The 115,343-nt window shown below is 36.3% G+C and carries 119 protein-coding genes, 2 tRNA genes and 1 riboswitch (1 of these 122 only partly in view); of the genes, 18 read left to right on the top strand and 103 right to left on the bottom strand.

The features are described 5' to 3' along the window. On the bottom strand, positions 1 to 1,016 hold the 5' end (the start) of the coding sequence (ygfK, locus tag HMPREF2810_RS13510) for a putative selenate reductase subunit YgfK (protein WP_002384163.1). Its footprint begins 1,990 nt before the window's first position; the window shows 1,016 of its 3,006 coding nt (coding positions 1–1,016); the start codon lies at positions 1,014 to 1,016; the stop codon falls past the left edge of the window. A 30-nt stretch (positions 1,017 to 1,046) separates the two neighbouring features. Then, entirely contained in the window at positions 1,047 to 2,381 is a 1,335-nt protein-coding gene (gene ssnA / locus HMPREF2810_RS13505; RefSeq protein ID WP_002374249.1) for a putative aminohydrolase SsnA, read from the bottom strand. 402 nt (positions 2,382 to 2,783) lie between these two features. Between ssnA and HMPREF2810_RS13500 the strand changes: the two genes are divergently transcribed. From HMPREF2810_RS13500 to HMPREF2810_RS13475, 5 genes are all read left to right on the top strand, one after another. After that, positions 2,784 to 3,422 (top strand): helix-turn-helix transcriptional regulator, encoded by a 639-nt coding sequence (locus tag HMPREF2810_RS13500; protein ID WP_002381503.1) that lies wholly within the window; start codon positions 2,784 to 2,786, stop codon positions 3,420 to 3,422. 205 nt (positions 3,423 to 3,627) lie between these two features. After that, the gene (locus HMPREF2810_RS13490) at positions 3,628 to 4,980 is read left to right on the top strand and encodes a Mur ligase family protein (RefSeq protein WP_002384160.1); all 1,353 of its coding nucleotides are present in this window, start codon (positions 3,628 to 3,630) and stop codon (positions 4,978 to 4,980) included. Next, positions 4,970 to 5,662 (top strand): type 1 glutamine amidotransferase, encoded by a 693-nt coding sequence (locus tag HMPREF2810_RS13485; protein WP_002356583.1) that lies wholly within the window; start codon positions 4,970 to 4,972, stop codon positions 5,660 to 5,662. Before HMPREF2810_RS13490 ends, HMPREF2810_RS13485 begins: the two co-directional genes overlap by 11 nt. Before the next feature lie 114 nt (positions 5,663 to 5,776). Next, a riboswitch (PreQ1 riboswitch) is annotated at positions 5,777 to 5,821 on the top strand. A 77-nt stretch (positions 5,822 to 5,898) separates the two neighbouring features. Then, entirely contained in the window at positions 5,899 to 6,873 is a 975-nt protein-coding gene (locus HMPREF2810_RS13480; RefSeq protein ID WP_002376589.1) for a nucleoside hydrolase, read from the top strand. 2 nt (positions 6,874 to 6,875) lie between these two features. Then, on the top strand, positions 6,876 to 7,421 hold the full coding sequence (locus tag HMPREF2810_RS13475; RefSeq protein ID WP_002384159.1) for an ECF transporter S component: 546 nt from the start codon (positions 6,876 to 6,878) through the stop codon (positions 7,419 to 7,421). Between the two features lie 53 nt (positions 7,422 to 7,474). Here HMPREF2810_RS13475 and manA read toward each other — a convergent pair whose 3' ends face one another. The 10 genes from manA to licT all read right to left on the bottom strand — a co-directional run bounded on the left by manA (position 7,475) and on the right by licT (position 20,237). Next, a complete protein-coding gene (gene manA, locus HMPREF2810_RS13470; RefSeq protein ID WP_002384158.1) occupies positions 7,475 to 8,446 on the bottom strand; it encodes a mannose-6-phosphate isomerase, class I in 972 nt (323 codons plus the stop codon). A 41-nt stretch (positions 8,447 to 8,487) separates the two neighbouring features. After that, the gene (locus HMPREF2810_RS13465; protein ID WP_002384157.1) at positions 8,488 to 9,531 is read right to left on the bottom strand and encodes a serine hydrolase domain-containing protein; all 1,044 of its coding nucleotides are present in this window, start codon (positions 9,529 to 9,531) and stop codon (positions 8,488 to 8,490) included. A gap of 129 nt (positions 9,532 to 9,660) precedes the next feature. Continuing rightward, the gene (locus tag HMPREF2810_RS13460) at positions 9,661 to 10,530 is read right to left on the bottom strand and encodes a VOC family protein (RefSeq protein ID WP_002384155.1); all 870 of its coding nucleotides are present in this window, start codon (positions 10,528 to 10,530) and stop codon (positions 9,661 to 9,663) included. A gap of 162 nt (positions 10,531 to 10,692) precedes the next feature. After that, positions 10,693 to 12,561, bottom strand: coding sequence for an ABC transporter ATP-binding protein (locus HMPREF2810_RS13455; protein ID WP_002362258.1), 1,869 nt, complete (start codon positions 12,559 to 12,561; stop codon positions 10,693 to 10,695). After that, the gene (locus HMPREF2810_RS13450; protein ID WP_010710641.1) at positions 12,558 to 14,285 is read right to left on the bottom strand and encodes an ABC transporter ATP-binding protein; all 1,728 of its coding nucleotides are present in this window, start codon (positions 14,283 to 14,285) and stop codon (positions 12,558 to 12,560) included. Before HMPREF2810_RS13450 ends, HMPREF2810_RS13455 begins: the two co-directional genes overlap by 4 nt. 20 nt (positions 14,286 to 14,305) lie before the next feature. Continuing rightward, the gene (locus HMPREF2810_RS13445; RefSeq protein WP_002367146.1) at positions 14,306 to 14,983 is read right to left on the bottom strand and encodes a TetR/AcrR family transcriptional regulator; all 678 of its coding nucleotides are present in this window, start codon (positions 14,981 to 14,983) and stop codon (positions 14,306 to 14,308) included. Positions 14,984 to 15,130: 147 nt separating this feature from the next. Further along, positions 15,131 to 15,700: a guanylate kinase gene (locus HMPREF2810_RS13440; protein WP_002384153.1), complete on the bottom strand. Its 570-nt coding sequence runs from the start codon at positions 15,698 to 15,700 to the stop codon at positions 15,131 to 15,133. Between the two features lie 181 nt (positions 15,701 to 15,881). Then, positions 15,882 to 17,327, bottom strand: coding sequence for a glycoside hydrolase family 1 protein (locus HMPREF2810_RS13435; protein WP_002384150.1), 1,446 nt, complete (start codon positions 17,325 to 17,327; stop codon positions 15,882 to 15,884). A 24-nt stretch (positions 17,328 to 17,351) separates the two neighbouring features. Continuing rightward, positions 17,352 to 19,232, bottom strand: a complete 1,881-nt coding sequence (locus HMPREF2810_RS13430; protein ID WP_010815217.1) for a beta-glucoside-specific PTS transporter subunit IIABC — start codon at positions 19,230 to 19,232, stop codon at positions 17,352 to 17,354. 162 nt (positions 19,233 to 19,394) lie between these two features. Next, entirely contained in the window at positions 19,395 to 20,237 is an 843-nt protein-coding gene (gene licT / locus HMPREF2810_RS13425) for a BglG family transcription antiterminator LicT (RefSeq protein WP_002359608.1), read from the bottom strand. Positions 20,238 to 20,538: 301 nt separating this feature from the next. Between licT and HMPREF2810_RS13420 the strand changes: the two genes are divergently transcribed. Further along, positions 20,539 to 21,165: an FMN-dependent NADH-azoreductase gene (locus tag HMPREF2810_RS13420; RefSeq protein WP_002356569.1), complete on the top strand. Its 627-nt coding sequence runs from the start codon at positions 20,539 to 20,541 to the stop codon at positions 21,163 to 21,165. A 61-nt stretch (positions 21,166 to 21,226) separates the two neighbouring features. On the opposite strand, the gene HMPREF2810_RS13415 is transcribed toward HMPREF2810_RS13420, so the two are convergent. From HMPREF2810_RS13415 to groES, 28 genes are all read right to left on the bottom strand, one after another. Continuing rightward, the gene (locus tag HMPREF2810_RS13415; protein WP_002381494.1) at positions 21,227 to 22,396 is read right to left on the bottom strand and encodes an AI-2E family transporter; all 1,170 of its coding nucleotides are present in this window, start codon (positions 22,394 to 22,396) and stop codon (positions 21,227 to 21,229) included. Positions 22,397 to 22,400: 4 nt separating this feature from the next. Next, the gene (locus HMPREF2810_RS13410) at positions 22,401 to 22,769 is read right to left on the bottom strand and encodes a PTS glucitol/sorbitol transporter subunit IIA (RefSeq protein ID WP_002356567.1); all 369 of its coding nucleotides are present in this window, start codon (positions 22,767 to 22,769) and stop codon (positions 22,401 to 22,403) included. A 127-nt stretch (positions 22,770 to 22,896) separates the two neighbouring features. Then, on the bottom strand, positions 22,897 to 23,073 hold the full coding sequence (locus tag HMPREF2810_RS13405) for a DNA-directed RNA polymerase subunit beta (RefSeq protein ID WP_002356564.1): 177 nt from the start codon (positions 23,071 to 23,073) through the stop codon (positions 22,897 to 22,899). Between the two features lie 13 nt (positions 23,074 to 23,086). Further along, positions 23,087 to 24,388 (bottom strand): UDP-N-acetylglucosamine 1-carboxyvinyltransferase, encoded by a 1,302-nt coding sequence (gene murA / locus HMPREF2810_RS13400; RefSeq protein ID WP_002356562.1) that lies wholly within the window; start codon positions 24,386 to 24,388, stop codon positions 23,087 to 23,089. Positions 24,389 to 24,490: 102 nt separating this feature from the next. Continuing rightward, complete coding sequence (locus tag HMPREF2810_RS13395) at positions 24,491 to 24,727, bottom strand: DUF1146 family protein (protein ID WP_002356560.1); 237 nt, start codon at positions 24,725 to 24,727, stop codon at positions 24,491 to 24,493. A gap of 188 nt (positions 24,728 to 24,915) precedes the next feature. Further along, the gene (locus HMPREF2810_RS13390; protein WP_002356559.1) at positions 24,916 to 25,335 is read right to left on the bottom strand and encodes a F0F1 ATP synthase subunit epsilon; all 420 of its coding nucleotides are present in this window, start codon (positions 25,333 to 25,335) and stop codon (positions 24,916 to 24,918) included. A gap of 16 nt (positions 25,336 to 25,351) precedes the next feature. Next, entirely contained in the window at positions 25,352 to 26,758 is a 1,407-nt protein-coding gene (atpD, locus tag HMPREF2810_RS13385) for a F0F1 ATP synthase subunit beta (protein WP_002356558.1), read from the bottom strand. 73 nt (positions 26,759 to 26,831) lie between these two features. Beyond that, on the bottom strand, positions 26,832 to 27,740 hold the full coding sequence (locus HMPREF2810_RS13380) for a F0F1 ATP synthase subunit gamma (protein ID WP_002359606.1): 909 nt from the start codon (positions 27,738 to 27,740) through the stop codon (positions 26,832 to 26,834). 15 nt (positions 27,741 to 27,755) lie between these two features. Beyond that, entirely contained in the window at positions 27,756 to 29,312 is a 1,557-nt protein-coding gene (gene atpA, locus HMPREF2810_RS13375) for a F0F1 ATP synthase subunit alpha (RefSeq protein WP_002356555.1), read from the bottom strand. 28 nt (positions 29,313 to 29,340) lie between these two features. Further along, a complete protein-coding gene (atpH, locus tag HMPREF2810_RS13370) occupies positions 29,341 to 29,883 on the bottom strand; it encodes an ATP synthase F1 subunit delta (RefSeq protein WP_002356554.1) in 543 nt (180 codons plus the stop codon). Further along, entirely contained in the window at positions 29,870 to 30,400 is a 531-nt protein-coding gene (atpF, locus tag HMPREF2810_RS13365; protein WP_002365031.1) for a F0F1 ATP synthase subunit B, read from the bottom strand. The genes atpH and atpF overlap by 14 nt, the downstream gene beginning before the upstream one ends. A 137-nt stretch (positions 30,401 to 30,537) precedes the next feature. Then, complete coding sequence (gene atpE, locus HMPREF2810_RS13360) at positions 30,538 to 30,759, bottom strand: ATP synthase F0 subunit C (protein ID WP_002356552.1); 222 nt, start codon at positions 30,757 to 30,759, stop codon at positions 30,538 to 30,540. 48 nt (positions 30,760 to 30,807) lie between these two features. Then, positions 30,808 to 31,527: a F0F1 ATP synthase subunit A gene (gene atpB, locus HMPREF2810_RS13355; RefSeq protein ID WP_002384148.1), complete on the bottom strand. Its 720-nt coding sequence runs from the start codon at positions 31,525 to 31,527 to the stop codon at positions 30,808 to 30,810. A 302-nt stretch (positions 31,528 to 31,829) separates the two neighbouring features. Further along, on the bottom strand, positions 31,830 to 32,294 hold the full coding sequence (gene smpB, locus HMPREF2810_RS13345; RefSeq protein WP_002356550.1) for an SsrA-binding protein SmpB: 465 nt from the start codon (positions 32,292 to 32,294) through the stop codon (positions 31,830 to 31,832). 12 nt (positions 32,295 to 32,306) lie between these two features. Then, positions 32,307 to 34,676, bottom strand: a complete 2,370-nt coding sequence (rnr, locus tag HMPREF2810_RS13340; RefSeq protein WP_002356549.1) for a ribonuclease R — start codon at positions 34,674 to 34,676, stop codon at positions 32,307 to 32,309. Beyond that, positions 34,676 to 35,449, bottom strand: coding sequence for an alpha/beta hydrolase (locus HMPREF2810_RS13335; RefSeq protein ID WP_002384145.1), 774 nt, complete (start codon positions 35,447 to 35,449; stop codon positions 34,676 to 34,678). Before HMPREF2810_RS13335 ends, rnr begins: the two co-directional genes overlap by 1 nt. A 145-nt stretch (positions 35,450 to 35,594) precedes the next feature. After that, positions 35,595 to 35,831 carry a preprotein translocase subunit SecG gene (gene secG, locus HMPREF2810_RS13325; RefSeq protein ID WP_002356546.1) on the bottom strand — a complete coding sequence of 79 codons (237 nt, stop codon included), beginning with the start codon at positions 35,829 to 35,831 and terminating at the stop codon, positions 35,595 to 35,597. Between the two features lie 167 nt (positions 35,832 to 35,998). After that, on the bottom strand, positions 35,999 to 36,274 hold the full coding sequence (locus tag HMPREF2810_RS13320) for a GNAT family N-acetyltransferase (RefSeq protein ID WP_002356545.1): 276 nt from the start codon (positions 36,272 to 36,274) through the stop codon (positions 35,999 to 36,001). Then, entirely contained in the window at positions 36,264 to 36,548 is a 285-nt protein-coding gene (locus HMPREF2810_RS13315; protein WP_002356543.1) for a (4Fe-4S)-binding protein, read from the bottom strand. Before HMPREF2810_RS13315 ends, HMPREF2810_RS13320 begins: the two co-directional genes overlap by 11 nt. Before the next feature lie 91 nt (positions 36,549 to 36,639). Next, positions 36,640 to 38,469: a heavy metal translocating P-type ATPase gene (locus HMPREF2810_RS13310; RefSeq protein WP_002384144.1), complete on the bottom strand. Its 1,830-nt coding sequence runs from the start codon at positions 38,467 to 38,469 to the stop codon at positions 36,640 to 36,642. Positions 38,470 to 38,637: 168 nt separating this feature from the next. Beyond that, positions 38,638 to 39,465, bottom strand: a complete 828-nt coding sequence (gene nadE / locus HMPREF2810_RS13305; RefSeq protein ID WP_002356540.1) for an ammonia-dependent NAD(+) synthetase — start codon at positions 39,463 to 39,465, stop codon at positions 38,638 to 38,640. Between the two features lie 2 nt (positions 39,466 to 39,467). Further along, the gene (locus HMPREF2810_RS13300) at positions 39,468 to 40,952 is read right to left on the bottom strand and encodes a nicotinate phosphoribosyltransferase (RefSeq protein WP_002356538.1); all 1,485 of its coding nucleotides are present in this window, start codon (positions 40,950 to 40,952) and stop codon (positions 39,468 to 39,470) included. Positions 40,953 to 41,029: 77 nt separating this feature from the next. Beyond that, positions 41,030 to 41,440, bottom strand: a complete 411-nt coding sequence (locus tag HMPREF2810_RS13295) for a GtrA family protein (protein WP_002367164.1) — start codon at positions 41,438 to 41,440, stop codon at positions 41,030 to 41,032. Between the two features lie 218 nt (positions 41,441 to 41,658). Next, positions 41,659 to 43,206: a glucosaminidase domain-containing protein gene (locus tag HMPREF2810_RS13290; protein ID WP_002384143.1), complete on the bottom strand. Its 1,548-nt coding sequence runs from the start codon at positions 43,204 to 43,206 to the stop codon at positions 41,659 to 41,661. Positions 43,207 to 43,222: 16 nt separating this feature from the next. After that, entirely contained in the window at positions 43,223 to 43,933 is a 711-nt protein-coding gene (locus HMPREF2810_RS13285) for a hypothetical protein (RefSeq protein ID WP_002384141.1), read from the bottom strand. 23 nt (positions 43,934 to 43,956) lie between these two features. After that, positions 43,957 to 44,676 (bottom strand): response regulator transcription factor, encoded by a 720-nt coding sequence (locus tag HMPREF2810_RS13280; protein ID WP_002384140.1) that lies wholly within the window; start codon positions 44,674 to 44,676, stop codon positions 43,957 to 43,959. Between the two features lie 302 nt (positions 44,677 to 44,978). Further along, entirely contained in the window at positions 44,979 to 46,604 is a 1,626-nt protein-coding gene (gene groL, locus HMPREF2810_RS13275; protein ID WP_002362559.1) for a chaperonin GroEL, read from the bottom strand. Between the two features lie 57 nt (positions 46,605 to 46,661). Then, positions 46,662 to 46,946, bottom strand: a complete 285-nt coding sequence (groES, locus tag HMPREF2810_RS13270) for a co-chaperone GroES (protein WP_002356531.1) — start codon at positions 46,944 to 46,946, stop codon at positions 46,662 to 46,664. 232 nt (positions 46,947 to 47,178) lie between these two features. Here groES and HMPREF2810_RS13265 point away from each other — a divergent pair, with 232 nt between their 5' ends. Together HMPREF2810_RS13265 and HMPREF2810_RS13260 are read left to right on the top strand one after the other, a co-directional pair. Continuing rightward, positions 47,179 to 47,355, top strand: a complete 177-nt coding sequence (locus tag HMPREF2810_RS13265; RefSeq protein WP_002356530.1) for a hypothetical protein — start codon at positions 47,179 to 47,181, stop codon at positions 47,353 to 47,355. An 18-nt stretch (positions 47,356 to 47,373) separates the two neighbouring features. After that, positions 47,374 to 48,027: a CPBP family intramembrane glutamic endopeptidase gene (locus HMPREF2810_RS13260; protein ID WP_002384139.1), complete on the top strand. Its 654-nt coding sequence runs from the start codon at positions 47,374 to 47,376 to the stop codon at positions 48,025 to 48,027. A 42-nt stretch (positions 48,028 to 48,069) separates the two neighbouring features. Here the strand turns inward: HMPREF2810_RS13260 and HMPREF2810_RS13255 are convergent, their stop codons facing one another. Then, complete coding sequence (locus HMPREF2810_RS13255) at positions 48,070 to 48,720, bottom strand: redox-sensing transcriptional repressor Rex (RefSeq protein WP_002356528.1); 651 nt, start codon at positions 48,718 to 48,720, stop codon at positions 48,070 to 48,072. Positions 48,721 to 48,933: 213 nt separating this feature from the next. Here HMPREF2810_RS13255 and HMPREF2810_RS13250 point away from each other — a divergent pair, with 213 nt between their 5' ends. From HMPREF2810_RS13250 to HMPREF2810_RS13235, 4 genes are all read left to right on the top strand, one after another. Then, positions 48,934 to 50,880, top strand: coding sequence for an ABC-F family ATP-binding cassette domain-containing protein (locus tag HMPREF2810_RS13250; protein WP_002384138.1), 1,947 nt, complete (start codon positions 48,934 to 48,936; stop codon positions 50,878 to 50,880). Positions 50,881 to 50,894: 14 nt separating this feature from the next. Continuing rightward, on the top strand, positions 50,895 to 51,527 hold the full coding sequence (locus HMPREF2810_RS13245) for a GntR family transcriptional regulator (protein ID WP_002356525.1): 633 nt from the start codon (positions 50,895 to 50,897) through the stop codon (positions 51,525 to 51,527). Positions 51,528 to 51,727: 200 nt separating this feature from the next. Then, on the top strand, positions 51,728 to 52,918 hold the full coding sequence (locus tag HMPREF2810_RS13240) for a quaternary amine ABC transporter ATP-binding protein (protein WP_010815220.1): 1,191 nt from the start codon (positions 51,728 to 51,730) through the stop codon (positions 52,916 to 52,918). Continuing rightward, complete coding sequence (locus HMPREF2810_RS13235; protein ID WP_002384135.1) at positions 52,911 to 54,620, top strand: ABC transporter permease/substrate binding protein; 1,710 nt, start codon at positions 52,911 to 52,913, stop codon at positions 54,618 to 54,620. Before HMPREF2810_RS13240 ends, HMPREF2810_RS13235 begins: the two co-directional genes overlap by 8 nt. 284 nt (positions 54,621 to 54,904) lie before the next feature. Here the strand turns inward: HMPREF2810_RS13235 and HMPREF2810_RS13230 are convergent, their stop codons facing one another. From HMPREF2810_RS13230 to HMPREF2810_RS13140, 19 genes are all read right to left on the bottom strand, one after another. Continuing rightward, positions 54,905 to 55,639 carry a YcjF family protein gene (locus tag HMPREF2810_RS13230; protein ID WP_002384134.1) on the bottom strand — a complete coding sequence of 245 codons (735 nt, stop codon included), beginning with the start codon at positions 55,637 to 55,639 and terminating at the stop codon, positions 54,905 to 54,907. A gap of 119 nt (positions 55,640 to 55,758) precedes the next feature. Further along, the gene (locus HMPREF2810_RS13225; RefSeq protein ID WP_010815221.1) at positions 55,759 to 56,661 is read right to left on the bottom strand and encodes a diacylglycerol/lipid kinase family protein; all 903 of its coding nucleotides are present in this window, start codon (positions 56,659 to 56,661) and stop codon (positions 55,759 to 55,761) included. Between the two features lie 122 nt (positions 56,662 to 56,783). Continuing rightward, entirely contained in the window at positions 56,784 to 57,797 is a 1,014-nt protein-coding gene (locus HMPREF2810_RS13220; RefSeq protein WP_002379728.1) for a CdaR family transcriptional regulator, read from the bottom strand. A gap of 141 nt (positions 57,798 to 57,938) precedes the next feature. Beyond that, the gene (locus HMPREF2810_RS13215; protein ID WP_002356517.1) at positions 57,939 to 59,087 is read right to left on the bottom strand and encodes a glycerate kinase; all 1,149 of its coding nucleotides are present in this window, start codon (positions 59,085 to 59,087) and stop codon (positions 57,939 to 57,941) included. Between the two features lie 21 nt (positions 59,088 to 59,108). Beyond that, positions 59,109 to 60,401, bottom strand: a complete 1,293-nt coding sequence (locus HMPREF2810_RS13210; RefSeq protein ID WP_002359581.1) for a GntP family permease — start codon at positions 60,399 to 60,401, stop codon at positions 59,109 to 59,111. A gap of 108 nt (positions 60,402 to 60,509) precedes the next feature. Further along, on the bottom strand, positions 60,510 to 61,193 hold the full coding sequence (locus HMPREF2810_RS13205) for a TVP38/TMEM64 family protein (RefSeq protein WP_002384132.1): 684 nt from the start codon (positions 61,191 to 61,193) through the stop codon (positions 60,510 to 60,512). A gap of 282 nt (positions 61,194 to 61,475) precedes the next feature. Next, positions 61,476 to 61,790, bottom strand: coding sequence for a hypothetical protein (locus HMPREF2810_RS13200; RefSeq protein WP_002368871.1), 315 nt, complete (start codon positions 61,788 to 61,790; stop codon positions 61,476 to 61,478). 624 nt (positions 61,791 to 62,414) lie between these two features. Continuing rightward, positions 62,415 to 62,969: a 6-phospho-3-hexuloisomerase gene (gene hxlB / locus HMPREF2810_RS13195; RefSeq protein ID WP_010815223.1), complete on the bottom strand. Its 555-nt coding sequence runs from the start codon at positions 62,967 to 62,969 to the stop codon at positions 62,415 to 62,417. A gap of 16 nt (positions 62,970 to 62,985) precedes the next feature. Continuing rightward, complete coding sequence (locus HMPREF2810_RS13190) at positions 62,986 to 63,738, bottom strand: SDR family NAD(P)-dependent oxidoreductase (RefSeq protein WP_070635619.1); 753 nt, start codon at positions 63,736 to 63,738, stop codon at positions 62,986 to 62,988. Between the two features lie 79 nt (positions 63,739 to 63,817). Continuing rightward, positions 63,818 to 64,462, bottom strand: a complete 645-nt coding sequence (gene rpe / locus HMPREF2810_RS13185) for a ribulose-phosphate 3-epimerase (protein ID WP_002384128.1) — start codon at positions 64,460 to 64,462, stop codon at positions 63,818 to 63,820. Positions 64,463 to 64,498: 36 nt separating this feature from the next. Next, a complete protein-coding gene (locus HMPREF2810_RS13180; protein WP_002384126.1) occupies positions 64,499 to 65,749 on the bottom strand; it encodes a PTS transporter subunit IIC in 1,251 nt (416 codons plus the stop codon). Between the two features lie 165 nt (positions 65,750 to 65,914). After that, entirely contained in the window at positions 65,915 to 66,211 is a 297-nt protein-coding gene (locus tag HMPREF2810_RS13175) for a PTS sugar transporter subunit IIB (RefSeq protein WP_002368863.1), read from the bottom strand. Positions 66,212 to 66,230: 19 nt separating this feature from the next. Then, a complete protein-coding gene (locus HMPREF2810_RS13170; protein WP_002384125.1) occupies positions 66,231 to 66,698 on the bottom strand; it encodes a PTS sugar transporter subunit IIA in 468 nt (155 codons plus the stop codon). A gap of 203 nt (positions 66,699 to 66,901) precedes the next feature. Further along, the gene (locus tag HMPREF2810_RS13165) at positions 66,902 to 68,959 is read right to left on the bottom strand and encodes a BglG family transcription antiterminator (RefSeq protein WP_048942235.1); all 2,058 of its coding nucleotides are present in this window, start codon (positions 68,957 to 68,959) and stop codon (positions 66,902 to 66,904) included. 350 nt (positions 68,960 to 69,309) lie between these two features. Further along, positions 69,310 to 69,849: a 6-phospho-3-hexuloisomerase gene (gene hxlB, locus HMPREF2810_RS13160; protein ID WP_010815225.1), complete on the bottom strand. Its 540-nt coding sequence runs from the start codon at positions 69,847 to 69,849 to the stop codon at positions 69,310 to 69,312. A 77-nt stretch (positions 69,850 to 69,926) separates the two neighbouring features. Further along, the gene (locus tag HMPREF2810_RS13155) at positions 69,927 to 70,382 is read right to left on the bottom strand and encodes a PTS sugar transporter subunit IIA (protein ID WP_002368859.1); all 456 of its coding nucleotides are present in this window, start codon (positions 70,380 to 70,382) and stop codon (positions 69,927 to 69,929) included. Between the two features lie 9 nt (positions 70,383 to 70,391). Continuing rightward, on the bottom strand, positions 70,392 to 70,682 hold the full coding sequence (locus HMPREF2810_RS13150) for a PTS sugar transporter subunit IIB (RefSeq protein ID WP_002384122.1): 291 nt from the start codon (positions 70,680 to 70,682) through the stop codon (positions 70,392 to 70,394). A 35-nt stretch (positions 70,683 to 70,717) separates the two neighbouring features. Continuing rightward, positions 70,718 to 72,082, bottom strand: coding sequence for a PTS galactitol transporter subunit IIC (locus HMPREF2810_RS13145; protein WP_002368857.1), 1,365 nt, complete (start codon positions 72,080 to 72,082; stop codon positions 70,718 to 70,720). A gap of 32 nt (positions 72,083 to 72,114) precedes the next feature. After that, positions 72,115 to 72,633 (bottom strand): RpiB/LacA/LacB family sugar-phosphate isomerase, encoded by a 519-nt coding sequence (locus tag HMPREF2810_RS13140; RefSeq protein ID WP_002368856.1) that lies wholly within the window; start codon positions 72,631 to 72,633, stop codon positions 72,115 to 72,117. Between the two features lie 217 nt (positions 72,634 to 72,850). On the opposite strand from HMPREF2810_RS13140, the gene HMPREF2810_RS13135 reads away from it, so the two are divergent. Further along, a complete protein-coding gene (locus tag HMPREF2810_RS13135; RefSeq protein ID WP_002368855.1) occupies positions 72,851 to 73,606 on the top strand; it encodes a DeoR/GlpR family DNA-binding transcription regulator in 756 nt (251 codons plus the stop codon). Positions 73,607 to 73,751: 145 nt separating this feature from the next. On the opposite strand, the gene hxlB (HMPREF2810_RS13130) is transcribed toward HMPREF2810_RS13135, so the two are convergent. From hxlB (HMPREF2810_RS13130) to HMPREF2810_RS13070, 13 genes are all read right to left on the bottom strand, one after another. Beyond that, entirely contained in the window at positions 73,752 to 74,306 is a 555-nt protein-coding gene (gene hxlB, locus HMPREF2810_RS13130) for a 6-phospho-3-hexuloisomerase (RefSeq protein WP_002384121.1), read from the bottom strand. Between the two features lie 10 nt (positions 74,307 to 74,316). Continuing rightward, positions 74,317 to 74,985, bottom strand: a complete 669-nt coding sequence (gene rpe / locus HMPREF2810_RS13125) for a ribulose-phosphate 3-epimerase (protein ID WP_002368853.1) — start codon at positions 74,983 to 74,985, stop codon at positions 74,317 to 74,319. A gap of 5 nt (positions 74,986 to 74,990) precedes the next feature. Then, on the bottom strand, positions 74,991 to 75,503 hold the full coding sequence (locus HMPREF2810_RS13120; protein ID WP_002368852.1) for a YjbQ family protein: 513 nt from the start codon (positions 75,501 to 75,503) through the stop codon (positions 74,991 to 74,993). After that, on the bottom strand, positions 75,504 to 75,791 hold the full coding sequence (locus HMPREF2810_RS13115) for a PTS sugar transporter subunit IIB (protein WP_002368851.1): 288 nt from the start codon (positions 75,789 to 75,791) through the stop codon (positions 75,504 to 75,506). 19 nt (positions 75,792 to 75,810) lie between these two features. After that, positions 75,811 to 77,166 carry a PTS galactitol transporter subunit IIC gene (locus HMPREF2810_RS13110; protein ID WP_002384120.1) on the bottom strand — a complete coding sequence of 452 codons (1,356 nt, stop codon included), beginning with the start codon at positions 77,164 to 77,166 and terminating at the stop codon, positions 75,811 to 75,813. A 21-nt stretch (positions 77,167 to 77,187) separates the two neighbouring features. Then, positions 77,188 to 77,643: a PTS sugar transporter subunit IIA gene (locus tag HMPREF2810_RS13105; protein ID WP_002384119.1), complete on the bottom strand. Its 456-nt coding sequence runs from the start codon at positions 77,641 to 77,643 to the stop codon at positions 77,188 to 77,190. Position 77,644: 1 nt separating this feature from the next. Next, the gene (locus tag HMPREF2810_RS13100; RefSeq protein ID WP_002384118.1) at positions 77,645 to 79,588 is read right to left on the bottom strand and encodes a BglG family transcription antiterminator; all 1,944 of its coding nucleotides are present in this window, start codon (positions 79,586 to 79,588) and stop codon (positions 77,645 to 77,647) included. Between the two features lie 595 nt (positions 79,589 to 80,183). After that, entirely contained in the window at positions 80,184 to 81,038 is an 855-nt protein-coding gene (locus tag HMPREF2810_RS13095; RefSeq protein WP_002384115.1) for a lysozyme family protein, read from the bottom strand. Between the two features lie 365 nt (positions 81,039 to 81,403). Next, complete coding sequence (locus HMPREF2810_RS13090) at positions 81,404 to 82,477, bottom strand: ABC transporter substrate-binding protein (protein ID WP_002384113.1); 1,074 nt, start codon at positions 82,475 to 82,477, stop codon at positions 81,404 to 81,406. Then, a complete protein-coding gene (locus tag HMPREF2810_RS13085; RefSeq protein ID WP_002356512.1) occupies positions 82,474 to 83,310 on the bottom strand; it encodes an ABC transporter permease in 837 nt (278 codons plus the stop codon). Before HMPREF2810_RS13085 ends, HMPREF2810_RS13090 begins: the two co-directional genes overlap by 4 nt. Then, positions 83,310 to 84,116: an ABC transporter permease gene (locus HMPREF2810_RS13080; RefSeq protein ID WP_002356510.1), complete on the bottom strand. Its 807-nt coding sequence runs from the start codon at positions 84,114 to 84,116 to the stop codon at positions 83,310 to 83,312. The genes HMPREF2810_RS13085 and HMPREF2810_RS13080 overlap by 1 nt, the downstream gene beginning before the upstream one ends. A gap of 18 nt (positions 84,117 to 84,134) precedes the next feature. After that, positions 84,135 to 85,220, bottom strand: a complete 1,086-nt coding sequence (locus tag HMPREF2810_RS13075; RefSeq protein ID WP_002356508.1) for an ABC transporter ATP-binding protein — start codon at positions 85,218 to 85,220, stop codon at positions 84,135 to 84,137. Positions 85,221 to 85,245: 25 nt separating this feature from the next. Then, entirely contained in the window at positions 85,246 to 85,788 is a 543-nt protein-coding gene (locus HMPREF2810_RS13070) for a helix-turn-helix domain-containing protein (protein ID WP_002384111.1), read from the bottom strand. 263 nt (positions 85,789 to 86,051) lie between these two features. On the opposite strand from HMPREF2810_RS13070, the gene HMPREF2810_RS13065 reads away from it, so the two are divergent. Genes HMPREF2810_RS13065 through HMPREF2810_RS13050 form a run of 4 tightly spaced genes read left to right on the top strand, consistent with a single transcriptional unit; the run spans position 86,052 to position 89,023 of the window. Further along, positions 86,052 to 87,044, top strand: coding sequence for a YhdH/YhfP family quinone oxidoreductase (locus HMPREF2810_RS13065; protein WP_002356506.1), 993 nt, complete (start codon positions 86,052 to 86,054; stop codon positions 87,042 to 87,044). Between the two features lie 15 nt (positions 87,045 to 87,059). After that, a complete protein-coding gene (gene coaB, locus HMPREF2810_RS13060; RefSeq protein WP_002384109.1) occupies positions 87,060 to 87,833 on the top strand; it encodes a phosphopantothenate--cysteine ligase in 774 nt (257 codons plus the stop codon). Continuing rightward, on the top strand, positions 87,830 to 88,384 hold the full coding sequence (coaC, locus tag HMPREF2810_RS13055) for a phosphopantothenoylcysteine decarboxylase (protein ID WP_002384108.1): 555 nt from the start codon (positions 87,830 to 87,832) through the stop codon (positions 88,382 to 88,384). The genes coaB and coaC overlap by 4 nt, the downstream gene beginning before the upstream one ends. Before the next feature lie 3 nt (positions 88,385 to 88,387). Next, positions 88,388 to 89,023 carry an ECF transporter S component gene (locus tag HMPREF2810_RS13050; RefSeq protein WP_002356501.1) on the top strand — a complete coding sequence of 212 codons (636 nt, stop codon included), beginning with the start codon at positions 88,388 to 88,390 and terminating at the stop codon, positions 89,021 to 89,023. A 55-nt stretch (positions 89,024 to 89,078) separates the two neighbouring features. Here the strand turns inward: HMPREF2810_RS13050 and HMPREF2810_RS13045 are convergent, their stop codons facing one another. After that, on the bottom strand, positions 89,079 to 90,284 hold the full coding sequence (locus HMPREF2810_RS13045; protein ID WP_048942225.1) for an aminoacyltransferase: 1,206 nt from the start codon (positions 90,282 to 90,284) through the stop codon (positions 89,079 to 89,081). Positions 90,285 to 90,521: 237 nt separating this feature from the next. After that, complete coding sequence (locus HMPREF2810_RS13040) at positions 90,522 to 91,028, bottom strand: QueT transporter family protein (protein ID WP_002356499.1); 507 nt, start codon at positions 91,026 to 91,028, stop codon at positions 90,522 to 90,524. Between the two features lie 508 nt (positions 91,029 to 91,536). Here HMPREF2810_RS13040 and HMPREF2810_RS13035 point away from each other — a divergent pair. Further along, positions 91,537 to 92,505 carry a hypothetical protein gene (locus HMPREF2810_RS13035; RefSeq protein ID WP_010715402.1) on the top strand — a complete coding sequence of 323 codons (969 nt, stop codon included), beginning with the start codon at positions 91,537 to 91,539 and terminating at the stop codon, positions 92,503 to 92,505. 273 nt (positions 92,506 to 92,778) lie between these two features. Here HMPREF2810_RS13035 and HMPREF2810_RS13025 read toward each other — a convergent pair. The 28 genes from HMPREF2810_RS13025 to HMPREF2810_RS12900 all read right to left on the bottom strand — a co-directional run. Beyond that, positions 92,779 to 92,852 (bottom strand) — tRNA-Ile (locus HMPREF2810_RS13025). A gap of 20 nt (positions 92,853 to 92,872) precedes the next feature. Continuing rightward, positions 92,873 to 93,406 (bottom strand): PBECR4 domain-containing protein, encoded by a 534-nt coding sequence (locus HMPREF2810_RS13020; protein ID WP_002382621.1) that lies wholly within the window; start codon positions 93,404 to 93,406, stop codon positions 92,873 to 92,875. A gap of 1,052 nt (positions 93,407 to 94,458) precedes the next feature. Next, positions 94,459 to 95,202 (bottom strand): CHAP domain-containing protein, encoded by a 744-nt coding sequence (locus HMPREF2810_RS13015; RefSeq protein ID WP_048942224.1) that lies wholly within the window; start codon positions 95,200 to 95,202, stop codon positions 94,459 to 94,461. 13 nt (positions 95,203 to 95,215) lie between these two features. Continuing rightward, the gene (locus HMPREF2810_RS13010) at positions 95,216 to 95,476 is read right to left on the bottom strand and encodes a phage holin (RefSeq protein ID WP_010715403.1); all 261 of its coding nucleotides are present in this window, start codon (positions 95,474 to 95,476) and stop codon (positions 95,216 to 95,218) included. After that, positions 95,469 to 95,699 carry a hypothetical protein gene (locus HMPREF2810_RS13005; RefSeq protein WP_002382617.1) on the bottom strand — a complete coding sequence of 77 codons (231 nt, stop codon included), beginning with the start codon at positions 95,697 to 95,699 and terminating at the stop codon, positions 95,469 to 95,471. The genes HMPREF2810_RS13010 and HMPREF2810_RS13005 overlap by 8 nt, the downstream gene beginning before the upstream one ends. 40 nt (positions 95,700 to 95,739) lie before the next feature. Beyond that, a complete protein-coding gene (locus HMPREF2810_RS13000) occupies positions 95,740 to 96,009 on the bottom strand; it encodes a hypothetical protein (RefSeq protein WP_002382616.1) in 270 nt (89 codons plus the stop codon). Between the two features lie 2 nt (positions 96,010 to 96,011). Then, a complete protein-coding gene (locus HMPREF2810_RS12995; protein ID WP_010715404.1) occupies positions 96,012 to 96,332 on the bottom strand; it encodes a hypothetical protein in 321 nt (106 codons plus the stop codon). Between the two features lie 11 nt (positions 96,333 to 96,343). Further along, positions 96,344 to 99,268 (bottom strand): phage tail protein, encoded by a 2,925-nt coding sequence (locus HMPREF2810_RS12990; protein ID WP_002382613.1) that lies wholly within the window; start codon positions 99,266 to 99,268, stop codon positions 96,344 to 96,346. Between the two features lie 22 nt (positions 99,269 to 99,290). Next, positions 99,291 to 100,130 carry a phage tail domain-containing protein gene (locus tag HMPREF2810_RS12985; RefSeq protein WP_002382612.1) on the bottom strand — a complete coding sequence of 280 codons (840 nt, stop codon included), beginning with the start codon at positions 100,128 to 100,130 and terminating at the stop codon, positions 99,291 to 99,293. A gap of 12 nt (positions 100,131 to 100,142) precedes the next feature. Next, positions 100,143 to 103,904: a tape measure protein gene (locus HMPREF2810_RS12980; protein ID WP_002410279.1), complete on the bottom strand. Its 3,762-nt coding sequence runs from the start codon at positions 103,902 to 103,904 to the stop codon at positions 100,143 to 100,145. Continuing rightward, the gene (locus HMPREF2810_RS12975) at positions 103,901 to 104,170 is read right to left on the bottom strand and encodes a hypothetical protein (RefSeq protein ID WP_002382610.1); all 270 of its coding nucleotides are present in this window, start codon (positions 104,168 to 104,170) and stop codon (positions 103,901 to 103,903) included. The genes HMPREF2810_RS12980 and HMPREF2810_RS12975 overlap by 4 nt, the downstream gene beginning before the upstream one ends. A gap of 41 nt (positions 104,171 to 104,211) precedes the next feature. Further along, the gene (locus tag HMPREF2810_RS12970) at positions 104,212 to 104,685 is read right to left on the bottom strand and encodes a tail assembly chaperone (protein WP_002382608.1); all 474 of its coding nucleotides are present in this window, start codon (positions 104,683 to 104,685) and stop codon (positions 104,212 to 104,214) included. A gap of 71 nt (positions 104,686 to 104,756) precedes the next feature. Then, entirely contained in the window at positions 104,757 to 104,939 is a 183-nt protein-coding gene (locus HMPREF2810_RS12965; RefSeq protein ID WP_002382607.1) for a hypothetical protein, read from the bottom strand. Positions 104,940 to 104,959: 20 nt separating this feature from the next. Next, positions 104,960 to 105,601 carry a phage major tail protein, TP901-1 family gene (locus HMPREF2810_RS12960; protein ID WP_002382606.1) on the bottom strand — a complete coding sequence of 214 codons (642 nt, stop codon included), beginning with the start codon at positions 105,599 to 105,601 and terminating at the stop codon, positions 104,960 to 104,962. A gap of 14 nt (positions 105,602 to 105,615) precedes the next feature. Further along, the gene (locus tag HMPREF2810_RS12955) at positions 105,616 to 105,855 is read right to left on the bottom strand and encodes a hypothetical protein (protein WP_225592044.1); all 240 of its coding nucleotides are present in this window, start codon (positions 105,853 to 105,855) and stop codon (positions 105,616 to 105,618) included. A gap of 115 nt (positions 105,856 to 105,970) precedes the next feature. Beyond that, positions 105,971 to 106,315, bottom strand: a complete 345-nt coding sequence (locus HMPREF2810_RS12950; RefSeq protein WP_002382604.1) for an HK97 gp10 family phage protein — start codon at positions 106,313 to 106,315, stop codon at positions 105,971 to 105,973. Next, entirely contained in the window at positions 106,312 to 106,593 is a 282-nt protein-coding gene (locus HMPREF2810_RS12945) for a hypothetical protein (RefSeq protein WP_002382603.1), read from the bottom strand. The genes HMPREF2810_RS12950 and HMPREF2810_RS12945 overlap by 4 nt, the downstream gene beginning before the upstream one ends. Next, positions 106,590 to 106,961, bottom strand: coding sequence for a phage head-tail connector protein (locus HMPREF2810_RS12940; protein ID WP_002382602.1), 372 nt, complete (start codon positions 106,959 to 106,961; stop codon positions 106,590 to 106,592). The genes HMPREF2810_RS12945 and HMPREF2810_RS12940 overlap by 4 nt, the downstream gene beginning before the upstream one ends. A 70-nt stretch (positions 106,962 to 107,031) precedes the next feature. Next, positions 107,032 to 107,967 (bottom strand): hypothetical protein, encoded by a 936-nt coding sequence (locus HMPREF2810_RS12935; protein ID WP_002382601.1) that lies wholly within the window; start codon positions 107,965 to 107,967, stop codon positions 107,032 to 107,034. A gap of 17 nt (positions 107,968 to 107,984) precedes the next feature. After that, a complete protein-coding gene (locus HMPREF2810_RS12930) occupies positions 107,985 to 108,599 on the bottom strand; it encodes a DUF4355 domain-containing protein (RefSeq protein ID WP_002382600.1) in 615 nt (204 codons plus the stop codon). Between the two features lie 127 nt (positions 108,600 to 108,726). Further along, on the bottom strand, positions 108,727 to 109,665 hold the full coding sequence (locus tag HMPREF2810_RS12925; protein ID WP_002382598.1) for a minor capsid protein: 939 nt from the start codon (positions 109,663 to 109,665) through the stop codon (positions 108,727 to 108,729). Then, on the bottom strand, positions 109,631 to 111,166 hold the full coding sequence (locus HMPREF2810_RS12920; RefSeq protein WP_002382597.1) for a phage portal protein: 1,536 nt from the start codon (positions 111,164 to 111,166) through the stop codon (positions 109,631 to 109,633). Before HMPREF2810_RS12920 ends, HMPREF2810_RS12925 begins: the two co-directional genes overlap by 35 nt. A 12-nt stretch (positions 111,167 to 111,178) precedes the next feature. Next, positions 111,179 to 112,597: a phage terminase large subunit gene (gene terL, locus HMPREF2810_RS12915; protein WP_033624181.1), complete on the bottom strand. Its 1,419-nt coding sequence runs from the start codon at positions 112,595 to 112,597 to the stop codon at positions 111,179 to 111,181. Beyond that, a complete protein-coding gene (locus tag HMPREF2810_RS12910) occupies positions 112,590 to 113,051 on the bottom strand; it encodes a transposase (RefSeq protein ID WP_002410282.1) in 462 nt (153 codons plus the stop codon). Before HMPREF2810_RS12910 ends, terL begins: the two co-directional genes overlap by 8 nt. Positions 113,052 to 113,081: 30 nt before the next feature. Beyond that, a complete protein-coding gene (locus HMPREF2810_RS12905) occupies positions 113,082 to 113,312 on the bottom strand; it encodes a hypothetical protein (RefSeq protein ID WP_010715408.1) in 231 nt (76 codons plus the stop codon). A 566-nt stretch (positions 113,313 to 113,878) separates the two neighbouring features. Next, positions 113,879 to 113,965 (bottom strand): putative holin-like toxin, encoded by an 87-nt coding sequence (locus tag HMPREF2810_RS16275; protein ID WP_219236347.1) that lies wholly within the window; start codon positions 113,963 to 113,965, stop codon positions 113,879 to 113,881. Between the two features lie 217 nt (positions 113,966 to 114,182). After that, positions 114,183 to 114,253, bottom strand: a tRNA-Arg gene (locus HMPREF2810_RS15925). 768 nt (positions 114,254 to 115,021) lie between these two features. Beyond that, a partial coding sequence (locus tag HMPREF2810_RS12900; RefSeq protein ID WP_070635618.1) for an ArpU family phage packaging/lysis transcriptional regulator occupies positions 115,022 to 115,343 on the bottom strand: 322 nt, incomplete at its 5' end.

Here is a 115,343-nt window from a genome sequence, read left to right as displayed (position 1 = left end):
AATTTTTGTGCCAATGAAATACTAAGAGGAAATAGCGAACGTCCTGACATGTACATTTCATCACCAGGTAATTCATTTGCTGCAATCGTTACTGGGAAAGTGTTCGTAATTTTAACTCCGAAGCTTAGATTTTTACTATTAGCTAATAATTGCAGACGTTGTAACATCGGTACTGCTTCTTCAAATTGTAAATCTTCTTTAAAATGGTGATCGTCAAAAACCATATAATCAAACCCTAGCTCATCCATCGTTTGACGCGCATATTCATAACCTAACATGGTTGGATTACATTTAATAAAAGAATGGAGCCCTTTTTCACTTAATAAATAGGCCGCAATTCGTTCAATTTCGTCTGATGGACAACCGTGTAAAGTCGACAGCGTAATAGAATGACAGACTTTAGGACTAATTGCTTCGATATATAAGTCATCTACTTTTTTAAAATAAGATAGATATTTTTTGGCAGCTGCTTGGCATTCCGCCCAAATCGGCGTTCCTTCTGCGTTCTGCATTTCGTTAATATAACGATCAATTTTTGGTGATTGAATCCCTGCCAAATCATAGCCAACACTCATATTAAAAATGAAACCATTCGGGTCACCTAGCTCGAACTCTTTACTAAGTAACTTCAAAACGAACCATGCTTTGACGTATTCATCATAAGCTTGGGGAACGCGCAATTCTGTGGACCACTCAACGTTGTAACATTCATCTGCTGCTGCGATACATGGTTTACTCACAGGTAAATCTTCTCCATCCAGTATCTGGACTGTCTTAACTTCAAAAAAACGAGAACCTGTTAAATAGGCCGCAATAATATTTTGTGCTAATTGTGTATGAGGACCTGCTGCTGGACCACAAGGGGTTTCCATTTTTTCTCCAAATAACGAAATCGTTTTTGTAGGATCCGCATGATAAAATTTACGAATGCCAAAAATTGTGCCATCTTGTTGATACTCACTAAAAATCCAATTTAATAAAGCCTCAATTGAGATGGGATGCATAATATCACTCATTAACGTCACTCCTTTTATTTATAATGAAAGCTATTGATTTACTCGTTTCCAGAAAGATTGTGCTTGCGTTTGCGCATCATGCCAAACTTTCTCTTCATCAATTCCTTGAACTTCACGATTACGCATCCGAATTTCTCCATTAATCACCGTGTCAGTGACCATCCCACCATTCATGCCGAATAAAATGTGCATGTTATAATTCTCTTTTGTCATTGGTGTCGGGCCATGATAATCAACAATAATGACGTCTGCTGCTGCATTAGGTTCTAAAACGCCTAGCTTTGTTTTAAAATAGCGATTAGCCATTTGCGGATTATTATCAAACAGCATTGTGGGAATTTCTGCCCAAGCCGCATTTGGATCAGCTAAATGATGTTTGTGGATAACATTTCCTACCTTATAAGATTCCGTCACATCATTCGTATAACCATCTGTGCCAAGACCCATCAAAATACCATACTCATTAAACATGCGCATCGCAGGTGGGCAACCGACCGCATTCCCCATATTCGACTCTGGATTCGTGACCACCATTGTGTCTGTATCTCTTAGTAATTCCATCTCATGAGGTCCAATATGGATGCAATGGCCTGCCATTGTCTGTTTTCCTAAAATTCCTAAATCAAATAATCGGTTCACAATCGGCTTCCCATATTTTTTCAAAGAATCATGAACATCGGCTAAATCCTCTGCAATATGAATATGATAACCAATCCCATCTGGCGTATTGGCTGCACATAATTCTAAAGAAGCATCTGATAAAGTAAATGCTGCATGCATACCCATCATCGCTTTTTGCATATCATCATTTCTTAAGGAACTGGCTTTAATAAAGGCGGCATTTTCTTGAACTGCTTCCCGCATTTTCTGCTCACCATCGCGATCAGAAACTTCATAACAAAGGCAGGTCCGAATCCCTAACTCGTCCGCTGCATTAGATAATTGGGTTAAACTCCCTGTAATTTCTCCGTAACTAGCATGATGATCAAAGACAGTTGTAACACCGTTGCGAATACTATCTAAATAAGCAACCTTACCACTTTGATAAGTGTCTTCTAATGTCAAAGCACGATCAATTCGCCACCATTGATCTACCAAAATATCCATGAAATTTTTAGGATGATAATTCGTTAAACTTAACCCACGTGCAAAGGTACTATAAATATGATTGTGCATGTTAATAAAGCCTGGCATAATCACTCCACCTTTAGCATCAATAAATGTCGCTTCTGGATAAGCTTGTTTTAAATCTTCTGTCGTTCCGACTTGTTTCACAACTTGACCATCAATCGCCACACACCCATTTTCAAAAAAATGATTCTGCGCATCCCGAGTGATTAAACGCCCATTTCCAATTAATAACATGTATTCTCCTCCTATTTTTCAACCTATTCCCCACAAGTGGCAAACGCTTACAAATCTATCGCTCAATCATTCACGAATATAGCTTGACTAGCTTGGCTAATCTATATCCCTACGAAAAGCATTTGAAGCGCTTGCATTTTTTTACTAACGAACTCATTAACTTGATTAAAGTATATCACCTTGCCTTAAAAAAAACAATGCTACCTAAAAAATATTTTTTAGAATTTTAACAGCCGTTATCTTGTATTATTATTTTTATCATGCTATCATTATTTTTCAGAACAGGTAGTACGCGACATTAAAGGATTTAACACTGCCTATTCCATTTAAAAATATTATGTTAAATTTGACACAATCTTATAAAAACTGTTTGTGCCAGGCACATTAGAAAGGAGCTTATTTATGTTATCCGACGAAAAACTTACTTTTTTAACACAAATTGCTAAAGGTTTAGCTGGTCAATTTGGAGAAAACTGCGAAGTCGTTATCCACCAAATCAATGAAGACAATATTAACAATTCTATTGTTTCCATCGAAAATGGTCATGTCTCTTCTCGTCATCTGGGCGATGGACCTTCTCAAGTAGTTTTAGAAGCCTTAAAAAAAGATCCCAGTGAGTTGAATGATCATATTAACTATCTGACCCGTACCCATGATGGTCGTATTTTAAAATCTAGTACAATGTATTTTAAAGATGAGAATGGTCAACTCGATGGTATTTTTGCTATTAACTACGACATCACTACATTGATTGCTGCAGAGTCGAACTTAAAATCTTTGATTTCCACTGCAGAACCTGAAGAAGATAAAGACCCTGATTACATTCCTCAGGATGTTAATGAGTTGTTAGACGATTTAATTCATGAATCAGTCAAATTAGTTGGCAAGCCGGTCCCATTAATGACGAAGGACGATAAAATCAAGTGTATTCAATTTTTAAACAATAAAGGCGCCTTCTTAGTCACTAAATCTGGAGACAAAGTTTCTAACTTCTTCAATATTTCTAAATATACGCTATACAGTTATATTGATGCGAAATAAAAATGGAAATCGATGGACGATTTGTTGTTAAGACAAGTCGTCTATTCTCTTTTTTCCTTCACTATTCTACTTTTTCTAAAAGACTTTTTAAATAATAGTAAGAAAAAGTAAAAGGAATTAATTTTTTATTTTAGTTATGGTATGATAGATTGAGTTTAATTTAAAATAACGAAAAATTAAAGATATAGAAATTGGGGGACAACAAATGGGGATTCGAAGTCATTTAGCAATTGCTGCAGGAAAAACTTCGCAATGGGTTTTACAAACATTTTTTAAAGGCGGCAGTAGCTACCCAGGGAAATTAGCCCTAAAAATCGATCCTAAAATTTTAGATACATTGGCAAAAGACTATGAAATTGTCGTAGTCACTGGAACGAACGGCAAAACATTGACAACTGCTTTAACTGTTAACATTTTACGCCAAGAATTTGATGAGGTATTAACAAATCCAACGGGTGCTAACATGGAGCAAGGAATTGTCTCTACTTTTTTAAATGCCAAGGCGAAAAAAGGACAAAAGAAATTTGCGGTGTTAGAAATTGATGAAGCAAGTTTAAGCCGTGTCACTAAATATATTCAACCAAAATTATTTGTTTTTACGAATATTTTCCGCGACCAAATGGATCGCTATGGTGAAATTTATACGACGTATCGCTTAATTATGGAAGGCGCCGCTGCTGCTCCTGAAGCAACTATTTTGTGCAATGGTGATTCGCCAATTTTTAATTCAAAAGAAACTGTAAATCCTCGCAAATACTATGGATTTAATCATTTACCACCGAAAGAGCAATTGGCTCATTACAATACAGATGGGGTTTTATGTCCAAAATGTAATCATATTCTTCATTATAAAATGATTACGTATGCTAATTTAGGTGATTACTATTGCCCAAATTGTGGCTTCAAACGCCCTGAATTGGATGTGCAGTTAACGGAAATGGTCCGGATGGATAACACATCTGCTGATTTTGTGATTGATGGCGAAGAATATGGCATTGCTGTTGGTGGGATGTATAATGTTTATAATGCGCTAGCAGCCACAGCGGTAGCAGAATATTATCAGGTGGCACCAGATAAAATCCGAGCGGGCTTAGCTTATGATGAAAAAGTTTTTGGGCGTCAAGAAACTATTAAAGTTGGCGATAAAGAATGTACGTTAGTTTTAGTAAAAAATCCCGTTGGTTTAAATCAGGTCATTGATATGATGGGCTTAGCCCCTTACTCTTTCTCGCTGGTTTCATTATTAAATGCCAATTATGCAGATGGAATTGATGTCAGTTGGATTTGGGATGGTAATCATGAAGCCTTTGCTGATATGGACATTCCAAAAGTAATTGCTGGCGGTGATCGCCATGAAGATATGGCCTTGCGTTTAAAAGTTGCGGGTATTCCTGAAGAAAAATTACTAGAAATTCCTGATTTGGAGCAAGTAATTTCAGAAATTAAAAGGTTGCCGACAGATCATGTCTATATTTTGGCAACCTATACTGCTGTTTTGCAATTAAGAAAATCATTAACAGCCCAAGGGTATATTCAAGGGGGAATGAATGGTGTCTAAAGAATTAGTCGTTTGTCATTTATATGGCAACTTATTAAATACTTACGGAGATAACGGAAATTTATTGATGCTTAAATATTTAACCGAAAAAATGGGCGTTACCTTCCGATCAGAAATTATCAGTATCTACGAACCGTTTGATCCCGAAAAATATGATTTAGTCTTTGTTGGTGGCGGTCAAGACTTCGAGCAACTGATCATCTCAGAAGACATTCAGAATAAAAAAGAAGCTTTGACTTCTTATATTGAAAATGACGGCGTCTTGTTAGCTATCTGTGGTGGTTATCAACTTCTAGGACATTACTATGTCGGCGCACAAGGCGAAAAAATTAAAGGAATCGGTGCGTTAGATCATTACACTTTGAGCCAAGACAACAATCGTTTCATTGGTGATATTGAAATTTATAATGAAGAATTTGATGAAACGTATTATGGTTTTGAGAATCATAACGGCATGACTTTTTTAGGCGAAGGTGAACGACCTTTAGGAACAGTCAAACAAGGCAAAGGCAATAACGGTCAAGATAATGGCGAAGGCGTTGTCTATAAAAATGTGTTTGGCTCCTACTTCCACGGTCCAATCTTAGCACGCAACAAAAATCTAGGGATTCGGTTAATTCGGACCGCTTTAGAGAAAAAATATGGTGAACCGATCGCTATTCCTGAAACGCTTTATAAATAAAAGAAGAATCTAGTTCCTACATATAGGGCTAGATTCTTTTTCATTTCTCCGACAACTATTTACATCTTTACAAAATATAGTAAGATAAAGAGGTGCATTTAAAATCGAGAATTTCTCGGACTGGTTCGGAAACTTCCCAGAATAAAAAACTAAGTATCTCTCAATACTAACTCAAGTCATAGCTTTTTTAACAAGAGTTATCATTTGCAGTTAACGAAAAAGGAGGATTGGAAAAAATGCAAAAAGTAATTATTGATTGTGATCCTGGAATCGATGACACGCTTGCTCTCTTGTATGCACTTGCTTCACCAGAGCTAGATGTCCAAGCGATTACCGTTGTTTGTGGAAATGTCCCTGTGGAGATTGGCGTGGAAAATGTTTTTAAATGTTTGGAAAAAGTTAATCGCTTAGATATTCCTGTCTACCAAGGGGCTGCTAGCCCTTTAAAACGGCCATTTGTTAGTGCACAAGATACACATGGCATGGATGGTTTAGGTGAAACATATTTCCCCAGAACTAGCAAAATCCAAGCACAAGCGCTTTCCGCTGCTGACTATTTAGCACAAACCTTTCAACAAGCTACCGATTGCTCAATCATTGCCCTTGGTCCTTTAACAAATATTGCTTTGGCTTTAAAAAAAGAACCTCTTCTGGGGCGAAATCTTCAACGTTTTGTCTCAATGGGTGGTACCTTTAAAAGCCACGGCAATTGCTCTCCTGTTGCAGAATTTAATTATTGGTGTGATCCTGATGCAGCAGCTTGGGTTTTTGAGGAATTAGGTGCAAAAATCGAGATGGTCGGCTTAGATGTCACACGAGAAATTGTTTTTACACCAACAATTCTCAATTATTGTCAACGACTCAACCCCAAAATGGGGAATTACCTCGCTGAGATTACTCAATTTTATTTTGATTTTCATTGGAAATATGAACGTATTTTAGGGTGTGTTATCAACGATCCCTTAGCGGTTGCTTATTTTATTGATCCTACGCTCTGCCAAGGCTTTTCCAGTTACGGACAAATTGTTCCTGACGGCATTGCTATGGGGCAATCAATGATCGATCAATATCATTTCCAGCAGCAACCAGCTAATTGTCATGTCTTGACTACGGTTGATAGTCAACAGTTTTTCGTGAAGTTTCTATCCATTCTTTTAAATGTACAAATAGATGAGATCGAAAGAGATTTCAAAAATTTAAGGATGGGATAACCATGAAAAAAATAACACCACGAATCATTACAATTATCGCTTTTAGTGTTGCTTTAAATTACCTCGGCAGTACCATTGCGTTACTCCTTCGTTTACCAATTTATCTTGATAGCGTGGGAACTATTTTTACAGGTGCGTTATTAGGCCCACTCTTTGGTGCACTGACAGGTATTTTAACAAGTCTATTAACTGGATTGACAACGGATATCTTTTCTCTGTATTATTCACCTGTCCAACTCTGCACAGGAATTTTAGCAGGTTTGCTCCTTCATCAGCAGTTAAAAGTAACCAAATTACCATTTAAAACGTTGTGGTTAACAATACCAGGAACAGTGATTTCTTCCTTAATCACAGTTTGTTTATTTGGTGGAATTACTTCTGCTGGCTCCAGCATAATTGTCCAATTTTTATATGGTTTAGGCTTCAATCAGTTAGCAAGCGTCCTGTTGGTTCAATTGATAACAGATTACGGGGATCGTCTGCTATCAGTCATCATCGTCACAGCTGTTATCGCTGCCTTACCTAAACGTTCCTTTATAACAAAATAAACTGTTTTAATGCTAAAAAAGAGGAAATCATCTGTTGATGATCTCCTCTTTTTTTAGCGACTGCCAGGTTCTGAAGCTATAATCGTTAGATCACCTTCAAAACGCCAGCTCGGAATATCTGTCGGAAAGATAAAGCTATCGCCTTTTTTCAAATCAAAAGTAGCCACATCTGCTTTTGCAGCATCTTCTGTAATCAATCGACCCACACCTTCAATAACTGTTGCTAATGTATAAGGTGCTTGTTTTTTGACTTTTAGAATCCCACTGACACGCCACTCATAAACATTAAAGAAATCTGTTTTTACATAAGTAACAATGCTTGATTGTCCTTGATTTTCTTGTTGAATAGAGAAGTCAGGATCCTTTGCCGGAACGGTTGTCACATCAATGGATTGTTGAATATGCAATTCCCGGGTCTTTCCTTGATCATCTGTTCGATCATAATCATAAACCCGATACGTAGTATCACTGCTTTGTTGCGTTTCTAAAATTAAAATACCCGAGCCGATGGCATGAATAGTGCCGCTTGGTACATAATAAAAATCGCCTTTTTTCACTGGTACTTTTCTTAAAAGATCGTCCCAACGACCTTCTTCAATCATTTCAGCTAGTTCTTCTTTTGTTTTCGCGTGATGTCCATAAATGATTTCAGCGCCAGGTTCTGCATCAATAATGTACCAACATTCAGTTTTGCCTAGCTCGCCTTCATGTTTTTGGCCATATGCATCATCGGGATGAACTTGCACGGATAAATCATCTTCAGCATCTAAAATTTTCGTTAATAATGGAAAGACAGCGCCACCTGCATGGCCGAATAACTCTTGATGGTCTGCCCACAATTCATCTAATTTTTTTCCTTTAAATTCGCCATTTAAAACAGTACTAACGCCATGTGGATGTGCACTGATTGCCCAATCTTCACCAATTTTATCGCTCGGTAAATCGAAACCAAATAGTGTGTGTAGACGATTGCCGCCCCAAATTTTTTCTTGAAAAACAGGTTGTAAAAATAATGGTTCTTGCATTGACTGTGACCTCCCAAATTGAATTCGCTCTCATTATATCACTAAAAACTAGTCATTTCATCTGAAACTGATGATTTCTCTTTTAAATAGGTTGCCAACAACTGATCTCTTTCTTCGATATAAGTGTTCCGGTGGTCCTCTGGATGGACTCGATTAGATAAAAAGATAAACGCTGATTGTTGTTGCACATCAATTAGCAAAAAAGTGCCTGTATAGCCTGTATGGAATAATAATGGCCGTTGCGTAGCTACATCATATTTAAAATCCCAGCCTAGAGAACGTGGTTTATCTGCAGCTGGCACTTGGTTAACTAGTAACAAATCAATCGTCTCTTTTTTTAAGAATTGGAGATTGTGATAACTGCCTCGATTTAAATACATTCGAACAAATTTTGTTAAATCATAGACATTGCTAAACAAGCCAGCATTCCCTGCATGTTCTCGTAAAACAAATGCCTTAGGATCATGGGTTGTACCTCGAATCAACCCTCTTTGTTCATGTAATTCTGTTGGCACACAGTTTAAAGGATTCTTTGGTAGAAACGTACTTTCGTTCATCCCTAAAGGAAGCAATACTCGCTCAGATAAAATTTCTATCATTGATTGCTGGAACATTTCTTCTAACATAAATCCTAATAAAATAGTTCCTGCATCTGTATAAACAACTTTTTTACCTATCGCTTTGCCTGCGTGAAATGAATGATTGTAGGCGTCTTTTAATTCTTGGGCATTCAGCTGATCACGATTAGGAATATAGCCTTGTAAATCTGCCGTATGTGTCAACAAATGCCGGATTGTAATATTAGAATCTTGAAAAGAGGGATAATAAGTTTGTAATGATTGATCTAGAATAATTTTTCCTTCTTCCACTAATTGCAAAATAACGGTGGTGGTGCCGACTACTTTGGTTAAAGAAGCCACATCAAACAGCATGGCCGAGGTTAATTGTTCTTTGGTGGGTTTTACTTGTGCGAGTCCCCAACAATTGCTCTCCTCTTTTTCACCTTCAATGAAACAAAAACTAGCCCCCGAAAAAACACCTTTTTTCATCATATTTTGAATTTTCCACTTTGTTTTTTCGTACATTTTTTCACCTACTATTTTTAATATTAAAGGAAAAGTCTAGAATAAGTTCCGAACAAAAGTAGCGTTAAACTTTTATTCAGACTTTATTCCAGACTTGCTAAAACAAGCTTATTTTGTCTGTCTAAGCGTTTATTTTAAGACAAACCACCATTCCAAGCCAATTGGATCAAACACAGTGACAATCGCTTTTTTCTGGTCAATAAAGAACTCTTGATTTTTTGCCGTTAATTGTTGCTCCATTGCTAAAATATGGTCTTGATCAGAGAGCTTAATGGTAAAGAAATCTAAACCTAAGTGTGGATCAGGTAATTGATCCACTTCACTTGTTTCAGGTTTTTGGAATCCAATAGTTGCTTTGCCATCTTCTAAAACAAATTGATCTTTTTCATTGCGTTTTAAACCCAGAACTTCCTCATAATATGCTTTTATTTCTTTTTGATTGTTTGTTTTTAATTGCACATGCGCTAAATATGAGCCAGCGGCTAACCCTTGATGTGGCTCTAAGTCCTCACTGATAAGATCTTTAAGCACAATCGGTTGCTTTTCAGAAGTCGAATTTGCTGTTGCTTCATCGTGAAAAATCTCAAATTGATTGCCTTCAAGATCAGTAATGAACATGCTTTGACGTGTGCCAATTTGGAAACTTTCATCAATTGGGTAGTCTTGTTCAAGCACTCGTTGAGCAATTTGTAAAAATTCTTTTTCCGTAGGAACTTTAATTGAAAAATAAGCCATTTGCTTTTCTTCATTATGAAAATCTTCGGCTTTTCTAGTTTCTTCTAAAATTAATAATTGCGTTCCTGCTTCACGTGTACCCCAGATAGACAGGTTATTTTCTTCTGACTTTAAAACAAAACCCATTACTTTTTTATAAAAGTCGACCATTTCGCCAACTTTTTTCGCACGAATGGCAATTGTTTTTAATGTAGCAGCTTTTTCTAATTGAAATTCAGTCATTTTTTCTGTTACCTCCATTTTCTTCTCTCCCATTTTATACATCTCTTGCTATTTCATCAAGTAATATCCTGTTTTTCTCAAAAGAAAATAGAAATTTTTCAATTTCGCTAACTTTTTGTCAAAAAAATAAGGCTTTAGGAACCAGTCTTTACGACTATGGTTCCTGAAGCCTCATCATGAATTACTATTTTTTTGCTTCGCCTTTTAGGCTACTTCTTCAGAAAACTGACTGTTATATAAATCAGCATAAAAACCGTTTTTCGCCATTAATTCATCGTGGGTTCCTGTTTCCACAATTGAACCTTCTGCCATAACGATAATCGTATCGGCATCACGGATAGTCGACAAGCGATGAGCGACTACAAAGCTGGTCCGATTTTCCAGTAAACGATTCATTGCTGCTTGAATCAGTATTTCTGTTCGAGTGTCCACACTTGAGGTGGCTTCATCCAAAATTAAAACGTCTGGATTTGCTAAGAATGCTCGAGCAATTGTAATTAATTGTCGTTGACCTTGAGAAATATTGCTGGCTTCTTCATTTAGAATCGTTTGATAGCCTTCTGGTAATTTTCTGACAAAATCATCCACATGGGCTGCTTTCGCCGCACGGATCACTTCTTCTTCGCTCGCTTGCTCATTACCATAATGAATATTGTCATAGATACTTCCAGTGAACAACCAAGTATCTTGAAGAACCATTGAAAAGTGTGCTCGCAACTCTTCGCGAGACAAATCGCGCGTATCTACGCCATCATATTTGATGCTGCCGCTACTAATATCATAGAAGCGTTCCAATAAGTTAATTAGGGTTGTTTTCCCAGCACCTGTTGGGCCCACGATTGCGACCATTTCCCCAGGTTTAACATTTAAATTGAAATCTTTCATTAATAATTTCTCTGGTGAATAGCCAAAAGCAACATGTTCAAAAGAAACACGATAAGGACTATCTGTTTCCACTGGTACGCCAGAAGGTTCATCCACCATTTCTTCTTCATCTAATACTTCAAAGACACGTTCTGCCGAAGCCACCGTAGCTTGGATTGTATTCATTAAATTAGCGATTTGAGTAATCGGTTGTGAAAATTGATTGGTATATTGAAGAAATGCTTGGACATCCCCTAAATCCATCATACCATTCGCTACTTTTACGCCACCAAGGACTGCAACAAACACGTAGCCTAGATTTTTGATAAAGTTCATTAAAGGCATAATGATCGCTGAAATAAATTGTGCTTTGCGACCAGCATGGTATAATTTTTCATTTTCTTTTTCAAATACTTCTTGATCACTTTCTTCGTGGTTGAAACTTTTTACTACTACGTGACCACCGTAGGTTTCTTCGACTTGGTTATTCAATAATCCTAAGCTTTTTTGTTGAGCCGCAAAATGTTTTTGCGAGCGAGGCGCCACAACCATCACAACAATTAAACTTAATGGCACTGTTGCTAAGGCAATTAGTGTTAACTGCCAGCTAATGGTCAGCATCATCCAAAGTACACCCACAAATGTCACGATACTGGTAATTAATTGGGTTAAGTTTTGTTGTAAAGTACTCGCAATATTATCCATGTCGTTAATTGCCCGTGACATGATGTCCCCATTACTATGAGTATCATAATAGGAAATTGGAACTTTGTTCATTTTCGCTTCTAATTCTTGACGTAATTCATAAACTGTTCGCTGTGAAACACGTGTCATAATTACTTGCTGCAAGAAATTAAAGACAGCAGAAATAAGATACATGGCAATAACAATTAATAAAATTTGACCGATTTTGTCAAAATCAATTGGAAAAGATGTTATTTTTAAGCCTTGTTTCATTTCAGCAGCGCCTTTCATGACGCCTTTAAAAATTTCAGTTGTTGCCTGTCCTAATACTTTTGGTGTTTGAATTTGGAAAACGACGGCTGCGATTGCTAATACTAAGACAGCAATAATTGACAGCATTCGTTTAGACATGTATCGAAATAAACGTTTCACTGTTTTCCAGAAATTTTTTGGTTTTGGCCCTTTTGCGCCAATGTTGCGTCCTGGTCCACCGCCCATTGGTCCGCCTTTTGGTCGACTACTCATGCAAGGTCCTCCTCTCTCAATTGAGAATGTACGATTTCTTGATACGTTTGGTTGTTCGCTAATAACTCTTCATGCGTTCCTTTACCAACTAATTTCCCTTCGTCTAATACTAAAATTGTCGATGCTTCCATAACCGTACTTACACGTTGGGCCACTAAAACAACAATTGCATCCGTCATCTGCTCTTTTAAGGCTTTTCTTAAATTAGCATCTGTTTTGAAGTCCAATGCAGAAAAGGAATCATCAAAAACATAGACATCTGCTGGTTTTACTAAAGCACGAGCAATAGCCAACCGCTGGCGTTGTCCGCCAGAAAAATTACCGCCGCCTTGTTCGACATGACTATCCAAACCTTCTGCCAATTCTGAAACAAACGCCTTTGCCTGCGCAATTTCTAAAGCTTGCCAAATTTCTTCATCGGTCGCATTTGGGGCGCCGTATTGCATATTTTCACGAATCGTTCCTGTAAATAAAACAGCCTTTTGCGGTACAAAGCCAATCATTTCTCGTAAATTATGCTGTGACGTTTCTTTAATGTTTTTACCATTTAGTAAAATCTTGCCAGATTCAACATCATAAAAACGTGGTAAAAGATTAACCAGCGTTGTTTTCCCAGAACCTGTCCCACCAATAATTGCGACCGTCTCCCCAGATTTTGCTGAAAAATCTATATCTTCCAGTGCTAAGTTTTCAGCATGCTGGTAACGATAATTAACATGTTCAAACGCCAATGTTGCTTTGTCGCCTTTTAGAGAGAGTAGTTCTGGATTGGGTACATCTTTGATTTCTGAATCAGTATTTAGCACCTCATTAATCCGATCAGCAGAAGCTTGCGCCCGCGGTACCATGACAAAAATCATGGATAGCATCATGAAACTCATCAGAATTTGCATAGCATAAGTCATAAAGGCAATTAAGTTCCCTACTTCTAGTTGCATTTCCGCAATATAATGACCGCCAAACCAGGTGATTGCAATATTGGTACCACTCATAATGAGTGTCATTAAAGGAATCATCAAAGCGACAATCGTATTCACTTTAATCGCCGTTTGTGTATAATCCTTATTGGCTTCATCAAAACGTTGTTCTTCATAGTTTGCTTTGCCAAAGGCCCGAATCACACGAACCCCTGTCAGTCCTTCACGAAAAACTAAATTTAAACGGTCGGTTTTCTTTTGCATGCTTTTAAATAACGGAACCGCTAAAAACATGATACCTCCCACTAAAACAGCCATAATTGGTAAAACATATAGAAAAATTTTCGTTAATTGTGGGTCCTTGTTATATGCCATAAAACTTGCACCAATTAACGTTAAAGGTGCGTTAATCATTAAACGTAAAAACATTTGCATAACCATTTGAATCTGATTGACATCATTGGTTGTTCGTGTAATTAGCGAAGCTGTCCCAAATTTGTCAAATTCATTATTAGAAAAATTTTCAACTTTTCGATAAATATCAGTCCGTAATTTTTTACCTAAACTTTGTGATTCTTTGGTGGCAAAAAAGGTATTTCCAATAGAAGCGACAATGCTAATCAAAGAAAAGCCTAACATGACAACTCCTGTACTCCAAATATAGTTAATATCTCCTTTAGCGACACCGTCATTAATGATATTAGATGTTAATGTGGGCAGATATAAATCTGCGATAATTTGTACGATCATAAATACAACCGCTGCAAAGACCGACCATAACGACATCCGTTTGACTAGTTTAATCAACTAACTTCTCCTCCTTTTTGCTACTTATAAGCGCCATTTTTCAACCAATTTAATTTCATTTTTAATTGTTTGACTGCTTCAGTTGAATCATAGGCGGTATTTTCTCTTTGTTGACGATACCCGTCAACAATTGTTGAGAAAACGGCATGCATCGCCGTCTGCATGAACCATGTGAATTCTTTTGGCGTTTCAATGGTTAATTTCGAACGATCGATTATTTGATAAAGATGTTCTGCATAGGCAGCATGGCCTTTTCTTCCTCTATGCTTATGACAGTGCTGTTTCCTATTTTTTTCCTCTTCCCCAGTCGCTAAATTATCTGTCACCCGACGTGAAGCACGATAGTCCATGTTGACAAATAAATTCCGATAGAAAGAAGCATTCTCTCCAGTTAGCACTTCGACAATCATCTTGGAGAAATAGACATCCATGGCTTCGATTAAATCACCATTTTCCGCAATAATTTGTTTCTCTAAATCTCGTTCACTATTTTTTCTTAATGTCGCAAAGTAATAAAAATACAAATCTTCTTTGTTCTCAAAATATTGATAAAAGCTACCGCGAGGAATTTCCGCTAATTTAACAATATTTGCAATTGACGCTTCTTGTAAAGAATGTCGTGAAAATTCAATTTGCGCAGCATCTAATAAGCGTTGTTGCTTTTCTTCTGGCAAATGAAAAAACGTATTCGTAGGCATATTTGTGTTCCTCCCTTTTATGACACATTGTCATATGACACCATGTCATTATAGCACTCTCTATTCAGAATGCAAGTTTTTTACAAAAAAAATCAAGCACCCAGCAAGACAAAATTAATGTTAGATTCTGTCTCACCAGTTGCTTGATTAATAATAGTGTTTGATGCATTCTTGTAACAAGCCAGCGACCTCTTTTATAGGTCCATTGGCATCTATTCGTTGATAATTAGGATATTGTTCTAATTGGTTTTTGATAAGAATTTCTTGATCATAAAGGTTTAAACGTTCTTCAATAATTTTAGGATCAGATTCTCGTTGCTTTAAACGTTGATAAATATTTTCTTTTGAAACGTCAAAAAAAACTGGAATGACGGACTCGCCGAAACGCTCAAAGACCGCTTGAAAGCCTGGAAAAGTTAACGCATTATAGGCTGGATGCTCTTTCGTTGTTTCAACGATGGCATCTACACCGACACCGTAATAGTTTCCATGGTAAAAATCATACTCCACTAACTGATTGGTTTCAATCAAGGTTTGAAAACTTGCTTTTGTTTCAAAATAGTAATCCACACCATCCACTTCATCCAATCGTTTTTTCCTCGTAGTATGCGAGATAACTTTATAGTTTTTCGGAAAAACCTTACTTGTAATTGCGGTCTTGCCAGAACCACTCGGACCCATAATAACAAAAAATGGATGTTGTAATTGCTTAATCATTAGAAACGCTCCTCTCAGTTGTTTCTATTATAACGTATTGTGCATTATTTTGAAAAATTGACAAAAAAGAGCTTGGGCCAAAAATCACTTTGGATTTTTGGCCCAAGCTTAAAAATTAATAAACGGCGGGAACAGAAGCAACAACCTATTACGATTATCTTGTTTTGTTTAATTACAATAACTAGTCTAAGTTTTGTCCATTAGTTTCAATAACTTGTTTGTACCAATTAAACGATTTTTTTTCATAACGGTTTTTAGTACCATTTCCTTCATCGTCTAAATCAACGTAAATAAACCCATACCGTTTACTCATTTCACCTGTGGAAGCACTGACTAAATCAATACAGCCCCACGGCGTATAGCCCATTAAATCGACGCCATCTGCAACTGCTTCTGCCATTGCTTCAATATGACGACGTAAATAATCAATCCGATAGTCGTCTGCCACATAGAAATTTTCGTCTACTTTATCAATTGCACCTAAGCCGTTTTCCACAATAAATAAAGGTTTTTGATAACGATTATATAATTCATTCAGGGCAATTCGTAAGCCTTCGGGATCAATTTGCCAACCCCATTCACTTGCTTCTAAGAAGGGATTTTTAACGCCGCCTAAAAGATTCCCATCTGCTGTATCGTTGGTAGTACCAGTAACATCGACAGCAGTCGACATATAATAACTAAAGCCAATGTAATCCACTGGGTATTCTTTTAATAATTCTAAATCGCCTTCTTCAATGACTAAGTCTTTCACAGCATATTTTTGATACATGCGTTCTGCGTATGCTGGATATTCACCACGAACTTGAACATCTGTACAATAATAATTAAACTCTTGGTTTTCAATCATTGTAGCAACTTGATTGACTGGATTCGAATCAATGCCATACGTTGTTGCATAAATAATCATACATCCAATTTTTAATTCTGGATTTAATTCATGGCCAATTTTTACAGCTTTACTACTTGCAACAAATTGATTATGCCAGGCTTGGAAAATGTTTTGATAATCATTGGCTCCATTGCTTTTCACCAATCCTTGACTAAGTGCTGGGAAATGGAAAGCTGAATTAATTTCATTGAATGTCATCCAATAGTTAACTTTTTGGTGGTAACGTGTTAAAACAGTTTCCGCAAAACGTTCATAAAAGTCAACTAATTGACGATTTTTCCACCCGCCGTATTCTTTCGCTAAATGCAGTGGCATTTCATAATGAGAAATCGTAATTACTGGTTCAATGTTATAGCTTAAACATTCATCGATAACCGCATCATAAAATTTCAAGCCGGCTTCATTCGGTTGTGTTTCATCTCCTTGTGGAAAAATACGCGACCACGCAATTGAAAAGCGATAACATTTGAAGCCCATTTTAGCAAACAACGCAATGTCCTCTTTAAAGCGATCATAGTGATCAATTCCTGTATGATTAGGGTAGCGATATTTCGTTTCGTCAATCGTCCAATCAAACGCTTCATCTCCTAAAATAGCGAAACGTTGTTTTCCTCCAGGCATCGCATCTGCCACAGATAACCCTTTACCATCGGCTAAGTAAGCCCCTTCTAATTGATTGGCTGCGGTCGCACCGCCCCATAAAAATCCTTTTGGAAATTTTGTCGTTGTTGTCATACTTGTTCCTCCTCCAATTGTCTTTTATTTAATAATGGCTAAAAAGTCTTCACCATGTAACACGTCTGTTTGGTTCATATCCAAAACATCTAAATAATCATTCGTATTCGTTACCACAATCGGTGTAACTACTGGATAACTAGCTTCTTTAATGGCAGCAATATCAAAAGTAACCAGCAAATCTCCTTTTTTAACAGAATCACCTTGTTTCACTGATAATTCAAAGCCTTTACCATCTAATTCGACCGTATCCATGCCAATATGCATTAATAATTCAACGCCCTCTGTTGTCGTCAAGCCAACAGCATGTCCTGTGGGAAATAATGTGGTGATTTCACCATCTGCGGGTGCATACAGTTTGCCTTCAGTCGGCTCAATTGCAACACCTTTTCCTAAAGCACCTGAAGCAAAAACAGGGTCTTGTACTTTTTCTAGCGGTAAAATTTCACCTTGAAGTGGACTTGCTAAAATAATTTTGTCTTCTTGATTCGTTTTTACAGGTGCCACCATCTTATCAGTTTCTGTTTTTTCAGTTGCTGTTTCTGGATTAGGTTGATCTTCAAAACGTAAGACAAACGTTAAGACAAACGCAATGATAAAAGCAATTCCGGCACCAATTGCACCAGTAATCATCGGTGCAGTATCTTTTGTCTCTGCAGGAATAAACCCAGGTAAGCTCAACATACTAACCAAGCCAAACGTAAAGTTTTTCACGTGATTCATAGCTACAAATGCACCACCGATACCGCCACCAATACAAGCTGCAATAAATGGTTTTTTCAATGGTAAAGTCACGCCATATACAGTTGGTTCAGTAATTCCAAAAATAGTCGTAATACTTGAAGACAAAGCCAAACCTTTTAGTTTCACATTTTTTGTTAGGAAAAAGACAGCTAAAGCAGCCCCGCCTTGTGCAATAACGGCTGGTAATAACATTGGTACCATCGTATCGCCACCTTGTGTTAAGTTTAACATCATAATTGGTACAAAGCCCCAATGCATACCAAACATTACCAAGACTTGCCACAACGAACCCATTAATAACCCTGCGATAATTGGACTAAAAGCGTAAATTGCGTTGTATCCTTGTCCCAACCAATCGCCGATGACCGTCCCGATAGGACCAATAGCTAAGAAGGTAACAGGTGCCATAATAAGGAAAACAGCTAACGGAACGCAGATAATTTGTAGAAAACTCGGAATTACTTTTTTGAAGAAACGTTCCACATAACTTTGTGCAAAAACAGCCAAAATAATTGGTAAAACCGAAGAAGTATAGCCACTTGGCCCAATAATCACTGGAAGACCAGCAAAGCTAATTGTTTTGCCTGCTAAAGCAGTAATGCTGGGATGAACTAAGGCCATCGCCAAAGCAACCGCTAAAAAGGGATTAGTATTGAATTTTTTAGCAGCCGTAAACGCTAACATAATTGGTAAGAAAGTAAATAAACCATCTGCAATCGAAAAGAGAACAAGATATACGCCTGAAGTGTCAGCTAACCAGCCCATAGTTACAGCCAATGTTAAGAAGCCTTTTAGAACCCCAGCGCCGGCCATTGCACCTAAAAACGGTGTAAAAATAGAAGAAATAATATCAATTAAACGGTTAAAGATATTTCCGCCACTTTCTTTTTCTATATTATCAGAATCATTACCTAGTCCACTGTTGGCCATCAAATCCTTATAGACATCACTAACGTGACTGCCAATAACCACTTGATATTGTCCTGCACTTTGAACTACCTGAATAACATCTGGGTCAGCATTCAATGCAGCTGTATCTGCTTTATTTTCATCTTTTAATTTAAAACGTAAGCGTGTAGCACAGTGAACAACACTATTAACGTTGCCTTCGCCCCCAACAGCTTTTAACACACGTGCTGCAATTTCTTGATTTTTACTCATCTCTAGATCCTCATTTCCATTAATTTTTAATATCAAAAAAACCTACATTGAAAAAGAGCCAGATCCTTCTCTTCACAGCTGCGCAGTCTGCGAAAATCGTTATCGGTTTTTTCAATCTAGGTTTTGCCTGCATTATCAGTAACAATCCGCGATTATTGGTTGTTATGCTTTTTTATCATTGACCACTCTTTGGATATGAATGGTTAAATAAATCATTTCCGCTTGATCAATTGGTCGATCATAGCTTTTTAATAAATACTCATTAATACGTTGGACCGCTTGAAACGCCTTAGGATACTTTCCTTGGACCAATGCAAAAAGAAATTCGTCCTCCTCATCATGCGCTTCTTGTTTTAAATAACGTTGCGCAAAATATTGAAGATGTGTAACAATTCGTTGATAGTTCAATGAATCTTCATCAAACACCTGTCCAAAGTAGCGACTAATAATCGTTAAAATATCACGAACCATCTTGGTTGCTTCCATGGTAACTTCCATATTGCCATTTCCTTGTTCAGCATTCACAATATGAAAAGCAATGAAGCCCGCTTCATTTTCTGAAAATTGAACCCCTAGCTTTTCAGCAATAATCGCTAATGCTTGCTTTGCGATTTCAAATTCTTTAGGATAAAATTTGCGTGTTTCGAATACAAGAGGATTCGGAATATCAATTCCTTCTTTGGCTCGAAGTAACGCATAGTGAATATGATCCGTTAAAGTTAAATAAATATTTGATGAAAGCTCAATCGCTAGCGTTGTTTCTGCTAAATCAACGATTTGTTTGACGACTTCTACTTCTTTGGTGGGGACGTCTTCAAACAGCTGCTGGAATTGCCCTGCCATAGCGGAGTCCTTTAACACGAATTCCTTTTCAACATAATCTGGATTGATCGTGTCTCCAATCTTCTTTTGAAAGGCTAAGCCGCGTCCCATATAAACAATTTCTTCGCCTTGCTCATTTCTTGAAAGCACGACATTATTATTTAAAACTTTTTCAATCCTCATGATGAATGCAACCTCACTTTTTTATAAAAAAAGCCCAGAATCCCTCCACTGATTGTGTTAATGGAAGACTCTGGTTTTGCCTGCAAAGCAGTAACAATCCTTATTTACAAAGTAATAATAGCATGCTTTTTTTTAATATGCAAGCCTTTCCAAAAAAATATTTTTATTTATTTTTTACTCTTTTGATCCATTTTAAAAAAAAGTTTACTAAATCTAAAAAAAAGACTTGCTTTCTCTTACTTTTTATTAGTAAAATAGAGATGTTGAATTTTTAAACTATTTATTTTAAGGAGATTACACAATGTCAAAATTATTAGTTGTTAAAGCACATCCATTAACAAAAGAAGAATCACGCTCAGTTCGTGCGTTAGAAACATTTTTAGCTTCATACCGTGAAACAAATCCATCAGACGAAATCGAAATTTTAGATGTTTATGCCCCAGAAACAAACATGCCGGAAATCGATGAAGAATTATTATCTGCTTGGGGTGCACTTCGCGCTGGCGCAGCATTTGAAACATTAAGCGAAAACCAACAACAAAAAGTGGCTCGTTTTAATGAATTAACTGATCAATTTTTATCTGCAGACAAAGTAGTAATTGCTAATCCAATGTGGAACTTAAACGTACCGACACGCTTAAAAGCTTGGGTAGATACAATCAACGTTGCTGGAAAAACATTCCAATATACTGCAGAAGGACCAAAACCTCTAACAAGTGGTAAAAAAGCCTTACACATCCAATCAAACGGCGGCTTCTACGAAGGAAAAGATTTTGCTTCTCAATACATTAAAGCGATTCTAAACTTTATTGGCGTTGAGCAAGTTGACGGATTATTCATCGAAGGAATCGATCATTTCCCTGATCGCGCGGAAGAACTTTTAAATACTGCCATGACCAAAGCAACTGAATACGGTAAAACATTCTAAATTTTCCGAGTGATTTACATCAAAAAGAGACAAGCAGTTCGTTCACTGCTTGTCTCTTTTGTTACGTAGATTCTTGTTGATCTGGCTTATCTTCATCATACAAACCGGAAACGATTTGGTACCACTCAAAAATGTGTGTAATTATCACCTTAGCTGCGGCATAAACAGGAATTCCTAAAATCACCCCGACAATCCCAAATAGTTTACCAGACGTTAATAAAACAACCAAAATGGTGACTGGATGAATGGATAACTGACTGCCTAGAACAAGTGGTGAAATAAACCGACCTTCGACCGTTTGCTCAATGGCAAAAACAATCAAGACTTTAATTAACAAGGCTGGCCCACTGACAATTCCTAAAAAGACTGCTGGAATCATGGCTAAAAATGACCCTAAATAAGGGATTAAATTTAAAAAGCCTGCTGCAATACCTAAAGTGACTGCATAATCTAAGCCAATGACAGAAAAACCAATCATAAACATAATTGCCACTGCGAAAGCGACAGTTAACTGTCCTCTAATATAAGAAGAGACTTGATCATTGACTTCTGCAAGAACTTTTAAGGTTGGTTTACGCATCTTCACTGGTAAAAACTTCATTAAATATGGCGCTAAGTTTTTGCCATCTTTCAGTAAATAAAATAGAATAAAGGGCATCGTAATGATGGCGACAAAGATCGTAGCCACCGCCCCAAAGAAATTACCAATTCCTTGTACTGTGAACGTTGAGACGTTTTTAATGATGGTACCTAACGAACTGACAACTTTATCGCCTGCCGCTTCAAGTTGTTCTCTAAATTGCGCGAAAAGTGGATCACTTAATATTTCCTGCGATTTTTGATCAATTGTATCAATATATTGAGGAAAATGATTCACAAAGCTGACAGATTGCTCACGAATTTTAGGAACGATTACAATACCACCCCAAATGAGTAGTGCCACAATTAAAATAAATAGGCCGATAATACTCCAGACACGTGAGATTTGTTTTTTCTCTAAATAATCGACAATTGGATTTAATAAATAATATAAAATCCCCGCCATAATTACTGGTAAGCCGACAACGCCGAAAAACTGCCAGACGGGCTTAAATAAATAAGAAACTTTCGTAAAAGTTAGAATAATTAACAGCACCAATAAGACAATCAGTAAGGCTGTTACTACTTGATTATTTAAAAACCAACGCCAAAACCAAGACAGGCGTTTATCAGTCGTTTGTTTTTTATCCATTGATTCACGCTCCATTTACTAAGTAATCAATTGTTGTTCCAATAGTTATCTTTGGTAACTGATGGGGCGTTAAATAAACACCATTTCGGATAACATCATCCTCATCGGTTGGTGCATCAGCAAAGATTAAAGTGCTGTGAGCGATACTTTGCAAGTTACTATTGGCAAAAGAACCCACTTTTGTGATTGTATAGTTTGTATCGCCAATTTTCAGATGATCTCCTTCTGCCAAGGTAACTTGGTCTTTTTCTGGGAATGATTGAATAACTGCATGTTGCTTCAAGGTATCGGTAGCAGTTTCTCCAAAAAGAATAATCATTTTTTCTGAATCATCGATTGCATGTTTGCCTATTTCTGTTACGGTTGCTTGCATCTTCCATCCCACTCCTTCATTATCTTACTTCTATTATTATAGCATAGAATAAAATAGATATTCAGGAAAAAGAAAAGGCGGTGAACAATCGTCAATTGACTTTTGTTCACCGCCTTAAAATAAGTTTTTATTTAAAGAAGTTCATAATATGAGTCCAAATTTTTTCATCAAAGACATCCATTGGATTCCCATTTCCAATCAAACCATAACCAATCATTGTTCCCACAACAAATAAGATAATGACTAACGAAATGACCACTAGAATTTTCAATAATGTTACTAAAATATAACGAAATGAACTCATACGTTTGACTCCTTTAGATTACTGTCGTTGCTTGTTTTTCTTCAATTTTTTCATCATTGACACGTTCAACGTTCGCGCCTAATTTTTGAAGTTTTTTATGGAACTCATAATAGCCACGATCTAAATATTTCAAATTAGAGACACGTGTAATGCCATTTGCACGTAACCCTACTAAAATCAATGCGGCAGCTGCCCGTAAATCAGTGGCTTCCACTGCTGCTCCTTGTAACTCGTTGCCACCATTAATAACGGCAATGTTGCCGTCAATTTTTAAGTCAGCGTTCATTCGACGCATTTCCTCTAAGTGTTGGTAACGATTTTCAAAGACTGTTTCTGTCACGATGCTTGTTCCTTCAGCAAACATTTGGATCGCTGTCATTTGCGCTTGCATGTCTGTTGGGAAACCAGGATGCGGCATTGTCTTAACATCTGTTGGTTTTAGATGTTTTGGTCCAATTACACGGATGCCGTTTTCTTCTTCTTCAATGATTGCACCCATTTCAGTTAATTTAGAAATTAGCGGACGATTATGTTCAGAAATTGCTTCTTCAATTAAAACATTGCCCTCAGTCATTGCTGCAGCTACCATGAACGTACCTGCTTCAATTCGATCTTGAACGATTGAATGCTCTACGGCATGTAATTTATCGACGCCTTCGATACGCATCGTTTCTGTTCCAGCACCGATAACATTGGCACCCATTTTGTTTAAAATGTTTGCTAAGTCAACGATTTCAGGTTCACGAGCAACGTTTTCAATGATGGTTGTTCCTTTCGCACGAACAGCAGCCATCATAATGTTTTGCGTAGCGCCGACACTTGGGAAGTCTAAGTAAATAGTGTTACCGATTAGTTCATCCGCAATTGCTTCAATATAACCATTTTTTTGGATGATTTTTGCACCTAATGCTTGGAAGCCTTTTAAGTGTAAATCAATTGGTCGTTTCCCAATGGCACAGCCACCTGGCATTGCCACTTTGGCATGGCCATTACGAGCCAATAAAGGTCCCATTACAACGATAGAAGCACGCATTTTACTAACGTACTCATAGTTTGCTTCGATCCCTAAAGGTTGTGTTGCGTCTATTGTTACTTCATTCGCGTCTTCATCAAAATCAATGGCTACATTCAAATGCTTAATTACTTGATTCATTGTAAATACATCAGATAAAATTGGTACATTTTTTAAAGTAGTAACGCCTTCTTCAGCTAAAAGAGTAGCTGCTAAAATTGGTAAAACAGCGTTTTTGGCGCCTTCAATTTTTACAGTTCCTTCTAATTTTGTATTACCACCATGAACAATAATTTGTTCCATTTTGTTCCCCCCAAAAAAATGAGAATAGGTATTCCTATTCAAAATCTTTACTATTATACCATTATTCAACTAAAAATTGTACCTTTTTTTATTTTTCAATTTTTAAGGAAAATACACAATGAAAAGATTTCGACAAAGCGCAATCAATTCTAAAGCAAACGAGCTAACTGTGTATCCGATAGCGATGGCGAAAAATACCATCAGCATTCTAATTTGCGGTGTAAATTGGGTTTTGAAAAATTGCTCAATACGCAATGATTGCAACGCCCAAAAACTTATGTAAATGAACATAAGATGACTAACGATTCGAACAATAGCATCTACTCCATAGTATTGCATAAGGAGCCTCCTTTTTTCTAACGTAGGAACATTTTATCACAAAATAATAAAAACCGATAATTAATCCACTTGAAATGCCAAAATTTGACACTATTTATTAAAAAATACGAAGAAATAGAGTTTAAGGCAACTGACTCAATAGCAAGCGCCTTAAACTCTACAAAAGTGACTGAATCCTTCAGCCTTTTTTACCCATGTTTCGATACGTTGATCCGGTTGATTGCACGATGCAAAGCAACAGTCGCACGACGTAGTTGATCGCGGTCATCTTTTGCTTTGGCTTCTTCAATTAAACGCTCTGCTCGTTGTTTTGCTCGTTCAGCACGAGGTACATCGATATCTCGTTCACGTTCGGCACTATCGGCAATAATAGAAACGACATTATCACGGACTTCCATGATACCACCATTTACAGCTACCCAGTCAACATGTGTATCTGAATCGGTCCGTTTGATGCGGACTTCATCAATCGCTAGCGGAACGATGATTGGCGCATGTTTTGGTAAAATACCAATTTCACCATCTGTTGTTTTCGCCACAACGATTTTTGCATGGTGGTCATAAACTAGACCATTAGGCGTTACTACATTCACAGTAAGACTATCCATTGTGTTTGCCGCCTTTCTAGTAGTTTAATTGTTTCGCTTTTTCGATGGCATCTTCAATTTTACCGACACTACGGAAGGCTTCTTCTGGCAGATTGTCATGTTTACCTTCAAGAATTTCTTTAAAGCCACGAACTGTTTCCGCAACTGGTACATAAGAACCAGGTTGACCTGTAAATTGTTCAGCAACGTTAAAGTTTTGAGATAAGAAGAATTGAACACGGCGTGCGCGACCAACAAGTACTTTTTCGTCATCTGATAATTCGTCCATCCCTAAAATAGCGATGATATCTTGTAATTCACGGTAACGTTGTAAAATATGTTGCACTTCGGTAGCCACTTCGTAGTGTTCTTCTCCAACAATTTCAGGAGCCAAGGCACTAGAAGATGAAGCTAACGGATCTACCGCTGGATAAATCCCTTGTTCGGTTAATTTACGTTCCAAGTTAGTTGTTGCATCCAAATGGGCAAACGCTGTTGCTGGCGCTGGATCGGTATAGTCATCGGCTGGAACATAGATTGCTTGAATAGAGGTAATTGATCCTTTTTTCGTTGAAGTAATCCGTTCTTGTAATTGTCCCATTTCAGTCGCTAAGGTTGGTTGGTAACCAACGGCTGACGGCATCCGACCTAAAAGGGCAGAAACTTCTGAACCGGCTTGTGTGAAACGGAAAATGTTATCAATAAATAATAGCACGTCTTGTCCTTCCACATCACGGAAATATTCAGCAATCGTTAACCCAGTTAAGGCCACACGCATCCGTGCACCTGGTGGTTCGTTCATTTGGCCAAAAACCATGGCTGTTTTTTCAATAACGCCTGAATCTTTCATTTCATAGTACAGGTCGTTCCCTTCACGTGTCCGTTCACCAACACCAGTAAAGACGGAAATCCCTCCATGTTCTTGGGCAATATTATGAATTAATTCTTGAATTAAGACGGTTTTACCAACACCGGCACCACCGAAAAGTCCGACTTTACCACCTTTTAGATAAGGTGCTAATAAGTCAATAACTTTAATCCCTGTTTCTAAAATTTCATTACTGGTACTTAATTCATCAAATGCTGGCGCTTTTTTATGAATCCCACTACGTTCAGCATCTGCAGGGAATGGCGCTTCTAAGTCAATTGTGTCTCCTAAAACGTTAAACACACGACCCAATGTATCTTTACCAACAGGAACTGAAATTGATTTTCCTGTATCGATAACTTCCATTCCACGTTGTAAACCATCTGTCGATTCCATGGCGATAGAACGAATCACTCCATCACCTAGTTCTAAAGCGACTTCAAGTACTACTTTTTGTTTTGCTTCGCCATTTTTATAAACGACTAAAGCGTTGTTAATATCGGGTAAGGATTGATCTAATGAAAATTCCACGTCAACAACGGGACCGATTACTTGAACAATCTTTCCTGAACTCATAATTTCTTTCCTCCAGTCTTCATAAAGTCACACGCTTTGAACGTTTTTATAAACGTTCAAACGTAAGACTAGATTATTCTAGTGCAGCTGCACCAGCAACAATTTCTGTAATTTCTTGGGTAATCGCCCCTTGACGAGCACGGTTATAAGAAATTGTTAAATCGCTAATAATATTTTGCGCATTGTCAGTGGCTGTTTTCATGGCGGTCATCCCAGCAGCATGTTCTGCTGTTTTCGCATCAATGATCGCCCCATAAATTAAGCTTTCTGCATATTGTGGTAATAATTGATCCAAGATTGCTTCAGGTGAAGGCTCTAAAAGATATTCTTGTTCGTAAGAGGTCGCCTCTGATGGATCTAAATCAGTAATTGGCAACATTTTTTCCACACGAAACTGACTCGTTAGTGAGTTAACGTGGTGATTATAACAAACATACAATTCATCAAACACTTCGTTTTGGTACATAGTCGTTGCCGTTGTCACAATCTTACGGACTTCTTCAAACGTTGGTTGATCCGTTAAGCCTCTGAGCTCATAGGAAACATCGATTCCGCGTGCTTTAAAGAAATCCGCCCCTGTACCACCAATGGCGATTAAGGCATATTCTTTATTAGAATCATGGTCTTCTTGAATCATACTCATGGTTTGTTTTAAGATTGAGCTATTGTAGCCACCAACTAACCCTTTGTCAGAAGTGATAACGATATAGCCTGTTTTTTTGACAGGTCGTTGTGCTAACATCACATGATAGTTTCCTTCACTAAGAGAAGATTGTTCTGTTTCACGTAATTCACTTAACTGAGCAGCTACTAAATGCGTAACGACACTACGAATTTTTGAAGAATATTCTTGAAAGCTTTTAGAGGCGCCTTCTGACTTGGTCAATTTGGCTGCAGAAACCATTTGCATCGCTTTGGTAATTTGGCTTGTCTTTTTTGTTGATGCAATGCGTTGTTTGATTTCGTTTAATGAAGCACCCAATGTCGCTCACCTCTCTTATGCGTTATCGATTTTTTCTAAAGCTTCTTTGGCTGAATCTCCGCTATTGTTTGCCGCTGCAAACATTTCAGAAAACTCTGTAATCGCTGCATCTAATGCATCAGTATCTGGTAAGTCTTTCGTAGTACGAATGGTTTCCAATAAGTCTGCATGTTTGCCATCAAAATAATCGAATAAATCTTGTTCAAAGTGTAAAATTTTATCTACGCTCACGCTATCTAAAAAGCCGTGTGTTAACGCATATAAAATTAAGACTTGTTTTTCTACAGGCAGTGGCGCATGTAGTTTTTGTTTTAAAATTTCTACCGTACGACGACCACGGTTTAATTTAGCTTGTGTTGCCGCATCTAAATCAGAGCCAAATTGTGTAAAGGCTTCTAACTCACGGTAACTAGCTAAGTCTAAACGAAGCGTTCCGGCAACTTTTTTCATTGCTTTGATTTGCGCTGATCCTCCGACCCGAGAAACAGATAACCCAGCATCAACGGCTGGACGAGTGCCTGCATAGAACAAGTCGCTTTCTAAGAAAATTTGTCCATCAGTGATTGAAATAACGTTTGTTGGAATATAAGCAGAAATATCGCCTGCTTGTGTTTCAACGAATGGTAAGGCTGTCATTGAACCGCCACCTAATTCATCACTTAATTTAGCTGCACGTTCTAATAAACGTGAGTGTAAATAGAAGACATCCCCTGGATAAGCTTCACGACCTGGTGGACGGCGTAATAGTAGAGAAAGTTCACGATAAGCCACGGCTTGTTTTGATAAGTCATCAAAAATAATTAAGACATGTTTGCCGTTATACATGAATTCTTCACCCATTGCAGTTCCTGCATATGGTGCAATGTAAAGTAATGGTGCTGGTTGTGAAGCCCCTGCAGTCACAACGATTGTATAATCTAAGGCACCAAATTTACGAAGTGTCTCTACTTGGTTACGAACAGTAGATTCTTTTTGACCAATCGCTACATAAATACAAATTACATCTTGTCCTTTTTGGTTAATAATTGTATCAATTGCAATCGATGTTTTCCCTGTTTTACGGTCTCCAATAACTAATTCCCGTTGTCCACGACCAATTGGTACGAGGGCATCAATGGCTTTTAAGCCAGTTTGCATTGGTTCAGCAACAGATTGACGTTGCATAACACCGGGAGCTGTTGCTTCCACAGGACGTGTTTTGTCTGTTTTAATTTCGCCTAAACCATCTAATGGTTGACCTAATGGATTAACAACACGGCCAATCAAAGCTTCCCCAACGGGTACTTCCATGATTTTGCCTGTGCGTTGTACTTTATCTCCTTCACGAATGGTTTCAAAATCGCCAAGGATAATAATCCCTACATCATTTGTTTCTAAGTTTTGTGCCATTCCGTATGAACCGTTTGAAAACTCAACAAGTTCTCCACTCATGGCATTTTCTAAACCGTGGGCGCGGGCAATTCCGTCACCGACGTAAGTGACTGTTCCAACTTCTTCAACAGCAAGCTGTTGTTGATAGTTTTCGATTTGTTCTTTAATCAAGGCACTGATTTCTTCTGCTTTGATAGCCATTCAATTCACCTCTTTGTAGTCCTAAAGATTATTTTAATAACTTCTGCTGCATATGTTCTAATTGTTTGCGGATGCTGCCATCGATTACTTGATGGTTTGCTTCAATAACCACTCCGCCGACAATTGACGGGTCAATTAAATTGACTAAATGCGCTTGTTCATACCCTAATAATTGGGCAGCTTTTTCTTCCATTGCTTGATGTTGTTCTTTTGATAAAGGAATGGCTGTTGTCACTGAACCCAAAATTAGTCCTTGGTGCTCATCATAACGTCGTTCATATTCATCAATCATCAAGAGCAGATCGTACATGCGACGATATTCGTAAACCACTCGCAAAAAGTTTTGCATCATTTCACTAAAACCTGTTACTAGTTTTTCCATGATGCTGTCTTTTTCATAAGGCTCTAAGCGATCATCACTTAAAATATCGCCAATACCAGGTACTTGGTGATAGACTTCGCGAAGCGTCAATAATTCTTGATAAATTGCTTCAGCTTGGTTCTTTTCAACTGCCAACTCAAACAAAGCCTTGCCGTAGCGTTTACCAACTGTATATTTATCTAGTTTCATTTGCTTTACCTAAACTTTCAATATAAGAATCAATCAATGCTTCATGTGCATCTGGTGTTAATTCTTTATTTAAAATTTTGGCTGCAATTTGAAGAGAAAGATCTGCCACTTCATTTTTTACTGAAGACAATGCTTCTTCACGTTCTTGAGAAATATCTGTCCGAGCTTTTTCGCGTAAGCGAGTAACTTCCGCAGTTGTTTCTTTTAATGTTTTTTGGCGAGTCTGTTCTCCACTTTCTTTCGCGTTTTTAATAATTTCAGCTGCTTCTGATCTGGAAGAAAGTAATTGTTGTTGACGTTCTTTTTCCATTTTCGCTGCTGCTACGCGAGATTGTTCTGCAGAGTCTAAATCGTTGGCAATTTTTTCTTCACGTTGTGTCAAAATATCTACGATTGCTCCCCATGCATATTTCTTTAATAAGAGCATCAAGATTAAAAATGCACCACTGACAACAATCATCGTGCCTAGTGTGGTACTAGGAGCCGTTTCACCGACTACCAATGTAGTAAGTAGCATGAAGTCTCAACTTCCTTTCCTGCAAAAATCGATTTAGCTTCTTCAACTGCTTTATCACCAGCTATTGAAAAGGCTAAAGATAGAAGAAAGCAGTGACGGTCCCGATAATAATCAGCGTCCTGCCTCCATTTTATTGCTTATCTGAATAAAAGTAATAAAGAAACAACGACACCTAAAATTGGCACAGCTTCGATTAAAGCGACCCCGATAAACATTGTTGTTCTTAATTGACCAGACATTTCTGGTTGACGAGTCATTGACTCGATTGTTTTTGAAATAACTTGTCCGTTACCGATAGCGGCTCCGATAGCTGAACCGAAAATTGCAATTGCTGCTGCGATAAAATTTAATCCTTCCATTGTGTAAAATCCTCCTAAAAGATAATTTTTGTCCTTCGTATTTCTTGATTATTCTTCTGTTTCAATTTTGTGTGACATATAAACCATTGAAAGTGTCACAAAGATAAACGCTTGGATACATCCAATAAAGATTGAGAATGCTACCCAAATCATTTCTAGCGGAATTGCTAGTGGGATAACCCATAATCCGATGCTTGCTACGGTTCCAGCAATTAAGCCCAATAGAACTTCGCCGGCAAAAATGTTTCCGTACAAACGCAAGCCTAATGTTAATAGATTCGTAAATTCTTCCATTAATTTTACCGGTAGTAAGAAACCAACGGGTCTTAAATAACTATTAACTAGATAGCCTTTAAAACCAAAGCGTTTCATACCAAAGAAGTGTGTTAAGACAATCATCATCATCGCTAACGTTAAGGTTACGATTGGATCGGCGGTTGGACTTTTCCAAACGCTGAGATCATCGCCCACAACGATTTTTGTAACGAGACCCAAGATGTTTGAAACAAGTACAAACATGAAAAGGGTAAACGCCATTAAATGAAAATTGCTCACTTCTTTACGAGGTAAATTGTCTGTAATGATTCCACGAATAAAATCCACTAACCATTCGATGACCGTTTGTTTGCCCTTAGGTCGTAGCTTCATATTTCTCGTACAAGCATAGACAAAGGCGAAAACAATGATACACGTCAACAGCACCATCAAAACAATGGTTCCATCAAACCAAATTGGTCCGATATTGAAGAGTAATTTCTTCTCTTCCAAATCAATTCACCTCTTTTCCAACAATCTTTCAGAAGTTTCATCCTACTCCTGAGTGATAATCCCTGGCAAAGCTATCGTACCACCACTTGTTGATAATTTACAAATAGTTTACTTTTAAAATTTCATGTGTTGAAAATTGGTTGGAAAACCTTTTCCATAAACCAATCTAATGCAGGGTGGTACTGCTTTCCGAAGCGATTAAAAAATGAATCATTTACATTCATTTACTCAACACTTACCAGATTTTACACCTAATCCGAAGAAAGGCAAGCAAATATGCGAAAAAGAATAAATTTACATTTTTAACGTCGGTTATTTTTTAATGTTCGGCTGATTTGTCGGTCAACTTCCTTACGTTTCAAGTCTTCACGCTTGTCATACTGCTTTTTCCCTTTAGCTAAACCAATCAAAACTTTGGCATAGCCGTCTTTAATATAGACCTTCAAAGGTACTAATGTGATACCTGTATTTTTGGTTTCGCCGATTAACTTATTAATTTGTTTTTTGTGTAATAATAATTTTCTGGTACGTAATGGGTCATGATTAAAAATATTGCCCTGTTCATATGGACTAATATGAACATTATACAAAAAGGCTTCTCCGTTTCGAATTCGTGCAAAACCATCTTTTAAATTGATACGACCATTTCGAATAGATTTGATTTCTGTTCCTTGTAAAACAAGCCCAGCTTCAACCGTATCGATAATTGAATAATCATGTCTAGCTTTGCGGTTTTGTGCGATTAATTTTCCTTCCCCTTTTGGCATAAGCGACCTCCTCTACTTCTTCTTTTTCCCTTTTTTATTTTTTTGTTTCATTGCTTCTTTATAAAAAGGTTGTTTTTTGCCTTTGCCTTTTTTCTTATTTTTCTTTTTCTTACCATCAAATGATTCATCTTTTTTATTTCTTCGTTGATTATTTGAACGAGTTGAAGAATTGGCTTTACCTTTTTTACGTCCTTTTGGTCCTTCGACTGGTGCGACTTCCTCAGCTGAAATCAATTCAAAATCAACTTCTCTTGTTTCTGGATCAGCTTTTTCAACACGGATTTGAACTTTCTGACCAATTTTCAAAGTCATTCCCGTCCGTTCACCAACTAACGCCATATGATTTTCAATAAAGTGGAAATAATCTTGTTTTAAGTTGTTCACGTGAATTAAGCCTTCTATTGTATTAGGCAGTTCCACAAAGATACCAAATTTTGTGACTGAGCTGATAATCCCGTCATACGTTTCTCCCACTTTATCTACCATAAATTCGGCTTTCTTCATGGCGTCCACTTCACGCTCTGCATCAACTGCGCGACGTTCCATACTTGAACTATGATTGGCAATTTCTGGTAATGCTTCGTTCCATTTTTCTTGATTTTTTTCAGATTGATCTTGGCTATAGCTGCGAATCAAACGATGCACAATTAAATCTGGATAACGACGTATTGGTGAAGTAAAATGCGTATAATATTCAGCCGCCAACCCATAGTGCCCGTAGTTGTCTTCTGAGTATTTCGCTTGTTGCATACTTCTTAGCAACATCGTATTGATAACCACTTCTTCCGGCTTATTTTCAACTTGCTCTAAAACTTTTTGTAAATCTTTCGGTGAAATGTTTTCTTTTGTTCCTTTAACAAGAATGCCAAGTACTGCAGCAAAATCAAAGAAACGTTGCATTTTTTCTTCTTTTGGTTGTTCATGAATCCGATAAATAAATGGCAGTTTTAAGTCATGATAATGACGCGCCACAGTTTCATTCGCTGCCAACATAAAGGATTCAATTAATCGTTCACCCACGCCACGCGTGCGTAAAAGAATATCTTGGGGATGACCATTTTCATCAACTAGGACTTTGGCTTCACGATCTTCAAAAGAAATCGCACCACGGCGCATACGCATCTCTTCTAATATATGGTGCAGCTCGCCCATCTCTTTAAACATGGGAACTAGCTCTTTGTAGCGTTCTAACGTTTCAGGTTTTTGCTCTTCTAAAATTTCATTGACTGCTGTATAGGTCATTCGCTCCGTTGTTTGGATTACACTTTGGAAAATTTCATGCGAAATAACTTCTCCTTCTGGTGTAATTTCCATCTCACAACTCATGGTTAAACGTGGAACATGTGGGTTTAGCGAACAAATCCCATTTGATAATCGCTGCGGAATCATTGGCACAACTCGGTCTGTCAAATAGACACTTGTGCCGCGTTCATACGCTTCCATATCCAATTGGCTTCCTTCAGTTACATAATAAGAAACATCTGCAATATGCACCCCTAAAAAGAAATTGCCATTTGCTAACTTTTGTACCGTTACTGCATCATCTAAATCTTTCGCATCTTCTCCATCAATCGTCACAATCAACTGATCACGTAAATCCCGACGACCGACTAAATCGCTTTCTGCAATAGTTTCTGGTACTTGGTCCGCTTCAGCTAAAACTTCATCAGGAAATGCTGTGGGAATTCCATGAGCCACCACGATTGATAAAATATCCATTCCTGGATCATTTTTATGACCAATCACTTGTTTGACTAGTCCTTCCATACTCGTTGGATATTCTTGATCTGGATAATAGGTAATTTCAGCAATGACAATGCTACCATCTACTGGCTTAATCCCTTCAGGTGCAATTGATACAGTATACTGATTCAATTTCTTATCTTTGGGAATCATGTAGCCATACAGTCCCATTTCTGCCATTTCTTCTTCACTATATGCCACAAATTCTCCGACAACTTGGCTCACTGCTCGCTCTTTAATTTCTTTTACTTTACCTTCTGCGCCGCGATCTGAAAAAGGATCCGCATGTTGGATCACGTCAATTAAAACCGTATCTCCATCCATTGCAAAGTTCGTTGCCTCTTTCGGAATGTAAACATCTGGTTCTTCAGGATCGATGGTTACAAAACCAAAGCCTCGTTCATTTGCACGAAACGTTCCTTCTATTAATAAGTCTTTCATTGGTAACAGGACTTTGCCTTTTTTGTTGAAACTAACTGACTTTTCTCGTTCCATTTGTGCAATGGTTTGCACTAAAATTTTAAAATCTGAACTTTTTTCTAAATTCAAGCCTTGTGCAATTTCTTCCATTGAAAAGCTTTTCTTTTTTTGGCTTTCCATGAAATGTAAAATTTGCTCTTTAATTGTTTGTTTTGTCATTATTTCTCCTCATTCCAAGGTAGTGTTGCTAAAAATTGCACCACATCTTGCTCTAATTGTTTGTGTTCTCCACTCACCGTAATGACATGTCCGCTGTTTGGGTACCATTGTAAGGTCACACGTGCTTGTGTTAGCGCTTGGGCCGTTTGATAGACGCCCATTGGCTCAATCATTTCATCTTTGCCAGCTTGCGCTAAGAAAAGAGGTGCGTGGATTTTGTTTAGTTTGTCAGCCGTCTGACTAGCAATCGTTTCAATCGCTCCTAATTGTTGTTTGACTCGTTGCTCAATCGATTGCAACCGGCTTTGTTGTTCCTCTGCAGGAACTTCTGCGATTTTCATCACATTTTCTGCGTATAATACAAAATTTTCTGGGACTTTATTTTCGACAGGGTAGATCGGTGAACAGAAAAATCCACCACCAATTAATCCTGTTAATTGTTCCGTTAATGCATGCATACTGAAAATCCCGCCCATTGATAAACCAAAAATAGCAATTTCTTGGTAACCTCTTTCTCTCAAAAAAGCGACTGCTTCTTGTGTATCTTGCCACCATTGTTCCGTTGTTTGATCTAAAATATCTTCAGGAACTAGCGTGCCATGTCCTGAAAAATTAGGCGAATAGACAGTATAATTTTCTTTTTCTAAACGTCTGCTTAACATCCGTACATCATTACTGCTGCCAGAATAAGCATGTAATAAAAGGACCGCCCGTTTTCCTTTTTCTGAAAATAACGGCTTCGGTAAATTGATTTTTTTTGCCACTTCGCTCACCTCAGCTTCATTCTATCATATTCTCAAAAGAAAACCTTCCGAAATGATAAGTTTCAAAGACTTTTTCAGAAAGAAAAAGAACAGAAAAATAAGTGTCCGCACTCATCTCTCTGTTCTAAACTTGTCATTTTAAAAGATTACGTACTTATTTTGAAGATAAGAACGCCAAAACAAATAATAAAATCATCCAAATTGCGCCAAGAACTGCTGTTGAGCGTTGCATAACAGCTTCAAAACCGCGCGCTTTTTGCTTCCCAAATAATTTATCTGCACCGCCAGTGAAGGCACTTGCTGCACTGTTTTGTTTGCTTGGTTGCATCATAACAGTAATGACGATTAAAACAGATAAAATGATGACCAACGTTAAGATTAGATTATACATGCGTTAATTCTCCTTTTTATACAAATATGCGAAATTCATCTACTTTAATGTAGCATATTTTATCTGTAAACACCAGTGAAATTTAATGTCTTTCCTTATTTGTCTCTAATAACAACAGCCGCAAGTAGGAATCAGATTTCTACTTGCGGCTGTTGCTAGTTTCTTCTTTATTTTCTCAATACGTCTCCGTATTCAGGTTTAGTATCAAATTCTTTTTTGGCAAATGGACATAGCGGAATAATTTTTTTATGCTCTTTTCTCGCTTTTTCAACACCGGCTAAAACAAGTTTTTCAGCTAATTTTTGTCCACGATAAGTTGGATCAACAAACGTATGATCAATAATCATCATGCTTTCGCCAGCATCTGACCAAGTCATTTCACCAATTTCTTGGTTTTCATCGTTATATAGAGCAAAACGATTGTTTTCTTCTTTAATTTGCATATTCGTTCCCTGCTTTCCGAATATATTTTAGAGCACCACTTGGACATGAATCAACTACAATCATGTCATTTTCAACACTTCCGTTATCTGGAATAATCCATGGTTTCCGACCAACTTCAAAGACTTCTGGATTTCCACGAACACAATTACCAATATGTTCACAAATATCTTTATTATAAAAGATATCAATTCCTTCCCCAGTATATTTACGGTAGCCTTCTTTTAATAGTTGTTCTTCCGTGACTGGTTGCCCATCTATTTGGTTTCCTTTCATTGCACAATCTCTCCCCTGTAACTTATTAATATTAAAAACGTACCTTTATTTTACCACTAAGCTGGACATTCAGGCAATTAATTGTTCCACCTTACTTGCCAATTCGACGAGCACGCAAAGCAGATAAGATTGACACAGTGTCCACGACTTCTTGTAGCATAGCCCCGATTAGCGCCGGAATGATCCCGGTACTAGCAATTAGCATTAGTAAAACGCAGATAAAAATTCCGATTAATACAGATTGTTTGGCAATTTTCATGGTATCTTGGGCAATTTCGACCGCTTGGCTGACTTTACTTAAGTCATCTTTTAAAATAACAACGTCAGCAGTTTCACTAGCCGCAGTAGCTCCATGAGCGCCCATAGCAATACCTACGTCTGCAGCAGCAAGCGAAGGTGCATCATTTACACCATCTCCTACCATGATGACTGGATGATTTTCTTTAGGCAATTCTTTTAAAATGGTTAACTTATCTTGTGGTAAACATTCCCCATGTACTTCGGTAATTCCTACTTCTGCAGCAATCGTTTCTGCGACGGATTCTTGATCCCCCGTCAGCATTAAAATTCGTTGAAGATGTAATTGGTGTAATTTTTCCATAGTCTCTTTTGCTTCTGGGCGTACAGTGTCTGTAAAAGTAATTCGGCCTAAATATGTGCCATTACGTGAAATATGAATAGTCGTTTTATCAATTTTTTCAGTTTCTTGAGACTCTTGTGTCACAAAATTCTTTTTACCTACCCGTATCTCAGCACCATCCACAAATGCCTTCACGCCAGCACCAGAAACTTCCGCTAGATCTGTAATATTTTTTAATGGGACATCTTGCTTTCTGGCATAAGCAACAATTGATCTAGCTAAAATATGACTTGATTCTTGTTCCACGCTTGCTGCCAATCCCACTAATTCAGCAGCAGTTATTTCAGCATTGATTGGTTGGACTTGATCAACAGAAAGTTGTCCTTGCGTAATCGTGCCTGTTTTATCAAACGCAATCGTTTTTGCAGAAGCTAATTTTTCGACCATCGTTCCCGATTTAATAACGACCCCATGACGACTTGAACGACCCATCCCTGCCACTAAAGCAATTGGGGCAGATAGAATTAAAGGACACGGCGAAGCAACAACTAAGACTTCCGCAAAACGAGTCGGACTTTTTGAAACAAACCAAGCAACACCTGCAATTAAGTAGGCAACTAGTGTAAAAGGTACCGCATAGCGGTCTGCTAAACGTACAAAATGAGCTGGACGTGCCGCAGATTCTTTCACTAAGTTCACAATTGTTTGATATTGACTGTCTGCTACAGTTTTTTCAGCAACCATTTTCAAAGAGCCATCACCATTCACGGAACCCGACATTAATTCATCCCCAGGATTTTTTTCAATTGGTTTTGATTCTCCTGTTAATGAAGATTCATCGACTGTTGATGTCCCGGTTTTTACCAAGCCATCAACTGGAACTAGTTCCCCTGGTTTTACTACTAATTCATCGCCAACATTGATTTCCTCAACAGAAACATCTTCTAAATTTTCGCCATTCAAGCGATGAGCTTTTTGTGGCGAGTTATCCAATAATGACTTCAGCTCTTGGTTAGCTTTTCCAGCGGCATAGTCTTCTAATGAATCACCACCAGTCAACATAATTAAAATCATCAAACTGGCCCAGTATTCTCCCACAGCTAAGGTTGCAACGATAGCGGTAATCGCTAAAATATCGACACCATATTTTCCTTCACGTAAGGTTTGAATCATTTCCCAGAACATCATTAACGCCATTACAGAACCTGTTATTAAAATAATGCCATACGCCCAATTCGGCTGATGTAAAATAAATTCAAATAATAATGCCAAAACTCCTGTTATAATTGTAATCCCCAATTTTGTTACATGCTTCATCTCTTTTTCTCTCCCATCATTCACTTTACATTATTGAGCGTACCTTTTCTGTTTTGAAAAAGAAAGTGAAAACGCCTAAATGAAAACGACTTTCATTATCATAGGATAGTTGCTGTAGCAACGTTTACTTTCTGAAAAGTAGTTATGTAAAAAAAACACAGACCATCGTTCATTCGCCGATGGTCTGTGTTTTTATTTCCAAAAATCATCAAAAATTGTAATGGGTAAATGCCGTTTGTGTTGTCCTTTTTTATACCAGTTTTCAATTGTTTGTTGATCTGTTTCCGAGACTTTTTTGCCTTCCAAATAATCATCAATGGCATCATACGTGACACCTAAGGCAACTTCATCTGCAACTAACGGTTTGTCATCTTCTAGATCAGCTGTTGGTATTTTTAAATACAAGGCTTCTGGTGCCCCAAGTTCTTTCAGCAAAGCTTTTCCTTGGCGCTTATTTAAACGAAATAACGGTAAAATATCCGCTCCGCCATCGCCATATTTGGTGAAGAAAGCTGTCACATTTTCGGCTGCGTGGTCTGTGCCAATTACTGCGCCAGCATTTTCGCCAGCTACTGCATATTGTGTAATCATACGTTGACGTGCTTTCATGTTCCCTTTATTAAAATCGCTAATTTGAACGCCAGCGTTTTCTAGCGAACCAACCATTGCATCCACTGCTGGTTTAATATCCACTCGTAAAGAAACATCTGGCTGGATAAAGGCTAGCGCGGCTTGTGCATCAGCTTCATCTGCTTGCTCACCGTATGGAAGGCGAATCGCAATAAATTGATACGACATATCTCCTGTTTCTTCGCGCATTTCAGTCATCGCTAATTGTGCTAAGCGACCAGCTAATGTTGAATCTTGTCCGCCACTAATTCCCAAGACAAAGGTTTTTAAAAAAGGATGTTTAGTTAAATAAGCTTTCAGAAAATCAATACTTTTACGAACTTCTTCTTTTGGATCAATTGTCGGTAAAACACCTAACTCTTGAATGATTTTTTCTTGAAGTGTTGTCATTTCTAGGCCTCCTTATTCACCGTTTCCGTTAAATGTTTAACGTCTTTACGCACTTTTTCCAATAAATTCATTTTGTGGTTCCAACAATCTGTTGAAAGGTCCACTGGATATTTCTGCGGATTCAAGTCCCGCTTGTATTCTTCCCAAAGTGAATCTAAATTTTCTTTTGCATATTGTTTAATTTCATCTAAAGTTGGTAATTCGTACACACGTTTTCCTTCAACGAAAATATCTTGGAGTACTGGCCGTGCTTCAAAATCACGGACATACTTATTAATAAAGGTATGAACGGGATGGAACATATAAATTTCTTCTTCTTGGCGAGGATCTTCGTTCCAAAGTGTCACATAGTCCCCTTCTGACTTTTTATCAGATTTACGTGTAATACGCCAAACTTGTTTTTTTCCTGGTGTTGTCACTTTTTCAGCATTGCTAGATAGTTTAATGGTATCTTTCATTTGACCATCTTCACCTTCAATTGAAACTAATTTAAACACCGCTCCTAAAGCCGGTTGATCATAGGCCGTAATTAGCTTGGTACCCACGCCCCATACATCAATTTTTGATTTTTGCATTTTTAGATTCAAAATCGTATTTTCATCTAAATCGTTCGATGCATAAATTTTTGCTTCAGTAAAGCCTGCTTCGTCCAGTTGTTCACGAACTCGTTTAGAAATATAAGCCATATCGCCACTATCAATCCGCACACCTAGGAAATTAATTTTATCACCCATTTCTCGAGCTACTCGAATTGCGCTTGGCACTCCCGCTTTCAAAGTATCATACGTATCAACAAGGAAAACGCAATCCCGATGTGTTTTGGCATACGCCATGAATGCTTCATAATCATTTCCATACGACTGAACCAATGAATGGGCATGGGTCCCACTAACCGGAATACCAAAAATTTTACCAGCACGAACATTACTTGTCGCGTCCGCCCCACCAATATAGGCGGCTCTTGTGCCCCAAATGGCAGCATCTAATTCTTGTGCTCGGCGTGTTCCAAATTCCAATAAAGGATCATCGCCAATCACGGATTTAATTCGAGCCGCTTTTGTCGCAATTAATGTTTGGAAATTCACCATATTTAGCAAGGCAGTTTCTACCAATTGACATTGTGCCAAAGGACCTTCAATTTGAATTAACGGTTCGTTATTAAAAACCAAATCCCCTTCTAAAGCAGAGCGTACAGTACATTTAAATTCAAAATTTGCTAAATACGTCAAGAAATCTTCTGGATATTCTTCAACTTCTCGGAGATATGCAATATCAGATTCTGTGAACGTTAAATTTTCGAGATAATTGACTAAACGTTCTAAACCTGCAAAAATTGCGTAGCCATGATTAAAGGGCATCTCTCTAAAGTAACATTCAAAAACAGCATGTAAATCTGCTCTCCCTAATTCCCAGTATGTTTGCATCATATTGATTTGATACATATCTGTATGCAATGTCAAACTATCATCTGCATATGTATAGTCCATCGTTTTCTACCTCTATTCTTTGTATTAAAAACTTGTTTATATTATAACAAAAAAATTTTTTTTAGCCTAAAATCTGCTTAGACCTCTTTTTCTTTAAAAATGAAAAATTTACTGAAGAAATAATTTAAAATCACTACTACAACTTGTGTAATCATTTTCGCCCAAAACGATGAAAAATGAATGCCATCAATTAGGAGAATCATTAAACCCATATCAGCCACAAAAGATAAAATTCGGTACCAATAAAATAAGCCCATTTCTTTAAAAAAACCAGCTATGCTTTCATGCTTACTTGCGAATACCCAATATTTATTCGTGAAAAAGGCAAATAGAACAGATAAAAACCAACTAATTGCGTTACTTATCTTGTAATCCAGCCCTAACACGTTTTGACAAACAAAAAACACAACTAAGTTGACGACAGTCGTTGCACCACCAAAAAATAAATAAGCCAGTACTTCTCGGTATTTACGAAATAATTCTTTCAATTTTCACGCATCCTTTCAACTAATCATTTTATCAAACTTCGGCAAGAAAACCTATCTATTTTGTGTAAAGACACAATTCTCTTGCTAATTTTACTATTTATTAAGTATTTATGAAAAACATAATAAGAGTAGAGGATAAGTTCATCCATGGATGAACTTACCCTCTACTCTTACTCTAATAATATATTGACTCCATCGACCGATAAGTTAAATCAGCATTAGTCCTTTAGCTTAGGAAGTGCTATCGTTTGTCCTTCGGTTAATACAGAATACGTTAAGTCATTTGCCTGCTTGAGGGCGGTTAAGGAATAGCCCGTTTTTTTAGCAATTTTTGCGAGTGTCTCTCCTCTTTTTACTTCATAATACTCAGTAGACTCTGTTTTTGAGTCATTCGCTTTACCATTTGATTGCTCTGCTGTTTCCAAAGCATTAGTCACCGATTTACTGATTATTAGTGATTGAAGTAACGCTTGTTCTTTCGGTTCTAGAGAAGTCGCCGCTGTATGCTGAGGAATCGTGATTTTTTGGCCAATATAAAACATTTCTTGAGTCTTTGAATTTTGTTTTAAGATGGCTGTTGCTGACACACCAAACGTCTGGCTAATGGTGGCGAGAGAATCTCCTTTGCTTACTTCGTAGACGACTGCTTCTTTTTTTAGCTGTTCTTTGACTGCTTCCTTATCAAACGAAGGTTTCTTTTCTTCTGCCAAATTAGTCACTACTGGTTTCTTCTTTTCTTGATCGTATTCAGTTAATTGATAGGTTTCAATCAACGCATTTAATTTTTTATCGTAATATGTATCCGTTGCATAACGACCTGTTAAAAATTTTGTTGCCTGCTGATAATTCGTCGTGTTTGCTTTCAAAACGCCGTGATAAAACGTTGCATTACCCGCCAGCCCATTGATGATTAATTTACTATAGTCTGTTAATGACTCTTTATAGGAAGGATACTGACGAAAATCGGCATGAATGGTGGTCATCTTCCCTTTACCATCATCTTCTTGTGTGGAAAAGCTGACACTTTGACCTTGATAAGCGCCTTTAATGCCAAATAAATTATAATTAGGCGGCGCGGCTAACGCACTATTGCCCGAGCCACTTTCTAAAATAGCTTGAGCTATCATGACAGAAGCGTATAGATCATGCCGCTGACCAATAACTCGTGCTTCTTCACCGATTTTTCTAATAAACTCAGAAGTAGAAGCATTCTCTTGGACAACAAAATTTGCCTCGGCTTGTTGTTGAATTCCTGCTTGCTTTTCCTTTTCTTGACTATTGTCTATCTCTGAATGTACCAACGGCTCTTTGGTCTTTTCAGTTAATGTAGAATTTTGTGGTTCCTGATTATGAGGCGGCTTTTCAGTGAGTGCTTTACGCTCTTCAGACGCTGGTTGCTCACTTTGTAACGATTCGGTTGGTTTAGTACTAGCAATTGGCTTTTCTTGTGGCGGTAAACTATTTTCAGATTCTGAAGGTTCCACATTATTTTCCTGATGGTCACCTCTGTCATTTTGTATTGAACTTTCTTGTTGTTCAGACGAACTTATTACTGTTTCGTTCAGCGTTGAAGAAGTAAGGGTTCCTTGGTCTTGATTGACTTGGTCCGCTCTTTTTTCTTCCAGCGATAGCTGTCGGTTTTCGTGACTCGTTTCGGTCTCCTCTTGAGCGATTAATGGTTCCGAATTGTAGTAACTGGCTCCAGCATAAGTCCCTAAGACTCCAAGACATACCAACTTCAAATATCTTGCCTTTCTTTTTTTCATCGCATTTCTCCTTCATTTACCTCTTTATTTCTGCTAATAATTGCTCTATCTGTTGGTACATTCCTGTTGATTCATTCTTGATGGTTAGCATTTGTTCACAATAAGCTTGGTACTCTCTTGCCACTTGCTTCATGCGCGTTAAAGTTGCTAAACGTTGTTCCATCTCTTCATGAACTGTTGCAACTTGTTGGTTAGCTTGGGCAATTGTTTCTTTTGCTTGACGTTTGGCTTCTAATAAGACTTCACCAATTTCTTTTTGAGAAAGCGTAACGGCTGTGTCTAAGTTCTCTTCGCTAGTCTGTCTCTGTTGTATCTTTGCTTCAGACAATTGTTTCTGTAAAGAAGTGATAGTTGCTTCTTTATCACTTAACGTTTCTTTAACATCTTTAAGTTGAACATCTTTTTCGACTACTTGTTTTTGTAATGCTTCCACTTCATTGGTTTGCATTAATAATTGCTCCGTTAGTTTTTTTATGGATTGCTGATATAGTTGATTTTCTTCTTCTAGTTTTTCAGCAAAAGAAAACGATTCTTCCGACAGTTCAGTCGGCACTTCTTGCTTGACCTGCTTAACTTTTGCAGCTTGCTCTTTTGCATAAACGACCTCGTCATCAAAGATTGCTTCTTCTGTTACCGTTGGTTGTGCTTTCATCGATTGTTCATTTTCAAAATCCGGCATCTTCTCATACTCCTCATCTTCATTGTTTTTAGTCAAAAATTGCCACATCTTTTTCTCCTCCTTCGTACCTTTTACACCGTTAACATATAGCCTTTTGAACGAATTGTTTTGATATATTGTGGTTTGTTCACATCTTGTTCAATTTTTTTGCGCAAATGGAAAATCACATTAGCGACACGATATTTTCGTTCATTCGCAGTATCTTTCCAGACATTTTTGTAGAGTTCTTCATATGTAATTGTTTGTCCTGCGTGTTTGTATAAATACTCTATTGTGAAAAATTCCAATTTTGTTAAAAGAATTTCTTCTCCGCTTCCCAAGCAAACACTCAAATTTGGCGCAATTAAATACAATCTCTCAGAAAGATTCTTAGTAACTGTTTGTTCCTCGTTTGCAATAGCTAATTTAGGATAAAAACGTCTTTTTACACGTTGCAATAAATTACTCATGCTTAACATGCATTCTTGACGATCATAAGAATGATCAAAAACGCCATCTGCGCCTAATTGTAAATAAATAATTCGATTGACTTTACTAATTGCTTCTGTCCGAGAAAATAACCAAATTGGCAAGTCTGACTGCTTGCGAATTGTCATTAATAACTCACAACAAGTATTTACTTGCTGGTGGTCAGTAACTTCAATCACTAACCCATCAATATGGTGCAAATGAAGAAGTATATTTGTTCCTTGGATGATCTGACATTCTACTTGATTACTAACAAACCAATTTTGGCAGTATTCTTTTGTTTCAATTGTCAAAGGAACGACACCAATTGTATATTTTTCCATTTTTCCACCTCAATCTTCCTAATATTCCCCTTCAAAATATAATAATTTTTATTTATATTCTATTAATAAATAAAAATTACCAACTACTAGTTTTCAAAAAATGATTGTTATTACTAAATTTTATCGAATAAAAACAAGGCTGTCTAGCTAAAACGAAGCCTTTAAATTATCATCTTTTTTGTTAAATGAGTAAATATTTGAGAAAATACCATAAGCAAAGATATTATTTAGATTATTTATTCTTTATGTAAAAAAAAGCTTACGATTTTTCAATCGTAAGCTTTTAGAATACTTTTTTATTTTTACATCATACCGCCCATGCCCATTGATGGATCCATCATAGGAGCTGGTGCAGCTGGTTCTGGTTTGTCTGCAACAACTGCTTCAGTTGTTAATAATAAAGCTGACACAGAAGCTGCATTTTGTAAGGCAGAACGAGTTACTTTTGTTGGGTCAACAATACCGGCTTCAACCATGTTTACCCATTCACCGTTAGCTGCATTGAATCCGATACCTAAGTCAACATTTTTTAGTTTGTCAACAATCACTGATCCTTCATAGCCAGCATTTTCAGCGATTTGACGGATTGGTTCTTCTAATGCACGAACGACAATCTTAATTCCTGTTGCCACATCGCCTTCAGCTTCTAGCGCAGCGACTTTACCAATTACATTGACAAGTGCGGTACCACCACCAGAAACCATGCCTTCTTCTACAGCGGCACGTGTTGCGTTTAATGCATCTTCAATTCGTAATTTTAATTCTTTTAATTCTGTTTCAGTTGCAGCACCGACTTTAACGACAGCAACCCCGCCAGCTAATTTAGCTAAACGTTCTTGTAATTTTTCACGATCAAAATCAGACGTTGTTTCGCCGATTTGGTTTTTAATTAAATGAACGCGGGCATCAATGGCTTCTTTTGAGCCAGCACCTTCAACAATTGTTGTGTTATCTTTGTCGACAACTACTTTACTAGCATTTCCTAAGTTTTCAATGGTTGTGTCTTTTAACTCTAACCCTAAGTCGTCAGTGATTACTGTACCACCTGTTAAAATAGCAATATCTTCAAGCATCGCTTTGCGGCGGTCACCAAATCCTGGCGCTTTTACTGCGACAACATTAAATGTACCACGGATTTTGTTCAACACTAATGTTGGTAGAGCTTCTCCATCAACATCATCCGCAATAATCAATAGTGGACGGCTTTGTTGTAGAATTTGTTCTAATAAAGGTAAGATATCTTGAATATTTGAGATTTTTTTGTCGGTAATTAAGATATATGGATTTTCTAAAACAGCTTCCATTTTATCGTTGTCAGTAACCATGTATTGAGATAAATAACCGCGGTCGAATTGCATTCCTTCAACCACATCTAATTCTGTTTCAATCCCTTTTGATTCTTCAATGGTAATTACGCCATCGTTACCAACTTTTTCCATTGCATCAGCAATTAATTGGCCGACTTTTTCAGAACCTGATGAAACAGCAGCGACTTGTGCAATCGCTTCTTTTGAATCAACTACAGATGAAATATTGTGTAATTCTTCTACTGCTGTTTTTGTTGCTAATTCAATCCCACGACGAATACCTAATGGGTTAGCTCCAGCAGTTACGTTTTTTAAGCCTTCACGAACAATGGCTTGTGTCAAAACAGTCGCTGTTGTTGTTCCGTCACCAGCAATATCATTCGTTTTAGAAGCAACTTCTGAAACTAATTTTGCGCCCATGTTTTCAAAATGATCTTCCAATTCAATTTCCTTAGCAATTGTTACTCCATCGTTAGTAATCAATGGTGAACCAAATGATTTTTCTAAAACAACGTTACGACCTTTAGGGCCTAATGTCACTTTCACTGTATCTGCTAATACATCTACTCCGCGTAGCATTGCTGCACGTGCATCTTCTGCAAATTTAATCTCTTTTGCCATGATTTCTTCACCTCATAATTTTTTTCTTCTATTATATTATTCTGTAAAAGTTGTTTATTATTCAACAGTGGCAATAATGTCTTTGGCTGATACAATTAAGTATTCTACGCCTTCGTATTTCACTTCTGTTCCTGAATATTTTTCAAACATTACTGTGTCACCAATTTTTACTTCCATCGGAACTTTTGTGCCATTTTCAAGCACACGACCTTCACCTACTGCGATAACTTCACCTGTTTGTGGTTTTTCTTTTGCAACGGATGCAAGAACAATTCCTCCAACAGTTTTTTCTTCTTCTTTCGCGACTCTAATTACGACGCGATCGCCTAATGGTTTTAACACAATAAATCCCTCCAAATAAAAAGTTTTCGCTTATTTTAGCACTCGATACATAAGAGTGCTAACTCACACTATTTATAATACTCATTTCACTCTAAAAATGCAAGTCTTTTCTCTCTTTTTCTTGTCAATTATAAGATACGCATTTTTTATTGCGTATTCTTTTTTCATGGAATGTTTTTCCAATCCTTTAATTCATGGTAAAATAAATTGACTACGATTGGAGGCGAATAAAATGAAACAACGTTTACTTACAGCATTAATAGCAACCTTCGTTTATTTTGTGATAGCGAATTTAGGAAATCTTGTTTTCAGTGTCACAGAAGGAATTGTTTCGACACTTTGGGAATCTCTTTTCTTTTTCTTATTCGTTTTTCTTTTATTAGGATATCGCAATAATCGTAAAAAATAATTATAGAAAGGATTAACCATGACCTTAAGAAAATCAAGTTTATTTATTTTAGTCACATACATTATCGCTTTTTTCGGGCCGTTACTTTTTTCGGGTATTTCCCCCAATGCAGCGATTAATGTGACAACTGCTCTCTACATTATTGGCGCCCTTGTAATGATTGGCATCTTTTTAAAAACAACAGAACCTTCTCCTTTAGAGGAAACAGCAACCTTGAAATCACCTATTTTTATTTTTTTACTAGGTGTTAGTGGGATTTTCATTGCCATGCTGATTCAAGGGGTTACTTTTGCCATTGAAGTAGCCATCACAGGAGAACAAGCTACTTCTCAAAATACACAAGCTATTGTAGCGGTGATTTTGGCAAATCCTTTATTTATTTTGGCAACTACTATCGGTGGTCCGATTATGGAAGAATTCGTCTTTCGTTATGCATTTATCCATTTAATCCAGCCTTTTACAAATTTCTGGATTGCGGCTACTGTTAGTTCGGCGATTTTTTCACTCGCACATGCCGATGGTCACTTTTTTGTTTATTTCTTTATGGGATTTTTCTTTGCTCTTTTGTACAAGCAAACTGGAAAAATTTGGACCTCAATTATCGCCCATTGCGGCATGAATACGATTGTGATTATTGTTCAACTACTTTTGCATAATAGTGCAATTCAATAAGAAAAGGGCCTTCGTCTAAACGACTAGGCCCTTTTCTTTTGCTTATTCTTCTTCGTCAATCAATTCGTTGTCATGATGTAAGAAATAAATCAATGTTTGTAATTCGTTGGTTAAGTCAACATTTTGAATTAATACTTCAGGTGGCGCTACTAAACGCGCAGCCGTAAAGTTTAGAATTCCTTTAACCCCTGCTTCGGCAAGTTTGTTTACAACTTCTTGCGCTTTGCGAGCTGGAATAGTTAAAATAGCTACTTCGATTTGTTGAACACGGATTTGTTCCATCATATCTTCCATTGGATAAACCGGAATACCGTCAACAATGCGTCCCACAATATCTTCATTCACATCAAATGCACAACTTACACGAATACTGTTGCTTTGATGGAATTTGTACTTTAATAAAGCACTTCCTAAATTACCAACCCCGATTAATGCGACATTGGTTAACTCATCTTCATTCAATGTTTTTGCAAAAAAGTTCATTAAGTTTTCAACATCATAGCCGTACCCACGTTTACCTAATTCACCAAAATATGAAAAGTCACGACGAATAGTCGCACTGTCTACTTGTACCGCTTCACTTAATTCAGTTGATGAGACTTTATTTTTTCCTGTATCATGTAACATTCTTAAGTAGCGATAATATAAAGGAAGGCGTCGCGCCGTTGCTTTTGGAATAACTTGATCTTTCACAATTGGACCTCCAATACTTTCACTTAAATCTTATCCATTAACATAATAGCAGTTTTTCACAATAAAAAGCAATTCTATGGCTCAAAAATAGCATTTTTCTTCAAAAGTTTGTGATAAAAGGTATAAACCTTCACAAAGCATTTTTTGATACGTGCTATTTTAGCAGATTTTATGCTACACTAAGGGCAATGAATTTAGAAATGAGGACTACTGATGATTTTATTACAAGCAAATCAAGTTGCCCGGCATTTTGGCTCGGAAACATTGTTTGAAAACATACATTTAGAAATTGCAACAAAAAGTCGGATTGCCTTAGTTGGTCGTAATGGTGCTGGAAAATCGACTTTTTTAAAAATCATTGCAGGCATTGATGCTCCCGATAGCGGAACCATTGCCAAAAATAAAACTGCTACGTTAGGTTATTTAGCTCAAAATACCGGCTTAGAATCAGATAAAACCGTTTGGGAAGAAATGACAAAAGCCTTTGCTGACATCCTAGAAATGGAACAGCGTATGCGAGAATTAGAAACTAAAATTAGTGAAATGGAGCCAACCACTTCCGTTTATGAAGGAATTTTAAAAGAGTACGATCAATTGCAACATACATTTTCTGAAAAAAATGGCTACGGCTATGAAAATGAAATTCGTTCAGTCCTTCACGGCTTTGGCTTTGATGAATCCTTTTACACGAAAGATATTCAAACCTTATCTGGTGGTCAAAAAACCCGGCTTGCATTAGCGAGAATGCTTTTACAAAAACCAGACATTTTAATTCTGGACGAGCCTACAAACCACTTAGATATCGAGACGCTTTCTTGGCTGGAATCTTATTTGCCAAGTTATCCCGGCGCCCTATTAATTGTTTCCCACGATCGTTATTTTTTAGATAAGGTAGTTAATGAAGTTTATGAACTGAGTCGCAAAAAAATGACTCACTACAAAGGAAACTATTCCAAATACTTAGAGTTAAAAGCAGAACAATTAGCCAGTGAATGGAAAGCGTATGAAAAGCAACAAGAAGAAATCAATAAGTTAGAAGATTTCGTTGCCAAAAATCTGGTTCGTGCATCTACAACGAAACGTGCACAAAGTCGCCGAAAAGTATTAGAAAAAATGGACCGTTTAGACCGACCTCAAGGAGATGAAAAATCGGCGCATTTTCTTTTCGATAGTGAAAAAGTTTCTGGAAATGTTGTTTTACAAGTCGAAGATGCCGCCATTGGTTACGACCAAGAACATATTTTATCCGAACCTATTCACTTGGATATTCGTCGCAAAGAAGCCATTGCCTTAGTCGGACCGAACGGAATTGGTAAATCCACTCTCTTGAAATCAATTATTGACCGCATTCCTTTCATTAAAGGAAGTAAAACTTTTGGCACCAATGTTTCTGTAGGTTACTATGACCAAGAGCAAGCCAATTTACATGGCAATAAAACGGTCTTAGCGGAATTATGGGATGAACACCCAACCACACCTGAAAAAGAGATTCGAAGTATTTTAGGCGGCTTTCTCTTCAGTGGAGATGATGTTGAAAAAACGATTCCTTTATTAAGCGGTGGCGAAAAAGCCCGTGTGGCATTAGCAAAATTAGCGATGGATCGTGACAATTTCTTGATTCTCGATGAGCCAACCAACCACTTGGATATCGATAATAAAGAAGTTTTAGAAAATGCGCTGATTGATTATGAAGGAACCATCCTCTTCGTTTCCCATGACCGTTACTTTATCAATCGAATTGCAACAAAAGTTGTTGAGCTTTCTGAAAAAGGCAGCAAACTTTATTTAGGCGACTATGATTATTATTTAGAAAAGAAACAAGAGGAAGAAGAAATCGCTGCCCTCTTAGCTAATGAAGAAGCGGCGAAAAAACCCGAACCAGTTACAGCCAAAAATACCTTTTATCAAAACAAGGAGCAACAAAAATTACTCCGTACTTTGCAAAGAAAAATAACACAAGTCGAAGAAAATCTTGCTCAGTTAGATACGACAATTGCACAATTAGAAGCACAAATGAGTCAACCAGACATTCTAGAAAATCATGTTGAATTGCTGGCTCTAAACCAACAATTAGATGACGCTCGTCAGCAACAAGATGAACTACTTGAGCAATGGGAAAATTTCAGTTTAGAATTAGAAGAAATGGAAAATAACAATTAACGGAGGGATTCACTATGGCTTCCAAAAAAATCAGTTTAACGAAGCCCAAATATCAACAAATCGCCGTTGATGTTGCGGAAAAAATTGCAGAAGGCAAATTACATGTCGGAGATAAAATCCATGCCCGTTCCACCCTAGCTAACCAATACCAAGTGTCGCCAGAAACAGCCCGCAAAGCCATTATCGTTTTAGTTGATTTAGAAATCGTTAAAGCCAAACACGGTAGCGGCTTCTATGTGGCATCAAAAGAAAAAGCGCAGGACTTTGTGACACAATATCAAGACGTTCAAACGATTGCTGAAATTAAAGAAGAATTGCTAGATAGCGTAGCGAAACAAAAAGAAGAACTTACTCATTTTTCTAGCATTCTAGATACTCTTGTTGAACAAACAAAGCGTTTTGATTCTTTCAATCCAATGAATCCTTATTCATTAGTTTTAACAGAAGAAGCTGCTTATCTTGAGGCGACGATTAGCGAAATGAATTTTTGGCAAAACACTTCGGCAACGATTATCGCCATCAAACACAAAGAAGAGCTTCTGGTCTCACCTGGTCCATATGCAAAGATTTCGTTGAACGACACACTTTATTTTGTTGGACATGACGAATCAACCTTACAACGAGTGCAGAATTTCTTTTATCCTTAAACAAAAAAGTGACTACTTATCTTGCGGTAAATAGTCACTTTTTTTATTTATTATTTCTATTTTTCATAAAAACCCACTATAAAACCTAGTTAAAATACTGTTTTTCTTCATTTTCAGAAAGATTTTCATCTAATTTGACAAAGTGACAACTTTATAGTAGTCTGATGTAGTCACTTTTTTTAATGAGGAGGAACAATGATTTGCCAAAAGTAAAAGTAAATCACCTTACCAAGATCTTTGGTAAGAAAACCAAACCGGCACTTGAAATGATTCGTGCCAACAAAAGTAAAACAGAAATTTTAGAAAAAACGGGTGCCACAGTCGGTGTTTATGATGTAAATTTCGAAGTTGAAGAAGGCGAAATTTTCGTTATTATGGGGTTATCAGGAAGTGGAAAATCAACATTAATTCGTTTATTAAATCGTTTGATTGAACCAACTTCAGGAAATATTTATATTGATGGACAAGATATTTCTTCTTTAGATAAAGAAGGATTACGTGAAGTACGTCGAAATAAAATGAGCATGGTTTTCCAAAACTTTGGTCTTTTCCCCCATCTAACTATCTTAGAAAATACGGAATATGGTTTAGAAATTCGTGGTGTTCCTAAAGAAGAACGCCAAGCAAAAGCTGAAAAAGCCTTAGAAAATTCTAGCTTAATTGCTTTTAAAGACCAATTACCAAGTCAATTATCTGGTGGGATGCAACAACGTGTCGGCCTTGCTCGTGCCTTGGCTAACGATCCAGAAATTTTATTAATGGACGAAGCGTTCTCTGCTCTTGATCCGTTAATTCGTCGTGAAATGCAAGACGAACTATTAGATTTACAAGAAAATGTCAAAAAAACCATTATCTTTATCACACATGATTTGAATGAAGCTTTACGAATCGGCGACCGGATTGCTTTGATGAAAGATGGTCAAATTATGCAAATTGGGACTGGAGAAGAAATTTTAACCAACCCAGCCAACGAATATGTGCGAACCTTCGTGGAAGATGTGGATCGTTCAAAAGTCTTAACTGCCCAAAATATTATGGTACCTGCTTTAACTACTAACATTGAAATTGATGGCCCAACTGTTGCTTTAAAACGGATGCGTCAAGAAGAAGTGAGTATGTTACTTGCCGTGGATAAAAAACGCCAACTAAAAGGCGTTGTACGCGCAGAAAAAGCTTTAGAAGCGCGTAAAAACGGGACTTCTCTTGTAGAATGTGTGGATCCAGAAATTCAAACAATCGACAAAGATATGTTAGTGAATGATATTTTCCCACTGATTTATGATGCACAAACGCCTCTTGCCGTGACTGATAACGGCAAACTATTAGGCGTGGTCATCCGTGGTAGCGTACTTGAAGCACTTGCAGAAACAGAGGTGAACGAACATGAATAAGTATCAATTACCTGTCGCGTCTTGGGTTGAAAGTTTTACTGATTGGTTAACTTCAACATTTGCTGGATTATTCAGCTTTTTACAAACAATTGGTCAAAGTGTAATGGACAACATTACTGCCTTACTAACAGCCGTACCACCACTTGTGCTGATCGTGCTATTAACGATTGCTGCTTTCTTTATTTCTAATAAAAAAATTGGCTTAAGTTTATTCACGTTTATTGGCTTAATGTTTATCTATAATCAAAACTTATGGAACGATTTAATGAGTACCGTTACGTTAGTTTTACTTTCTAGTGTTATTTCCATTATCATTGGTGTGCCACTAGGGATTTTAATGGCGAAAAGCGAAAAAGCCAAAAGTATCATTACACCGATTTTGGACTTCATGCAAACAATGCCTGGTTTCGTTTACTTGATTCCAGCCGTTGCATTCTTCGGAATTGGTATGGTTCCTGGGGTCTTCGCCTCTGTTATCTTCGCTTTACCACCAACCGTTCGCTTTACGAACTTAGGAATTCGACAAGTGCCAAATGAACTTGTTGAAGCAGCTGATTCTTACGGTAGTACTGGCTGGCAAAAATTATTCAAATTAGAATTACCTTTAGCCAAAAACACGATTATGGCTGGTGTTAACCAAACAACCATGCTAGCCCTATCAATGGTAGTTATTGCTTCAATGATTGGTGCGCCTGGATTAGGACGTGGCGTCCTTTCCGCTTTACAACGTGCACAAGTCGGGAACGGTTTCGTAAATGGTGTGGCTTTAGTTATTTTAGCGATTATCATTGACCGTTTTACTCAACATTTAAATAATAAAAAAGCAGCCCCTAAAGCAGCTGGTGCCACCTCTAAAAAGAAAAAATACGGGATTATTGCAGCGGTTGTTGTAATTGTCGCTGGCTTAGTTGGTGCTTCAATTTTTACAACAACAAATGATAAGCAAATTTCCCTTTCTTATGTGGAATGGGATACCGAAGTAGCCTCCACACATGTGGTTGCCGAAGTCTTAAAAGATATGGGATATGATGTTAAAACGACTCCTTTAGATAACGCAATCATGTGGGAATCTGTAGCTAAAGGTGAAACAGATGCCATGGTTGGTGCGTGGCTGCCAGGAACTCACGCAGAGCAATATAAACAATATAAAGATAAATTAGACGACCTTGGTGAAAACCTTAAAGGCGCGAAGTTAGGAATTGTTGTCCCTTCTTATATGGATGTTGATTCTATCGAAGATTTATCTGATCAAGCTGGGAAAAAGATTACTGGAATTGAACCTGGGGCTGGTGTTGTTGCAGCAGCAGAGAAAACTAAAGAAGCTTATCCTAATTTGAAAGATTGGTCTGTTGAAACTTCTTCATCAGGTGCCATGACTGTCGCCTTAGGACAAGCAATTAAAAACAACGAAGACATCGTTATTACTGGCTGGTCTCCTCACTGGATGTTTGCAAAATATGATTTAAAATATTTAGCTGATCCAAAAGGCACTATGGGCGGCGAAGAAGCGATTCACACAATGGCTCGCCAAGGCCTAAAAGAAGATCAACCAGAAGCTTACAAAGTGTTAGATAATTTCCATTGGACAACTAAGGATATGGAATCTGTCATGTTAGAAATTAACGAAGGCAAAGACCCACAAGAAGCTGCACGCGATTGGGTTGATTCACATAAAGACCAAGTATCAGAATGGAAAAAATAATTCTTAACAAATGACTTCCCCATCTATTTAAAAGAGGGCGTTGAACAAATTGTTCAACGCCCTCTTTTTTCGCAAAAAAAACCACTCAGTTGGGTAGACTGAGTGGAAAGGAGTTATTTTTACTTGAGGAGTAAAAATGAAAAGTGTTTATGTTGGGTGTTTTGTTGGTATGCTTATATATTAACGAGAACCTGTGAATAATTTGTGACGAAAACCTTGGAAATTTGCTACGAATTACTTAAAAAAGTTTAAATGTGTCTCACCCTAGTTAATCGATACAGCGATTATTTCTTTTTAGCATTTTGGATGGCTTTAAATAATGTTGAAAATTGTCCTTTGAAAGACATCACATCATCAAAGATATCAACACCATCGTTTAACATTTTGACGGTAACCCAGCCAAGCGCTTCCGTAATTGCTACCGCAACTGAAGCATTGACCATGCCACCAGTCACAGTTCCGACAACAGGAATCACTTTTAGAATATTTCCGACTGCGCTCTTACCTAAACTAACCACTACTAATTCTTTGGTTAAACTTTTCCCTAAGCTTTCAGACCAAGACTGACCAAAAATTTTATGCAGCCGTGACATCATAGTTAATTGAACAGGTACCAGTAAAAAAGCATCCGAAAATGGAATTGGTGAAAACCCAATAATTGCTGCTGACAATGCAGCAAAATGAATCGTTTGATGACTTTTCTTTTTCACGTCAGGTGAAACACCAGCCAAAAATTCATCAAATACTTTGTCGAGTTGTGTTTGACTGTTCGTCACTAATTGTTCTGCTTTACCTTTAGAAGTTGCGAAAGCATTCATTATGGCCGTAGACGTTTTTTGTGGAAATTTTTTCAAGACATCTTGAAAAAAAGAACGAAATTCTGGGTCTTCGATTTCTTCATTCAATTGCTTAGTTTCTTGTTCTGCTAATTCTTGTTTTTCAATCTCTTCAAAAAGTTCTTGTTTCTTTTTGTTTTTATGTTTTTTTCTTCTCATCTCATTAACTCCTTTATCTATCAATATGTAGAAACAAAGTATAGCATAGCCCTTGGTTGATTCTCTTTTAGATGATTTGAAAAGCCAGAACTTATCTGTTTTTTAAACAAATAGAAATGTTCTAGCTTTTCTCAAAAAATCAGCTATTTTGTTTGTTCTTCACCGCAATAGACCGTCAAGTGTTTAGGCAAAATCTTCAGCGTAATTGGCAAAGCAGCTCCTTCATCACCATCCACATTAGTGGTTAATTCTTCTTGGTTTTCTAAGGAGATTGTTCCTTCTTTAAAGGTTAGGTAAACTAAATTATCAGTGGACTGGTCGACGCCTTTTAACAAATCTGGGACTGCTTTTACTGCATCCCACAATGATTGATCTTTTAAATAAACTAAATGAAGTTTGCCATCATCCACTTGGGCCTCTGGTAATAATGTTTCAAAACCACCGATTGAATTCGTTAAGCCAACTAAAACGGTACTACTTTCAATGGTTTGTTCTTTTTGATCCAAGCTTAAATGAAAAGGATACGTTTGAGCATTCGCTAAATGTTTGGCACCTGAAATAAAATAAGCGAGTTTTCCTAACTTCGTTTTTTGTTCAACGTCCACGTCGTTAATTGACTCTGGAATCGTCCCAATCGCAACGACATTCATAAAGTAGTCGTCATTGATTTTCCCCACATCTAAAGCACTGGTTTTTTCTAAATCTAATTGTTGAATCGCCTCTTCAGGATCCATCGGTAAATTCAAGGCTCGCGCTAAATCGTTCACCGTTCCTAAAGGAAAAAAGCCAAATTTTGGGCGGCAAGCTTGTTCTGCCAACCCGCTAATTCCTTCATTAACGGTTCCATCTCCCCCCATTACGAAAACACTGTCGAAGTGACTTTCCGCAGCTTCACGGGCAAATTGTTCTGCATCGCCGCCTTTTTCTGTTTGTTTCACTACAACTTCATCAAATAACTGCTTTAATTTTTCTTCTGCTAACGTTTCAAATTCTTTGGCTTTTTCACCACCAGAACTGGGGTTAACAATTAAAACTGCTTTTTTCACTGGCACCACTCCTCATTGATATCTAAATCGTTTGATTCCTTACAATTATTATAAAAGATATTTTTGATTCTGGCGAAAAATATGCTGACACTTGCTTAACAAACAAGCATCCCTGCTCCTCACTACTTTTCAAAACGTTCTTTAAAGCAATAGGCAAAATAATAGAACAATTTCCAAAAATCTTGCCAAACTTTTGGATCCATCCCCGTCAATTCATGAATTCGTTTCAAACGGTAATTCAATGTATTTCGATGGATATGTAATACTTGTGAGGTTTCATTGATGTTTAAGTTATGATTGGCGAAAAAAATAACGGTTTCATAGTATTCATCATAAATCGTCTGGATGGTTTCAAAAAAATCCAATTCAATATGAAAAGGAAAATTAAAAATTCCTTGAATGAAAAAATCTTCTGCTTGGTAAAACTTAGCCTTTTCTAATTGGAGAAACGATAGAAGTAAATACGTGTTTTGTGCCTCTTGGACCATTTGTTGAATCGTGGCTTTTTCCGAACTTATCACAAGGTATTCTGTTACTGGCTTTGTTATCTGAGGTGGTTCAGAAGTAATCACCAGATAACAATTTTCCCATTCAAATATTTCATGTCCAGGATAATAACTGGATAATAAGCGCTTGTCCTTGGTCAGTACACAATGATTCTGGTCATCTAATTGAAGGTTATATAGTTCCAACGCTTCAAGTTTTAAGGCTTCTGAGTAAGCAGAATCAACATGCATTAAGTGCTGGATAAACTGATTTTTTTGTTTCTTCTTTTTTTCGCGTTCTTGTTGTGTATTTAATTCTTCTGTCAGTAAAAGAACAATCGAGCGCACAAGCTTGGTAAATTTGCGCACCTCGTCTGGTTCTCCTGAAATGCCTACGACACCTAAAATGTGATTATTCAAAATAATCGGTTCATTGGTGCCTTTTTTCTCTAAAGAAGTATCTTTATAAATTTCAATATTTTTTCGTTCATTGATGGCTCTTTCTGCGCCACGATGGCGCTCCCCAATTCGAGCAGAATCTCCACTCGCAATAATTTTTCCTCGTTCATCCATAATATTGATGTTATAAGGAATATCTGCCATCAACTTTTCAACAATTTTATTTGCTTGGATTTTGTCTAATTTTAACATTGCTATCGCCAACTTTCTAAAAAGCGAGTAGCGTTTGGGACATAAGCCGCAATGACTTATGTCCCAAACGCTTAATTCTTCAGATCAACGACTGAACATTTTTATTTCAGCTTTCATTACTGATGATACCATGGTTAGTTCTTAGTCACAAGGCACCAGCTGTAATGTACGAGCAATATTTTCAACGGTTCTTTCTAAGTTAACTGGTCCATTTTTCAATGCTGCTTCCAATGGTTCGGCTTTGGCCAAAATTCCAAAAATAGCCGTCATCCCTTCTTCATAGAGGACATCCACATCTTTGCCGATATAGCCAGCACAAGCGAAAACCGGTTTTTGATACTTCTTGGCCAAACGTGAGACGCCATAAGGGGCTTTGCCGAATTTTGTTTGAAAATCCATCCCACCTTCACCAGTAAAGACATAATCAGCGGCTTTTATTTTTTCTTCTAATTGATTCACTTCTACGACAATATCAATTCCTGGGCGTAACTGAGCTTTTGTGAATGCTAGTAACCCTGCACCCAAACCACCAGCAGCTCCTGCGCCTGGCATCATCTCAACATCAATGCCGACCTCTTTTTTGATAATCGCTGCATAATGGGCTAAGTTTTTATCTAATTGAGCCACCATTTCTTCTGTCGCACCTTTTTGCGGGCCAAAGACATGAGACGCCCCTGTTGGCCCTGTTAGTGGGTTATTCACATCACTTGCTACTAGAACTTCGGTAGCAAAAATGCGTTGATCAAACTGTGTTAAATCGATCTGCGCCAGTTTATCTAATGCACCACCGCCACGTGTCAATTCTTGCCCTTCCTTGTCTAACAAACGCGCACCAAGTGCCTGAATCATACCTGCACCCCCATCATTTGTCACGCTACCACCAATGCCGATAATGATTTTTTTTGCCCCATGATTGAGCGCATGTTGAATCATCTCTCCTGTACCATAAGTAGAAGTGATCAAGGGATTACGTTCTGCTGCTTTAACCAATTCAATTCCGTTGGCTTTCGCCATTTCAATGACCACCGTTTCTTGGTCACCTAATAAGCCGTAATAGGTTTCAACGATTTGATCAGGAAGCGGTCCTGCCACGCGCACTGGTACTCTTGTACCTCCTGTTGCATCCACTAAGGAATCCACCGTTCCTTCCCCGCCGTCTGCCATCGGGACATGTTGAATGTCTGCATCTTTAAATACAGCTAAAATCCCTTTTTCCATTGCCAGACAGGCTTCTTTTGCACTCATACTTTCTTTAAATGAGTCTGGAGCCAAAACAAATTTTTTCGTCATCTTTTCGCGCCTACTTTCCAACTAGTTTAAAATAAAGCCATATAAAATGGTTGCAACAATCGTCATTACCCCACCGACACACATTTCATAAGGAATCACTCGAATTCTTTCTTTAATCGTCATATTCATACTTTGTGCCGTAATATGGAAATAATTGCCTTGAGGAACACTATCAATCACAGTTGCACCAGTATGCACCATGACTGCTGCTGAAAGTGAAGATGTGCCCATATCTAAAATCGCTGGTCCAAAAGAACCTGTCGCTAAAATAACCGCTGTGGATGTTGAACCAACTGCTAAGCCCATTAAAATACCAGAAATCGGTGCCAAGAAGGTTCCAGAAATTCCCATAACAGAAATTAAGTGGACAATTTGTGTTGATAAATCAGAAACAGAAATTAATCCAGCAATTGCACCTGCACCAATTAAAATTAAAACGGTATCGGTTACTCTCTTCAAGCCAGAAGATGCATAAAAGGCCAGTTGTTTTGTTTGCCCAATCGCAATTGTCCCAACAACTGAAGCGAACGGCAAAATATACAGAGCATCAATATTCAAACTTTTGATGAAAGAAATATTTAAAACGGCGCCAATCGGATTAAGTAATAATAAGACAATCGCTAACACTGGCGCGATTAACGCCTTTTTCAAAGGTAATAATTCTTTTGTTTGTTCCTCTACAAGATCCGTTTCTTTGACCATTGATCCTTTGCTTCTCATGATATTTGCAAGAACAACAGCTGTAATTAAGCCAAATACGGCTGGAATAAAACCAGCAATCATAACGTCACTTAAAGGTAAATCAAAGCCGTTCGCCGCTGCAATAGTATTTGGATTAGGCGAAATAATATTGCCCGCTTTGCCGCCACCTGATAAGGCAATCAATAATGATAACTTACTGATACCCGTACTTTTCCCAACAGATAGAGCAATCGGGGCAACAATCAACACTGCAACAGGAATGAATACGCCCACTGCTGTAATTACCATTGTGGATAATGCCAAAGATAAAATAGCTTTTTTCTCGCCAAGCTTTTGTACAATGGCGTTGGCAATTGATTCTGCCGCACCAGATTCCATCATCACACCCGCCAACATACCGGCTGCTAAGACACGGATTGCGGTTCCCATAATACTTTGTGTTCCGTTTAATAGAACAGCGACTGTATCTGACAGGGAAGCGCCTCCAATAAGACAACCAACAATTGCACCAAAAAACAAGGAATACACAGGATTAAATTTTTTCAAAATTAATACTATCGCTACAACTAATCCTAAAATTGCAGCAACCCAAGATATTGTAATATCTGGCATTCAAAATCAGCTCCTTAAATTGTTTACGCTTTCATTCTATCAAAGTCCTTTCTTTTTAAAATTGTAAATTTAACAGGATTTATTGTTCAAATGCACAAAAAACCGTTCTTAAAGAACAGTTTTTTGAAATCTTTTTCTATCTTTCTCAATAATGACCACCAATCCAACGAACAAAAGAACACTCACAATTAACAATACTGCCGTTTTATTATATCCATGAAATAGCGCTTCGCCTCCACATGCGTAAAGTATTGAGGAAGGAATTACACCAATGAATATAGCGGCTATTAAATTTTTTAATGGCAACTGCATAGTATCTGCAGCAAAATTAATCACAGAAGAAGGAATAATTGGAATCATGTAGCCCACCATAATCCCAATTTTTGGATGCTTCATCCGTCGAATGGACTGGACCCAATGATTGGTCTCCGTTTTTCTATCTAAAAATTTTATATGATGCATCAAAAAGATTGCAACTAAATTTCCCAAACTATTCCCTAAAACATTAATGAGTGTGCCGCTGAAGGGACCAAAACTCAATCCTGCAATCACACCAATTACCGAGGTTGGAATCCCTGGTACTGCACACATGATCGCGGTCAAAAAAACTAACAATAGCGCTGCTGAAAAACCATGTGAACGAATTCGCTCTAATAATTGTGTCTTACTAGCTTTAGGATTCAAAAATAATTGAATATCTGTTTGATATTCTAGATACAAACGGTAACCCACCAGCAGGATTAAAATAAACCCGCTACTGATTAGTAGTATTCGAATTGTTTTCCTCTTCATTTTCTTTGCTCCTTTTATGCTTTATACAAAGTGTAGCACAGGTTTCTTCGTGCCTCAATTAGAAGCTTGTATGAATAAAAGCCGCCCCTAAAAGTTAGACTAAAAATCTAGCTTTTAGGGGCGATTCGAAAGTTATGAAGGTACTTTTTTTATTTCCGATACATCTTAAACAGGAAATAACGGGTAACAATAGTTGAGGTAGCAGCTTTCTTAAAAGCATTGGTAGAAAATTGGAAAACTCAGAACAATTGGTTTACTTTCACTATTTTGAAATTCCTTTATTTAGATTATCCTGTCCAGAATATCGACAACTTGACTATCAGACTTCACATATAGATGCCCATATGTTCCCAAAGTAATCTGTATATTCGCATGTCCTAATCTTTCTTGAATCAGTTGAGTACACTCGAACTTATTTTCAAAAATTTCTTCTGGAGTAAATCCTTTTTCAGCATGCCGCAACTTTCCTGTTTGTTCACGTTGATTAAATTCTGTAGATTCGTGAGAAAATATTTTCCTTTGACTTTTATAAAAAGTATCTTCTTGACGTTTTAAGGTAACAGTAACATAACGAATAAAAATATAGGTAAGATCCATTTCTGTCTTTATATCGTAAACATCTCCTACAATTTAGGCAGACGGTATTGCCAATAACCATGATAAGCACGCTCAATTGGTAAAGACCTCTCTTTTAGCATTTTGGGTAAAATATTGCAAGTCAGGTTTTTATAAGAAATGAATAACTCGTATTCTGTAATCAGTTTTTTAATAATTGCTGATTACTTAGATGTACTGGACTCTGCTTTAAAATAGCTAAAATATTTTTTGATGTACGATCAATAGGAAGATGTTCTCTTTTTGAAACCTAAAATAAATAATAACTTCACATTTCATTCAGACTTTATTAAGTGTGCTGCACTTATTTCGTAAATTCCATCACAGGGAATTATACAAAGAGGTATTTTTTTATTTTCATATAAACTAATCAAATGGATCTTTCTGAATAGTAAATACAAAAAAGTGCAAAAAGATTTTAAGCTTCCTACACTTTTAAAACTATTCAAAATATTATATCTTGTATGTTTCTAAAAATTTTTCTTTACTCCATTCTTTTTCTTCTTTATCTTCTTCATAAGCTCTCATCACAACTATAAACACCGTAGCCATTATAAACACTCTCCCATTCAGTAATACTTTTTACTAACACTTAAAAATGAGAAACTATTCAAAATCAGCATGCCTTTTAAACATGGTTTCTGAAGTCTCCCCCAGTTCATCCATTAAGTTTAAAACCATTCCATCAAAGGTCAAAAAAGCCAATTGTTCAAACGCAGACCCCATTGGTTGAGCAAAAGAGGCTGTTTCTCGATCATTTTCTTCTTTCGTAGTACCTGGTAAAACAAGTACTACGTCAGCTAATTGACCAATCGTTGACTCTTTTTTCATCGTGACCAAGGCTAAATCAATACCACTTTGTTTCGCTTTTTCTGCCAAGCTTTTCAAACTACCAGTCTCTCCTGATCCAGAACAGATAATTAATAAATCTCCTGGTTTGGAGTGAGGAGAACTGATCTCTCCAACAATACTAACTGAAAAGCCAATATGCATTAATCGATTGGCAAACGCTCGAATCGCAATTCCTGAGCGACCTGCACCATTCAAAAAAATATGATTTGCTTGTTTAATTTGTTCAACAAAATGAGCAATCTCATTTGTATCTATCCTTTGTCCATTTTGAGTGAGTTCAGCTAAAATATCTAGTGTGTAGTTTTTCATAGGGTTCTCGTCTCCTTTAGGCAATCGTTCTTCCACCATCCATTAGAATGGTTTGTCCTTGAATATAGGAATTAGCTGGATCTGCTAAAAATATTGCTAAATTGGCAACATCTTCAATGGTTCCAAAACGTCGAACTGGAATTTTATTGATAACTGCATCTAAACTTTCTCGGGTTGGATAATTTACGCGCATCATTTCACCTGTATCAATTAGACGAGGAGCGATAGCATTAACATTAACCCCTTTAGGTCCAAGTTCTTTTGCTAATCCACGTATTAACCCTTCCCCACCAGCCTTAGACGCTGGGTATGATACACCACCGCCAGTTCCACTTAAAGCTGATCCTGAACTGATATAAACAATTGAACCCTGATTATCTAAAAAGTCATTATAAAATGCTTTTACTGTATTAAATAGCCCGGTTAAATTGATGCTTAATGTTTTGTTCCATTCTTCGAAAGAAATATCATTTACTTTGTTTGCAAAAGCTACTCCAGCATTTAAGACAAGAAAATCAATACGGCCAAATTCTTTGAACACTTTTTCGCGAGCTTCTGTCAAAGCAGCTGGATCTGAAACATCCGCTTGAACAAATAACGATTTTACATATTTATTTGTAATTTCTTCTGCTGTTTTTGTTCCTGTTTCTGGATTATAATCCACGATTACTGTATTTGCTCCGGCTGCTGCAAACTTTTCTGCAATTCCTTTACCTATTCCATGTGCTGCCCCAGTTACTAATGCGACTTTCCCTTCAAAGTTTCCCATTACGGATTCTCCTCTTTCCATTGATTTAGTTTTGATGCTGATTCTCACTAATTAACTAGTGAGAATCACATCTTTATTTTCACTTGACTGCTTCTTTTAATAATTGATATTGTGCTTGTTTATCACCTGAGAATAATGCTCCGCCAACAACAATCAGTTCTGCTCCGGCTTTCACACACTTTTCTGCAATTTCTTTATTGACTCCACCATCTACTTCAATGTCAATTTTGCGATCCCCAATAAGTTGTTTCGTATTACGGATTTTTTCTAAACTTTTTGGGATGAAAGTTTGACCTGGTTGACCTGGATTAATCGTCATAATCAAAATATAGTCAATGTCATCCAGTAAATATTCCAACACGACTTCTGAGGTTCCCGGATTAATTACAACACCTGCTTTACGTCCAGCTTGACGAATTTTTTGCAAAATAGAATGGATATGTGGTGTTGATTCATAGTGCACAGAAATCATTTCTGCTCCCGTTGCAAGAACATCATCAATATGATCTTTCGGATGTTTGACCATCATATGAACATCAAAAATCATTGTAGAATTTTTTTTCATTTCGGCAATCTGATTGGGACCAAATGCAATATTAGAAACGAAATTTCCGTCCATTAAATCCACATGTAAAATTTGTGTATTTTCTTCCTCTAAAAAATTGATATCATCTTGAAGGTGCATAATATCTGCACCAAAAATTGAAGGTAAGATTTGTGCCATTTTTATTTCCGCCTCTTTCTTTTTTACTAATTATTCTTAAAAAATAGTTGAAAGCCAGTAAGTAAGGATACTCCATGGACCTGTTAACACAAAGTCTGTTCCTTGCCCTTTCAGACCAACTCCAGCACCATTTAACATCTCTGTTGCACCTGGTGCTACATAACCACCTAAGTACATGACAATTACACAGAAAAGAACAGTTGTTAGTATTGAGCGCAACAAATTTCCTTTGCTTGCCATAACCGTCATCACAGACATGTAGATTACAGACATTAAAATACCAATTGGGAATGTTTTAACTCCCGGTAACGCTAACGCACAAAGCATCACCAACGGAATAGAGATAACTGTTGTTGTCGTCGTCGTTGGATCGCCTAGTCCTAAAGCTACATCCATCCCAATATTCAAATCTGCGTCTTCGCCCATTTGTTTGGTCATGAAATCTTTCGCTGCTTTACCAATTGGTGATAGCCCATCCATTAATACGCCTACTACACGAGGCATTAAGACCATTACACCGGCAACCCCCATCCCCATAGGAATAATTGTAGTAATATCTTGTCTTGTTAACAAACCTAAAAGCACCCCAACAATCGTTCCAATGATTACAGGTTCACCTAATACACCAATTCGTTTATTTACACGTTCCAAGCTAATATCTAATTTGTTTAGCCCTGGAATGAAGTCAATCAATTTGTTCATCGCCCAAGCAACAATTAGTGTCCAGCCTGTATGAATAATCGTGGTACAAGTCGTTCCTTCTAAGCCATAGTATTCTTGCCACATAGGTGCAACCCAATCTCCGACAAACAAAGCAAGAACAGATAAAATAACGGTTACAGCCAAACCGATAAAGAAATTATCAAAAATGAAGTAAGCCAGTGCACCTGGTACTAGAAAATGCATGTAATTCCAGATATCAACATTCAATGTTTTTGTTAGTTTCAAACGTACTAAAATCAAATTAAGTACAAGACCAATTGGAATAGCTAAACCAGCGAATGGTGCCATCCAAGAAGCCGCTCCTACTGCTGGCCAGCCAATATCTGCAATTGTGAAGCCAGTTCCCATTTCTGAATAATAATCGACTGCTGGTGACAATGAATCATTCAACAAGCCAACAACTAATGTCAAACCGATAAAACCTACTCCAACCGTTAACCCAGCTTTGATTGCATCCCCCAATTTCATTCGGAAAACTAACCCTAAAATAGTAATAATAATTGGTAAAATTGCTGAAGCACCCATGCCAGTGATGGTCTGTACAATATTAACTAGTGTATCCATTCTTTTTTCTCCTTTATAGTGAAATACAAGACTGTTGGGACATCTAATCACCGATTCATTTCTCAATTAAACATCGACACTTTTTTTATGATTATGGTAAAATGAACTCAGCTTTACTTTTGTATGCCGTTCCGCTTTGTTTTCGAGGCAAAAGCGGAACGTTTTTTATGCGTTTTGAATTTCTTTTAGTTTCTCTAATAACGTATGTTTAAGCTTGTCTTCATTAATTCCAGTAACAAATCCCATGATACTCATCAACGGTACATCTAAATTTCCTTTGAAATTATTCGTAGTCAACACGATATCTGCATTTTTGCTCATTGATGGTAATTCTGTCATGCTACATTTGTTCAAACTAATGTGAATCCCATGTTCTTTACATAATGCTTTGACTTCATCTGCTGCTATGGTGGATGTGGCAACTCCACTTCCACAAGCTACTAAAATATTTACTTTCTTCATCTCTTTTTCCTCCTAAAATTTATTTTTCAACAGCAATTGCTGAAATTTCCTTCATCACTTCTTCCGATGTTTTTGCAGCCTTTATTCTATTTACAAATGTTTCTTGTTGAATCACACCTATGACCTGTTTCAAAATTTGAAGGTGTTGCGTGCCATCGTTTAAACCTAAAACAAAAAATAAAGCAACATCAATTTCTTCCTCTGCATCTTCCATTTTCTTCATTTTAATGGGTTGTTGGAGTGTAACCACTGAGATAAATGATTGCTTAATGTATTCTGGATTCCCGTGAGGAATGGCAACTGTGTGTGTGCCCAAATCTAGACCAGTTGGATAATTTTCTTCTCTTTCAACAATAAAGTCATAAAATCCTTCATTGATGTAGCCTCTTTCTTGGAAGATTTCTGATAACTGTCTAAATAAGTCGTTTCTATTCGAAATATCTAAGTTGAGAAGAATTAATTCTTCTTTGACATATTCTTTTAACATGAATAACGCTCCTTTTCATTTTTTAGTGAGTGGCTAACTCCTTGACTAAAGAATAAACGCTTTCAAAGCAAATAGCTATTTCCTTTTTTCACAAAGAATGTAACTATTTAAGAACCAATTGTGATGAACGAAAAAGAAGCAAGGAAATTAAGCATTCCTTGCTTCTTTTTCAGAGAACCGCTAATAATTAAATAAAAAATGTCCTAAGAATTTTTATCATTAGTTGAAAAATTTCGTATTGCTTTACTTATTTCATTTACATCTTCTAACTTAACTAATTCTTCAATGAATTCGGCATCATTTGCCATTCGATTGATATGATATAAAATTGGTAGGTGACTGGTTTTATCTGGCGTTGTTAATAAGGCAACTACATGGATTTTTTTCCCATGATAAGTAATCTCTTGTTTTAAAACGGTAATAAACACACCCAACTTCTGATCAACAATCGCTGGATCAAGATGGAGTAGTAGAATACGCTGCCGTAACATAATATAGGAAGGTTGATCAAGGTATTCTTGCAGCAAAAGCTCATTATAGTCTGAGGAAATAATTTTTTGATTAACCAATGCCTGACTGGATTGATTAAGAATACTTTCCCACGAAAGCCGATCTTCTGCTAATACAATATTCTCATTTTTAATCATTTGCAGAAGATCACCCTTAGAACTGTTTTCAGTAATAGTATTTGATTTCTGTTCACTCAGTAATAACGAATTTAAATCCTCTTTCAATTTTGTTTCCAGCTTTTCATCCAACGAAACATACTGTTTCAAAACACTTATTATATCTGTCGCTCGAATACTGTCAAAATCTAAATGGAAGATATCCTTAATGACATCCTGACGTAGTTTCAATTGATCACTGTTAGTCAGAATTTCATTCATTACATAAACTTTTTTTTCTGACTTAACTGGCACAGTGGAAAACACGATATCATGAGGCAGCATAAATTTCTTGTACTCACGTATTGAGTTTGTTGGATAAAAAAGAAATTCTGGGAAAATTTCCTTTAATTTTTGCTCAATCAATTTTGACATAGAAATGCCATTCGGACACAAAATCACCGCCTTAATTATTTTCTCTTCCAAATCATTGTGATCATTACTAATCAAATGTCCACCCACAAATAGCGTAATATAGGCAATTTCTTCATCTGAAATCTCAGTTTGGAAAAATCTTTCCAACGGGGAAATAGATTGACATACAAAATTGTGTAATACATTGTATTCTGATCGAATTTTATCATACAGAACATTTCCTGTTGAAAGATCATACTTAATTCGATAATATGCTGGCTTAAAATGGTTTAATAACTTTATCAGTAAATCTTTTTTATCAGACAACACCAACAATGTGTTCACTTCAAACTCTGTTAGAAACTCCCAAAGTGAATTGGCTAATAGAGGTAAATCTTTTTTCGCGACCATCCCTTTATTACGAACATTTGAACTTAGTAGCTGTAAAGAGATAAAGACTTTTTCATCTTCAGGTAAGTCAGGAAAATCTGTAGTAATATAAGAGAGAGACTGATATTCTTTTGTGTGTTCAATTTCCTCTCTTTCCTGAATACGACTACTGTCGATCATTTGTCCTCGTTCTATTCTTACAAATATTGAGGAAATGAAGTAAAGTAAAGGATAAAAATCTTCATCTGTATATTTCACACCCAAAAATTTTTCAATTTTTAGAACATCATTTTTAACACTATCCAGATATTTTTGAGAACTCTCCAATAGTTGAACAGTGACATTATCACCATAGTTTTTATAAATCTCAATAATCGAATGAAATAAGGCGATCCGTTTATCCCATTCTTCTCCTACTATCACATACCCCTTTTTACGTGAAAATTCTATTTCAAGATGGTATTTCAGCAATAAAGTTTTCGCTTTCTTAATATCTGCTAAAGCAGTATTTTTACTGATTTGAAGTTCAATACAAAAATGGTCTAGGGACAACTCTTCAACCCTAGTTAAAATCATAATCAACAGTAAATGGACTCTGTCTTCTTTCGAAAATATGATATCTTGAACAGACTGATGAATCGTTAAATAATCAGCCGATTCATTCTTTGCATAGTAGTAGCCATTTCTTCTTTCAATCAATGGTAATCGTTTTTCTGATAGTTTTTCATTGATTGCTTCTATACTATAAGCTAATTGTCTGGAAGATAATTCAAGTTCGTTAAGTAACTCCGCTTCTTTTAAACTTCGATGTTTGATTAATTGTCGAAGGATTTCTTGATCACGAGCACTCATTTTAACACAACCCCCTTTACAAAAATAATAAGCGCTTTCAGTCGGATTATCTATTCTTTTCAGTCCAAAAAATGTATTTTTCTTCATTTCAATTGTGATAATCAAATAAAATTGGAAAAATCATTAATATAGTAAGCTAACTCTTAACTAATAAAAACAAACACTAGATCAAAAACAGTCAATTATTCCAAAGTAATACGCTAATATCCTAATTAAGATTGTTATGCTAGATATATTTAAGACGACAAGTAAGCATTCAAATGTTTTCAAATCAAAAAAGCCACTTACAAAAGAAATAATGAAAAACAACTTCTTTTCATATTATCTTTTGGCAAATAGCTTTTTTCACCCTATTCTAAATCAGCATGACGCGTTTTCATCGTTTGATTTGTTTCTCCTGTTTTTTCCATTAAATTTAAGATGATACTATCATATAAAAATAAACTAGTCTGTTCAAATAAAGACCCCATTGGTTGAAGAGCTTCATCCTTAGACTGTTTTGACTGTGTTGGAATAATCACTACTTGATCAGCAATTTCTCCTAGTGTAGATGATGAATTTGTTGTAAACAATCCGATTACAACGCCATTATCCTTTGCAATTTTTGCTTGATTAACAAGACTAGTTGTTTCTCCAGAACCTGAGCCAATTAGGAATAAATCACCTGATTTAGTATGTGGTGAACTAATTTCTCCGACTAAGCTTACTGAATACCCTAAATGCAATAATCGATTGGCAAATGCTCGAATCATCAAACCTGATCTACCTGCACCTGCTAAAAAAATATGATTTGCACCCTGAATAGCTTTTGTCATCCGATCCACTTGTTGATCAGATATTTCATTTCCTATCGTCAAAACTTCATCAATAATCTCATTAAAAAACTTCATTTTTTTCCTCCTAAAATCGTGTATATTTTCATATTTCACTAAATGAAAGACGGATGGAAAATACCATCCGTCTGATTTTATTCAGCTAATTTAGTCAGTAAATATTTTTGAACAGTATCAGTTTCTTCATTTTTACATGTATCTACAAACTCTTCATCTTGGAATAAGCCAATAAGTTTTCGCAAAATACCAATGTGTTGATTTCCAGAGGCTAAGGCTAAATTGAAAACCAAAGAACAACCCACTTTCAAATCTTTGTCTTCCATTCTTCCGAATTCGACTGTGTTCTTGATTCTTACCACACTGATACTGTCTTTATTTACTAAATCAGAGTTTCCGTGAGGAATAGCAATTCCATCTCCATTAGCTAGTAACAATCCTGTCGGGAAGTCAATTTCTCTTTCAATACAAGCGTCAATATACTTAGCATCAATATTCCCTTTTTCGACAAGCTTTTCTCCAGCTGTTCTAATTGCTTCTTGATAAGTTGTAATCGTATCTTGTCCATTACTTACAATAACATCAATTGCCATCTTCTATCCCTACTTTGTGATTTCTTCTTTTACAGCATCAAAAATTTCATCTTCACCTATACCTGTAAGTAAGCCAGCACCAACAATCACTTTTGTTGTCACATCAGGATTATCAATTTTTGTAGATGAAACAACTAAATCATAGCTATTATATTTATCAGCATTACAATCCATAAGAGATGATTTTTGTACATCAACTCCACTAATCCCTTGTTCTTTTAAATAGTCTTCTAATACAGAGACCATAATTGATGATGATGCAATTCCATTTCCGCATACTACTAAAATCTTTTTGTTCATGATAAAACCTCGCTATCTATTTTTTTTTTACTATACTACACTGTTGCATCATTTTGAAGCTGAGAGCGTTCTTTCTTTTTCAACAAGTATCCTACTGAAATTAAGATCGCTCCAATCAAGATAAAACCAATTAAACCAATATGACTTGCAGCTGCAAACAATCCAGTAAATGGATTTGCTGAAGGGTTAAGTGAAGAATACATCACATTTTTTTGTGCACCTGCACCAAATTTTTGGAATAACTCGTTTGTTGCTGGCGTCATCCATGAAGCAATGTATAATCCACCACCAAACAAGATAACTGATGATAACCAAGTACGAATAATATTTCCCTTAAATACTGGTACCATACATGCAATAAAGAACACAAACTGTGATAAGTCTCCCAAAGGCATTACTCTATTTCCAGGAAGAATAACCGCTAAAATAACCATTGCAGGAATTAATAGTAGAGCTGAAGAAATAACTGATGGGTTTCCTACAATTAGAGCTGTATCCATCCCTACAGTAATGTCACGATCTGGGAATCGTTTCACTAATTTTTTGCGTGCTGCATTTGAAAGTGGAACAAGACCTTCCATCATAATAGAAGTCATTTTCGGCAATAACAACATAACTGCAGCCAAGTACATTCCTAATTGTACACTTGAAATAATCGTTTGATATGGACTTGTCCAATCATACCCAAACAAACCTAAAAGTGTACCTAACAGAAATCCGACAATTGTTGGATCACCTAAAACACCAAATCTTTTTTGAATCGTTTCAGCCGTTACATTTAATTTCCTAAAACCAGGTATACGATCGAAAATCCAGTTAAATGGATAAGCAAATAATAAGTAAGTGTTGGCTACTGGGTGAGAAATTGATACGCCTTGAGGTAAACCAAAAAACTTCTCATTGTTTTTCGCACCCAAGTCAGCCGCAATTAACGCCCAAACATGGAACAAACCGGCAGTTAAAACCCCATATAGAAAATTACCAGAGTATACAGCAACAATCGCTCCCATTGAAGCATTTTGGTGAAGGTTGAAAACATCAACATTGACACAGTCTGTGATCTTCAACACAAGCAACAACAAGTTAATTCCTACACATAAAGGAATAATAATGGCACCCATACTAGAACCAAATCCCATAACGGCCGTTGCCGCACCACCAACATCAATTGCATCTAAAGAAGATCCTGTTTTTCCAGCTAAACCAGTGATAGCGGGTTCCATCTTTTCCAACATAAACCCAATAACCATTGATAAAGCAATAAAACCAATTCCCACCTTCATCGCTGATTGAATTGCTTCAGCAAGCGGACGTCCCAAAGCTACCATAAATACAAGAAAAATCAGTGGAATAAAAATAAAATTGCCTAAATCATTAATAAATTGTGTGATAAATTCCATTTTTTCGCTAGTTGACTAGCTTCCCCCCTTTTTTAATCCGGTCTAAATCCCATATTCCAAGCTACATGATCTGGTTTTTTTAGAAGTAAATTATCATTTTTTTCTGCTTCTAATAAATTGTTTTTTGAATTTTCTCTTGCAGTTGAAAATTCAAAAGGTTCATCATACCATGCATCAATAATCTGCTTCATGTATTCTAATCCATTTACACGCAAACCTAAACCTATGATTTGTACATTATTACTTAATCTTGCTCTTTTTGCAGAATAAGGATTTGTAACAGCTGTTGCTCGAATTCCCCAATGTTTATTGGCTTGACAAGTAAAACCAATTCCAGTTCCACAAATGTATATTCCTAAACGACAAACATCTTTTTGGATCAATACAGACATTTCATCTGCTAACTTAGCAAAAGTATTGACTCCATCCTCTGGTACCTGTACTGGATCATAGACAACATCAGCATTTTTCTCTTCAATCAAGTATTTCTTTATCGCCTCCTTTGTTTCAAAACCTAAGTCATCACATGCAATTGCAATTTTGGTTTTCATTTAAAATCTCCTTTCTGAATCCGTTTACTTTAACTACACTCTTATAATACAATTGGTTTTAATTGGTGTCAATAGTTTTTAGTTGGTTTTTTCAATTTTGGAATCGCTTGAAATCAACTATAAAATAAATAAAAACAATATTAATTAGTTTTTGGTTGTTTTCACTAGGCTTTATGGTATTCTTTATGTAAGATGATTTGTTAATGAGGTGAAGTAAATGTTATTGATGGCAGAAAGAAGAGATTTGATACTACAGGAATTAATTAAAGAAGGCAGTGTTTATGTAAGTGAATTAGCAAAAAAATATTCTGTAACCTACGAAACAATTCGTAAAGATCTTACTTATTTAGAAAACAAAGGGCTTCTTATGAAAAGCCACGGAGGAGCTACGCTAAAACAAAATGCCATTGAGCATTCTTTTCAAGTACGCGAGAAAGAAAATGCTCATTATAAGAAACTGGTTGCACAGAAAGCTCTTGAACTTATTCCTGATAATAGTTCAATTGTAATAGGAACCGGAAGTACTACATTGGAACTTGCCATTCTTTTATCTATGAAGTCTGGATATAAGATTTTTACTGATTCACTACCAGTTGCAAGTTTACTTATAAGTTCAAAAAATCAAGTATTTCTTTTTGGTGGAGAATTACGTGAACCTAGTTCTTCAGTATTTGGAGGTTGGACCATTTCTCAAATTAATCAAATTCAAGTAGACTTATGTTTTCTTGGAACTGATGGCTTTAGTAATGTTGATGGTCCCACTAGCCCGTCGTCTTCAGATGTATTTGTAGACCAAGCGATTATTTCCCACGCTGAAAAACGCTACATCTTGGGTGATTATACAAAATTTGATCGAAAAAGCCTATACAAAATTTGCGACTGGTCAGAGATTACTGCTTTAATTACAAACAAAGAAGCGGATCTCGAAAAAATTAGAAAAATCGAAACAATGACTCATGTAATTACTTGTTAAATTTTTAATATAGACATGAAAGACAAAGTCAAATCGTTAATAGTAGGTATACAAAAAAGTCTAACAATTTTGCTAGACTTTTTTTGTATGATTTTATACTTTTACTTTGATTTTTATGCTTCAGTAATCACTTTTTAGTAATTGGCTATTCAAAATCTGCATGTCGATTAAACATTTTTTCTGAGGTTTCTTCCATTTCATCCATTAAATTTAAAATTATACTATCAAAAGTCAGAAAGGCTAATTGTTCAAAAGCTGAACCCATTGGCTGTTTAAATTCTTTTGAATGATGCACATTTTCATTCTTAGTTGTACCTGGTAGCACTATAATTGAAGAAGCTAACTTACCAATTGTAGAATCACCTTTCATGGTGATCAAACCAATCGTAACGTCACTTTCCACGGCTTTCTTAGCTAAAGATTTTAAGCTTTCTGTTTCTCCTGATCCAGAACAGATGATCAAAAGGTCACCAGGTTGTGAATGAGGTGAGCTTATTTCACCAACAAGACTTACCTTAAATCCCAGATGCATCAATCGATTGGCAAACGCTTGAATTGCAATACCTGACCGACCAGCGCCTAAGAGAAAAATGTGTTTGGCTTTTTTAATCTCTTCTAGAAAAATTAAAATTTGTTCCATTTCAATTTTTTCAGCGTTTTGTGTCAGTTCATTAAGGATTTTCAAAACATAATTTTCCAAATTTTTCCTCCTAGACTTCCGCTAAAGCAGTTTTCAAATTCGTAATCATTTCAACTTCTTTGTTTTCTTCACCAAAAATGTATCCTCCTGATACAAACATATCTGTTCCAGCATTGGCACAAAGTTTGATTGTTTCATTATCGATTTTACCATCCACTTCAATTAAATAGTGATAATCATTTGATTCTCTCAATTGACTAAGTTCAGCGATTTTATTTACAGTTAAAGGAATAAAATCCCTATTAGGTCGACCCGGATTAATGGTCATTACTAATACTAGATCAACTTCAGCTAAAATTGGTGCTATCAATGACACAGGAGTTGCAGGATTGATTGCAACGCCTATTTTCTTTTTTTGTTCCTTGACCATTTGAATAATGTGCATACCATTATTGGTAGCTTCTGCATGATACGTAATAGAGTCAGCTCCAGCCTCAAGGAAAGCAGGTACAATTTTTTCTGGTGTTTCGACCATCAAATGGACATCCAGTAAGATGTCGGTGATTTCTTTTAATTCTTTAACAATACTGGGTCCTGACGCCATGTCAGGCACAAAATATCCATCCATCACATCCACATGTAGCCACTTTATTTCTTCTATCTCCAAGGTTTCAAGGGTCTTCTCTAAACGACTGATTTTAGAACTAAATAATGAAGGTGCTAAAATATATTCTTTCATAAAATTTATTCCCCCATGATTATCACATTAATTGTACGATCTCGTTCACGAAGACGATCCCAATCAACGAAATACACTCTACCGAGCGATCCGATTTGCAATTCTCCATCTTTTAAGATGAGTGATTGAGAATTGGTTCCATAAATAGATGCTTTCAGATGGGCATCTGTATTTAACATCACCCATTTTTCAGCTGGATAATTAGGATCGCTTAATGAAGTCCCGAAAGCAATATGTTCTGGACCTGGACTATGATATTGTCCTTCGGTTGTCATAACCGGAGCGATTTTTTCCATGGTTTCATTAATATCTACATGTAGAAAATCGTCTCCAAAATAATTCACATCATGCATAGTTTCCTCATAGAAAAATGAACAAGTTGTATGTGGGGTGGTAATGATCATCACGCCATCTGCCAAACCAGAATCTAAAGCAATACGAACCAAGTCTTCACGTAAATCATGGTACGAAGCACGACCTTCTATTGTATGCAGTTTGATTGTGTCATGTTTGATCATCTATTTCAATTCCAATCGTGTTTTTACATCTTCAAATATTTTGTCTGCTCCGATCCCAGTTAACAAGCCTAGACCATTGATCACCTTATCTTTGACTGAATCTGGAACAATCGTCGTGCTAACAACCGCATCGTAATCATCCATTTTATTCAGTTCGTCCGCAATCTTAGATTGATATATTTTGACCTGATCCGTATAGTTTTCTGCTTCTAACCACTTGTTGATTTTTGATACCGCAATAGTTGAGGTTGCGTGGCCCGCGCCACAAATTACTAATAGTTTTTTCATGAATTTCCCTACTTTCTTTTTATTGAACTTCTTGTATATTTTCTACTTTTTTCCCTTTGATTTTGTTAAAGTAAAACATTCCTGCTAAAATCACAATTCCTAAAAGAATAATCCCAAAGATACCTAACTTTTGAGCTAATAAAACAACTAAACCTGCTGGCCACAAGCCACTTAATAACATTGTAACTAGTCCTGAAGTTCCTACATCAAAGTTTGCCATTTGGAAGAGTTCTGTCACAATAGGCGCTAACCATGTAGATAAATAAAATGTCATCACTAAGTACAGTGAGCAACCGACTAAAGAACGAACAATATTTCCTTTAAAATAAGGAATCATTAAGCAAATCGCAAATGTGAAAAATGCTAAATCACCAAAAGGTAACACTTGATTTCCAGGCAAAATTACTGCAAGTAACAACGAGATAGGTACCAACAGTAGCGATGTAGACATTACTGTTGGATGCCCAACGGTAAGTGCTGCATCCATTCCAATATTTACCACACGACCATTTAATTTTTTATCTGTAAATTCTTTAGCTGCCTCAGCGATTGGCAACAGCCCTTCCATAAACATTGCAACCATTTTTGGCATTATTTTCATAACTGCAGCTGTTTGCATACCAAGCAACCCGATACCTGCTGCATCATATCCTGCTAAAAATCCAACAACGATACCAATCAACAATCCAATTACAACGGTATCACCAAAAATCCCAAATTTTTTCGTCAAACTTTCAGCATCTGCATCAATTTTGTTAAACCCTGGAATTCGATCAAAAATCCAGTTCATAGGTTTAGCAAACAATACTCCAGACAATGCCATCATATGTGTAATTGCAATCCCAGGATAACCGAAGAATTCACTTACTTCTTTTTGTGCTGCATCCGCTAAGAACCATTGTAAAAGAACTGCAACAATTGCTCCAATTATCCCAAACCAAAAGTTTCCAGTTACCGTTTGAACTAGCATACCTAAAAAAATTGGGAACCAGAAATTCCAAATATCAACATTCAATGTTTTCGTCCAACCAAGCATCACTAAAATAAAATTCAAAATTAATGAGATAGGGATCATCAAAATTCCCAAAGAGGTTGAAAAGGCCAATGGTCCACCAACTCCTACTCCAATATCCAAAACATTTAGAGAAGTTCCAAATTTTTCACCCATTTGCTGAATAGCACTACCCAAACCGCCCGATAATAAATCTAATACTAATCCTAATCCAATATTCCCAATACCAACAGTGACCCCAGATATAAATGCTTTACTAGGCTTTAACCCGAAGAATAGTCCAATGATAAAAATAATTACTGGTAAAAAAACTGTTGATCCTAATCCAATAAACCACTGAATACCATCCATAATAACATCCATTTGTTTTTTCCTCCTTGACTTCTAATAAACCCCAGAATCATTTAGCAATTTGATAAAATCTTCTTTTGATGATAATTCTCGTAGCCTCTTAACTTTCTCATCATCAGTAAACAATGCCATTAAGTTTTGCAGGGTCTCTACTTGTTCATGAGGGACTGCCATCGCCAGCATGAATACTAAATTAACTTCGATGTTGTGACTTTTATCCGTCATATCTTGGAAAATTACTGGTTCATCCAATGAAGCAAAACAAATTTGTGACTTATTAACATTCACTGAATCTGTATGAGGAATCGCAAAACCGATACCATTGAATTCCAAACCAGTCGGATACTCTGCTTCTCTTGTTGTGATGCCATCTAAAAAACTTGATTTGACGCATCCAGATAAATAAAGTTTTTCATACATTTTTTCGAATAATTGTGTTTGATCGTCAGGTTTGATATGAAACAAACAAAGTTCTTGATCAAAAAACATTTTAGTTTCCTCCAGTACTAAAAATTTGTAGCATTTGCACAGAATCGTTGACTTTCACAAGCGCATCAACTTTCTTTTTCTCATCAATAAATTGATAGAGTTCTTCGACAACTTCGCGAATCTCTTGTAAGTCTTCTTCACTGAGATTTACCATAATAATCAATTTGACCGTGCGATCTCCCCAATTAATCGATTTCTTAAGTGATACAATATAAATATGAGACTTAAGAATCGTCGTTGGATCTGCATGAGGTAATGCAACACCACTTTCCAAATTGGTATTCCCAATATCCTCTCTCTCAAAAACCGATTTCCGAAATGTAGGCAATACTAGTTTTCTTTTTTCTAGTTCATCTATCATGCTATTTAAACAATCAGCTTTATCAGAAAAAAGATTTTGCAAGCTAATAAGTTTAAGATTGACATATTTACTCAACACATCTACTTCAAAATTTCTATCTAATGAATCAGATAGTCCAAAAGGTGCTCCTTGAATGAGATACTTTGTATATGCCTCCATGATCTTGATATAGTCTTGATTACTAACTAAAGGTGTAACTTTTACAAAAGGAGTTTTTGACTGTGGAATATCAATCGAGCTGATAATCAAGTCAATATTTTCTTTGTCACTTTTATTAAATCTCTCCAATGTCGATATCTCCACATTATCATGGGCTGGAATGAACTTACGAACCTTTGAATAGATAAATTGAGCTGAAGACATTCCATATTGACAAATAATGACAATATTGCTTGCTTTGGATTGACGATCCAAGGCAATTTGGAAATGGATCAAAATAAACGAAATCTCGTCATCATTTAAAATCACATTATACTGTTGTTCCACAATAACTAATGCATACCAAACAATACTGAAAAGCTCAGAATATTGGTCACGAATATTCTCCAATAAAGGATTTTCAATGTGAATCCCACGTTTTAAACGAAGAATCATAGCAGGTATATGATATAATAGTGAATTGAAAAGGTGCTCATCCTGAGTCAGATCAATTTTTTCAATTTTACTCATTCTAGAAATCAAACGGTACACTAAATCTACATATTTTTCATCACTAGCTTTCACTTCAGTAGTAACTCGATGGGCAAAAAGTTGACGAGATAAATAGTCTTTATCAGCTTCACTAAAATTCAGAACAGTCTCTTGAGATAATCGTTCAGACATGTCATTAGCAACCACAAACGTTTCCATATATCGTATACTACTAAATAGGTAATCATCCTCTCCTTCAACATGATACCCCATTTGAATACGACGGCATTGAACCAAGAGAGTTGTCAAAAGTGATTCCATATAATAGTCAGAAACCTTCTCAGTGAGTTCTCTAAAATTCTTGTGTAGAATTTTTGATACGATATCCACTAATTGTTTCTCAAAAAAGTGGTATAATTTTGCATTGACAGATTTTTCTTCTATCAAATTTGAAAAATGTGTTACTAGCTGCTTAATTGCTAGCTGAATCTCATTCTCTGCCCCCTGACTAGTCAATCCATCATTATTTGATATTATTTCAATCCCATTCGATACAATGATTTCATTTATAATTTTTAAATCGTTATAAAGTGAGGTCTTACTGACTAAATATTGCTCAGCAAGAGATTCTAATGTCGGATTATCCTCTTCAAAAAATACACTTTGAATAATTTTGACTCGTCTATTTACAGGTGACAGCTGGTCTTGCGAAAGCTCACTTTCTAGCTCTTTTAAAAAGTTGCTTTTTGCACTATGTTCACCTGACAAGTGGATACCTAAAGAAGGTAACCTTTCTATTTCAACAGAATAAGGTTGAATGAAAAGTCTAAGTGTTTCTAAATCTTGAAATACGGTTTTAGTTGAGACAGACAATTTTTTACTATAGAAAGAAGCAGGTAAAAATTTATCATGTTCAATTAGCAAGCGCGCAAGTTTTATTTGCCTTTCGTTCATGGATATCACCTTTCTGTTAGCTAACGTTCTTCTTTACATATCTAAGATAACATGATAAATTAGCCCTAACAATTACATAAGTTTCTTTATCCATTGTGGAAGTGAATTAAAAATTTTCAGTTTAATCTCGCTTACATATCTTTTCTATGTATATGAAGAACACTTAATCAAAAATATTTTATTCTTTGTTTTATGATTTATTTTTAATGTTCAATTTTAAATATTTTTGCTCTTTTGGCAATAAACCAGTTCATTTTCTTTTGGACTTCTTAACTTAAGATAATATATTAGTTGACCATCAAAATTCTACTACATAAATGAATTTTCAAGAGAAAATAAAGAAACTGGTTTCAATCCGAAATCAGTTTCTTTCAACAAGTAGACTAGCCATAACTTTTTTAATCAGATTAACTTTCCAAAAGACAATTGCAGATATCATGCAAAATCAGCAAGGCCATAAAATCTGTTAAAATGATATTTTTCCTTTGAAAATCTTGTCTTCAACTTTATTTCATCTAATACATTCATTTTTTAATGCTCTTTGTTTTAAAGTAGAAAATAGTTATAATCCATAGATTTTTTCAATATAGTAGAGCTAGTTTAGGATTCCATATCCTAAACTATAAGAACTATTCTTTTCATAGCTTCTTCTTGCAATAATATCTCCAGAATTCCCTTCAATCGTATGGACAGTATTATTTTCAAATTTCTCCACAATCCCTACATGATCACTGACACCATCACCATCCCAATCAAAGAAAATAATCGCTCCACTTTTCGGTTCTACACCTCCGCCTTGCCATTGGTTATTCGTTTTAAAATTATTTATTCCTGTTGGACAATAGGCAAAACGTTCCATCTTCAAGTTTGCTTTTTCCGCCACATAAGAAACAAAAGTTGCACACCATTCTACACGACTGTTAAAACCATACCAACGCCAGTATTTTTCGCCACCTTCATGAATGCCGTCTGCTAGCTCATCTGATGCAATTTTCGCAATTTCAGAATTTCCACCAGTGCCAGAATGACTCAAAAATCCTCCTCCGAAATCGTACACCTGCACAATGTTTAAAACTTCATACCCTTGATGCCCTTTCCACATATCCGCAAAATATTTAACCCCAACTTCTATTGATTCATCTGGGTCTGTTATGGAATTTAGTGGTCTGCCTTGGCTTTCGCTACACTGCATAATATCGGGATACTTTTCATAATTTCCACCTGATTCTGCCATAATAATTCCTAATGGATAGGGTACGGCTTCGGGTATCTCATTTTTCACCGCTTCTTTCGTTACCTTTTCTTTCCAGCGAAGTACCGCTTCTGGAAGATTTTGCTCCTCTTCTGTACCAGTAACATTAGTCGATGAACTTTCTCCCCAAATCAATAATAGTATGAAGATAAAAAAGATTCCAAATAAACAAAGCGCTAGATACTTAGATAACTTCATAGACTGATTCCTCACTGATTTCTGATTCCATTAGGTTTCTTGTCTTAGTTCGTCAATTTCCTTTGCTAATTGTCTGGCTTCATCTTGCTCAACAGATGTTGAATGGTAAAGTTGTTTGATTGATAGTATAATTTTTAAACATAAAGCACTCGCTTCCTTTCTGATTTGGTTTGGTCACTTTAATCTTACAGAGATGAGTACTTTTTGTGTACCTTGAAATCAAAAAAAATGGGACAATAATCAGATTTTTTTCTGATTATTGTCCCATTCTCTTTTGGTAGAAAATTGGAAAACTGACAGCTAAAAAGGCAGCTTATTTCGCTCTTCATTCGTTGATTTAACACCATTTCAACTGAGTTTTCACGTTATTTCCGATACATCTTAAACTCCAAGAACAGATCGTTATAAATTCCTAAGTATTCTTGACCTAAATCTTGGTAAACTTCTAAATGTTTGACGGTTTCATCATCTGGATAAAATTGTTTATCTTCAGCAACTTCTTTTGGTAATAGTTTTTTAGCTTCTTTATTTGGTGTGGAATAACCAATATATTCTGCGTTTTGTGCCGCATTTTCTGGTCGTAACATAAAGTTCATAAATGCATAGGCACCCTCTTTATTTTTGGCTGTCTTAGGCATCACAATGTTATCAAACCAGAGATTAGAGCCTTCACTGGGAATCACATAATGTAGATGTTCATTGTTTTCTAGCATTTCAGCAGCTTCACCAGAGAAAGTTACAGCAACTGCACTTTCTTCATTAGCCATGTACATTTTGATTTCATCGGCAACAATTGCTTTGACATTGTTCGTTAATCGGTTTAACTTATCGGTAGCCTGACGTAATTGTTGGTCGTTTTTACTGTTTAACGAATAGCCTAAACTGTTCAAAGATAATCCTAACACTTCGCGAGCGCCATCAATCAGCATGACATTATTTTTTAATTCCGGGCGCCATAAATCATCCCAATGTTGGATCTGACGGCCGTCAATAAATTTATCATTATAAATAATCCCCAACGTGCCCCAGAAGTACGGAACGGAAAACTTATTTTTGGGATCAAAGGATTGATCTAAAAAGCGTGCATCAATGTTTTCTAAGCCTTTTAATTTGCTGTGATCAAGTGGTAAAAGCATCTTCGCTTTCATCATTTTTTGAATCATATATTCAGAAGGAATGGCAATATCATAGGCTGTACCACCTTGCTGAATTTTTGTATACATAGCTTCATTAGAATCAAAGGTTTCGTAATTGACTTTATAACCTGTTTCTCTTTCAAATTTCTTAATCAAGGCCGGATCTATATAGTCCCCCCAATTGTAAATGGTCAAGGTATCTGCTCCTGCCATGCCACTTGCTTTCTCCAATTGGCGCACGCCAAAAAACAAGATGACAATAATAGCGATAATTCCAATAAAAAGTGACTGTAATTTTTTCATTTTAACTTGGCCACCTCACTTTGTTCCCGACGCATTTTCTTTAAACGTTTTGGCGTATTGTCTTTACTGATAAAGTAATAACCGACAACTAGAATCATTGAGAATAGGAATACTAACGCACTTAAGGCATTGATTTCTAAACTAATTCCCTGACGTGCTCGTGAATAAATTTCAACAGATAATGTTGAAAAACCATTGCCTGTCACAAAGAATGTTACGGCAAAATCGTCCAACGAATAAGTAAAGGCCATAAAGTAGCCAGCAATAATTCCTGGCGCTAAAAAAGGCAAAATAATATTTTTAATCACTTGAACATTATTGGCCCCTAAATCCCGTGCCGCATCTACCATAGAATCGTTCATCTCTTGTAGTTTTGGTAAAACCATTAAAACAACAATTGGAATACTAAAGGCAATATGCGACAATAATACACTTGTAAAACCTAAACTGATAAACCCTACTGCCGTGAAGAAAATTAAGAAACTGGCTCCAATAATAACATCTGGTGAAACGAGTAAAATGTTATTAAAGCTAAGCAACGTGTTCCGGTTTTTACGACGTTTTGTATAATAAATCCCCATCGCACCAAATGTTCCAATGATGGTTGCTATTAAAGCCGATAAGAAAGCTAGCAAAAACGTATTCAGAACAATGGTTAACAAGCGTGTGTCTTCGAAAACGTTCCGATAATTATCTAACGTAAAACCAGTAAACTGATTCATCGTTTGCGTGTCGTTAAACGAATAAAAAATCAAATAAAAGATTGGTGCGTACAGTAGCGCAAAGACAACGAATAAATACACATAAGACCATTTAAACTTTTTCTTTTGCATTATTTGCCACGCCCTTTCTTCTTCTCACCCGTCAGCAACATCACAATAAACATGGCAACAATTAAAATCACACCAATTGTTGAACCCATGCCCCAGTTTTGCGTTACTAAGAAGTGTTCCTCAATCGCCGTTCCCAACGTAATCACCCGATTGCCGCCAATTAAACGCGTTAACATAAAGAGCGAGAGCGAAGGAATAAAGACAGCTTGAACGCCACTTTTCACACCGTTTAGGGAGAGAGGAAAAATGACACGGCGGAACGTTTCCGCACTGCTAGCTCCTAAGTCCCGACTAGCACTAATCAATGAAGGATTCATCTCTTCTAAGGCATTAAAAATCGGCATAATCATAAATGGAATTTCTATATACGTTGCGACAAATAAAAAACTGAAATCTGTAAACAGAATTTGGTGCGTACCCAAACCCATAAAACTCATAAACTGATTGATACTCCCATGAATACTGAAAATCCCAATAAAAGCATAAGCTTTTAATAATAAATTCACCCACGTTGGTAAAATAACGAGCATTAACCATAACTGTTTATGCTTGAGCTTTGTCAAAAAATAAGCCGTAGGATAACTTACCAATAACGTAAAAATGGTAATCAGAAAAGCATACCACACTGAATTAATGGTCATACTTAAATACGTTCCTGATGTAAAATACGTTTGGTAATTCGCCAAGGTAAACTGGCCATTCATATCGAAAAATGATTGATAAATAATCATTAGCACTGGCGCAATGACGAATAAAAGTAACCACATTACATAGGGAATCGAATAAATTCGACGCATTGTTTTCATTTTATTTTCCCCTTTCGTTTACTCGTCGTAACTTTCTAAACGGGCATCAAAGTCTTCTTCTGATTCATTGAAGCGCATCACGTGAATATCTTCTGGCTCAAAGGAGAGCCCTACTTGAGCGCCTTCTTTGGCTTTTCGAGTGGAATGCACCATCCATTCATTTCCTTGTTCATCAAAACAAATAATTTCATAATGAACGCCGCGGAATAACTGCGTGTCCACCGTTACGGTTAGCTTGCCTTTTTCAAGCGTGGTAATCGTTAAGTCTTCTGGACGTAAAACGACTTCTACAGGTTCATTTTTCCGCATGCCGCCATCGACACATTCAAACTTTTTGCCCACAAATGAAACTAAATTATCTTCCAGCATCACGCCGTCCACAATATTACTTTCCCCCACAAAGTCAGCAACAAAGTGATTAATCGGTTCATCATAAATATCGACTGGTGTGCCACTTTGCACGATATGACCTTTATTCATGACAAAAATTTCATCGCTCATCGCTAATGCTTCTTCTTGATCATGGGTCACAAAAATAAAAGTAATCCCTAAACGTTGTTGTAAATCACGTAGTTCATATTGCATCGCTGTGCGTAATTTCAAATCTAAAGCGGATAACGGCTCATCTAAAAGCAATACTTTTGGCTCATTGACAATCGCTCGTGCAATTGCGACCCGCTGACGTTGGCCCCCAGACATTTCACTAATTTCACGTGTTTCGTAGCCGGGTAATTGAACCAAACGTAATGCCTCTTTCACTTTTTTTTCAATTTCTGCTTTGGATAGTTTTTTGATTTTTAAACCAAACGCAACATTATCAAAAACATTCATGTGAGGAAACAAAGCATAATCCTGAAACACGGTATTGACTTGGCGTTTATTGGCAGGTACATCATTTATTCTTTTACCATCAAAATAAACATCGCCAGAAGTCACGTCATTGAATCCCGCAATAATACGCAAAATCGTTGTTTTGCCACATCCTGAAGGTCCTAATAACGTATAAAATTTTCCTTCTTCAATTTCAAAGCTGACATTTTTTAATACTGGTTCATCGTCAAATTGTTTGACAACATTTTCAAATGAAATCACATGGTTTCTCACTGGATAAACTCCTCCATTTCGTCCTTTATAAATACGATTCTGTCGCCACAATTAACGCACGACTTTTTCCTCGACCATTGTTGCTAATTTGGTGAGGTTCTGTTGCTTGGTAATACATGGTTTGACCTTTTTTAGCAATATACGTGGCTTCCCCTAATATCAAACGAATGGAGCCATCAATCACATAAATAAATGTTTCTGATAGAGAAGGTTCAAACGTTTTATATTCGCCATTTTTATCAAAAGTAATAATGACAGGTTCCATTTCTTTTTCATTTGAGGCTGGAATTAACCATTTTAGTTCATAGCCATGTTCTTCATCATAATAGAGGGTACTTTCTTCTTCATTGTAGACAATTTTCTGTTCAAGCGGTTGCTGACTAAAAAACTGCTCTGGCGTCACGCCTAGTACTTCTAAAATTGAGAAAAATGTTTCCATTGATGGTGAGCTTAAATCCCGCTCCAATTGGGAAATATAGCCTTTGGATAAATCCGTTCTTTCGCCTAATTCTTCTTGCGTTAAATTTTTCTGAATGCGTAAATTTCTCAACTTCTCACCAATTTCCATGGCACACCTCGTTTCTATTTTCAGCTAATCTTTTCAACAAAAGTTTTGTAATACTAAACTTACAGTTTAGTTTTACCTTTTTTAGTATACGAACTTTTTGAAAAATTTCAACCATTTTTCTTTATTTTTCTAGTCTAATTGTCACACAATCTTTCTTTTCTGTATAACTTACTGTTTATAAGAAGAAAAATGATACGAAAAAATCAGAATATGATAAAATAAGACGAGTTGCTTTTTTACATAATTGGAAGGAGAGTTTTTATATGAATTCATTTCAAGCATTTACGTTAAGAGAACAAGATACATCTGTTATTGGTCAACTAGAAACCATTACTTTAGACGATTTATCAGAAGGCACTGTAGTAATCAAAGCAGCCTACTCCTCAGTTAACTTTAAAGACTCTTTAGCTTCAAAAAAAGACGGCGGTGTGATTCGCAATTATCCAATGATTCCAGGAATTGATGTCAGTGGCACTGTTGTCACATCGGAAGATCCTCGTTTCAAAGAAGGCGATAAAGTGATCGTAACAGGCTATCAATTAGGGGTTAGTCATACTGGTGGTTATTCTGAATATGTGCGTGTTCCTGGCGATTGGGTAGTTCCACTTCCTGAAAAAATGAGTCTCAAAGAAGCAATGATCTTCGGAACTGCTGGCTTTACGGCCGGATTATCTGTCACAGCTTTAGAAGACGATGGCTTACGCGACGACAAAGAAGCCCCCATCATTGTAACTGGTGCGACAGGCGGTGTTGCGACATTGTCTATTGCGATGTTGCATCAATTAGGCTACACTTCAATCACTGCATTAACTAGAAAGCCAGATTCTTTTGAGCTTTTAAAAGAGTTAGGTGTTAGTGAATGCTTATTAGTAGAAGATTTCTTAGCAACTCCTGTTAAAGCATTGATGAAACAGCGTTTTGCTTTTGCAATTGATACCACTGGTGGGGAAATTACTTCTGCTGTTTTACCACAACTTCGTTATGATGGCCGTTCAGCCATTTGTGGCCGCGCTGCTGGAATTACATTAGAGACAACCGTTTTACCCTTTATTTTACGGGGCGTTCATTTATTGGGCATTGATTCGGTTAATGTTGGTATGGACAAACGAAAAATAGTTTGGCAACGTCTTGCCACTGATTTAGACATCACTGAAAAAGCTGTGTATCAAGAGATTACTTTAGAAGAACTTCCCCCTGTTTTTGAAGCATTACAAGCAGGCCAACATATTGGACGGACCATTGTCCGAATTTCTTAAGGAGGCGTTTTGATTATGGATGTTTTAGTTACTGCTGGTGGAACGTCAGAACCGATTGATAATGTTCGTTCGATTACCAATCATTCTTCTGGCGGACTAGGAAAAGCAATTGCTGAAAGTTTTTTAGCTGCTGGACACACCGTAACCTACGTAACAACCAAACATGCATTACGTCCAACCCAACAATTGGACTTATCAATTAAAGAAATAGAAACAACGGTTGAATTAGCCACTACGTTAGAACAACTCTTTGCTGAAAAGCAATTTGATGCGATTGTTCACGCAATGGCAGTCAGTGATTTTACGACGGAAACCGCGCAAACGGAAGAACAATTTATTGCTTCTTTTGCGCAACAATTAAGCGAACAAACATTGCCAAAGACCAAAGAAGCCTTGGCAACTATCGTTCAAAACACATTGAATCAGATTGCTGATATTCCTCAAACAGCAACAAAAATTTCATCTGATACGGACCGATTATTAATTTTTCTAAAGAAAAATCCTAAAGTCATCCAAATGATTCGTGACAAGCAACCCCAAACTGTTTTAGTGGGCTTTAAATTACTTGTCAACGTTTCACAAGAAGAACTTGTCCAAGTTGCACAAGCCGCTTTGGTTAAAAATCGGTGTGACTTTGTCTTAGCCAATGACTTGATGAACGTTCATGAAACAGAACACGAAGGATTATTAATTAACGAAACGGGCATTGTCCAAGAAGCTTGTTCAAAACAAGGGATTGGTTCAATGATCGTTAAAAATGTTGAAAAGAAATGGAGAGAACAACAATGAAAACTATTTTATTAGGCGTCTCTGGCAGCATTTCTGCATATAAAGCAGCAGATATTACAAGTCAACTAGCTAAGCTTGGCTACAATGTGGAAATTTTAATGACTAAAAGCAGCACAGCGTTCATCACTCCGCTGACGTTACAATCACTTTCTAAGAATCCAGTGCATACGGATGTCATGATGGAAATTGATCCCAGTAAAATTAATCACATTGAGTTAGCTAAAAAAGCGGATTTATTTTTAGTAGCACCTGCTTCGGCCAATACCATTGGGAAATTAGCCCATGGGATTGCCGACGACTTATTATCAACAGTTGCTTTGGCGCTTTATCCTGAAACACCAAAAATTATTGCGCCCGCGATGAATACGTATATGTACCAAAACCCCATTGTCCAACGAAATATTGGCATTTTAAAAGAAGTCGGCTATCAAGAAATAATCCCACGTGAAGCTCTATTAGCTTGTGGCGATTATGGTCGTGGCGCACTTGCCACTGTTGAAGATATCATTCAAACAGTGATGAAAATTTTAGCATCTGATAACAAGGAGTAATTTATGAATAACACGAAAAAATTTACGTTAACAGCAATGTTCTTAGCTATCTTACTTTTACTGGCTTTAACCCCGCTAGGATTTATCACATTAGGTCCTTTAAATTCGACCACGATGCATATTCCTGTAATTATTGGTTCCATTGTTTTAGGGCCAAAAATCGGTAGTATGTTGGGCGGCACGTTTGGGATCATTAGCTTAATTAAAAATACGACAGCACCAACACCTTTGTCGTTTGTTTTTTCTCCATTTATTCCTGTGATCGGTACCGATCATGGTAGTTGGAAGGCACTTTTAATTGTGCTCATTCCGCGGATTTTAATTGGGGTCGTTCCTTATTTCGCTTACAAATGGCTAAATAAATTAACGAAGGAAAAAGCGCAACCTGTCTCCTTATTTGTGGCTGGTGTTTTAGGCTCAGCAACGAATACCATTTTAGTCATGAACATGATTTATTTTCTTTTTAATTCAGCTTATGCTGAAATTATTGGTAAAGCTGGAACTGCTGTTTACCTAGCTATTATTGCGACGATTTTCAGTTCTGGTGTGCCAGAAGCTCTTGTTGCTGGTGTAGCTGCTTCAGCAATTGCTAGCGTTTTGCTTCGCTTAATGAAACGGAATGCAACGCAAAAACTATAGAAAAAAACACAGGGACTAAAAATCAAGTTTGATTTTTAGTCCCTGTGTTTTTTATTTATTTTTTTTGTTTTCGTAATTTATAGGCATATTCACTGGCTTTAAATAATAATTTATTAACCGGTAAATCGAATTCCCCAATAAATTCATTAATCGTTGGGTTGAAGTTCGCTTTAAACTTAATTAAGCCATCATTTAAACTACCTTCTAAGCCGCCCATATTACAGCTTTCGCAGCCACGGTTAAAACATTCTTGAATGGCATCTCGCCAAGTCACATATGTTGGCATGTAGCGTTTATAACGATCATCTAAGCCAGCATAAAGGATTTCACTTGTTGGACCAAATGTCACAGCCAAGGCGCCAGCAACCGTGACGATTTCACCAGCTTCTGCGATATTTTCTTCTAATTCTTTTAGTTCCCGAGTCAAGGAAGCATCTAATTCTTCTAAATTATGGCGCTTTTTCACTTGATTTTCTTTCAAATTACTCAAGTCTTTTTGATTTTTGTCATAGCGTTGTCGCGTGCTGTCTAAGCGTTCCTTTAAATTGACTTGCGCCAGCATAATAAAGGAGTCTTCTGGGTAAATGTTCAACAGCTTCTTAAAGTAATCACTATTCCGCAAAGAAATATGTTGGCGTTCCATGGTTGATTGAATGACTTTTTCAAATTCATCAACAAAGTCAACATGCCCTTGCTGCACAACTACCCCTTTTTTTTCAGCTGTTTTAATCATTTTCTTGGTACTTTTTGACAATTGTTCCTCACTAAAATCTTCACGATAAATATTCGCTTGGAATCGGGGCTGGATGGTGGCCCCCATATCCATTGTCAGTCCTTGATATTTGGCCCCTGCTTTTTTCAAGGTCTCAATAATAGATGTCGCTTCAGCATGCGGTTGATGTTCTTCTCCCAAATGGAAATCTTGATAGTGAACCGCAGGATCCATTTTTATAAATAAAGCTCGTTTTTTCTTGCCAAATTTTTTCAATTCAGCCATAAAGTAGTTGACCAAACGTTCATTTGTATAGTCCATTACAGGACCTCTTGGTGTATATAACATCGTAAAACCGGCTGGTAATGGTTTGATTAAAACTAAACTTGATGCAACTAATGTATCCTTTTCATAAACCCCAACAATTTCAGAACCCCAGTTATCCTTGACTTTTGCCCATGAAGATGACTGTAGTAAATTACATAATGGGTGATTTTTAACAAATGTATCGTGTACTTCTGCCGGAATACCGATTTTAAATGTGTACATGTTCAAACTCCTCTGCTGTGACTTTCCAATAGTCCGTTTATCTTACACTATCATAGTGTATTCCAACAGACTAGTAAAGTTTTACATGAAAATTTTTAGAAAAAATGTAGATCTTATTCTTTATGTAAAAAAGACGAGGTAGAAACAGTTCATTCTATCACTTAGTTCACTAATAGCAACGACACTTTTCTTCACTGCCATTCAAAGGATGAATCATTTCTATCCACATCTTTTCAATTAAATACGTGTTTCAAATTTTAATGACTTGTTGATAAAGTACATGATTGGTGCTGAAATCGTCATAATAATCGCTTCACTTAATGCTAACCAACCATAAGTTGTCCAAAATGCTTGACCGCCACTTGGTACTAGCATAAAGGCAATAAAAAACATACTTACAGTGAAAAATAGACTATTTAGACACATTCTAACAGGAATACTTGGTACCTTTTTTTGTAAAAAAGCTGTTAAGCTCAACGCAAATAATGTTTGTGCTCCACCAAACAGAGCATCCATTACACCGAAACCAAAAAATAAGTTAAAAAAGATAACGCCGCCTAAAACACCCCACATCAATTTGCGATTGAAAACGACTAGGTGATTCAAACTTTCTGAAATTCTAAATTGAATCATACCAGAAGAAACTGGCCGAACCAATAAAGAGAGGACAATATATAAGCCCATAATGATACCATTGGCTAAGACTGTTCTTAGCTTTCGATTGGCTTGAAACGAATTTTGCATACTTTTTCCTTCTTTCTCCGAGTTTTTTTACAAGGGATGGTTGATGAACCTTGAACTCCATTATAGCATGTATTTCATGATATAAAAACATTGATTTATCAAGGTTTTCGAGATTCCAAAAGTTTTTTATTTAGTGTATTTTTTCATATTTTCACTATTTTTTGTGGCAAGTTTGTGGCAAATAAACAAAAAAATCCCTACTTCTCATTGTGAGAGGTAGAGATTTGCTTATTTCTTAATTACCATTCTAAAAATATTTTTGTTTTATACAGTACAACCAAGATAGAAAAACAAAAGTATCTCAAAAGTATTTTACTATAGAAAAAAGTTATTGTTACAAGCTTTAGACTAAATTAATTATAAAAATCAAAAGTAATTCAAAAGAATTGACTTTTCATAATGCTGTTAACGTGTTTTTATGGATCATTTAGTTCTTATTTTATTTCATGCTATAATGAAAACAACCGTACTGGCATACGGACGAATAAATTATGAAATGGGGATACCAATGTTAGAATTAGAAAAAAGAATTGCTGAATTAGATCCTTTTATGACCTCGTTGTTTGTTGATTTCTTGTACGGTCGCACTCTATTTAAAGAATTTGAACCTCATTCCGATGATATACTTCTATTTGCAAAATTAAATTATAAGTATCAAACCTTTCTCATTGGTACCAATGAAGAACACGAAGATATATTTTTTTGGAAAAATAATTATGTAAAGATATGGTGTATAGGAATTGGTTCTCCAGAAATAGGTCATAACGATCTTCTCTTTTTTGCATCTTGTGCGGATACTGACAAGATAAAAATTGTAGACTGTGTAGAAGCAACAACTACTCCCACTTTCTATAAATTAGACGCAGTGGGCAAAATAAAATTTTTAATTGCTCAGAAATGTATTCCGGATATTTCTGATACTATAATAAAAAATTCGATCGTCAACAGCCCAAGTGTTGAATTTTTCATTAAGAAGTGGACCGCAAATGAGAAAAAAACAATTGATACATTGATTTCAACGCCAGCGAGCCTGACAGATTTTAACAAAATGACACTCAGAGCAAAAAGATATAATTTTGAAGAAATGTTACAAACAATTAATAATAAACAGTTTGAAATAGAATTTGATGAATGTTTATATTGCTATAATAACCAAAAATGGTTTGTCTGTGCCGCCGGACTCGGAAGCATCTTAGAACATTTACTTTATTTGATTCTAGAAAAGAATAAAATGATAGATTCTAACTTTCCTGATGATGCTACTGCAAAAATATATATTGAATATATGAGTAGAAAACCCATTAGTATTAAGAAAAGAGAGCGCACCAATCTGAAGACACTATTCCTTATCAGAAACTCCGTCTCGCACTATAATCAAGGATTTACTTCAAAACAACAGTGTGCCTTCTTAATGGACGGAATCAAAGATGTGTTCAACAATTATTATGTTAAAGATTTCAACTTAGATAACAACTGATTTATTTCCCTAACTTTTTTTGGTCCATATGAATTATACTGAATATAGCCATTTTTATATTCATATGGGACTCCTTCATCATCATATAAAACTTCTTGTAATTGAGGGTGGTGATAGAAATATTCTTCCAACAATTCGTTAATAAGACTAATTTCTGTAGAATTTATCTTCAAACATACCCCTCCTAATAACTATCTTAGTTTTACTTCATTCTATTATAGCATTTATCAAATAAAAAACCTACTCCTTTATCTAAGAAGTAGGTTTTCATTATGGACCATACAGGACTCGAACCTGTGACCGAACGGTTATGAGCCGTTTGCTCTAACCAGCTGAGCTAATGGTCCTGAAATTTATTTCTAAACACTTATAGATTAAATGCAATCATTTCTAAAGTTAAAATTTTTGCTCTTTTCGATTTAGGAAATATTGGACGATTACTCTTTGATACATAGAAAGTAACTGGTGTATAAACACAATTACTGATTTCTCGTAATCCAAGTGTCAATGTTTTATTTTTATGAGGATGACTAAACGCTATATCTAATTTCATAGATGAACCAAATCTATCTGCTTCAGATACATATATCACCGAATCATTATATCCTTCTAAAAATATTTCTAAAATAAACTCAAATAATTCTACTCTATCTTTTATAAGTCCGAAATTACGATGTCTCTGCAAATGCTTATATGTAATGGCTTCATTTTTCAATTTTTGACAAATTATTTTAGGCGAATCATTATAAATCTTGTGTAACCCTAATAAATGTGGCAGTTGTAAAATATCAAATTTTATATAAAAACAATCTAATTTAACAAACGGCGTTGTAATAACAGCAATCTTGCCATCAAGATTTGATAAATATAAATTATATGTTTTTTGCAAATCTTTAGGCATTTTTTTACAACTCCTTTATAATTTTAGACAAAAAAAAAGAGTGCAAAACATGGATACCGTCCCATGTAGACCAACGCTAGGTTAACCCACCCGCTGGGGATCGTGGGTGCACTCCGTTCCCACTTTGATTGAAAAAATTCAATCTAAATCAGAAAGAGAGGTAATAATATATATATCCCTCATACATAATATAACATTAGCTAATAAATTAAGCAATCACAACATAGCATACAACTAATTAAAAAACAATATAAAAGAAGACAATATAGAACAAAATGCTTTCATTTGTGAATATATGATTCAACAGAGGCTAAGCGAAAAACTTATTAAATTTTATTAAATAACAAAAAAATGACCACCTTATTGAGAAAAGGCGGTCTGCGTGAAAATAAATAAATCTGTACATATAGAATATCACATCTACTTTTTTTATTCAATATTTTTATGTAAAAAGATACCGCCTTATTGGGAAAAGGCGGCAAATGAAATGTAAGTATAAAATAGTATTAGGGAACCATGTTTCAACACGCCTTTTCTATGAAACGCTCCTATTGTTTCCAATAGGAGTGTTCTATCGAAAAGAGTCATACTATGATGACAGCTTTATTTTAAAACAACCTATTTTTTAATGCAATACTTTTTATATAAATTTTTTATAAAAATAGTTTTCTTTTTTACATTCATAATTGGCTATTTTATGAATATATTTTCTTGACACGATAGCTTTAACCTGAGGAAAGCATTCCATAAAAAAGCTCCTATCTTGGACTTGGGATAAGATAGGAGCACTCTTCTCGAAAGAAGATCATATATGAGTGTATTAAAAAGGTAACTTTATTTTAAAACAATTATTCTTAAATTTCAATACCTTATATATAAAAACAGGTATCAACTACGATACCCGTTCTTTTCAAAAATTTAAAAGTAACATGCTTTCCACTAAAACCCTAAGTATATTTTACATCACTTCATTCTATATTTCAATAGAATTCAATGAGACTAAACAAAAATTTCTTAATCTTTTATGTATCACCCTCAAATTGAGGGCTTTTTTATTTAACGACTGGACAAACAGTTTCCAAGCGATTGTACCATGGCGCATTTTTATTCCATTCTTTTTGTGTATATTCTGGAATTTCTTTTCCATTATTTTTACGATACACATCTTTAATCACTTTTACTTCATCTGGATGATATAACCGTCTACAATTTACACCATTACAGAAAAATGTCGCCCAGTGTGAGCCATTCCATTCTAAAGCTCCTTTTTTTGGATTAATTGGTCGCTGATATAGACAATACATCGTTGTTTCTCTCCCTTGTGTTGTATTTTGTGTTGATTGTATAGAACGTTTTACTACTGAATGAGAGGAGGAATAGTTCGGACGAATTACTCCCCAAACACCATCCATTGTGTGTTTGATTGGTTGAGCAGCACTACCTACTTCCAAACTAGCATTGACCCAGTTTTGATCAACACTAACGAATGTACCATCAGATTTCCCATTCTCTGTTGCAATTGCAGTATGCCCATATTGCGCATAAGCACCTAATCCCCAAATCATCACATCTCCTGCTTGAATGTCTTTTGCTTGATACACACGCAACCGTTGAAATCCTGTTGGGATTGCTTGTGTAGTTAATGCAATCGCATCCCCGATTGGCCACCAATGAAAAAACTTATTCATCACGTGAACAGTTAAATCCATACACTGCGAACCATACGAACCGTCCATGTCTACTTGTTTACCGATTAAACTATTGACATAATTTATGACCTCATCCTTTTTTGTCACTATCCTTCTCTCCCTATTTCTTTAGTTTTCTATAGGACATCGCCTGATCACTATCTAATAAACCTTCTGTAGTTGGATCTTTAACAACTCCTATCAGAGCTAATAACAAAAAAACAGTATTGATGATTTGAGTTAATTGTTCATTTAAAATGGTGTAATCCCACCGAATACCAAAAATAGATAATATCTGTTGTACTAATAAAAAAATCAGCCCTAAAAGACTAATCACAAATACTTTACTTTGAAAGCGTACCTTCCAATTAATTTTATTCATGTTTTCTTCCTCCAATACTTTTAAAAATCGTTTTATTTTGCTCCTCTAATCGTGCAATTCGAATCTCATGATTATTCAATCGATTCACCGCATCTTTTAATTCCTGTAAGCTTTCCTCTAATTTTGAGAACACATGATGAAACTTCATCAAAGCAAAGAGAATACTTCCAATTAACCCCAATACGGCAATAAATTCTGTAATTGACAAACCAAATAAATTCATAGAATTTCACCTCTTCCATAAAAAGAACTCTGCCTATTGACTAAAGTTCTTCTACTTCCTCCATTTCTTCTTTTGTTGATTCTGTAGCTAACTGATCTTCTACTTCATACACTTTATCTTGGAAAGACTGAATATCTTTACGACACTGTGTTCGATTCTCACGATATTTTTTAGCATCTTGAATCGTTTGTGAAATATTTGTATTCCCCACGCTTTCTGTAGAAACACTTGCAGAAAGATAAACCACTGTTTTTTCATCAATGATTGATTGGCCAGATAAATTGACTGATTTTGTTACTTCTAATGCCATTGTTATTCCTCCACTTCTTCTAATATAGGTTGAATCTTGTGTAATAACTTTGCACTTACTTTTACTTCAGCTAGTTCATTAATTGTGATCGTTGGAAGTTCTACATTCATCTCTTGCTTATAAAGTTCTTGTAGTTCCTTTTCTCGTAAACACTCTTCTTTTTTTAAGATAGGTTGTGCTGTTTCTCGAATACAATGCGTGACAGTCCCAATTTCAGTGAGTGCTCGGTTTAATTTTAAACTAGTAGAAATATGCATTTCTTTCTCCGCTAGTTCAATTAATCCTTCTTCTAAATTTAAAAGTTGCAGTACTGTTAATTCCATCATTTTTCTCCTTATAAAGTTATTGTCTTCCATTGATTGACTGTTCCATCCCTTGCGATACTAGTCGGTATACTTACACGTCCTAGTCCTTTTAATGCATAAACCACTTTCCGAATATCTTCTACAGGAATAACCTTGTTATCATGCAATAAATACAACCATGCTCCACCAAACATTACACCACTTTTTCCGCTATCATTTAAGAGAGAAGAATAGTAACTGTTGGAATATTGTATAGTCCCAAATCGTAAAAATTCTCTTGCATTCGTATAATTCGGTTTTACTCTAGATAAATAAACATCTACATCCATGAGAATACCTGCTTTTCCAGTAAATTTCCCTCGAGGATCAAGCATTAACATGGAAGTAAACGCATCATCGTTTTTGGTTTTTCGATAGCTCCATGCGATATAATCTCCTGTAGATTCTAAATTCATTGTAACCCCACGAATATTTTCATTTCCTATTTTTGCATTTTCACCGATACGTCCAATCTCTCTAGTCCCATACCAAAATTCCATCCCTTCACTTGTTATCCTTCCACTTAAACGATTTGTATTATAAAAACTTAAATTATATGGGGAAATTTTTAAATTCTGACTATAGTTATTGAAACCAACTTGAATTGCATTAACCGCTAATTTATCTGCAGTAATCGAGTTAGAACGGATACGTTGATTATCCAAAAAGCCATTGCTAATATTCGCTGCATCTATATTCGTAATCCGTGCTTTCGCTCCATTTAATTCTCCAAATGTGATTTTATCGGCAGATATATTTCCCAGTTTTGCATTTGATACAGCTAAATCTTTAATTTTCGCTGTATCAATCGATGCGTTTGCTATTTTTCCTGTTGTAACTGCCAAATCTCTGATTTCTGCACTTCCAACAAGTAAATCTTTAATAGTAGCCATCGGAATAAATGCTTTTCCACTGAAATAAACCGTATCCGCATCTAAAAATATTTTTTTATTTTGAATCAAAGTTTTACCAGCTTCTATATTTAGCCTTGCAATTACTTCTCCTTTTTGTACCATTAAAGCAATTCGATTCGCTAGTTGTTGTTGCTCAGAGTGGTAACCAGTGATCTGATCAAGAATTGTTTGTTTAAATTGATTTTGTGTTTGTTCTAACTGACTGATTTGTGCTTTTGTACCAGACGAATCCGTTTTTAATTGACTAATAGTCTTTTTGATAGTAGAAGCATCTTGCTGCAATTCACTAATCGTTTCTAATTGTCCTACCATTGTTTGTTTAAATGTCCCAAATTGTGTGGTCATTTCCTCTGAAGAACGTTTCACTAAGGAAACTTGTTCTTCTAAATCAGCTTTGGTCTTCATCAAAGAGATATAATTCTCTTCCAATTGTCCTGTAGTCGTTTTTAATTGTTCTATATTGACTTGTGTTTGCTGAACGAGTGTTTCTGTTTTCATATCTTGCGCAGAGAATTGAGTAAAGGTTTGATCTAATTGTGTGTATAGTTCGTTAAATGTACTATTTATTTCATTTTTGTGTCTCTGAATTTCTTCTTTATCTTTTAGTATTTCGTAAGTTATACTATTAAATTGTTGTTCACGAAGGATATTTTCTTTTTTTAACGCAATCAAATCTGTTTCATACCGTTGAAACTCCTGATTCATCTCTAAAGACTTTCTTTTAATTTCTTCTCCTGTCCGTTTGGAATCTTCACCAGCTAGTTTTGCTTGTTCAGCTAATCGTTTTGTTTCTTCTAACACGCTCTTATCTACCAAAGGCCACCATTCAGTGCCATTCCAAATATAGAGAACTTTTTCTTCTCCAATTTCTTTATACCAAATATCTCCTTTATGAAACTTATTCCCTGTAGGAATACTCAGTCCATAATAAGTTATTGCTTTTCCATCTGCAGAAATTAAAGCAAAATTAGCTATGCTCTTTGCCTGTTCAATGGAATTTTCAATTTGATTCTTCCAAGAGGCATCTGAAATACGTGTCTGATCCATTAGATTTAAGCTTCCACAGGAAATATCATGATCAATGATTTGCCCTTCTGTATCATAAGAAGTGGTGTACGATAAAATTCGAACTTTTTGCTCAAAGCCAAGATCTTTGTTAATCGCCATAATATAATCTCCTTCGTGTGGTTGATCATAGTTATAGCCGGCTTTGGTTAAATCTTCCATATCGATATCAACAGACACGCCATAAGACGAATCTACTTCTTTTTTTATTCTAGATAGCAAATGTTCTACTTGTGTGTAACGTTCATCAACAACTGGATCTCCTTCAAGTTTCCCATATATTTTAGAAAGAGGACTTAGGTATTCTACTTCTAATCGTCCTTGTGAGGGATTTTCTGGATCTTTAAAAGCACCATAGCCCTTCATATAAGTAATAAAGGAACCAGTATCTTTTTCTATATGGAGTTCATTGAGATTAAATCCTTTCTTAACAATAGTTGATAGGTTAGTTCCTACTTTATCTAAAATTCGAACTACTCGCCCATTTATAGAAAATTCAACCCCAGTTGAAGAAACAAAATCTTTAAATAAAGTAAGACGGTTTTTTAAGCCAAAATTTTCTTTTTTAAAAGCAGGAATATTTACTTCCAATCGATATTCATAACCACTACCTTTAAAAATGTGTTGTAAATATCTTTCAGCTGTATTTGAGCCATTCAATAGGCGGTGAACAACAGATTTCTGCATATCAAAAAAGAACTCATGTACAGCATCAAATTCGACAACTATACGAGTTCCTTCATCTATTGGATTCAAATAAGTTAAACAATAGGTCTCACCTTCAAAAACTATACGCCAACCTCGTCCAATCCCATGTAACAATTGATCATTTGTATAAATTGTTCCGCTTAATGATTTCTCGCCATTCACTCCTTTTGTTTTTTTACATTCAAAAATAGCAGAATAAAGTCTACCCTTTTCATCAATAAAGTTCATCTCTTTCTCACCCCTAATCCCTCTATTTATACAGCTCTACAAAATTAAGTAATTGAATCGTCCCCTTGAAATTTGTTTGAATACCTATTTTGTTTGTATTTGCGGGTACCAAAATAAAATGTTCGTAATTCGTTTTATCATTAACATTTAAACCATTTAAAGTGACTTCCACTCCTTTTAATAACAAAATATCCCCATTTTCTAAAGCAGTTTGCGTTTGGTAAGTAAATGTTCTGTCGCCTATCTTTAGGAAAAAACTCCCATCTTGTGATTGATTAGCTGTTAATTTTACTATCCACGGCCACTCTAATTGACTACATTTTGCGGTTCCTGCGTAATCAATACTAGTTGAAACCAACACTGTCTTAGGAATTGTTTCCCCAAATGGTAATTCTGCTGTTTTTCCTTCAAAAGAGAATTTCATTCTTATCCCTGCAGCTGAAAATCCAACAAACGTATAAGAAAGCTCATTTTCCACAATTATTTTGTAGCGATACTTATAGGCATGGTGAGGAATAGTAAGTAAATTTAAATCACTTGTTTTTTGACCAGGCAATTCAAAATCATACAGGCTAGCAGTAGGCAATAACTTGGTAATATAAAAAGGCTCATCATTACTGATAAGCCCATTGATTTCATCCTTCTTTTCTTCTAATGCATACGCATTTGGAACAACGAAAGTTCCTGAAACAACGATCCGTTTTTCTTTGTGTACTGCTCCGGAGAATATATAGCCACTTCGATTTGTTACTTCTCTTTTATTCGTAGTCACAGAAGGTGAACTGTCTTGAAAATCAGTGACAAGTAGCCCGATAGAGGAAAGTCTCGTTTCAACTCCATCTTTTGTGATCAAAGCATCCATGATCTTCCCCCCTTAGTTAAAATAGTTGTTTTTATTTTTCTCACGTGCTTCTTTACGTTTCACTGTTGTATAAATCTTATCTCCAATAACCTCATTGTAGATATGAATTTCTTCTTGTCTAAGCTCTGATTCTGCAACATCCTGATCCATTTCATCTGTAAATGCATGAATATTTTTATTAGTAAACGTTGTATCTCCTACCATCACGGCTTCTGCTTGATAACACTGTGCTTGAATAATGGAACCAAATTCATTCGCTTGTTTTTCAACAAAAGAGAACATGGACTGCATACCTAACCCAAGCCCTTTTCCTAACATTTCCCCCATCCATGTAGTGATTTTTGAGGGTGAATGGATATCCAGAGCACTCTGTATGGTTCGAGCCACGTTATTCGCAATTATATTAGTGGTTGAATAAATGGCCCCAGCAGAACTAGATAATCCATTAGCTAATCCTATGCCAGCATTATAGCCCAAAATGTCTAGTTGAGAAGACAAAGAAGAAAATGCTGAAACGATTTGAGAAGACGCTTGAATACTCACTTGAAACAATTGTATCATTCCAGATTGAAAAGTATGACTAACAGTGTTTATACCACTACTAATCGTTTGTTGTACCTGATTCATCGAAATTTGAATCTGTGAGTGTATTTGACTCATACTATTAGTCACTTGTCCAGTAATTCCAGAAAATCCAGCTTGCATAGAACTTTTTATACTATTCATGCTAGTATTTACTACAGTTGACATCGTTTGGAAAGAATTTTTTAACTCTCCTTCCATCTTTTTCGTTTCATTTGTTGCATTGGAACTAGCACCGCTCATAGAACCAGAAACTTTTTTTTCTAGTTCCTGTACACTTGCCGTACCACTTGATAACAAATTAGAAAAATCAGCACTTCCAGAAGTATTTAATTGCCGAATATCTGAAGAACCAGCTTGTTGTAGTGCTTGAGTCGCATTCGTTACATTTGTATTTAATGTTTGCGCGTCCGAACTTCCTTGACTAAGAATTGAACTAAAATCTCCTAAAGCTGAAGTACTAATATTCGAAGTGGCGTTGGAAATATTTAATCCCATTTGGTCAAAACTTGTAGAAACACTAGAACCAAGTTCCTCTGTTTTGCTCTTCATTGATTCTGCAGTTTGAGAATACGTAGAAGTTACTTCTGTAGACGTCTCTTTTGATTTTCCAGTTATCGTATCCCATAAGTTACTGAAGCCATTTTTGATGCCGTCCCAAGCACCTTTCAGTACGTTTGGTATTGCTTCAATAATGCCGCTTGCCAACGATTTAATGATATCCCAGCCTGCAGCTAAGACACTTGGCAACATTTGAATAATCGTTGTTATCAACGAGAAAATGATTTGAATTCCTGCAGAAATGATATTAGGTAAATTTTGTACAATTCCACTAACTAACGCTTGTAAAATCTGAACAGCAGCTTGTAAAATCATTGGGAGGTTTTGAACAATAAAATTACACAAAGCTTGAACAATTTCAACTGCTCCGTTAAGTAATTGCGGAATATTAGCCATCAAACCATTGATTAAAGTCAGAATTGCGGTTAAAGCTACTGGTAGTAATTGAGGTAACATTTCTGTCAACCCATTGATCAAATTCAGTAAGATCTGAATTCCTGTTTGAATGATCTGTGGCAAATTCGCAACGATATTTCCCACAAAAGCTTGCAAAATCTGTTGTACTGAACTTACAATCTGTGGAATATTTGTGACAAGCCCATTGACTAAGCTTAATAGTAAATTCATCCCCATCACGATCAATTGTGGCAATGCGCTTGCTAATGATGTCAGTATAGTTGTAATAATTGTCAAAGCTGAACTAATTAAAGAAGGTAGATTTTGTGCTACGCCACCGACTAATGATCCAATAATATCGATACCAGCCTGAACAATGACTGGCAACATGGTTGCGATCGTATTCACTAATTTACTAATTAGCTCTGTGCCACTAGTGATTAATTGTGGAATTTGTGACATAATACCTTGAACAAATTTAGAAATTACTTCTGGACCTTTTGTGGTGACCATTTTTAACAAATCATCAATCTGTGTACCAAATTGATTGTTTACTAAACCAAGCCCTGCAACAACTAACCCTAATATTGCAGCTGGTCCTACTGCAGCTAAAGCGACTTGCATAATCGTAGTCATTGCAGAGGTCATTCCACCTAATGCGCCCATTCCTACACTTGCGGCAGAAGAAAGTCCACCACCAATTTTAGGGAATAGTCCAATTAATCCACTAACATTTCTAGAAACTAAATCAAACGCTGACTTTAAAGGTCCAGATAAAATACCAGAAAAACTAATAAAACCAGCTGTTAACGAAGCTAATATTGGTAAAGCACTATTTAAAGTTAGCGCTCCACCTAAAAGACCAGCTAACGGTAAAATTTTAGAAATAATATTCTGCATATTGGCTAAAGCCTCATTAGATAATTCTGTACCATTGACAAAATGATCCAAAATAGCAACAACACTATCCACCGCTTTTTCTATGGGTGTCATATTAAAGCTGTCAATTTTGTCGGTAATTTTACTAATAGCATTAATTCCTACTTGAGAAAGTTTGTCAAAAGAAGGCTGTAACTTATTAGTTAAAGTTTCTTTTAACCCGTCCATTGCTTGCCCAACTGTTTTATACTCAGTCGCCATTTTACTAAACGTGTTGTTAGTACCGACTTTTGTGATTGCATCAAAAAAGTCCTCTGTTTTGATTTTCCCGTCTTGTACAGCCGTAACCATTTCAGACGTTGACATTCCCATTTGTTTAGCAACAGCCGCAATACCTGCAGGCGTTTGTTCCAACATCAGTTTAAAGTCTTGCCATTGAACGGTTGGTTTTGCGGCCATTTGTGTTGCTTGTTGACTTAATGTTTTCATTGCCTGAGTTGGATTTTCAGCCGCCGCGGCTAATCCACCAAATCCTTTAACCAACTGATCAGCACTCTTAATACCTACTGCCGCTAACTGACTATAGGTAGTTGCCATTTCGGAAGATGAATAAATCGTTTTAGTCGCAAAATCTTGCAACTCTTTTTTCACACCCGCAATTTCTTTTTTACCCATACCAATATTTTCCATATTAGCGTTAAAGGTTTTCCAAGTCGCTGAACCTTGATTTAAATCACCGATTAAGCTACTAATCCCTGAAGTCAACCCACCAATGGCTTTCTGCGCAAGCGTAAAAGCAGCTCCGATTCCTACTGCCTGTTTGATAAAACTACCGGTAGAACTTCCAGCACTCTTTGTTTTGCTGATAATTCCATTTAATGTGGTTGCTGCTTTCGTACCTGCACGATTAAACGCACTAGTTAAATGACTACCAACCTTACGGCCAACAATTGTACTAGCACTCACGATTCTATTCAAGCCTTTTGCGATTAGGCTTGAAGCATCATTTGCAGCTTTAGAAGCTGTACTAAAGCCCTTTCTTATCGGTTGTGGAATTTTTTCGCCAATCGAAGCAATCACTCGTTGAATTTGACCACCAGCTGTACTAAAAGGAGCTACCATACTTGTTTTTAGACCGGTTAATTTAGATTGAATAGTTGAACTTAATTGTCCCATAATGCTTCCAACCTTAGAAACGATACTATTAGTACTTTGACTCATCGTATTTGAAACCTGATTCATTGTTGAATTTGTTACACTAAGGACTTCTGCCATTGCTTTTTTGTAATCGCTAGTATCTGCTCCAATTAGTGCTTTGATTGCTCCTGTTATATTTTCAGCCATTCTTTTTTTCACCTCCGGTTTTTAAAGTGTTCTAACGCTTGCATAGCTTTTTCAAGCCGTTGATGATTCTTGTTCACCTGTTTTTGATTACGTGTGAAGGATTTTCGTATTTTATCTTCGACTTTCTTTTTGTTCAAAATTTTATTCATTTGAGGTTTCTTCGCATTCAAGATATATCGCAAATTAAATCCAAAAACCACATTTTGTTCTTGCTTATCTAATTCTCGTAAAGCCAAACCTTCAAGAATTGCTTCTAGTTCCCACAAATAACAATTCATAATCAGATCAATATCGGTTAAGCCATATCGCGCACAATTGATTAGGAGATCTCTTTCTTGATTCGCTCGGACAGCTCCTTCAATTGCATGATTTGTACTTTGTCCTCTTCTTTCTTCCTTGACTCCATCATTTCGATTACTTTCTCTATATTCTCTAGATACTTGCGGATCTTGCTCACGAAAAAACCAGATGCTAACATTTCCTGTTTCAGATCTTCAAAAATACGGTTATAAGCTTCTTCTTCACTTAATCCACTTTCCACAAGTTCTCGAACATACGTATCTATCGCTTCAAGAGCATCATTTTCAGTAGCCTTACAGTCAACCAATTGCAACAAATTCACCAAAGCATCGTCTTCTTTTTCTAATACTTGAACAAAAAGAACCCCTGCACCATCGTTTTGAGACTTTCCTTCTTTATCTTTTGTTGCTAGCTTTTTATTTGCTTTGAAATTCAACATATAATTGAATTTAATTTTTTGCTCTTTTCCTTTTAAATTGATATCAAATGACATACTTGTTCCTCCTTAATCCAAAAAGAAATACGACAATCAAGTGATTGTCGTATCATGAATACAATACTTTATTATGCTGTAGTACGAAAAGCTGGAATATCTACTTTCGCAGACTCTTTCCCATCTCGTACGCGTACTGCTTGATAGGTTCCTTTTTTGACATCTGTACTTGCAGTTAGTCCCGTAATAGTTAGCGGACTAGATCCTTCCAATACTTTTTCTTTACCTTTATAAATTCTAAATGTATCTGCCATTTTTATTCCTCCATTCTATTTTAAGAAAGTTCAACTTTTGCGCCTGTATTTGTTGGCGTAACTTTTCCTACTTTAGGTGCTGCCACAGTTTGAATACGATCAAAATCTCCCGTAGTTTCTCCAGGGTTTTGATAATCATATAAAGCTTCAATTGCTGCAATATCAGCATTAGATAATGGGAACTCACCTTCTTGTAGTTTTCCAATGATATTTAACGTATAAGACGCTTCTACTAAGTCGTCACCGTCTTGAATCTCAACGTCATCTGGCATTCCATAGCCAAATTCAGCAGGATAAAGTTTTACATCTTCTAAACCATCTGCCACTTTCGCTACAGATTCATCAATCACTACACGCCATACTTTTACCGAATCTCCATTTTTCTTTGCATCTTTTACAACTTTAATCGATTCATCGTTCGGAATAAAATATTGTGTCAATTCAATACTGTGTTCGTCTGTCGATTTAATGATAATACGTCCCATCTTAGTTTGTTCATCAATATTATCTCCACCATATGTTACGCCACCTTCTGTTTGGAATGCTGGTAATAATGCTGGTGAGCCAATAGGTACTTTTACTGATTGAATAAAGTACCAAACCTTTTTTGCTGTAACTGCTTTTCCTGTGAATTTTCTGACACCATTATTTATAGTCGTCATCGTTCACCCTCCTTTTAAATAATTAAATCTGAAATTCTAAAAATGATATGATAAACTTCTCGTCCAATCGAATGATCAATCAGCAGTTGATGAGTCATTCGTTTGTTTAAGGCAACTTTCGTTTGAAAAATCGCCTCTTCGACCTTAGTTCGGCTATCGATTGGATAAAACAAATCGATTTGTAAAGTTGTATCCACAATAGCCGTTCCAAACTTGGCACTACGTGAATCGTCTCCAGTATGAGAACCTATCACATAAAAAGGCTCCTTGATACTTACGTCAGGTAGTTTAAAATATACGGGTATTTTGGTATCGTTTAATTTTTCTGATAGCTTCTTTAAATATTCTGTCATTGGAGAGTACACACAATCATCCTCTCACTAATTTAGTTAATCGTTTCTGTAACAAAGGCCAATCCGCACGAACAGCTGGAAATAAGAATGGTTGTGCAAACATATAACGTGTCCCATATTCTACAAAAATAGAATATTCTGCTGGTGATATTACTTCTGCTTGTAAAAAGCCAATGTTATTCGCATAAATATTATTGGATAACCAACCTGTATCCCAAGGGGCAAGTTCCTTTGCACATTTTTCCACTCGTAAAGCAGATAAATTAATTTCTTTGTCAATTGCTTGGTCTAAAGCAGGACCTTTTCTACTGACTTCACGCATAAACTCTTTTAACCCTTGGATCTTCACACTCTTACTCATGTGAGAATCACCACTGTAGAATTTCGATGCCATTTTGTTAAATAAACAGAACGTTCTACACCTTCATATTCAATTTTTGAAAATCCTCTGTGGATTCCTTGAATATACAATTTAAATGCCGATTTATTATATTTTCCAAAAATTCCTATTTGTTCCTCACTTGATATCCCTGTTTTCCCACAAGACAAAAGGAGCTCTTGTTCTTCTAAAGTATCCTCACCAAGATAACTAGGGACTTTTCTTTCAAACGTTATCTTGACGCGATCATTGTAATTCAAGAAATAAACCTCGTAATTCCTCTACCAGCGCGCAACATAGGCTTTGTATACTCCTCAAAGATATCTAGATATTCATTTAAATAAGAGGATTCCCACGTATACGAACGACCTTCTTCACTATCTGCAGTAGCCCCTTCACTGTTGCGTTTATTAAAACGTTTGATAGCGACATCTCTATGAATATAGATCAAATCTGCTGGTATCGTTTGGTACTTTTCAGTCCCGTTTTTTACAGAAAATTGATTTAAAAAGGATAAGATCCGTTGCTCACTGTCTTCAATAATGAGTGTAAGCAATGGATCTTGAAGTTGGTCATAAATTCCAAGAAGTAATTTTATTTCTTCTAATAAAAATGTTTTTTCTGTCATGGAATCACCTATTTCATTTCAATTGTTGCCCCATCTGCAGTAGGTGTGACTTTACCTACTACTGGGGCCATTATTTTGGGCTTTCTTGTTCAATGGTTGCTTCTACAACACCTTTTGGAATTTCAGTAAATAATACTAACGCATTCATAAATAAAGATTCATAGGTCGCATTTCGTAAAGTCCGTCCACGCGTTGCAGAAATAAAGCCTGTTTCATCTACAAAATCAACAAAAATATCTCCGAGATCAGACGCTTTCATATCTAGGTAAGCCAATACAATGTTATCTACTGCAGTAGAATAAATTTTACCTTCTGGAATGGCATTTAACACAACGACATTGTTAGCACCTAAGAAGTTTTTTAATAAAGTCATCCCAAATACATTTGAAGCATCTGCAAGAACTTTAGTATCTCCTAAATAAGTAGCTACATCCATTGGATTAACAAAAGACACAAAATCTGCACCATCAAACTCTTCAAATGTACTTAATTTGCCCCAAGAGGTTGCTAAAGCTTTTTGCAATCCTACACCAGTTACTTTTGTTGGCGAAATACCTAAAAAAGTAACAAATTTAGATTTTAAATTCCCTTGAATTTGTCGAAGTAAACGATTATCTGCTTTATCAATTGCTAAGGATGCTCCATGACGTGCAATTGCTTCTGCAGAAACTGCTCGACGCCACTTGTTGAAGGTAACGGTATAATCTTTGTCTTTTGCTCGTGTTACTTTAGATAACGGAATATCTTCACCTTCTGCTACACTTCCGTCTTTGACATCTGTTTCCCACTTATAGGTTTGGATTTTCAAATCTTGAGATAAAGGTTCTAGCCGTGTAACCCCTAATAATGCAAGTAATTCTTTGATTCCTGCTTCAAAGCGATTAACGAAATCAATAGATTTGATTTCTCCCAAATCTGCCATTTTAGTCAGATTAGTTTCAGCCGCAAACATTTGTAAATCCATTTTTAATAATTTTTCTTTATTCGTCTTTGACATATTTTTCATTGAGTGCTTCCTCCTTGTTAAAATAATTCGCGATTTTCGGCAATCATTCGTTGTCGTTCTTTTGTATCTTTAATTGCCATGATTTCTGCTTTGGTCATTTGACCACTTGTAGCACCAACTTTTGTTTTCTTTTTAGAAGACAATCGTTCATTGACTTTTAATTCTACTGCCTTATCCCATTCTGCACGGAACGCTTTTACATCTTCGAGGATTTCTTCTGCGGTCTCTCCCGTAATTCGATGGGCAAAATCTGCAGGAATTCCTTGAGTAGTAAGTTGTTTCCCTTTTTCAACAAACAATTGTTCTTTTCGAAAAGTTTCTTTCTCCTTTTCGAAATCTTCCCGTTCTTTATCAAATAAAGCTTTTTGTCGATCCTTTTCAGATAGTTTTGCCAAACGAGCCGCTTCATTCCGCTCTTTTTCTACTTTTGCTTCATACTCTTGTTCCCACTTACTCTTTTCCGCAGCCAACATTTTAGCAATATCTGAACGAGTAAAAGTTTTTTCCTTTGGTTCTTCTTTTTGTTTGTCCTCAGGTAGTGTAGAAGTATCTGTCGGCTCATTCTCTTGGCTACCTTCTGGATTTTCCGCAAACAATTGAAGATTTAAAGGCAACAATAACTTATTTTTCATGTGTATATTCCTCCAGTCATTACGTGACCAATCGAATCTCGTTTTACGGTCGGCACCGAAACAGCTTCAATTTATAACGCCCCGAGCAGTAGAGGGCATAATAAAAAGCCTAGAAAAAAACTAGACTTTACGTTTCATCTTCAAACCCAAGTTCACTATCATCTGGCACTATCCCAGTTCTACAACCAACATGATAAGGTGGCGCTGTCACTCCTGGTTGGTATTCAGATAATAAATACGATTTATTTTCACGATTTACTTGTAAACAAATGTCCGTAGTTCGACTATCTACGTGTACATTATTTTTATATCTAGTTAAGCCAAATTCTTCAAATCGCTTAGCTGCAGAAAGGTTGATAACATTTGTCCCATCTGTCCGAACAATGGCTTCTGCCCGGCTTTTGGCCACATTGTACTTTTTCCGTAATTCACGAGCCATATCCGCTGGACCAGAACCTCGTATAAATCCTTGGGTTAGAACTTTTTTCAAATCTTTTGCAAGAGTATCTATGTTTCCCCAAATACTGTCGGAATAGTTTTTCCCATTGAATGGTGTTTTTACGATTTGTTCTAAGGCTGGCTTATTCAACGTGCTTTGGGAATTACCTCCTGTAATTTTTCGATAGGCATATTGCGCTACTTCTTTTAGATAACGAACAAACGATTGATGCAATGCTCCGCTCATTTTACCTAATTGCCATTCTAGGTTTAACTGTAAAGCTTCTAACCGAGTGACTTTTCCAGCTTTATATTGTTCATTCAATCGTTTTAAAAGTTCTGGATCCTTTTCAGCTTGCTTGAAATACTTCTCCGCATTCGCTCGATAATTCGATAAATCTTCTCGCATGAGCCTTTTTTTGGCTTCCTGAACAGAAATTTTATTCTCCTTAGCATATTGTGCATAGAAAGCATAAATCTCTTTCTGCACGATCTGACGGTTTTCTGTGTAAATGGCTTGTAGTTCATCAAAGAAATCAATATCAGTCTGGTCAGTATAAGCCATAATCTCATCCATACGTTTGGACCAGTAACTAGCTGATTTCTTCGTCATCATCTTCTTGGTCATCCTCAATCACATCCACTTCAGGACGCCTTGGTGCTGGTTTTTCTTCGGCTTCTTCTTTTATTCTTGTTAGTTCAACTTCCGGGTCAATACCAGTAACAGTAGATAAGATTTCAAATAACGTTTCATCTGAAACTGTGCCATATAATTGACCCGCTAATGCCACAATCTCACTATCAGATTTTGGAACGTTCGCAGTAAAGATAACATTGGTATTATTGATTTGATCGTAAGCAACCGAATCATTTCCCTTAATCCGCCAGATATTCACAGCTAAACGCAATCGTCGCATCAATCCTTTTTCAAATAACCGTTGTTGCATGACACGTCGATTATCAGCAGCCATTAGTTTGTACTTCATTGCTTCGCCCGATTGTGTTCCGCTAAAATTAGCATCTAAAGTATCCGGTGTGAATGTAAAACGTAGAATATCATTCACTAAACGTTGCTTATACGTTTCCGCACCTTCTGTATCATATTCTTTTACTAAATACTTCGCATCTGGAGTAGATCCATTAGGATTAGGGTTGTCATCCATAATCATGATTCTTGCTCGTTTAAAAGCTAATGAAACAGCTAGTTTTGAATTAGGAACAACATTTCCATCCTCATCTAGATCGTTCGGTGCTGTTCCGGTGTATGGATTTCCCGTAATCATTAAAATCGCATCCATAGCATCTTGTTGAAAATTAGCTAATTCAGATTGTGATAAATCATATGCATCGATGGAATCTAAAACCGGCTCATAAGCTCCTGTCCGATCTTCATTATTCGCAAATTCATTTATCGGAACACCATCAAATACATGGTCATCAGAATCATATAAATGTAGCTCTTTTTCTTCTTGATTACTATTGACATACATATAAACCATGTCGGAAGTGTACACATTAACAAAATCTTTTCGGACCCCATCCCCATAGTCAAGAGTATAGTAATAAACACCAAACAAAGAATTGTTGTCTGTTGTATCGTCATAGACAATAAAGGTCTGTTCCGGTTTTAGTTTAACTAATTTGACGTAGGCACCTCCTGTTTCATCAAGCACAGTAGTTAACAATTCATACGCCCGACCGTAAATCGAAAGATCTGTTTTGATTAGAACATTATGGTAATCTTCATTATTTCGTTTAAAAAAATCATCGATCTGTTCTTGAATCTTTTCGTCTTCATTTTTGTATTGTACAGGCTGACCAAGCATATACCCTTGTTCAAAAATAGTGATATACCGTGCAAAATCACTAGCTATGCGATTATCAGCGGCAAACTCATCTGTTTTAGCTGGCTTGTATTTTATATTATTGTCTGCCAAATAATACCGTTTTAATTCTAGCAATCGTGGTACTTGTTCAGTTTTATGCTGATTGATAAATTTTTCTAATTGGTAAATCCAATCTTCTGAAGCAAATTCAATAGTTTCAAAATCTTCACAAGATATCCGAAAAATTGTATTTGCATTTTTATGGTATCGATGTTTCTGTAAAAAAGTAATTTCTTTATCCATCTTATTTCCTTTCTAGCCAAAGAAGAATTTGGCTGCATTCATTCGATCCTTTAAATTTTGAGGATTTTGTATCTGAAGTGTTTCAGCAATACCAGTAACAGCATCTGGTGCATCATCATGAGCATTTTTCCCTTCACGCTGATACGTTGTCATAGCAAAATAAAATTCTGGCCAGCGTGTTGCCCAGTCTGATGGATAATACACATTATTTTCAATCCATGCACTGTTAGATAAAATACGAGAGTATTTATTTGCAGATTGATGAAAATCTTCATAATAAGCAGTATAGTAGCCTCGTTCCTTTACTAATCGCTCAGAGTTACGACGAAACCCACGACCGCCATTATTTCCTTCAATACGAACATGGTTCACTTTATTTCGTATGATCATATTTGCATGAGCATTCTCCGTCACTTCCATAGGCTCTTTGGTGTATAACACATCTAATAAATATGCTCGATGATCCGCTGTTTCAGCAAAAACAGGAGAAGCAAAATAATCGGCTCCCTTATCAGCAGTATCAGTATAATTCCATATTTTAATAATATTCTCGGGCAACGTATCATAAGTAAGAAACTTTTGATATAAACATCCTTTTAAATCAATCGGTTCTTGTTGATAGTTAGCAGAAGCAATATCTGCACCCATCGTTTTCTTTTTACGGAAATATTCTTCTTTAGAAAGGACAGACTCACAAAGCATAGTGTCTGTTTCTTCGTTATATGCTTTCATGCTAATATGTTTTACTTTATAACCTGATTGAGGTAACTCCTTTAAAGCTTTTCCTGCTAAATCATTAGAATGCCACCTAGTCATGATGATTATAATTTTACCGCCTGTTTCTAAACGAGAAAGCATAGTATTGATAAACCAATCCCAGTGTTTCTCTAAAACCATAACGTTATTTGCTTCTTCGGCATTTTTAATTAAATCATCAATAATAATGATGTCTGCGCCAAATCCTGTAGCTGTCCCAGTTGGTGACGTTGCTAGATAATTGTTATATCCTCCAGCCAAACTCCATAAGTTCATGGCACCATCACCAGACTTTATCTCTACACCAGGGAATACATCTGAAAATACTATCCTGCTTTCATCTGCTTTTATTTCCTGAACAGTATTCCTCACACTTTTAGAAAATGTTGTAGATAATGTTTCATTATATGAACCCGTCATTATCTTTTTTTGATTGTCATTTCCCAATAACCATTCTACAAATTTACCAGCAGTTCTTGATTTTCCATGTCTTGGTGGTTCATTAATAACTAGTACATTATCTTCACTGTCATAAATGAATTCTTGTAAATCATTGCATAATTCTTTTAAGTACACTCTATCTTGTTTGTAAAAATCAGATGCCATTAATTTGCAATAGTCCCAAAAATAACGACGGGATAATTCTAACTTTGCACCTAAAACAATTTTATCCATCATCTTCAGCTAACCTTCTTAATTCTTCTTCAGATAAATTAGCGAATGGATTGCTAACAGACATTTCGCCAGAAATTTGAGTTTCTTTTCGATCTCTCCATTCGTCTGGCTTTCTATTTTTCAACCAGAAAATAGCCGCAACTGGATTAGGAGCTACTTGTTTTGTAACCTTTTTTGTAATTTCCATACCTTTTTCTGTTAATTCTTCTGTAACTTCGGTATATTCGTAGCCTGTAGCACTCTTAAACAATGCATTTTCCACTTGACGATCGACAACTTCTTTCCCTTTTTTAAGGGCGGAAGAAATGGAAGAAAATTTCTTTTTCCAATCGGTAAATGTTCGTTCGGATACTCCGATATTCTGGGCTATCTGCTTATCGATGAGGCCATCTCGTGCCCATCCTTCAATTTTGATTAACCCTTCCTCGGTTAGCCACTCTGTGTACTTCGCCATGACCTCACCGCCTTTCTATTTAATAACTTATTAACTCATATACTTCTCTACATTTTCTAGTATATGCTTATCTTTCCAACTACCATACCCACAATAAACAAGCTTACAAGAATCAATCTCTTTCGGTGTGGCTTCTCTTGTCATTTCAACAATCGAAGCATTCTTTTTTATCTGCACAGACATTACAACACGCATTGAATCAGTTGAGCGATTCGACTGTGGATATTTATGTGTTAGCGATACATACCAATAGCTTTTCATATATTTCTCTCCTAGTTATTTTTATGTACTTGATTCAATAAATTATCTTTTGTTATACTATTTATGGGTAGCTGCTCCTTAAAATAATTTGTTAATCTACTTTAAATATTCTAGTTTAACCTCGATGTTGCGTGATAAGATAAATTAACCTATGCTACCCTAGCCACTAGGTCCTCTGTCCTAGTGGCTGTTTTTATGTATAACTTTTTTATTGCAAAATTATTTTAGGCTTTGATATAATAGTTCTGGGTAGCAACTCCTTATAATAATAGTATTATGATGTTGATTAAATATTCCTATAAAAATTATTGTTGTTGCACACTTACGACTAATAATATTTGCTACCCTAGCCACTAGGCCCCCTGTCCTAGTGGCTTTTTTATGTACGAAAAAAGACCACTTACTTACGTTGAGTAGTCTCGATTGAATTTATTTTGTTTCATGATATAATGTATACAGAAAAAGGACGTGCTACTAACACGCCCTAATGTAGAACCGTTAAAAAGACGGTGACTGTCATAAATTAGTTTTGATAACCATCTACGACCTGTCAAAGTGTTAGATGGTTATTTTTTTGTGTTCGTATGGTCTATAATCAGCAATACCAATGTCGCAAATGCAATCATTAGCAATAATGCTTCAAATACAGACATGCCTATTCCCTTCTAGGAATAAAGCTATGAACCATAGGCATCACCCCTTTATTCAAGCGATTAGCCACCATCTTTTCACTTTTCTACAACAGTTATTATACATAATTTTTCATTCTTCTACCAGATAAAAAAGAGGCACTTGCAAGCTAGTGCCTCACCGTGAATGTAGCAGAAACATCTATTGACGATTCTTTTATTTAAGTAGCAAAGCTACCTATTGGCGTGACAGGAATCGAACCTGCCTCTTATCTCGCTATATGCTCGTTGCATCCCAGATGCTACACGCCAACCGAAAGGATCTTCCCACTATGCCATTTTTGAGATTGTCTACCGTAATCTCAATGTCACTGGCAAGGATTTGCACCCTGCATGATATCTACCCTAATTTGGGCTACGCCCCGCACTCTGCTGATATCTTTTGGGAGTACTAATGTATCTACCTATTCCGCCACAGTGACTAATCAATCAAACACCAGCAAAAACAATTGATCAAGTTTATCCTAAACGTACCTAGCTGCTACTCTATGAGTTTAGGAATTGCTCTCGTGCGTAAGCAGCTGCCGCAGAGTTCTGGTTAATGTTCTTATCTTCTTCAGATGCTGGGCTAGAATACCGCGCCTAACCACGCCTATTATGTTTTATCCTGCATCAGGTAGTTACTGCATCTCTAGTAACTATTTGTCACTCACAAACCTGTAGAAAAAAGAGAGAGGAATTACACCCCATTTCTTTAAATTGAGAACGTATAATTTGTGAATGATCATTGCAACTTACATAGCGCTATCTTGACATGCGCTTGCAACATACGTCTACGTGTAAGCTTAATGTCAAGTTTATTGCAATATTTTGCTACCTATGACTAAACGAGACAGAAAGAACTGGACTTTCCACATCCTTATTCTTTATTTTTATAGGTAGCCTCAAAAGATAAGTGAAACGGAGCTAAGATAGGTAAGCATGCATTACCTCGTTTCCTTATCTTTCGACATTACCATAATAACATGGATTTCCGAATAAAATCCCTACAAATTCCCTACAAAAACCCTACAAAATTTTCTATTTATAAACAACTAAAATTCCGTGTTTATAGGCTTCAGCAAATTCGATCAAAGCATTAGATTTTAACTTCTCAACATTTTTTTCACCATATCCACGTATTAACTGCCCTATTTCCCAATTGGTATGTTTTTCTACATCGCAAAAACTATAATATAGCACTTGACGACTAATAAGACTTAATGCCATAAGCGCAGATAAAATTGCATCTCTTTCTGCTTCTACATCTGCTAATTGTACTAGCGCATCTTCTGCTTTATTCCCGTGACTTTGGATTTTAGGCATATTTGTAATAATTGGTGATTTTAAATCTATCAAAGAG

It is taken from the genome of Enterococcus sp. HMSC078F03, assembly GCF_001811595.1.
Lineage (GTDB): Bacteria > Bacillota > Bacilli > Lactobacillales > Enterococcaceae > Enterococcus > Enterococcus faecalis.
This window is presented reverse-complemented; position numbering and strand designations above follow the sequence as displayed.

What these genes read in the sequence shown, in the direction of transcription:
- ssnA (WP_002374249.1), bottom strand. Translation starts at nt 2,381, where the DNA reads ATGTTATTAATTGGAAATGGGCGTTTAATCACTCGGGATGCGCAGAAT.
- HMPREF2810_RS13500 (WP_002381503.1), top strand. Translation starts at nt 2,784, where the DNA reads ATGTTATCCGACGAAAAACTTACTTTTTTAACACAAATTGCTAAAGGT.
- HMPREF2810_RS13490 (WP_002384160.1), top strand. Translation starts at nt 3,628, where the DNA reads ATGGGGATTCGAAGTCATTTAGCAATTGCTGCAGGAAAAACTTCGCAA.
- HMPREF2810_RS13485 (WP_002356583.1), top strand. Translation starts at nt 4,970, where the DNA reads ATGGTGTCTAAAGAATTAGTCGTTTGTCATTTATATGGCAACTTATTA.
- HMPREF2810_RS13480 (WP_002376589.1), top strand. Translation starts at nt 5,899, where the DNA reads ATGCAAAAAGTAATTATTGATTGTGATCCTGGAATCGATGACACGCTT.
- HMPREF2810_RS13475 (WP_002384159.1), top strand. Translation starts at nt 6,876, where the DNA reads ATGAAAAAAATAACACCACGAATCATTACAATTATCGCTTTTAGTGTT.
- manA (WP_002384158.1), bottom strand. Translation starts at nt 8,446, where the DNA reads ATGCAAGAACCATTATTTTTACAACCTGTTTTTCAAGAAAAAATTTGG.
- HMPREF2810_RS13465 (WP_002384157.1), bottom strand. Translation starts at nt 9,531, where the DNA reads ATGTACGAAAAAACAAAGTGGAAAATTCAAAATATGATGAAAAAAGGT.
- HMPREF2810_RS13460 (WP_002384155.1), bottom strand. Translation starts at nt 10,530, where the DNA reads ATGTATAAAATGGGAGAGAAGAAAATGGAGGTAACAGAAAAAATGACT.
- HMPREF2810_RS13455 (WP_002362258.1), bottom strand. Translation starts at nt 12,561, where the DNA reads ATGAGTAGTCGACCAAAAGGCGGACCAATGGGCGGTGGACCAGGACGC.
- HMPREF2810_RS13445 (WP_002367146.1), bottom strand. Translation starts at nt 14,983, where the DNA reads ATGCCTACGAATACGTTTTTTCATTTGCCAGAAGAAAAGCAACAACGC.
- HMPREF2810_RS13440 (WP_002384153.1), bottom strand. Translation starts at nt 15,700, where the DNA reads ATGATTAAGCAATTACAACATCCATTTTTTGTTATTATGGGTCCGAGT.
- HMPREF2810_RS13435 (WP_002384150.1), bottom strand. Translation starts at nt 17,327, where the DNA reads ATGACAACAACGACAAAATTTCCAAAAGGATTTTTATGGGGCGGTGCG.
- HMPREF2810_RS13430 (WP_010815217.1), bottom strand. Translation starts at nt 19,232, where the DNA reads ATGAGTAAAAATCAAGAAATTGCAGCACGTGTGTTAAAAGCTGTTGGG.
- licT (WP_002359608.1), bottom strand. Translation starts at nt 20,237, where the DNA reads ATGAGGATTGAAAAAGTTTTAAATAATAATGTCGTGCTTTCAAGAAAT.
- HMPREF2810_RS13420 (WP_002356569.1), top strand. Translation starts at nt 20,539, where the DNA reads ATGTCAAAATTATTAGTTGTTAAAGCACATCCATTAACAAAAGAAGAA.
- HMPREF2810_RS13415 (WP_002381494.1), bottom strand. Translation starts at nt 22,396, where the DNA reads ATGGATAAAAAACAAACGACTGATAAACGCCTGTCTTGGTTTTGGCGT.
- HMPREF2810_RS13410 (WP_002356567.1), bottom strand. Translation starts at nt 22,769, where the DNA reads ATGCAAGCAACCGTAACAGAAATAGGCAAACATGCAATCGATGATTCA.
- HMPREF2810_RS13405 (WP_002356564.1), bottom strand. Translation starts at nt 23,073, where the DNA reads ATGAGTTCATTTCGTTATATTTTAGTAACATTATTGAAAATTCTAGTG.
- murA (WP_002356562.1), bottom strand. Translation starts at nt 24,388, where the DNA reads ATGGAACAAATTATTGTTCATGGTGGTAATACAAAATTAGAAGGAACT.
- HMPREF2810_RS13395 (WP_002356560.1), bottom strand. Translation starts at nt 24,727, where the DNA reads ATGCAATACTATGGAGTAGATGCTATTGTTCGAATCGTTAGTCATCTT.
- HMPREF2810_RS13390 (WP_002356559.1), bottom strand. Translation starts at nt 25,335, where the DNA reads ATGGATAGTCTTACTGTGAATGTAGTAACGCCTAATGGTCTAGTTTAT.
- atpD (WP_002356558.1), bottom strand. Translation starts at nt 26,758, where the DNA reads ATGAGTTCAGGAAAGATTGTTCAAGTAATCGGTCCCGTTGTTGACGTG.
- atpA (WP_002356555.1), bottom strand. Translation starts at nt 29,312, where the DNA reads ATGGCTATCAAAGCAGAAGAAATCAGTGCCTTGATTAAAGAACAAATC.
- atpH (WP_002356554.1), bottom strand. Translation starts at nt 29,883, where the DNA reads ATGAAACTAGATAAATATACAGTTGGTAAACGCTACGGCAAGGCTTTG.
- atpF (WP_002365031.1), bottom strand. Translation starts at nt 30,400, where the DNA reads ATGCTACTTACTACATTGGTAGTCGGTGAAACGGCTCCTAGTACCACA.
- atpE (WP_002356552.1), bottom strand. Translation starts at nt 30,759, where the DNA reads ATGGAAGGATTAAATTTTATCGCAGCAGCAATTGCAATTTTCGGTTCA.
- smpB (WP_002356550.1), bottom strand. Translation starts at nt 32,294, where the DNA reads ATGCCAAAAGGGGAAGGAAAATTAATCGCACAAAACCGCAAAGCTAGA.
- rnr (WP_002356549.1), bottom strand. Translation starts at nt 34,676, where the DNA reads ATGACAAAACAAACAATTAAAGAGCAAATTTTACATTTCATGGAAAGC.
- secG (WP_002356546.1), bottom strand. Translation starts at nt 35,831, where the DNA reads ATGTATAATCTAATCTTAACGTTGGTCATCATTTTATCTGTTTTAATC.
- HMPREF2810_RS13320 (WP_002356545.1), bottom strand. Translation starts at nt 36,274, where the DNA reads ATGCAAATTAAAGAAGAAAACAATCGTTTTGCTCTATATAACGATGAA.
- HMPREF2810_RS13315 (WP_002356543.1), bottom strand. Translation starts at nt 36,548, where the DNA reads ATGAAAGGAAACCAAATAGATGGGCAACCAGTCACGGAAGAACAACTA.
- nadE (WP_002356540.1), bottom strand. Translation starts at nt 39,465, where the DNA reads ATGACAACACTTCAAGAAAAAATCATTCAAGAGTTAGGTGTTTTACCG.
- HMPREF2810_RS13300 (WP_002356538.1), bottom strand. Translation starts at nt 40,952, where the DNA reads ATGGACTATACATATGCAGATGATAGTTTGACATTGCATACAGATATG.
- HMPREF2810_RS13290 (WP_002384143.1), bottom strand. Translation starts at nt 43,206, where the DNA reads ATGAAAAAAAGAAAGGCAAGATATTTGAAGTTGGTATGTCTTGGAGTC.
- HMPREF2810_RS13285 (WP_002384141.1), bottom strand. Translation starts at nt 43,933, where the DNA reads ATGTGGCAATTTTTGACTAAAAACAATGAAGATGAGGAGTATGAGAAG.
- HMPREF2810_RS13280 (WP_002384140.1), bottom strand. Translation starts at nt 44,676, where the DNA reads ATGGAAAAATATACAATTGGTGTCGTTCCTTTGACAATTGAAACAAAA.
- groL (WP_002362559.1), bottom strand. Translation starts at nt 46,604, where the DNA reads ATGGCAAAAGAGATTAAATTTGCAGAAGATGCACGTGCAGCAATGCTA.
- HMPREF2810_RS13265 (WP_002356530.1), top strand. Translation starts at nt 47,179, where the DNA reads ATGAAACAACGTTTACTTACAGCATTAATAGCAACCTTCGTTTATTTT.
- HMPREF2810_RS13260 (WP_002384139.1), top strand. Translation starts at nt 47,374, where the DNA reads ATGACCTTAAGAAAATCAAGTTTATTTATTTTAGTCACATACATTATC.
- HMPREF2810_RS13250 (WP_002384138.1), top strand. Translation starts at nt 48,934, where the DNA reads ATGATTTTATTACAAGCAAATCAAGTTGCCCGGCATTTTGGCTCGGAA.
- HMPREF2810_RS13245 (WP_002356525.1), top strand. Translation starts at nt 50,895, where the DNA reads ATGGCTTCCAAAAAAATCAGTTTAACGAAGCCCAAATATCAACAAATC.
- HMPREF2810_RS13235 (WP_002384135.1), top strand. Translation starts at nt 52,911, where the DNA reads ATGAATAAGTATCAATTACCTGTCGCGTCTTGGGTTGAAAGTTTTACT.
- HMPREF2810_RS13220 (WP_002379728.1), bottom strand. Translation starts at nt 57,797, where the DNA reads ATGTTAAAATTAGACAAAATCCAAGCAAATAAAATTGTTGAAAAGTTG.
- HMPREF2810_RS13215 (WP_002356517.1), bottom strand. Translation starts at nt 59,087, where the DNA reads ATGACGAAAAAATTTGTTTTGGCTCCAGACTCATTTAAAGAAAGTATG.
- HMPREF2810_RS13210 (WP_002359581.1), bottom strand. Translation starts at nt 60,401, where the DNA reads ATGCCAGATATTACAATATCTTGGGTTGCTGCAATTTTAGGATTAGTT.
- HMPREF2810_RS13205 (WP_002384132.1), bottom strand. Translation starts at nt 61,193, where the DNA reads ATGAAGAGGAAAACAATTCGAATACTACTAATCAGTAGCGGGTTTATT.
- HMPREF2810_RS13200 (WP_002368871.1), bottom strand. Translation starts at nt 61,790, where the DNA reads ATGGATCTTACCTATATTTTTATTCGTTATGTTACTGTTACCTTAAAA.
- hxlB (WP_010815223.1), bottom strand. Translation starts at nt 62,969, where the DNA reads ATGAAAAACTACACACTAGATATTTTAGCTGAACTCACTCAAAATGGA.
- HMPREF2810_RS13190 (WP_070635619.1), bottom strand. Translation starts at nt 63,738, where the DNA reads ATGGGAAACTTTGAAGGGAAAGTCGCATTAGTAACTGGGGCAGCACAT.
- rpe (WP_002384128.1), bottom strand. Translation starts at nt 64,462, where the DNA reads ATGGCACAAATCTTACCTTCAATTTTTGGTGCAGATATTATGCACCTT.
- HMPREF2810_RS13180 (WP_002384126.1), bottom strand. Translation starts at nt 65,749, where the DNA reads ATGGATACACTAGTTAATATTGTACAGACCATCACTGGCATGGGTGCT.
- HMPREF2810_RS13175 (WP_002368863.1), bottom strand. Translation starts at nt 66,211, where the DNA reads ATGAAGAAAGTAAATATTTTAGTAGCTTGTGGAAGTGGAGTTGCCACA.
- HMPREF2810_RS13170 (WP_002384125.1), bottom strand. Translation starts at nt 66,698, where the DNA reads ATGTTAAAAGAATATGTCAAAGAAGAATTAATTCTTCTCAACTTAGAT.
- HMPREF2810_RS13165 (WP_048942235.1), bottom strand. Translation starts at nt 68,959, where the DNA reads ATGAGTGCTCGTGATCAAGAAATCCTTCGACAATTAATCAAACATCGA.
- hxlB (WP_010815225.1), bottom strand. Translation starts at nt 69,849, where the DNA reads ATGAAGTTTTTTAATGAGATTATTGATGAAGTTTTGACGATAGGAAAT.
- HMPREF2810_RS13155 (WP_002368859.1), bottom strand. Translation starts at nt 70,382, where the DNA reads ATGGCAATTGATGTTATTGTAAGTAATGGACAAGATACGATTACAACT.
- HMPREF2810_RS13150 (WP_002384122.1), bottom strand. Translation starts at nt 70,682, where the DNA reads ATGAACAAAAAGATTTTAGTAGTATGCGGAAATGGAATTGCATCATCA.
- HMPREF2810_RS13145 (WP_002368857.1), bottom strand. Translation starts at nt 72,082, where the DNA reads ATGGAATTTATCACACAATTTATTAATGATTTAGGCAATTTTATTTTT.
- HMPREF2810_RS13140 (WP_002368856.1), bottom strand. Translation starts at nt 72,633, where the DNA reads ATGAAAACCAAAATTGCAATTGCATGTGATGACTTAGGTTTTGAAACA.
- HMPREF2810_RS13135 (WP_002368855.1), top strand. Translation starts at nt 72,851, where the DNA reads ATGTTATTGATGGCAGAAAGAAGAGATTTGATACTACAGGAATTAATT.
- rpe (WP_002368853.1), bottom strand. Translation starts at nt 74,985, where the DNA reads ATGAAAGAATATATTTTAGCACCTTCATTATTTAGTTCTAAAATCAGT.
- HMPREF2810_RS13120 (WP_002368852.1), bottom strand. Translation starts at nt 75,503, where the DNA reads ATGATCAAACATGACACAATCAAACTGCATACAATAGAAGGTCGTGCT.
- HMPREF2810_RS13115 (WP_002368851.1), bottom strand. Translation starts at nt 75,791, where the DNA reads ATGAAAAAACTATTAGTAATTTGTGGCGCGGGCCACGCAACCTCAACT.
- HMPREF2810_RS13110 (WP_002384120.1), bottom strand. Translation starts at nt 77,166, where the DNA reads ATGGATGTTATTATGGATGGTATTCAGTGGTTTATTGGATTAGGATCA.
- HMPREF2810_RS13105 (WP_002384119.1), bottom strand. Translation starts at nt 77,643, where the DNA reads ATGTTTTTTGATCAAGAACTTTGTTTGTTTCATATCAAACCTGACGAT.
- HMPREF2810_RS13100 (WP_002384118.1), bottom strand. Translation starts at nt 79,588, where the DNA reads ATGAACGAAAGGCAAATAAAACTTGCGCGCTTGCTAATTGAACATGAT.
- HMPREF2810_RS13095 (WP_002384115.1), bottom strand. Translation starts at nt 81,038, where the DNA reads ATGAAGTTATCTAAGTATCTAGCGCTTTGTTTATTTGGAATCTTTTTT.
- HMPREF2810_RS13090 (WP_002384113.1), bottom strand. Translation starts at nt 82,477, where the DNA reads ATGAAAAAATTACAGTCACTTTTTATTGGAATTATCGCTATTATTGTC.
- HMPREF2810_RS13085 (WP_002356512.1), bottom strand. Translation starts at nt 83,310, where the DNA reads ATGCAAAAGAAAAAGTTTAAATGGTCTTATGTGTATTTATTCGTTGTC.
- HMPREF2810_RS13080 (WP_002356510.1), bottom strand. Translation starts at nt 84,116, where the DNA reads ATGAAAACAATGCGTCGAATTTATTCGATTCCCTATGTAATGTGGTTA.
- HMPREF2810_RS13070 (WP_002384111.1), bottom strand. Translation starts at nt 85,788, where the DNA reads ATGGAAATTGGTGAGAAGTTGAGAAATTTACGCATTCAGAAAAATTTA.
- HMPREF2810_RS13065 (WP_002356506.1), top strand. Translation starts at nt 86,052, where the DNA reads ATGAATTCATTTCAAGCATTTACGTTAAGAGAACAAGATACATCTGTT.
- coaB (WP_002384109.1), top strand. Translation starts at nt 87,060, where the DNA reads ATGGATGTTTTAGTTACTGCTGGTGGAACGTCAGAACCGATTGATAAT.
- coaC (WP_002384108.1), top strand. Translation starts at nt 87,830, where the DNA reads ATGAAAACTATTTTATTAGGCGTCTCTGGCAGCATTTCTGCATATAAA.
- HMPREF2810_RS13050 (WP_002356501.1), top strand. Translation starts at nt 88,388, where the DNA reads ATGAATAACACGAAAAAATTTACGTTAACAGCAATGTTCTTAGCTATC.
- HMPREF2810_RS13045 (WP_048942225.1), bottom strand. Translation starts at nt 90,284, where the DNA reads ATGTACACATTTAAAATCGGTATTCCGGCAGAAGTACACGATACATTT.
- HMPREF2810_RS13040 (WP_002356499.1), bottom strand. Translation starts at nt 91,028, where the DNA reads ATGCAAAATTCGTTTCAAGCCAATCGAAAGCTAAGAACAGTCTTAGCC.
- HMPREF2810_RS13035 (WP_010715402.1), top strand. Translation starts at nt 91,537, where the DNA reads ATGTTAGAATTAGAAAAAAGAATTGCTGAATTAGATCCTTTTATGACC.
- HMPREF2810_RS13020 (WP_002382621.1), bottom strand. Translation starts at nt 93,406, where the DNA reads ATGCCTAAAGATTTGCAAAAAACATATAATTTATATTTATCAAATCTT.
- HMPREF2810_RS13010 (WP_010715403.1), bottom strand. Translation starts at nt 95,476, where the DNA reads ATGAATAAAATTAATTGGAAGGTACGCTTTCAAAGTAAAGTATTTGTG.
- HMPREF2810_RS13005 (WP_002382617.1), bottom strand. Translation starts at nt 95,699, where the DNA reads ATGAATTTATTTGGTTTGTCAATTACAGAATTTATTGCCGTATTGGGG.
- HMPREF2810_RS13000 (WP_002382616.1), bottom strand. Translation starts at nt 96,009, where the DNA reads ATGGCATTAGAAGTAACAAAATCAGTCAATTTATCTGGCCAATCAATC.
- HMPREF2810_RS12995 (WP_010715404.1), bottom strand. Translation starts at nt 96,332, where the DNA reads ATGGAATTAACAGTACTGCAACTTTTAAATTTAGAAGAAGGATTAATT.
- HMPREF2810_RS12990 (WP_002382613.1), bottom strand. Translation starts at nt 99,268, where the DNA reads ATGAACTTTATTGATGAAAAGGGTAGACTTTATTCTGCTATTTTTGAA.
- HMPREF2810_RS12985 (WP_002382612.1), bottom strand. Translation starts at nt 100,130, where the DNA reads ATGGATGCTTTGATCACAAAAGATGGAGTTGAAACGAGACTTTCCTCT.
- HMPREF2810_RS12975 (WP_002382610.1), bottom strand. Translation starts at nt 104,170, where the DNA reads ATGAATTGTTATTTGTGGGAACTAGAAGCAATTCTTGAAGGTTTGGCT.
- HMPREF2810_RS12970 (WP_002382608.1), bottom strand. Translation starts at nt 104,685, where the DNA reads ATGTCATTTGATATCAATTTAAAAGGAAAAGAGCAAAAAATTAAATTC.
- HMPREF2810_RS12965 (WP_002382607.1), bottom strand. Translation starts at nt 104,939, where the DNA reads ATGGCAGATACATTTAGAATTTATAAAGGTAAAGAAAAAGTATTGGAA.
- HMPREF2810_RS12960 (WP_002382606.1), bottom strand. Translation starts at nt 105,601, where the DNA reads ATGACGACTATAAATAATGGTGTCAGAAAATTCACAGGAAAAGCAGTT.
- HMPREF2810_RS12950 (WP_002382604.1), bottom strand. Translation starts at nt 106,315, where the DNA reads ATGAGTAAGAGTGTGAAGATCCAAGGGTTAAAAGAGTTTATGCGTGAA.
- HMPREF2810_RS12940 (WP_002382602.1), bottom strand. Translation starts at nt 106,961, where the DNA reads ATGACAGAAAAAACATTTTTATTAGAAGAAATAAAATTACTTCTTGGA.
- HMPREF2810_RS12935 (WP_002382601.1), bottom strand. Translation starts at nt 107,967, where the DNA reads ATGAAAAATATGTCAAAGACGAATAAAGAAAAATTATTAAAAATGGAT.
- HMPREF2810_RS12930 (WP_002382600.1), bottom strand. Translation starts at nt 108,599, where the DNA reads ATGAAAAATAAGTTATTGTTGCCTTTAAATCTTCAATTGTTTGCGGAA.
- HMPREF2810_RS12925 (WP_002382598.1), bottom strand. Translation starts at nt 109,665, where the DNA reads ATGACCAAGAAGATGATGACGAAGAAATCAGCTAGTTACTGGTCCAAA.
- HMPREF2810_RS12920 (WP_002382597.1), bottom strand. Translation starts at nt 111,166, where the DNA reads ATGGATAAAGAAATTACTTTTTTACAGAAACATCGATACCATAAAAAT.
- terL (WP_033624181.1), bottom strand. Translation starts at nt 112,597, where the DNA reads ATGGATAAAATTGTTTTAGGTGCAAAGTTAGAATTATCCCGTCGTTAT.
- HMPREF2810_RS12910 (WP_002410282.1), bottom strand. Translation starts at nt 113,051, where the DNA reads ATGGCGAAGTACACAGAGTGGCTAACCGAGGAAGGGTTAATCAAAATT.
- HMPREF2810_RS12905 (WP_010715408.1), bottom strand. Translation starts at nt 113,312, where the DNA reads ATGAAAAGCTATTGGTATGTATCGCTAACACATAAATATCCACAGTCG.
- HMPREF2810_RS16275 (WP_219236347.1), bottom strand. Translation starts at nt 113,965, where the DNA reads ATGTCTGTATTTGAAGCATTATTGCTAATGATTGCATTTGCGACATTG.